Source organism: Shewanella sp., from assembly GCF_013214165.1.
In the GTDB taxonomy this organism is placed as follows: domain Bacteria; phylum Pseudomonadota; class Gammaproteobacteria; order Enterobacterales; family Shewanellaceae; genus Shewanella.
Genome location: NZ_JABSSM010000020.1, coordinates 1 through 115,343 on the forward strand (window position 1 = coordinate 1; position 115,343 = coordinate 115,343).

General features: G+C 46.2%; 91 protein-coding genes and 2 pseudogenes (1 of these 93 running past the window's edge). 59 read left to right on the top strand and 34 right to left on the bottom strand.

Annotation, left to right across the window (positions count from 1 at the left end; translation table 11 throughout):
- Together HRU42_RS06935 and HRU42_RS06940 are read right to left on the bottom strand one after the other, a co-directional pair.
- Positions 1-1,978 (bottom strand): glycoside hydrolase family 15 protein (locus HRU42_RS06935; protein WP_295029788.1); only part of this gene is annotated, 1,978 nt, incomplete at its 3' end.
- Positions 1,979-2,034: 56 nt separating this feature from the next.
- Complete coding sequence (locus HRU42_RS06940; protein WP_295029790.1) at positions 2,035-3,615, bottom strand: MFS transporter; 1,581 nt, start codon at positions 3,613-3,615, stop codon at positions 2,035-2,037.
- A gap of 626 nt (positions 3,616-4,241) precedes the next feature.
- On the opposite strand from HRU42_RS06940, the gene HRU42_RS06945 reads away from it, so the two are divergent.
- The 4 genes from HRU42_RS06945 (at position 4,242) to HRU42_RS21155 (ending at position 8,415) form a co-directional block, all read left to right on the top strand.
- On the top strand, positions 4,242-4,544 hold the full coding sequence (locus HRU42_RS06945) for a hypothetical protein (RefSeq protein WP_295029792.1): 303 nt from the start codon (positions 4,242-4,244) through the stop codon (positions 4,542-4,544).
- Between the two features lie 71 nt (positions 4,545-4,615).
- Positions 4,616-4,843, top strand: coding sequence for a hypothetical protein (locus HRU42_RS06950; protein WP_295029793.1), 228 nt, complete (start codon positions 4,616-4,618; stop codon positions 4,841-4,843).
- 241 nt (positions 4,844-5,084) lie between these two features.
- Positions 5,085-7,808: a TonB-dependent receptor gene (locus tag HRU42_RS06955; protein ID WP_295029795.1), complete on the top strand. Its 2,724-nt coding sequence runs from the start codon at positions 5,085-5,087 to the stop codon at positions 7,806-7,808.
- 313 nt (positions 7,809-8,121) lie between these two features.
- On the top strand, positions 8,122-8,415 hold the full coding sequence (locus HRU42_RS21155) for an AGE family epimerase/isomerase (protein WP_367227154.1): 294 nt from the start codon (positions 8,122-8,124) through the stop codon (positions 8,413-8,415).
- A gap of 86 nt (positions 8,416-8,501) precedes the next feature.
- On the opposite strand, the gene HRU42_RS06960 is transcribed toward HRU42_RS21155, so the two are convergent.
- On the bottom strand, positions 8,502-9,044 hold the full coding sequence (locus HRU42_RS06960; protein WP_295029797.1) for an ISAs1 family transposase: 543 nt from the start codon (positions 9,042-9,044) through the stop codon (positions 8,502-8,504).
- A gap of 189 nt (positions 9,045-9,233) precedes the next feature.
- Between HRU42_RS06960 and HRU42_RS06965 the strand changes: the two genes are divergently transcribed.
- The 3 genes from HRU42_RS06965 to HRU42_RS06975 all read left to right on the top strand — a co-directional run bounded on the left by HRU42_RS06965 (position 9,234) and on the right by HRU42_RS06975 (position 11,728).
- Positions 9,234-10,214 (top strand): transposase, encoded by a 981-nt coding sequence (locus HRU42_RS06965; RefSeq protein ID WP_295029798.1) that lies wholly within the window; start codon positions 9,234-9,236, stop codon positions 10,212-10,214.
- A 305-nt stretch (positions 10,215-10,519) separates the two neighbouring features.
- Positions 10,520-10,819, top strand: a complete 300-nt coding sequence (locus HRU42_RS06970) for an FMN-binding negative transcriptional regulator (RefSeq protein WP_295029800.1) — start codon at positions 10,520-10,522, stop codon at positions 10,817-10,819.
- 123 nt (positions 10,820-10,942) lie between these two features.
- Positions 10,943-11,728: a DUF2071 domain-containing protein gene (locus HRU42_RS06975; RefSeq protein ID WP_295029801.1), complete on the top strand. Its 786-nt coding sequence runs from the start codon at positions 10,943-10,945 to the stop codon at positions 11,726-11,728.
- 250 nt (positions 11,729-11,978) lie between these two features.
- Here HRU42_RS06975 and HRU42_RS06980 read toward each other — a convergent pair whose 3' ends face one another.
- From HRU42_RS06980 to HRU42_RS06995, 4 genes are all read right to left on the bottom strand, one after another.
- Positions 11,979-13,232, bottom strand: a complete 1,254-nt coding sequence (locus HRU42_RS06980; protein WP_295029803.1) for a D-amino acid dehydrogenase — start codon at positions 13,230-13,232, stop codon at positions 11,979-11,981.
- Between the two features lie 90 nt (positions 13,233-13,322).
- Entirely contained in the window at positions 13,323-14,450 is a 1,128-nt protein-coding gene (gcvT, locus tag HRU42_RS06985) for a glycine cleavage system aminomethyltransferase GcvT (RefSeq protein WP_295029805.1), read from the bottom strand.
- 72 nt (positions 14,451-14,522) lie between these two features.
- On the bottom strand, positions 14,523-15,911 hold the full coding sequence (locus HRU42_RS06990; RefSeq protein WP_295029806.1) for a sodium:alanine symporter family protein: 1,389 nt from the start codon (positions 15,909-15,911) through the stop codon (positions 14,523-14,525).
- 561 nt (positions 15,912-16,472) lie between these two features.
- Positions 16,473-17,102, bottom strand: a complete 630-nt coding sequence (locus tag HRU42_RS06995; protein WP_295029807.1) for a helix-turn-helix domain-containing protein — start codon at positions 17,100-17,102, stop codon at positions 16,473-16,475.
- Positions 17,103-17,399: 297 nt separating this feature from the next.
- Here HRU42_RS06995 and HRU42_RS07000 point away from each other — a divergent pair, with 297 nt between their 5' ends.
- The 5 genes from HRU42_RS07000 (at position 17,400) to HRU42_RS07020 (ending at position 23,984) form a co-directional block, all read left to right on the top strand.
- On the top strand, positions 17,400-18,020 hold the full coding sequence (locus tag HRU42_RS07000; RefSeq protein WP_295029809.1) for a serine dehydratase beta chain: 621 nt from the start codon (positions 17,400-17,402) through the stop codon (positions 18,018-18,020).
- A gap of 64 nt (positions 18,021-18,084) precedes the next feature.
- Positions 18,085-19,380 (top strand): serine hydroxymethyltransferase, encoded by a 1,296-nt coding sequence (glyA, locus tag HRU42_RS07005; RefSeq protein WP_295029811.1) that lies wholly within the window; start codon positions 18,085-18,087, stop codon positions 19,378-19,380.
- A 104-nt stretch (positions 19,381-19,484) separates the two neighbouring features.
- On the top strand, positions 19,485-19,871 hold the full coding sequence (gene gcvH, locus HRU42_RS07010; RefSeq protein ID WP_227490427.1) for a glycine cleavage system protein GcvH: 387 nt from the start codon (positions 19,485-19,487) through the stop codon (positions 19,869-19,871).
- A 31-nt stretch (positions 19,872-19,902) separates the two neighbouring features.
- A complete protein-coding gene (gene gcvP, locus HRU42_RS07015) occupies positions 19,903-22,782 on the top strand; it encodes an aminomethyl-transferring glycine dehydrogenase (RefSeq protein WP_295029937.1) in 2,880 nt (959 codons plus the stop codon).
- 119 nt (positions 22,783-22,901) lie between these two features.
- Positions 22,902-23,984, top strand: a complete 1,083-nt coding sequence (locus HRU42_RS07020; RefSeq protein ID WP_295029813.1) for a porin — start codon at positions 22,902-22,904, stop codon at positions 23,982-23,984.
- 125 nt (positions 23,985-24,109) lie between these two features.
- Here HRU42_RS07020 and HRU42_RS07025 read toward each other — a convergent pair whose 3' ends face one another.
- Complete coding sequence (locus tag HRU42_RS07025) at positions 24,110-24,892, bottom strand: helix-turn-helix domain-containing protein (RefSeq protein ID WP_295029814.1); 783 nt, start codon at positions 24,890-24,892, stop codon at positions 24,110-24,112.
- Between the two features lie 98 nt (positions 24,893-24,990).
- On the opposite strand from HRU42_RS07025, the gene HRU42_RS07030 reads away from it, so the two are divergent.
- Positions 24,991-26,241: an MFS transporter gene (locus HRU42_RS07030; RefSeq protein WP_295029815.1), complete on the top strand. Its 1,251-nt coding sequence runs from the start codon at positions 24,991-24,993 to the stop codon at positions 26,239-26,241.
- A gap of 233 nt (positions 26,242-26,474) precedes the next feature.
- Positions 26,475-27,821: a DEAD/DEAH box helicase gene (locus HRU42_RS07035; protein ID WP_295029816.1), complete on the top strand. Its 1,347-nt coding sequence runs from the start codon at positions 26,475-26,477 to the stop codon at positions 27,819-27,821.
- Between the two features lie 198 nt (positions 27,822-28,019).
- Here the strand turns inward: HRU42_RS07035 and HRU42_RS07040 are convergent, their stop codons facing one another.
- The 4 genes from HRU42_RS07040 to HRU42_RS07060 all read right to left on the bottom strand — a co-directional run bounded on the left by HRU42_RS07040 (position 28,020) and on the right by HRU42_RS07060 (position 35,869).
- A complete protein-coding gene (locus HRU42_RS07040) occupies positions 28,020-30,050 on the bottom strand; it encodes an alpha-amylase family protein (protein WP_295029817.1) in 2,031 nt (676 codons plus the stop codon).
- 98 nt (positions 30,051-30,148) lie between these two features.
- Entirely contained in the window at positions 30,149-31,549 is a 1,401-nt protein-coding gene (locus HRU42_RS07050; RefSeq protein ID WP_367227153.1) for an alpha-amylase family glycosyl hydrolase, read from the bottom strand.
- Entirely contained in the window at positions 31,546-33,057 is a 1,512-nt protein-coding gene (locus tag HRU42_RS07055) for a tryptophan halogenase family protein (RefSeq protein WP_295029818.1), read from the bottom strand. Before HRU42_RS07055 ends, HRU42_RS07050 begins: the two co-directional genes overlap by 4 nt.
- A gap of 82 nt (positions 33,058-33,139) precedes the next feature.
- Positions 33,140-35,869 (bottom strand): TonB-dependent receptor, encoded by a 2,730-nt coding sequence (locus tag HRU42_RS07060; protein WP_295029819.1) that lies wholly within the window; start codon positions 35,867-35,869, stop codon positions 33,140-33,142.
- 491 nt (positions 35,870-36,360) lie between these two features.
- Here HRU42_RS07060 and HRU42_RS07065 point away from each other — a divergent pair, with 491 nt between their 5' ends.
- From HRU42_RS07065 to HRU42_RS07075, 3 genes are all read left to right on the top strand, one after another.
- A complete protein-coding gene (locus HRU42_RS07065) occupies positions 36,361-37,998 on the top strand; it encodes an alpha-glucosidase (RefSeq protein WP_295029820.1) in 1,638 nt (545 codons plus the stop codon).
- A gap of 60 nt (positions 37,999-38,058) precedes the next feature.
- Positions 38,059-39,336, top strand: coding sequence for a sugar MFS transporter (locus HRU42_RS07070; RefSeq protein ID WP_295029822.1), 1,278 nt, complete (start codon positions 38,059-38,061; stop codon positions 39,334-39,336).
- Positions 39,337-39,565: 229 nt separating this feature from the next.
- A complete protein-coding gene (locus tag HRU42_RS07075; protein ID WP_295029823.1) occupies positions 39,566-40,780 on the top strand; it encodes an RsmB/NOP family class I SAM-dependent RNA methyltransferase in 1,215 nt (404 codons plus the stop codon).
- 216 nt (positions 40,781-40,996) lie between these two features.
- Here the strand turns inward: HRU42_RS07075 and HRU42_RS07080 are convergent, their stop codons facing one another.
- The 4 genes from HRU42_RS07080 to ltrA all read right to left on the bottom strand — a co-directional run bounded on the left by HRU42_RS07080 (position 40,997) and on the right by ltrA (position 45,233).
- A complete protein-coding gene (locus tag HRU42_RS07080; protein WP_295029825.1) occupies positions 40,997-41,320 on the bottom strand; it encodes an NADAR family protein in 324 nt (107 codons plus the stop codon).
- 252 nt (positions 41,321-41,572) lie between these two features.
- Positions 41,573-41,788 (bottom strand): DUF6500 family protein, encoded by a 216-nt coding sequence (locus HRU42_RS07085; protein ID WP_295029826.1) that lies wholly within the window; start codon positions 41,786-41,788, stop codon positions 41,573-41,575.
- 1,646 nt (positions 41,789-43,434) lie between these two features.
- Complete coding sequence (locus HRU42_RS07090; RefSeq protein WP_295029828.1) at positions 43,435-43,974, bottom strand: hypothetical protein; 540 nt, start codon at positions 43,972-43,974, stop codon at positions 43,435-43,437.
- Between the two features lie 125 nt (positions 43,975-44,099).
- Complete coding sequence (gene ltrA / locus HRU42_RS07095) at positions 44,100-45,233, bottom strand: group II intron reverse transcriptase/maturase (protein ID WP_295029830.1); 1,134 nt, start codon at positions 45,231-45,233, stop codon at positions 44,100-44,102.
- Between the two features lie 64 nt (positions 45,234-45,297).
- Here ltrA and HRU42_RS07100 point away from each other — a divergent pair.
- Positions 45,298-46,085, top strand: a pseudogene (locus tag HRU42_RS07100) (hypothetical protein).
- Between the two features lie 569 nt (positions 46,086-46,654).
- Here the strand turns inward: HRU42_RS07100 and HRU42_RS07105 are convergent.
- The gene (locus tag HRU42_RS07105) at positions 46,655-47,146 is read right to left on the bottom strand and encodes a rod shape-determining protein (protein ID WP_295029832.1); all 492 of its coding nucleotides are present in this window, start codon (positions 47,144-47,146) and stop codon (positions 46,655-46,657) included.
- A 2,576-nt stretch (positions 47,147-49,722) separates the two neighbouring features.
- On the opposite strand from HRU42_RS07105, the gene HRU42_RS07110 reads away from it, so the two are divergent.
- The 11 genes from HRU42_RS07110 (at position 49,723) to HRU42_RS07160 (ending at position 62,588) form a co-directional block, all read left to right on the top strand.
- Positions 49,723-52,992 carry a DEAD/DEAH box helicase gene (locus tag HRU42_RS07110; protein ID WP_295029940.1) on the top strand — a complete coding sequence of 1,090 codons (3,270 nt, stop codon included), beginning with the start codon at positions 49,723-49,725 and terminating at the stop codon, positions 52,990-52,992.
- Positions 52,993-53,076: 84 nt separating this feature from the next.
- On the top strand, positions 53,077-53,601 hold the full coding sequence (locus tag HRU42_RS07115; protein ID WP_295029833.1) for a TlpA disulfide reductase family protein: 525 nt from the start codon (positions 53,077-53,079) through the stop codon (positions 53,599-53,601).
- 46 nt (positions 53,602-53,647) lie between these two features.
- Positions 53,648-53,881: a DUF4266 domain-containing protein gene (locus HRU42_RS07120; RefSeq protein WP_295029834.1), complete on the top strand. Its 234-nt coding sequence runs from the start codon at positions 53,648-53,650 to the stop codon at positions 53,879-53,881.
- Complete coding sequence (locus HRU42_RS07125) at positions 53,868-55,322, top strand: DUF3570 domain-containing protein (protein ID WP_295029836.1); 1,455 nt, start codon at positions 53,868-53,870, stop codon at positions 55,320-55,322. The genes HRU42_RS07120 and HRU42_RS07125 overlap by 14 nt, the downstream gene beginning before the upstream one ends.
- A gap of 116 nt (positions 55,323-55,438) precedes the next feature.
- Positions 55,439-56,326: an FAD:protein FMN transferase gene (locus tag HRU42_RS07130; protein ID WP_295029838.1), complete on the top strand. Its 888-nt coding sequence runs from the start codon at positions 55,439-55,441 to the stop codon at positions 56,324-56,326.
- Between the two features lie 137 nt (positions 56,327-56,463).
- On the top strand, positions 56,464-56,763 hold the full coding sequence (locus tag HRU42_RS07135; RefSeq protein WP_295029841.1) for a hypothetical protein: 300 nt from the start codon (positions 56,464-56,466) through the stop codon (positions 56,761-56,763).
- A 775-nt stretch (positions 56,764-57,538) separates the two neighbouring features.
- Complete coding sequence (locus HRU42_RS07140) at positions 57,539-58,714, top strand: glycosyltransferase family 4 protein (protein WP_295029843.1); 1,176 nt, start codon at positions 57,539-57,541, stop codon at positions 58,712-58,714.
- Positions 58,715-58,723: 9 nt separating this feature from the next.
- A complete protein-coding gene (locus HRU42_RS07145) occupies positions 58,724-59,671 on the top strand; it encodes a glycosyltransferase family 2 protein (protein ID WP_295029844.1) in 948 nt (315 codons plus the stop codon).
- Positions 59,664-60,041 carry a GtrA family protein gene (locus HRU42_RS07150; protein WP_295029845.1) on the top strand — a complete coding sequence of 126 codons (378 nt, stop codon included), beginning with the start codon at positions 59,664-59,666 and terminating at the stop codon, positions 60,039-60,041. The genes HRU42_RS07145 and HRU42_RS07150 overlap by 8 nt, the downstream gene beginning before the upstream one ends.
- Positions 60,042-60,244: 203 nt before the next feature.
- On the top strand, positions 60,245-60,841 hold the full coding sequence (locus HRU42_RS07155; protein WP_295029941.1) for a class I SAM-dependent methyltransferase: 597 nt from the start codon (positions 60,245-60,247) through the stop codon (positions 60,839-60,841).
- A gap of 55 nt (positions 60,842-60,896) precedes the next feature.
- A complete protein-coding gene (locus tag HRU42_RS07160) occupies positions 60,897-62,588 on the top strand; it encodes a glycosyltransferase family 39 protein (RefSeq protein ID WP_295029847.1) in 1,692 nt (563 codons plus the stop codon).
- 168 nt (positions 62,589-62,756) lie between these two features.
- Here the strand turns inward: HRU42_RS07160 and HRU42_RS07165 are convergent, their stop codons facing one another.
- Both HRU42_RS07165 and HRU42_RS07170 read right to left on the bottom strand, forming a co-directional pair.
- Complete coding sequence (locus HRU42_RS07165) at positions 62,757-64,808, bottom strand: sulfatase-like hydrolase/transferase (protein ID WP_295029848.1); 2,052 nt, start codon at positions 64,806-64,808, stop codon at positions 62,757-62,759.
- A gap of 45 nt (positions 64,809-64,853) precedes the next feature.
- Positions 64,854-65,144, bottom strand: coding sequence for a hypothetical protein (locus tag HRU42_RS07170; protein WP_295029849.1), 291 nt, complete (start codon positions 65,142-65,144; stop codon positions 64,854-64,856).
- A 318-nt stretch (positions 65,145-65,462) separates the two neighbouring features.
- Between HRU42_RS07170 and HRU42_RS07175 the strand changes: the two genes are divergently transcribed.
- From HRU42_RS07175 to HRU42_RS07250, 16 genes are all read left to right on the top strand, one after another.
- Positions 65,463-66,911, top strand: a complete 1,449-nt coding sequence (locus tag HRU42_RS07175; RefSeq protein ID WP_295029852.1) for a L,D-transpeptidase family protein — start codon at positions 65,463-65,465, stop codon at positions 66,909-66,911.
- A gap of 4 nt (positions 66,912-66,915) precedes the next feature.
- Positions 66,916-67,326 (top strand): helix-turn-helix domain-containing protein, encoded by a 411-nt coding sequence (locus HRU42_RS07180; protein WP_295029854.1) that lies wholly within the window; start codon positions 66,916-66,918, stop codon positions 67,324-67,326.
- A 630-nt stretch (positions 67,327-67,956) separates the two neighbouring features.
- Entirely contained in the window at positions 67,957-68,151 is a 195-nt protein-coding gene (locus tag HRU42_RS07185; protein ID WP_295029856.1) for a Flp family type IVb pilin, read from the top strand.
- Positions 68,152-68,213: 62 nt separating this feature from the next.
- Positions 68,214-68,789 carry a prepilin peptidase gene (locus HRU42_RS07190; RefSeq protein WP_295029858.1) on the top strand — a complete coding sequence of 192 codons (576 nt, stop codon included), beginning with the start codon at positions 68,214-68,216 and terminating at the stop codon, positions 68,787-68,789.
- 45 nt (positions 68,790-68,834) lie between these two features.
- Complete coding sequence (locus tag HRU42_RS07195) at positions 68,835-70,160, top strand: AAA family ATPase (protein ID WP_295029860.1); 1,326 nt, start codon at positions 68,835-68,837, stop codon at positions 70,158-70,160.
- A 38-nt stretch (positions 70,161-70,198) separates the two neighbouring features.
- Positions 70,199-71,011, top strand: coding sequence for a Flp pilus assembly protein CpaB (gene cpaB, locus HRU42_RS07200; protein ID WP_295029862.1), 813 nt, complete (start codon positions 70,199-70,201; stop codon positions 71,009-71,011).
- A gap of 39 nt (positions 71,012-71,050) precedes the next feature.
- Entirely contained in the window at positions 71,051-72,505 is a 1,455-nt protein-coding gene (locus tag HRU42_RS07205; protein ID WP_295029864.1) for a type II and III secretion system protein family protein, read from the top strand.
- Between the two features lie 18 nt (positions 72,506-72,523).
- On the top strand, positions 72,524-72,802 hold the full coding sequence (locus tag HRU42_RS07210; protein WP_295029865.1) for a hypothetical protein: 279 nt from the start codon (positions 72,524-72,526) through the stop codon (positions 72,800-72,802).
- Positions 72,803-73,016: 214 nt separating this feature from the next.
- Complete coding sequence (locus tag HRU42_RS07215; protein WP_295029867.1) at positions 73,017-74,345, top strand: pilus assembly protein TadG-related protein; 1,329 nt, start codon at positions 73,017-73,019, stop codon at positions 74,343-74,345.
- Positions 74,346-74,354: 9 nt separating this feature from the next.
- A complete protein-coding gene (locus tag HRU42_RS07220; RefSeq protein ID WP_295029868.1) occupies positions 74,355-74,825 on the top strand; it encodes a TadE/TadG family type IV pilus assembly protein in 471 nt (156 codons plus the stop codon).
- On the top strand, positions 74,822-75,280 hold the full coding sequence (locus HRU42_RS07225; RefSeq protein ID WP_295029869.1) for a TadE/TadG family type IV pilus assembly protein: 459 nt from the start codon (positions 74,822-74,824) through the stop codon (positions 75,278-75,280). Before HRU42_RS07220 ends, HRU42_RS07225 begins: the two co-directional genes overlap by 4 nt.
- A 92-nt stretch (positions 75,281-75,372) precedes the next feature.
- Complete coding sequence (locus HRU42_RS07230) at positions 75,373-76,635, top strand: pilus assembly protein CpaE (RefSeq protein WP_295029870.1); 1,263 nt, start codon at positions 75,373-75,375, stop codon at positions 76,633-76,635.
- Positions 76,632-77,957 carry a CpaF family protein gene (locus HRU42_RS07235; protein ID WP_295029872.1) on the top strand — a complete coding sequence of 442 codons (1,326 nt, stop codon included), beginning with the start codon at positions 76,632-76,634 and terminating at the stop codon, positions 77,955-77,957. Before HRU42_RS07230 ends, HRU42_RS07235 begins: the two co-directional genes overlap by 4 nt.
- A 9-nt stretch (positions 77,958-77,966) precedes the next feature.
- A complete protein-coding gene (locus HRU42_RS07240) occupies positions 77,967-78,944 on the top strand; it encodes a type II secretion system F family protein (protein ID WP_295029874.1) in 978 nt (325 codons plus the stop codon).
- A 2-nt stretch (positions 78,945-78,946) separates the two neighbouring features.
- A complete protein-coding gene (locus HRU42_RS07245; RefSeq protein WP_295029875.1) occupies positions 78,947-79,915 on the top strand; it encodes a type II secretion system F family protein in 969 nt (322 codons plus the stop codon).
- Between the two features lie 42 nt (positions 79,916-79,957).
- Complete coding sequence (locus HRU42_RS07250; protein ID WP_295029877.1) at positions 79,958-80,989, top strand: tetratricopeptide repeat protein; 1,032 nt, start codon at positions 79,958-79,960, stop codon at positions 80,987-80,989.
- A 64-nt stretch (positions 80,990-81,053) separates the two neighbouring features.
- Here HRU42_RS07250 and asnS read toward each other — a convergent pair whose 3' ends face one another.
- The 3 genes from asnS to pabB form a co-directional block, all read right to left on the bottom strand.
- Positions 81,054-82,454 carry an asparagine--tRNA ligase gene (asnS, locus tag HRU42_RS07255; protein WP_295029879.1) on the bottom strand — a complete coding sequence of 467 codons (1,401 nt, stop codon included), beginning with the start codon at positions 82,452-82,454 and terminating at the stop codon, positions 81,054-81,056.
- Positions 82,455-82,718: 264 nt separating this feature from the next.
- Positions 82,719-83,309: a CoA pyrophosphatase gene (locus tag HRU42_RS07260; RefSeq protein ID WP_295029881.1), complete on the bottom strand. Its 591-nt coding sequence runs from the start codon at positions 83,307-83,309 to the stop codon at positions 82,719-82,721.
- A gap of 35 nt (positions 83,310-83,344) precedes the next feature.
- Complete coding sequence (pabB, locus tag HRU42_RS07265) at positions 83,345-84,739, bottom strand: aminodeoxychorismate synthase component I (RefSeq protein WP_295029883.1); 1,395 nt, start codon at positions 84,737-84,739, stop codon at positions 83,345-83,347.
- 123 nt (positions 84,740-84,862) lie between these two features.
- Here pabB and HRU42_RS07270 point away from each other — a divergent pair, with 123 nt between their 5' ends.
- From HRU42_RS07270 to HRU42_RS07280, 3 genes are all read left to right on the top strand, one after another.
- On the top strand, positions 84,863-86,404 hold the full coding sequence (locus HRU42_RS07270; RefSeq protein WP_295029885.1) for a fumarate hydratase: 1,542 nt from the start codon (positions 84,863-84,865) through the stop codon (positions 86,402-86,404).
- Between the two features lie 228 nt (positions 86,405-86,632).
- Complete coding sequence (locus HRU42_RS07275) at positions 86,633-88,684, top strand: S9 family peptidase (protein ID WP_295029887.1); 2,052 nt, start codon at positions 86,633-86,635, stop codon at positions 88,682-88,684.
- A gap of 154 nt (positions 88,685-88,838) precedes the next feature.
- Positions 88,839-88,973 (top strand): hypothetical protein, encoded by a 135-nt coding sequence (locus HRU42_RS07280; protein WP_295029888.1) that lies wholly within the window; start codon positions 88,839-88,841, stop codon positions 88,971-88,973.
- Positions 88,974-89,082: 109 nt separating this feature from the next.
- Here HRU42_RS07280 and HRU42_RS07285 read toward each other — a convergent pair whose 3' ends face one another.
- Positions 89,083-90,666: an isocitrate lyase gene (locus HRU42_RS07285; RefSeq protein WP_295029889.1), complete on the bottom strand. Its 1,584-nt coding sequence runs from the start codon at positions 90,664-90,666 to the stop codon at positions 89,083-89,085.
- A gap of 112 nt (positions 90,667-90,778) precedes the next feature.
- Here HRU42_RS07285 and HRU42_RS07290 point away from each other — a divergent pair, with 112 nt between their 5' ends.
- Both HRU42_RS07290 and HRU42_RS07295 read left to right on the top strand, forming a co-directional pair.
- Positions 90,779-91,723: a LysR family transcriptional regulator gene (locus HRU42_RS07290; RefSeq protein WP_295029890.1), complete on the top strand. Its 945-nt coding sequence runs from the start codon at positions 90,779-90,781 to the stop codon at positions 91,721-91,723.
- Positions 91,724-91,981: 258 nt separating this feature from the next.
- On the top strand, positions 91,982-94,150 hold the full coding sequence (locus tag HRU42_RS07295; protein ID WP_295029891.1) for a malate synthase G: 2,169 nt from the start codon (positions 91,982-91,984) through the stop codon (positions 94,148-94,150).
- A 131-nt stretch (positions 94,151-94,281) separates the two neighbouring features.
- Here the strand turns inward: HRU42_RS07295 and HRU42_RS07300 are convergent.
- Positions 94,282-94,571 (bottom strand): annotated as a pseudogene (locus HRU42_RS07300) (bifunctional acetaldehyde-CoA/alcohol dehydrogenase); the annotation flags it as partial.
- 437 nt (positions 94,572-95,008) lie between these two features.
- On the opposite strand from HRU42_RS07300, the gene HRU42_RS07305 reads away from it, so the two are divergent.
- The 5 genes from HRU42_RS07305 to HRU42_RS07325 are packed head-to-tail and all read left to right on the top strand — an operon-like array spanning position 95,009 to position 101,604.
- The gene (locus tag HRU42_RS07305; RefSeq protein WP_295029893.1) at positions 95,009-96,760 is read left to right on the top strand and encodes a thiamine pyrophosphate-binding protein; all 1,752 of its coding nucleotides are present in this window, start codon (positions 95,009-95,011) and stop codon (positions 96,758-96,760) included.
- A gap of 4 nt (positions 96,761-96,764) precedes the next feature.
- On the top strand, positions 96,765-98,495 hold the full coding sequence (hutH, locus tag HRU42_RS07310; RefSeq protein WP_295029894.1) for a histidine ammonia-lyase: 1,731 nt from the start codon (positions 96,765-96,767) through the stop codon (positions 98,493-98,495).
- Positions 98,496-98,524: 29 nt separating this feature from the next.
- Positions 98,525-100,255 (top strand): AMP-binding protein, encoded by a 1,731-nt coding sequence (locus HRU42_RS07315; RefSeq protein ID WP_295029895.1) that lies wholly within the window; start codon positions 98,525-98,527, stop codon positions 100,253-100,255.
- Positions 100,256-100,267: 12 nt separating this feature from the next.
- Positions 100,268-101,344, top strand: a complete 1,077-nt coding sequence (locus tag HRU42_RS07320) for a hypothetical protein (RefSeq protein ID WP_295029896.1) — start codon at positions 100,268-100,270, stop codon at positions 101,342-101,344.
- Between the two features lie 17 nt (positions 101,345-101,361).
- Entirely contained in the window at positions 101,362-101,604 is a 243-nt protein-coding gene (locus HRU42_RS07325; RefSeq protein WP_295029897.1) for an acyl carrier protein, read from the top strand.
- A gap of 310 nt (positions 101,605-101,914) precedes the next feature.
- On the opposite strand, the gene HRU42_RS07330 is transcribed toward HRU42_RS07325, so the two are convergent.
- The 9 genes from HRU42_RS07330 to HRU42_RS07370 all read right to left on the bottom strand — a co-directional run bounded on the left by HRU42_RS07330 (position 101,915) and on the right by HRU42_RS07370 (position 109,800).
- A complete protein-coding gene (locus HRU42_RS07330) occupies positions 101,915-103,249 on the bottom strand; it encodes an anti-phage deoxyguanosine triphosphatase (RefSeq protein WP_295029899.1) in 1,335 nt (444 codons plus the stop codon).
- A 47-nt stretch (positions 103,250-103,296) separates the two neighbouring features.
- Positions 103,297-103,884: a 5'-deoxynucleotidase gene (gene yfbR / locus HRU42_RS07335; RefSeq protein ID WP_295029901.1), complete on the bottom strand. Its 588-nt coding sequence runs from the start codon at positions 103,882-103,884 to the stop codon at positions 103,297-103,299.
- A 116-nt stretch (positions 103,885-104,000) separates the two neighbouring features.
- Complete coding sequence (locus tag HRU42_RS07340) at positions 104,001-105,215, bottom strand: pyridoxal phosphate-dependent aminotransferase (RefSeq protein ID WP_295029903.1); 1,215 nt, start codon at positions 105,213-105,215, stop codon at positions 104,001-104,003.
- A gap of 407 nt (positions 105,216-105,622) precedes the next feature.
- The gene (gene efp / locus HRU42_RS07345) at positions 105,623-106,186 is read right to left on the bottom strand and encodes an elongation factor P (RefSeq protein WP_295029904.1); all 564 of its coding nucleotides are present in this window, start codon (positions 106,184-106,186) and stop codon (positions 105,623-105,625) included.
- A 47-nt stretch (positions 106,187-106,233) separates the two neighbouring features.
- Positions 106,234-107,406 (bottom strand): elongation factor P maturation arginine rhamnosyltransferase EarP, encoded by a 1,173-nt coding sequence (gene earP, locus HRU42_RS07350; protein WP_295029906.1) that lies wholly within the window; start codon positions 107,404-107,406, stop codon positions 106,234-106,236.
- Positions 107,407-107,856: 450 nt separating this feature from the next.
- Positions 107,857-108,387, bottom strand: a complete 531-nt coding sequence (gene fldA, locus HRU42_RS07355) for a flavodoxin FldA (protein WP_295029907.1) — start codon at positions 108,385-108,387, stop codon at positions 107,857-107,859.
- A gap of 49 nt (positions 108,388-108,436) precedes the next feature.
- Positions 108,437-108,709 carry a LexA regulated protein gene (ybfE, locus tag HRU42_RS07360; RefSeq protein WP_295029908.1) on the bottom strand — a complete coding sequence of 91 codons (273 nt, stop codon included), beginning with the start codon at positions 108,707-108,709 and terminating at the stop codon, positions 108,437-108,439.
- 10 nt (positions 108,710-108,719) lie between these two features.
- Positions 108,720-108,935 (bottom strand): DUF2788 domain-containing protein, encoded by a 216-nt coding sequence (locus HRU42_RS07365; RefSeq protein ID WP_295029909.1) that lies wholly within the window; start codon positions 108,933-108,935, stop codon positions 108,720-108,722.
- A gap of 82 nt (positions 108,936-109,017) precedes the next feature.
- A complete protein-coding gene (locus HRU42_RS07370; protein WP_295029910.1) occupies positions 109,018-109,800 on the bottom strand; it encodes an alpha/beta fold hydrolase in 783 nt (260 codons plus the stop codon).
- Between the two features lie 290 nt (positions 109,801-110,090).
- Between HRU42_RS07370 and seqA the strand changes: the two genes are divergently transcribed.
- Entirely contained in the window at positions 110,091-110,645 is a 555-nt protein-coding gene (seqA, locus tag HRU42_RS07375) for a replication initiation negative regulator SeqA (RefSeq protein ID WP_295029912.1), read from the top strand.
- A gap of 271 nt (positions 110,646-110,916) precedes the next feature.
- Positions 110,917-112,581: a phosphoglucomutase (alpha-D-glucose-1,6-bisphosphate-dependent) gene (gene pgm / locus HRU42_RS07380; RefSeq protein WP_295029913.1), complete on the top strand. Its 1,665-nt coding sequence runs from the start codon at positions 110,917-110,919 to the stop codon at positions 112,579-112,581.
- Between the two features lie 49 nt (positions 112,582-112,630).
- Here pgm and msrA read toward each other — a convergent pair whose 3' ends face one another.
- Positions 112,631-113,110, bottom strand: a complete 480-nt coding sequence (msrA, locus tag HRU42_RS07385) for a peptide-methionine (S)-S-oxide reductase MsrA (RefSeq protein WP_295029915.1) — start codon at positions 113,108-113,110, stop codon at positions 112,631-112,633.
- A 334-nt stretch (positions 113,111-113,444) separates the two neighbouring features.
- Here msrA and astE point away from each other — a divergent pair, with 334 nt between their 5' ends.
- Both astE and HRU42_RS07395 read left to right on the top strand, forming a co-directional pair.
- Positions 113,445-114,479: a succinylglutamate desuccinylase gene (gene astE / locus HRU42_RS07390; RefSeq protein WP_295029917.1), complete on the top strand. Its 1,035-nt coding sequence runs from the start codon at positions 113,445-113,447 to the stop codon at positions 114,477-114,479.
- A 197-nt stretch (positions 114,480-114,676) separates the two neighbouring features.
- Positions 114,677-115,343: the 5' portion of a thiamine pyrophosphate-dependent dehydrogenase E1 component subunit alpha gene (locus HRU42_RS07395; RefSeq protein WP_295029918.1), read on the top strand. 512 nt of this gene lie beyond the right edge of the window; the window shows 667 of its 1,179 coding nt (coding positions 1-667); its start codon is at positions 114,677-114,679; its stop codon lies off the right edge, out of view.

Genomic DNA, 115,343 nt, shown 5'->3' on the forward strand with positions numbered 1-115,343 from the left:
CCCTATCATCTGCCGGGATGACACCGAAACGGACCAACTCGAGGAAGCCTGCGTCTAAGATGAGTCGTTGATCTAACCCAGCTCTGCCATTGTTATCACCGAGTGTCGTCGCTTCATTAGGCTTACCCTGAGGCGAGAGACGCAGGTAATAGGCAGGCGTAGGCTGCTCGTCAGCGACAGTCATGGCTACGCCCTCGGCGCTCAGCAAACCGTCGGTGGTGATGACTCGTTCTGCGAGCCCTTGCTTCATGGATGTTGCCGTATCGAGATAACGTTGGGCGCCGGTGAGATCGCCTGCCTGGCGCGCGATATCGCTGGCGGCCATCAGGCCCGAGATAACTGCTGCAGCGGTTGATGGAGAATAGCCTGCTTGTTCTTCCCAGCGTTCCTGCTGGGTTTTTAGCGGCGTGATGTGAGTGTGATTCCAGTCGAGGTTGACCTCGCCTCCGGTGACCAGAAATTCAGCTGCGGGTTTGAGCATCCGCTGGTACCAATGGGCTATTTCAGCGTCGGTAAATATTCCGGCTTGCCAGAGTTTCCAGCCGAGCATGATGGGCATGGCAGTTTGATCCAGCTGCACGCCAACCCATTCTATGGCGCCATCCACATGGGTCTTTTGCAAGAACCAGCCGGCAGTGCCTGTGTAGCCTGGGGTATGCTCGGTGACTTGTACCTTCTCTAAGTATTCGAATGCCACCCTAGGCGTTTGAGTGTCCCCCATGGCGAGAAAGGCCATGGCGCACTGATAAAAATCCCGCGGCCACACGGCCTTGTAGCCTGTGCTGGCCACTTTTGCCGATACCGTGTCACCCCAAGGATTAGACAAGGAGGCGATAAGAGCGCCGCTATGTGTCTTATCCTCCTGAGCCTTGAGTACTAGGGCGCTGGCATACAAGAGTTTGCCCTCATCTGTGGTATTGGCGGACATAGCAGGTAGGGCGGTTAACGAGGCGAGGTAGTCTTGCCAACCTATGGCTGCGCCTTCGCCATTATAGTCGGCTAATACCTGGTTATAGCCTCGCGCTAATGTCGCATCGGCATTGGCCATGCTCTGGGCCGGATCATCACCGAATCCCAGCACTAGGTTGAAGCTAAGGCTCTTTGTCTCTTTATCTGTGCTCTTCTCGAGTCCAGGCAATTGCGCCGTGAGGGCAACATTGCCTATGGTTTGCGCTTGTGGATCCGATGTCGACCCGTACTGCCAGTTCATCTGGCCATCTTGTTTAATGTCGGTGAGGCCATCGGACACCCCGACGAAGCCTGTGCTGGCCTTGATGAAGGGCAGATCGGATTTCACCGTCATCACACTGGATTTTGCTTCATTGGTGTAGGCAATCAGTGTCAGGTTGCCGTCTTGGCTTACCACCTCGCCTATGTCGTTGGCGCCGCTATTATCCATATGGGGATTGACGTAAAGATAAGGGGTGATCCCGGCCTCGAAGGCGGTAAAGGTGACTCGTATCATCAGGCTGGCGTGAAGTGGATCGGTGAAGATATGCTTCTCTATCTTATATTTGCCATCCTTATCTGTGTTGATGACCTTATATGCCAGTGACAATGGGCGACCCGACTCATCCTGGTGAAGGTATTCGATTGTGCTGAGGGTATCTTGCTTCTCGGTATCGACGAAGCCATCTCCGCTAACGATAAACTGCAGCTCTTTAAGCTGGGCGTTATGGATTAAACCATACATGGTCTCGGTCAGCACGCCTTGGGCGATAGAGAACCAGACCTTGCTCTGTGCCTCTGACTCATTGTTAGGAGTTGAGTAGGGCGCATAAGAGGTGCCTATGCCTGTCTTACCGGCAAATGCCCATGTGGGGTCAAATCCCGGTGCACCGGGGGCAAGTGTGTTCGAGCCAGATGGCGCGTTTATCTCTGGCTTGTCGGTTGTCGGTGAGCAAGCACCGAGGGCGGCAACGATGGCCAGAGTCACTAGCGACTTAGTCACGGCTGAAGGCAAGTTTTTATGGAACATATGAGTCAATCCCCAAGCTGAATATTATTGGTGTTATTGTGTCGAGATGATGGATCTCATCGGGTTTGAGTCGGCATGTTGACAAACAGCACGCTGACGCCGGCAATCATCATGAGTATGCCGCCTATGATGAGGGCAAAGATGGGCTTGCCATCGAATACCTGTTTGATAATTAACCCCAGCACGCTGGCGGCCAGCAGTTGAGGGATAACGATAAAGAAGTTAAATATGCCCATATAGACACCCATTTTTCGTGCGGGTAAGGCGTTCGCCAGCAGGGCGTAGGGGATCGACAAGATAGACGCCCAGGCTATGCCTACGCCTATCATGGGCAGCCAGAGCAGGCTGGGATCTGTGATGAAAAAGAAACTTATCAGGCCTATGCCACCGCAGAACAAGTTGATCATATGGGTCAGTTTAAGACCCACAGCCTTGGCAAGCAGAGGGATCACCAAGGCGGCCAGGGCGGCGAAACCATTGTAGGAGGCGAATAGCATGCCCACCCAGTCCGCGCCGTCGTTATAGGCCTTAGATAATACGTCTTGGGTGCCATAGTGATGATCTGTGACCGCCGCAGTGGTGTAAATCCACATCGAAAATAGTGCAAACCAGGAAAAAAACTGCACCACTGCCAACTGGCGCATGGCCTTGGGCATGTGAAACATGTCGTCGATGACACAAAATACCAGGCCTTGCTTATCTCGCGTCTGTTCCGGCTGACGCTTGCTGATGTGCCTGAGCCTATGGGCACAGTAAAATTGCAGCGGTCCGAAGGACAGGATACCTAAGCTCAATATATAGAGCTGCTTATCCAGATCTTGACCCCAGATGATCAGAGTGAACAAGGCACCTAGGGCGGTCCAGATGAAGGAAGATGAGCGGTAGGCCTGCTCGCTCCTCTTGCTTGCTCGAAGATGTGCTGATCCTTGGCTGGTTGTGGATTGTTCCAGACGCTCAAATGCCGCCAGCTCTTGCGGTGAATACTCCTTGGTAGAGATGACAGTCCAGCCCACGGCTAACATGAGTACGGCGCCACCAAAATAGAAGGCATAACGCACCGAGTCGGCTATCTCACCCGCAGGTGCCGTATTGGCCACGTCAAAATACTTGGTCAGTATATAGGGCAGGGCCGAAGCAACGACGGCACCAATACCGATGAAGAAGCTTTGCATGGCATAGCCGAGGGGACGCTGACGTTGGGGTAAGTTGTCACCGACAAACGCCCTGAAGGGTTCCATGGCGATATTGATCGATGCGTCCATGATCCACAGCATGCCAGCGGCAATCCATAGAGTCGGCGAGTTAGGCATGATGAAGATAGCTAAGGTTGTCAGGATAGCGCCGATAAGAAAGTAAGGTCGACGTCGTCCCAGTTTTCCCCAGGTGTTATCACTCATATAGCCGATAATAGGTTGCACCAAGAGGCCGGTGAGCGGCGCGGCTATCCAGAGAATGGGGATCTCATCGATCGAGGCGCCCAGCGTCTGAAAAATGCGGCTGACATTGGCATTTTGCAGTGCGAAGCCAAATTGGATCCCCAGAAAACCGAAACACATGTTGAAAATCTGCCAGAAGCTGAGCTCAGGTTTAGGGCGGCCATGAGGGGCCTGATTGCTATGGAGTAGGGGCTCAGACATACTATCAATTACCTTAATATTATTATTATTATTTTCTATGTCGATTGTTCAATGTCACAAATATGATCTTAAATTGAACACAGTGGCATAGTACCCTCGGGCACGAATTTGATACAATGAAATGCATACGTATTCATCATATTTCTTAACACTAAGTCAAGTTTAGGTTAACCTTGCTGGCGTTTTATCTAGGGTTTTATTTAGGGTTTAATCATTGAAATTAGTTAACTTTATGATACTGACTACTCTGGTGCTCTTGAGCGGATGTAACTCAATCCAAGATTGAAGTAACAGCACTATTGGCAGATATCTCTATTGAGGATAAATTATGGGTGAGTTTGGTTATTCGGTGCAATGTATCTCAGTGAGAGCTACGGCCTATGGCGTTAAGACAGGTTCACAATAACCTGTCTTAACGGTTACAGAAGCTAACTTAGAGTGTGTCTTGGCTGTGCTGAGCATGGCTGGAGTAATACAATAAGTGCAACAGATTAAGGTTGAAAAGTGAGAGAGCTGAAGGCAGAATTTTAGTTCTCACACACAAATTCAGAGTCTGTCATGAACAAACAGTACCATCAGCTCACTCAGGAACTAGGATACCAAATATCTACCCCCGTAAAACAGGTATGACACTTCGTCAGATCGCCGAGGAAGTCGGGGTACATTTTAGTACCGTATGTCGTGAGTTAAAGCGAAATGTCACCAGCCCCAACTATGACCGCATGCCAATAGAATTCGCCCCAAGTGAATGCTTGAGTCATACAAGCATTTATCGGCGTATTGAAGAGAATAAGCAACAAGGTGGCACTTTATATCAGCAGCTCCCTCGCTATGGTAAAACGCGTTGGAAAGGTGGCAAAAGGAAGCGTAATGCGGGTGTCAGCTTGATCCCATACCGAGTAGATATCAGTGAACGCCCGAAATTGTAGCAGCAAGAGAACAAATAGGTGACTGGGAAGGCGATACCGTTCATGGGTAAAACGCTCATTTAGTGACATTAGTGGATCGCTGCAGTCGCTTTACCTTAGCACGACGAGTATTCAGAAAAACGAAACAGGAAGTGAGTGATGCGATGATCGCTTTGCTTGGGCAGATCCATACGGCATTGACGATAACCTTGGATAATGGCGGTGAGTTTGCAGGCCATATGAAGGTGCATGCAGCGACGAGAGCGAAGGTTTATTTTAAAACCACACTTTATGAAATAAACATAAGACATAAGACATAAAACATAAAACATAATAAAAACAATGATCTAAACCTGAACTGTTAATTTTTGGATATAATGTTACACATATGATGCTGTTTGTTTGAATAAAAGTTGCAAATAGCTTGCAGTTTAACCGAGTTTAACGTTAAACTTTGTGTTCCTCGTATGGTTAAGGGACTAAGTTTTATGTTACTGGGGAATTGAACAATATATCTTTGAACAATATATCTATTGATTAATTTTAAGAGGTTAGCTTGAGATGAATAATAATTTTAAAAGAAATAAAATAGCTCTAGCAGTAATATCGACATTAGCATTAAACTCAAGTTTGTTAATAGCCGAGGAATTAAATCCTGAGGATTCAACGTTAGAAGATATAGAGATCATCCGGGTAACTGGTTATATCAGTAGTCAGAAAAGAGCACTACAAGATAAGCGTAACGCATCATCTATTATTGACTCTATTGCATCCGAAGACCTAGGTAAGTTTCCTGATCAAAATATTTCAGAATCTTTGCAACGTATACCAGGTATAACCATTTCGCGTAAAGGCGGTGAAGGTCAATTTATTACTGTTCGAGGCATGGGACCTGAGCATAGTACTGTGTTGTTAAATGGTCGTGTCCTTGCGACAGAAAATGAAGGACGTGAATTTAGTTTTGACATCATTCCATCAGAACTCATTAGTTCTGTCGATGTTTACAAGACACCGACAGCAAGCTTGCAAGATGGTGGCATAGCATCAACGGTTAATCTAAAAACAGCTCGCCCTCTCGATTATGATGGCTTCAAAGGCGCTGTCAGTGTAAAAGCTTTATATGACGATTCATCTGAAAAAACGACACCACAGTTTAGTGGACTTTTGAGTGATACGTTCTACGATGGCACTGTGGGCTTACTTGGTTCATTAAATTATTATAAACGAGAGTTTCGCACCGAACGAAGTTTTACTGATGGCTATGAAGCACACAGAGATCTTGATTTTGATAATGACGGTATAGCTGAATTAACCGATGTATCCTTTCCTTCTTATTATACCCAAGATGTAGATCAGTCCGTAAGAGAGCGAGTCAGTGGCACCATAGCGCTACAATGGCAAGCCACAGATAATTTATTATTAACCCTAGATAGCTTATATTCAAAACTCGATGTAAATTCTGATAGTCATGGTATTGCATGGTGGGTAGGCGACTCTATGGTTACCGATGCCACTGTCGATGAAAATAATACGGTAAACTATTTTAAGAGTGCAGCTGGCGCCCGGCCAACCGAATTTGTATCTTTTAGTAGACCGAGATTTGCCGAAACAAAACAAATAGGATTTAATGCTGACTGGGTGGTCAATGAGCAGTTGTCGTTAGTTTTTGATACCTCTTACTCAAAATCAACTGATAAAGTAGCGGGAAACCAAAGTTATTTTGTCGGTTACTTTGAAAATCCAGATCGTGAAATTACCATGAATAAATACGATGGTGATACGTTGCCTACTTATAGTAATATCGGTGATTTAACCGATCTTTCGACAGTAAAACCGGGTTGGTTTACCTACGAAGGAAGGGACATTACCGATGAGGCTTCTCAGGCAACATTCGATGCAAATTATGAGTTAAATAGCGATATATTGACCTCTGTGCAAGCCGGTGTCAGCTATTCTCGACGTGAAAAATCTAAAGATGTGGCTAAAACGCCGGATAATATTTCGTGTATTTATTGTTCTTGGACTGGGCACGAGTATGATGGATTTATGCCAGAGAGCCTAGTGTCTGGCTTTGATGGCAACGGATTCCTGTCGGGTGAGAGCGGCGGCAGTATCGGGGCTTGGCCTACATGGGATAATGACGAGTTGGTTGATTTCATGTTGTCAGATGCGGGTCTTGCCGGCATTCGAGATCCTGAACAAAGAGCACAAGCTATTGCTGATATTCAAGCCAATGGTGGATTCGGAGTGCAACCTAAATTAGGCCAGTCTGGCTCTGTGCTGGAACAAACCTTGAGCGCCTATTTTCTGGCGAACTTTGAAGGTGAATTAGGTGAGCTTCCCTGGTCAGGTAATTTAGGACTTCGTTATTCTAAGACGGATATCACTTCTTCAGGCACTTCTCAAGTCATAGAATCTTTTGAAGAAATCGATGGTGTTAATGAGGTATTAGTTAACTTCTCAGATCCAGTCGCCATTAGTGAATCGGGTGATTATGATATTTGGCTACCCACATCGAACTTTAAATTGAATATTCAAGATGATTTGGTTATGCGTTTGGCGGCCGGAAAAACAATTACTCGCCCGACGTTAAGTAATCTTTTACTCGATAGGAATTATAACACTCGACCGACTGAACGTAATGTCAGCAGTGGTAATCCTGGTTTAAAACCAATGACAGCTTGGAATTACGATATATCGTTTAGTTGGTATATGGATGATGTAAGTTATGTGAGTGCGGCTATTTTCCATAAAGACTTAACCGATAAATGGGAAAGAAAAACACAAACAATACAAATTGAAGGTTATGATTTTTTATCAACCCGACCTGAAAATGTTTCAAAAGGTGAGATTGATGGTTTTGAACTTGCTTTCCAGTATACTTTTAATCATTTACCCGCTCCATTCGATGGATTAGGCTTGCAGACAAATTATACGGATGTCACAGAAACAACTGATGAAGAAGATTTTGAAAGTAAATCACAATCTGCCAACCTAGTTGCATTTTACGAGAAGGGACCTTTACAAGCTCGTATCTCTTATAATTACAGGGATGGCTACACTGAATCATTAAATGCTAATCGTGGCCAACCTAAAATGATCAGTGATTACGGTCAATGGGATGCCAGTGCAAGCTATGACTTAACTGATAATTTCAGTTTATTCGTTGAAGCCATCAATATCACCAATGAACGCACTAAATCTTTCTCAATCTATGAAGAACGTTTGATAGAGTTGAAGGATACCGGTAGCCGTTTCACTCTAGGTGCTAGATACAATTTCTAATTAATTCATCCTAATGTGCCGAGGATAGTTTTATCATCCTTGGCCTTTTCTAATTAAAACATCTTTGCTATTATTACTTATATGTTCTGGTGATATGTTACTTATTTATTAATGTATGGTCTCGAGATAGATGTGATGCCTCATATCTATTCTGTTATTCATGTCACATGAAATAATGTGCTAAACATGCTACGAGATCAACTATGACTTTACATTAGATTAATGTTCCTATAGGAAATAACCAGGCTTTTCGATCTGTTGATTTTCTTCGTGAACATGTACGTTCAATATTAGGGTTTTATCTTCCCCGTATATAGATACCGGACATGGTGGTTATTATCAACAATTCGATAATCACGGACAAGTCAGTACGGGTGACAGTCCCGGTCATTTGGTTAGCAGTAGTCGATTAACCATAAACTTTGCAGTAGCGGCACAAATATTCGATGATGATACTCGTGATGATTATTTAATGGCTGCCTTGCATGGTGTTAATTATTTAAGAAGCCATCATTTTAATGAACAAACAGGAGGCTATGCTTGGCTTGTTGAGCAGGGTGACCGTGAGTGTTCACTTTTTACTCACCTGAGCCAACCCTGCTCGTAACACCTTCTCTAAAAAGGATGTTTTCATCCACGCTCTTTTTTGTTTCGTTGGTATACTCACTTTTGTAGGCTCTGCTCTCAACATGTTTAGTGATATTTGCCTAAGTATGGCCCAATTTGTGCATTATTATCTTTATAAATCTGACAGTTATCCTCTTTTAAAGAAGTATCTAGTACCCAATGCAAGTTATTCTCAACCGCCCAGTGACTCCTAACCGCTTCACCAAAAGACTCCTCGTCTAACTTGACTGAGATGATGTAATAGCGATATTCCAGGATCGGTTCTTTGCCTTTAACCTGCCAATAACTCATTGCCATTCCTAAGGTTTTAAGTTTTGGCCACTCAGGGGGATCGGCTGCAATCTCTTTAGCATTCAAGACATGGTAGCTACGGGCCTCTAGTCGACCATGTTGCTTATTAAGCAATAGGTTTTTTGATACGGACTGTCTACATTTCGAAAAACTTGATTTTATGGCCTCATGCAATGAACCTTGATTCCCTTTTACCGCTAGCACATAGTCTGCTTTTTGCTCAATGATACTCTTCGCAATGCTCTTCTTGCAGCCCATTGCATCAATTGAAACCAGCGCACCTTTTAAATCTAGTATTTTGATTAACTCTGGGATCACTGTTATTTCATTCGATTTGGCGGAATAACCAAGACACCCAGGATTGTCAGATGGAAGAATAACCAAGACACCCAGGATTGTCAGATGGAAAGGAATAACCAAGACACCCAGGAATAACCAAGACACCCAGGATTGTCAGATGAAGATCCCTTGACTAAGCTTAAGTGAGAGTTGTTAGGAGTGTTTGTCATGCCAACACCAAGAAAAGCGTTAGTCAGTTTAGAAGATACGCTCTATTATCACTGCGTATCTCGTTGTGTTAGAAAGGCTTTTTTGTGCGGAGTCGATCATTATACTGGTCAATCCTATGAGCATAGACGGGATTGGGTGGAAAGTCGACTATTGGAGCTTGCTTCCGTGTTTGCCATTGATATTTGTGCTTACGCAGTGATGAGTAATCATTTCCATCTCGTGTTACGTATTGATGTGGAGTTAGCTAAACATTGGTCAGATGTAGAAGTGGTCACTCAATGGCAAAAGCTGTTTAAAGGCGACAGCCTTAATCATGACTTTGTTAAAGGTGAACCACTTGAATCCTATCAACAAAGCATTATCAATAAACGAGTAAAAGAATACCGCTTACGACTGATGGATATTTCCTGGTTTATGCGGGCACTGAATGAACCTATCGCTCGTAGAGCCAATGCTGAGGACAAGTGTACTGGGCGTTTCTGGGAGGGACGATTCAAGTCCCAAGCTCTGCTTGATGAAGCTGCGGTACTTGCCTGTATGGCCTATGTAGATTTGAACCCTATTCGAGCTAAGGTGGCTAAGACACCGGAAACTTCAGATTTTACTAGCATTAAACTGCGTATTAAGGCTGCGATTAAAGGTGAGCAGCCCAATACGCTATTGCCCTTTGTTGGTAACGAATATAAAGGAATGCCTAAGGGACTCATGTTCAATGCTAGAGATTATCTGCAACTTGTTGATGATACAGGTAAAATGGTCATAGCCGACAAGCGAGGCTCTATGAGTCAGGAATCGGCTAATATTTTAAATAGACTTAATATCCCGCAAGAAAACTGGATAAAACTGACCTCAGAGTTCACCAAAATATTCAAAGGGCCGGTGGGCAACACCCAAGACTTAACAGCGTATTGTGAACATCTTGAACGCAAGCGCCGGCAAGGAGCTGCGAACTGTCATCGATGGCTAGATGGCACTTAATTAAGACCCAAAGAAAGTTATTTCAAAAGTATTTTGTTGAAGCATCATCAAACGGCAGTTTGGTTATTTTGATGTCTGATTTTAAATAAAATAGCGAAATTTCACTCATGACAGAATGTTTGAGTATTGTTTGGTGTATAAAATGGGAGGATTGATACAGTAATGCTGGTATCAAGTAATAAGTGCAACCTGGCTCTAGTAGCAACAGGTTATATCTCTTAGAATAAAATGGATGTCTTGGTTATTTTTGTTATTTTTCATAAAATGGATGTCTTGGTTATTTTCCCTATGCAAATTACCCAGCAGTGCCAAGCTGGAACTGCAGCGCTGTGCATGTAAAGGGCATAGTTAAGATTTCAAGCAAGGAAGATACTGCTCAATTAGTGAGAAATATGAGCGCAAAGTATGCAGCTGACTTACTCGAAAAACACGATATCATGAGCCCTGAAATTATCGACAAACTCAGTGGCGCCATCATAGGTCTATCGATTGAAATATCAGAGATACAGGCTAAGTTTAAGCGAGGTCAACACAGTAAAATCGATGATCAACAGGCGTGTCCAACGTACTATCGAACAGTAAGCACAACGATGCCCTGCAACTAGCTCAATATATGCTAGCATTGGGGATGGGTACCGGAGAGGATTAAAGATAGGGCCTATTGTTTAAAATGAAAAAATTCTGGGATCCCCTAGAATTGGGCATGATATTGACAGTAAGGGGCTGGGTTGGAATTACGTAAATTTAAACACCATCTCCATGATAAACCAAAGCCTAGCGCAATCGATGTTTCATGTCAGTTGCAGCACTTTGCAATAATCACATATGCAGTGCCTCCTTCTCGGTTTGACGGACTTTTCCCTGCACGATTTACGTTAGATACTGTGGTCATTCACGGTGAAGAAAAAGCCTTGATTTCGGTTGTGCCTTTTATCGATGTTGATTTTACGTCTGCCGTTTACCCATTGCCTAAATTTACTATGGGGCAAACCAACTACCGAATCTATATCATAGATAAAACAACGAATGAACGCTGCGTTTGGTTCTTAGGCACGACACTCGACTCTTGGACGTTAGCGCTCCCTAGACTGCTATGGAATTTACCTTGGTATCCTGGTGATATTAAATTTGATTGTGATTATGATGCCTCGAAGCAGATTTATCGACATTACCACATGATCACGGAGGCGAGCTGGGCGCCAGCACAAGTTGAACTGACTCAAGCTGAGCATTCAGATATAGCACTGCTGGGATTCCCAGATACTGAAACCGGCCTGGTTTACTTAACCCACCCATTAGCGGGTTTTTATCATAGACGTGATGGCAAGTTAGGCACTTATCGAGTCTGGCATAAACAGCTAAAAGTTAAATCTGCAAAACTTAAATTTGCGCGATTTGGCTTGTTGACTCGCCTGGGATTTGTCACTGAAAAAGAGCAAGCTTTACCTCACAGTGTACTGATTGAACCCATTAATGAATTTACCATTTACTTGCCACCTAAGGTGGTAAAATAGACATTGATCAAGCTTGCGTTGAGGGGGTAAACCCTGTGCTTTTCTTAGGCCAAGGTGACGAGTCTTATATCATTGCCGAATCTTATTGTGCACAAAGGCTTGAGTGCATTTTCTCTGGGCCATGTTGTTCTTGAGGCATAAAAAAACGGACTCAGCTCAGTGATGTCCGTCTTATCAGTTAACCGATCCGCTCATGTTATAAACTAATCTAGCCTGTCACAAAATGTGGCAAAGGCGCCATTTAAGTGGGTCATGAATAGCGGAAGATATCTAAGCCTTGGGGGTCGATATCTGGCGTTCTGCCGCTGATCTGATCCGCGAGTAGTTTCCCCGAGCCACAGGCCATGGTCCAGCCTAGTGTGCCGTGTCCGGTATTGGTAAACAGGTTTGGGATCTGAGTCTTGCCTATGATAGGCGTGCCATCTGGTGTCATGGGCCTAAGTCCGGTCCAGAATTCGGCCTTGCTTATATCACCGCCTCCGGGGAAGAGATCATTAACCACCATGGCGATGGTCTCTTTGCGTTGCTCACTCAAATCGAGATTATAGCCCGAAAGTTCGGCGGTTCCTGCCACGCGAATTCGTTGCTTAAAACGTGTGATGGCGACCTTATAAGTCTCATCCATGACAGTGGATACTGGCGCGAGCGATTCGTCGATGATGGGCAGTGTCAGGGAGTAGCCTTTTACCGGGTAGACAGGGACTGACAAGCCTAATGGGGCGAGTAGGGCGGCGGAGTAGCTGCCTAAGGCGACCACATAGGCATCGGCTTTTAGCTCGCCAACACTGGTCGATACCGAGCTTATCTTGCCGTCAGTGCGTTCGAGCCCGGAAATTTCGACGCCGAATTTGAAGCAGACGCCGGCCTGTTTCGCTAAGATCACCAGTTGTTGGCAAAATAGGTAGCAGTCTCCGGTTTCATCGTCGGGTAGGCGTAAACCGCCGACTAGCTTCTCTTTAACGTGGGCTAATGCGGGCTCAGCCTGGATACAGGCTTGAACATCCAGCTCCTGATAGCGGGTGCCGCTCTCCTGCAAAAGCTTGATGTCTTTCGCGACGGCGTCTATCTGGGCATGACTGCGAAACACCTGTAAGGTACCTTGCTGGCGACCCTCGTAGTCGATGGCATGGTTTTGTCGTAGCTCAATTAAGCACTCCCGGCTGTAGTTGGCCACACGTAACATGCGAGACTTGTTGATCTGATAACTGGCTTGGTTGCAATTGGATAGCATCTTACTTGCCCACAGATAGAGGTCTGGTGACATGCCGGGCTTTATTTTTAAGGGAGCGTGTTTCTGAATAAGCCACTTCAGTGCTTTAATGGGCACGCCAGGTGCAGCCCAGGGGGAGGAGTAACCGTAGGATATCTGGCCAGCATTAGCAAAGCTAGTTTCTTCAGCGCTATTGAGCTGACGGTCGATAACGGTGACTTCATGTCCGGCTTGAGCCAGATACCAGGCCGATGTTAAGCCTATGACGCCGCCACCGAGTACAATAACCTGCATAAGATTCCTTAATGAAGCGAGCTCAATTCAGAGGGCTCGACTCAAATGACTGAGCCGAGTGTACAGGATTTATTCAAGCTTGCGGCTCATTTATCCTCGATAGTATCTCTGCTCAACGAATGGCATCTTGGCTATCTTCATCGGCATTTTCTTACCGCGAACCTCGGCAAAGATTAAGGTGTCTAAGCTGGCAAACTCCTTGGTAACATAGCCCATGGCGATGGGAAAACCGAAACTGGGTCCGGCGGTGCCACTGGTGATAATGCCTATTTCTTGATCTTGCTCATTGTAGAGCACTGCGCCTTCGCGCACGGGGGCCTTACCGAGTCCAATCATGCCGACGCGCTTGCGCTTCACATCTTTGGTGGCTATCTGCGCCAATATTATCTCGGCGCCAGGGAAACCGCCCGGGCGGATACCGTCTGTACGGCGGGACTTGCTGATGGCCCAGAGCAGACTGGCTTCAACGGGTGTGGTGCTGGTATCGATATCGTGTCCATACAGACACAGGCCAGACTCGAGCCTCAAAGAGTCACGTGCGCCGAGTCCAATCCACTCAACTTCAACCTCATTGAGGAGTAGGCGCGCTAGCCTGTCGGCATGTTCGGCGGGGATAGATATCTCGAAGCCATCTTCTCCGGTATAGCCAGCTCGGCCTATGATGCAATCGACGCCATCGAACTTGAGTACTCTAGAATCCATGAAGACCATGTCGGCGGTGCCGGGAATGTGCCGCGCTAGCACTTGAGCGGCGAGTGGCCCCTGTAGGGCTAACAATGCCCTGTCTTCGAGGATTTCTATCTCAACATCTGCGGGTAGGTGCTGGCGTAAATGTGCGATGTCTTGGTTTTTGCACGCGGCATTGACCACAATGAACAGATGGTCGCCAAAATTACTCACCATGAGATCGTCCCTAAGGCCACCTTCATCATTGGTGAACAGGGCGTATCTTTGCTTACCTTGGGGAAGATCCAATATGTCTACAGGTACCAGAGTCTCAAGCGCCTTAGCGGCGTTGGGACCATGAAGACGTAACTGACCCATATGGGACACATCGAATAGGCCAGCAGAGGCGCGGGTGTGCAGATGCTCCTTCTTGACTCCTAATGGGTATTGAACCGGCATCTCATAGCCTGCAAAGGGCACCATTCTGGCTCCCGCTTCCACATGGAGAGCGAAACATGGGGTTTTTAATAAGTCTTGTACTTCTTGTGTCATTTTGGACTCCAAAGAAGCCCCGCGAACGGGGCTTATATTTTTGATGAAATAAATTTTGCGGCGTGACTAGCCTTAACCTGGCTCTTTCGCACCGTTATCATCTTCATCGATGCGGCTCTTAGATTTGAAATACTCTTTACTCAGCTTGAACACGACTGGGCTAAGCAGCACTAAGGCGATCAGGTTTGGAATGGCCATCATGGCGTTGAGCGTGTCGGCCAATAACCAGATGAACTCTAATGATCCTACGGCGCCAATTGGCACGACTAAGATCCACAGCACACGAAAGGGCTTGACAGCTTTAGGGCCGAGCAGGTATTGCACACATTTTTCGCTGTATACACTCCAGCCTAAGATGGTCGTAAAGGCGAAGACGGACAAGGCGATGGCGACAATAAAGTTGCCATAAGGAATGGCACTGGCGAAGGCGGCAGATGTGAGCGCGGCGCCAGTTTGACCACTGGTCCACTCGCCAGAGACGACGATAGCCAAACCTGTGATGGTACATACGATTAAGGTATCGATGAAGGTACCTAGCATGGCTACTAGACCCTGAGCGACAGGGTCGTTAGTCTTCGCGGCAGCGTGAGCTATTGGCGCACTACCTAGGCCCGCTTCGTTGGAGAATACGCCACGGGCCACACCGAATCGGATAGCAGCCCATACCGCAGCACCGGCGAATCCACCTTCGGCAGCCGTCCCCGTAAATGCAGTAGTAAAGATAAGCGTCAAGGCTGCAGGAATTTCTGCAGAATGAACGGCGAGGACCACGACACCAGCGGCGATGTAGAAGGTCGCCATCAGGGGAACTAGCTTGCCTGCGACATCGGCGATGCGTCTGATACCCCCCATGAGCACTAGGCCGACGAGCACCATCATGACGAGGCCAGTGATCCAAGGATCGATACCGAAGTTGACATCCAGTGCGTTAGCCACCGAGTTGGCTTGCACCGTATTGCCTATGCCAAAACCTGCGATGGAGCCGAATAATGCGAATGCGGTGGCTAGCCAGGTCCATTTGCTCGAGAGGCCGTTCTTGATGTAGTACATGGGCCCGCCGCTCATGTTGCCATTTTCGTCAACTTCACGGTATTTGACTGCCAGTACGGCTTCGGCAAACTTAGTCGCCATACCAACCAGTGCGGTACACCACATCCAGAATAGCGCGCCTGGGCCACCGAGGAAGATGGCCGTGGCAACACCGGCAATATTACCTGTACCTATGGTGGCTGACAGTGAGGTCATCAGGGCGTTGAACGGAGTGATTTCTCCTTTAATTTGTTTGTCTTTGTTAGGGGCTCGTCCACTCCAGAGCAGTTTAAACCCGGTGCTGAGCTTTAGGATCGGCATCATCTTGAGGCCGATAGTTAGGAATAAGCCCACGCCGAGAATAACGGCCAGCATGGGTACTCCCCAGACAATTCCATTGATATAAGATAGTGCACTTGTAATAGTTTCCACGAGAACCTCTTAATTTTTTATAATTTTTTAGGATGCATCCAAACTGCTTCTATTTGGTTTTTTATTACTGCTTCTATTTATTTTTTACTACTGTTTCTATTTATTTTTTAATTCTGCGTCAATCATCGAAAACCCGAACAATCCGCTTGTTAAAGTTTCCGATAGGAAAAAATTAGTCAATTTAGAGAAAAAGCACAAGGTTTAATTTTTGTTAATTTAGTTGGTAAACATGTATTTCGACCTTAACTAACTGAATAGTAAGGGTTAAGTCAATCTGGTTTTTTATTTTTCTAAGTTTGGATTGTGAGTGGGTTTTAGATTATTTTCCAATATTAGCGATTATTTATTCCTAAAGGGAGAGAGGGAACTAGGGGATATTGGATACAGTTTCTTAGATTTATTAAGTATTTATGGCTGATTTCCAGCTCTTATGGAGGCGTGAGAGGCGAATTGAACAGACGTGAGAAGGGCACATCGTTTGTCGGTGAAGTCTGTTTTGATGGCTTGGTCTTTGTGGAACTAGGGCCAAGCCGTTACGTCATAGATTCAGAACCCGCGAGTTCAAGATGAGGTGATCCACAAAATATGGGCGTCATCCTTGCTGAGTGATATCACGGCGTGTCCCATGGTGGCATCGTAATAGGCTGAATCGCCAACATTTAAGGTGACTGGCTCATAAAATTCAGTGAGGAGTTGTATTTGTCCAGCGAGAACATAGAGAAATTCCTCACCTTCGTGGCGTACCCAATCACCATATTCATCGAATGAGCGTGAGTGGACGCAGGTCTTGTAGGGCAACATCTTCTTGTTAGTCAGTTGAGTCGAGAGTAATTCATGCTCATAAGTCGGAGTGAGTTGTTGTTTTCCTTCTCCTGCCTTGGTGATGTCTCTGCGTCCGGTTGCCTGCATCGTTTTAGGTTTAGTGAATAGCTGAGGCAGGTCAATTTCCAGCCCAGCCGCCAACTTCTGCATCACCATAAAAGTCGGTGATATCTGTTCATTTTCAATCTTAGACAGGGTGGACTTGGCTAATCCTGTGAGTTTGCTAGCTTCTTCCAGAGTCAGTTTATTCTTGGTTCTGATGGCCTTGAGCTGCTCGCCTATGTTTACGGATGCTACTTTACTCTCGCCACCTTCATTTCTTGTTAGGGCGATAGAGGGATACGCATCGGTGACTTCGTTCTCAATCATGGGATAAATCGACCTATATTTTATTCAATTGATTCATTGTTACATATTCCTGACACTTCATGAACCGAGATGAGGGGAATTCACGTGTGATCAGCTCTAGTTTATCGACTTAGAAGCTTCATTATCCATGTAAGTCCTTCTTAGTGGACATTTATCCTGCCTATTTGACCTTGCATAAATATTCAGTTTTCATCAAAAGTTTCCAATAGGAAACTTTTTTGTTGTTAATAAAAAATAAGCCTGATATGTTGTAAACGTGATCGGGATCAAGACATTCATCCTCAGGAGACCCTAGTTATGGCTCACAGTATTTTTGATTTATTTAAGCTTGGCATAGGACCATCGAGTTCTCACACGGTAGGCCCTATGCTTGCGGCGAATCGTTTCGCAAAAGAACTGGTGAATCAGGACCTGTTGCAAGAAGTCGATAAGGTGCGAGTAGAGTTATTTGGCTCTCTGGCACTCACAGGAAGAGGCCATGCTACAGATAATGCCTGTGTATTGGGTCTGATGGCGGAATCGCCCGGGTGTCTCGATGCCGATAAGATTCCCGGCCTGTTGGCCCTGGTTAAAGATACCGGTGAGCTGCCTTTGTCGGGTAAACGTTGGATCGACTTCTCATCGGAAGAAGACCTCATCTTTCATTATGACACTTCGTTGCCAGAGCATCCCAATGCCATGACAATAAAAGCCTTGAATGCAGAGGGGGGACTCGTGCTGAGTCGAACCTACTTCTCAGTCGGGGAGGATGACCCACAACAGCGCTTAAGCTCGACATTAGCGACCCCCAATTTGAGTGACCGTGAATTGTTATCACATTGTGAGCAAACCGGGCTCACTCATGCCGAGTTAGCCTTTGCCAATGAGGCTGCTCTAGGCGACAAACAGTCAGAAAATAAATTACTCTCACAGAATTGAGCGCAACACAAAGGCGCGGTAAGAGCGATCAATGTCATTGCTTACTAATTAAAGGAACTTAATAATGAAAAGCCAGTATAACTCACACGAACTAGAGCATTTTTTCGGTGCAGGCCTTGCCGCCACCGACGGAGAAATTCAAGGCGCAATTGAGCTGGAGTCCCAGCGTCAGGAGCAGCAGATTGAATTGATCGCCTCGGAAAACATAGTGTCTAAGGCAGTCATGGAAGCGCAGGGCACCTCGCTGACCAATAAGTACGCCGAAGGCTATCCGGGACGCCGCTATTATGGGGGCTGTGAGTTTGTCGACATCGTCGAGCAACTGGCCATAGACAGAGCCAAGGCGTTATTTGGCGCCGAATTTGTCAATGTGCAACCTCATTCAGGTGCTCAGGCAAACGGCGCGGTTTTTCAGGCGTTGCTGCAGCCAGGAGATACGATATTAGGCATGTCTCTGGATGCCGGTGGTCACTTGACCCATGGCGCTCGCCCAGCGCAATCTGGCAAGTGGTTCAATGCCATTCAATATGGAGTGAAGCAGGAAGATTGTCTGGTGGATTTCGAGCAAGTCGAAGCCCTGGCCAGAGAGCATAAGCCGGCGATGATCATCGCTGGTGGCTCAGCGATCCCCCGTGAACTTGATTTTGCACGCTTCAGGGCCATTGCCGATGAAGTGGGGGCTTATCTTATGGTCGATATGGCTCATATCGCCGGTTTAGTGGCCACGGGTAATCATCAAAACCCGCTTACCCATGCACACATTGTCACCACCACGACCCATAAGACATTACGAGGCCCTCGCGGTGGTATGATTTTGACCAACCACCAAGATATCGCCAAGAAGATCAACTCGGCTGTGTTCCCCGGCCTGCAGGGTGGCCCCTTGATGCATGTCATCGCGGCCAAGGCTGTGGCGCTGGGCGAGGCGTTAGAGCCTGAATTTAAGACGTATATCGCTCGAGTATTGGAAAATGCTAAGGCCATGGCACAAACCCTGCAATCCAGAGGCTGCGATATCGTCACCGAAGGCACAGATACTCACCTGATGTTAGTGGATCTCAGACCTAAAGGGCTCAAGGGTAACCGTGCGGAGGAAAGTCTTGAACGTGCGGGCATCACCTGTAATAAGAATGGCATTCCTTTCGATACCGAGAAGCCCATGGTCACATCGGGAATACGCTTGGGCACGCCGGCGGGCACCACTCGTGGCTTTTCCCGTGAGGACTTTATTCAGATAGGTCACTGGATAGGCGATGTGCTAGACGGTTTAGCCAATAACCCGGATGACAATAGTGAGGTGGAGTCAAAAGTTCTGCAACAGGTACAAGCACTTTGTGAGCAATACCCCTTGTATCGATAGTTCAGGAAAATGGTTAACTCGGGCGAATCAAGTCCGAGTTACCAAGACTCAAAATATATTGTTACTCGTTGAATAAAAATGAATTTAAGTCAGGAATAAGAATAATGAACGCAATTGAAAATAACTATAAGTTTGCCGGTACCCATGAGTGGGTCAAAGACAATGGCGATGGCACTGTGTTAGTTGGCATCTCAAAGCGTGCGCAGGAGCTGTTAGGCGACGTGGTTTTCGTGGAACTACCCGAAGAGGGTGATGTCACTACTGCCGGGGAAAATTTCTCTTTGATAGAATCGGTTAAGGCCGCATCGGATGTGTATGCGCCAGTATCGGGTGAGGTGATCGCCGTCAATGAAGTCCTGGATGACAGTCCTGAGACGGTGAACGATTCACCATTTGATGAGGGATGGATAGCTAAGATAAAGCTGTCTGATCCATCAGAGTTGGATAACCTCATGAGCTACGAGACTTATCTCGCTGGCCTCGAAGATTAAATAGGAGGCGTACAAGATGGCTAGAGATGACATGAAAACCCTAAGTTTACTCACGCAACTGGCAACTGATGACGAGTTTATAGCTCGCCATAATGGCCCGGGTGAACAAGATCAAGCTGTGATGCTAGACGCTATCGGTGTCGAGTCGATAGCAGCGCTCATCGATCAGACCGTTCCCGCTAACATTCGTCTTCCGGGAGAAATGGCCCTGGCAGGCCCGTTGAGTGAAGCCGATATGTTGGCGTCACTCAAGAGCATTGCCGGTAAGAACATCATCAATCGCAGCTACATAGGTCAAGGGTATTACGATACTCATGTGCCTAATGTCATCTTGCGCAATGTACTGGAAAATCCCGGTTGGTATACGGCGTACACGCCATATCAGCCAGAAATTGCTCAGGGTCGACTCGAGGCCCTACTTAATTATCAGCAGATGATCATGGATCTGACCGGCATGGAGCTGGCGAATGCTTCATTGCTCGATGAGGCGACGGCAGCAGCCGAAGCCATGTCCCTGTGCAAGCGCGCCGGCAAGAGCAAGAGCAACCTGTTTTTCGTCGCCGACGATGTGCATCCACAAACCTTGGATGTGATTAAGACCCGCGCCGAGTATTTTGGCTTCGATATTTTGGTGGCTCCGGCGGCTGAGGTTGCCGATCTCGATGTTTTCGGCGCCTTGCTGCAATATCCGGGCTCTACTGGCCAGGTACAAGATCTGCAGCAGCTGATATCTCAGGTGCAAAGTAAGAAAGCCCTAGTGGCGGTGGCGAGTGATCTGCTGGCCCTCACCGTACTCAAGTCTCCGGGCGAGATGGGCGCGGATCTGGTGATCGGCAGCGCTCAGCGCTTCGGTGTGCCAATGGGATTCGGTGGCCCACATGCCGCCTTCATGGCGACGAAAGAAAAATACAAGCGCACCATACCCGGCAGGGTGATAGGTGTGTCCATCGACAGCAAGGGCAAGCCCGCGCTGCGCATGGCGATGCAGACCCGTGAGCAACATATTCGTCGTGAGAAAGCCACCTCAAATATCTGTACCGCACAGGCGTTACTCGCCAATATGGCGTCATTTTATGCCGTGTATCACGGCCCAGCTGGACTGAAGAAGATAGGTCGCCGGGTGCATCATATGACGGCCATCTTAGCCGCCGGACTCGAGGCTGCGGGTATTGAGCTGAGCCATCAGCACTTCTTCGATACTTTGACACTGAAGACGGGTGAACAGACTCAAGCCATCTATGAGCGCGCCCTAGAGGCCGGCTTGAATCTACGTTTGCTGCCCGATGCTTTGGGGATCAGTCTCGATGAGACGACCAAGGCGGAAGATGTCGAGGCCTTGTGGCTAGCGATAACCGGTGAGACTCAGGATTTAGCGGATATAGATGCCAAGGTTTCTGCCAACGAATTTGCCGCCATTCCGGAAAATTGCATTCGAGAGTCTGAGTATCTGACCCATGAGGTGTTTAATCGCTATCACAGCGAGACCAAGATGCTTAGGTATCTTAAATCACTAGAAAATAAGGATTTCTCTCTGACACACGGCATGATCCCCTTAGGATCATGCACCATGAAACTCAATGCCACGGCGCAGATGATCCCTGTCACTTGGCCTGAGCTAGGTAAGCTGCATCCTTTCGCGCCGCTAGATCAAAGTCTGGGGTATCAGGAGATAGCCGAGTCATTTAGTGAGATGCTGAAAGCCGTCACCGGCTACGATGCCTTCTCTTTGCAACCAAATTCTGGGGCCCAGGGAGAATACGCGGGCCTTATCGCGATTCAGAGATATCATGCCAGTCGTGGTGACAGTCACAGAAACATCTGTCTCATTCCCAGTTCGGCTCATGGCACCAATCCGGCGAGCGCGGCGATGGTGTCCATGAAGGTGGTGATCGTCAATTGTGATGCTAAGGGCAACGTGGATATTGAGGATCTGGCGGCTAAGATCGCCATGCATGAGGATCGACTCTCTTGCATCATGATCACTTATCCGTCGACTCACGGTGTCTACGAGGCTGGCATTCGCGAGATCTGTGAGCGAGTTCATCAGGCGGGCGGTCAGGTGTATCTCGATGGCGCCAACATGAATGCTCAGGTGGGACTAACTTCGCCGGGCTTCATTGGTTCAGATGTGTCTCATCTGAACCTACACAAGACTTTTTGTATCCCACATGGCGGCGGCGGTCCTGGGATGGGACCGATTGGGGTTAAATCTCATCTGGCACCTTTCCTGCCTGGCCACGGTATACATAATACCCAGGGAGCCGTGTCGGCTACGCCTCTGGGCAGTGCCTCGATTCTGCCTATCTCTTGGGCCTATATCGCCTTGATGGGCGCATCGGGTCTGACTCGGGCGACTGAGCTTGCGATCCTCAATGCCAACTACCTGATGGAGAAACTGCGACCACATTATCCTGTCCTGTATTTGGGAGATGAGGGGCGTGTGGCCCATGAATGCATCATAGATCTACGTCCTCTTAAGGAGAGTTCGGGGATCAGTGAGGAAGATGTGGCTAAGCGCCTGATGGATTTTGGTTTCCATGCGCCTACCATGTCGTTCCCAGTGGCCGGTACCCTGATGATAGAGCCGACCGAGAGTGAATCACTGGATGAACTGGATAAATTTGTCCATGCCATGGTGAGCATTCGAGCGGAGATCGCCAAGGTGGAAAGCGGAGAATGGGACCTGAGTGATAATCCTCTGGTTAATGCCCCGCATACCATGGGAGATCTCAGTGAGACTCAGTGGGATCATCCATATTCGCGGCAGCAGGCGTGCTTTCCAGGGCTCAATGGCCACAAGGACAAGTTCTGGCCCAGTACCAATCGTATCGATAACGTCTATGGCGATCGCAACTTGATCTGCAGTTGCCCTAGCATAGACAGTTACCGGGATAGCACTCCCAACAGTTAACACATTTCTACACACTCTCAGTGGGGCTGTTTCATACAGCCTTAAGGAGAGCGCTTTGCCTTCGTAATGTCAAGTTGAGCTGTCTGTCATTGCATTTATCTCGTACTAAGGAAAGACAAATGTTAAATATAAAATCAAAAACAGTATTACTTCCTTTGCTCATTGCTTTACCCACCTTTGGACTTCAGGCTAATAATGAAGATGTGAGTAAAGAAGCGTTACAGACAGAGCTTAATCAGATCCGCCTGCGCTTGGCGACACTGGAGGAGCAGGAGAAGACTGATGACAAGGCTGGTGAGCAGAGTCAAAGCTTATCTAATAGCATCAACTTTTATGGTTCTTTACGACCCACCTTCGGGGTGACAATGTCGGGCTCCGATGATGTGTGGGATGTGGGTGATGCCTTGTCCCGTATAGGTATCGCGGCGGATCAGGAACTGGGGTATGGTTTGACAGGTTTTGCCAAGGGTGAATTTAAAGTCAACATACAGGCAAATGGTGATTTTGGTGAAGCACGTAAAGCTTATGTCGGCATAAAGGGCGATTTTGGCCGCGTGGCAATCGGTAAGCAGTCATCGACGCAATATCGCTTTATTGCCGATCCCGTGGATATTTTCAACCGCGCCGCGACGCCACTGGCCTATGACAGCGCCAGTCCGTTCCGGGTCAATAACTTAGTGACCTACCGTAAAGACTTCGGTGACGTGAGTTTCTCGGTTGATTCACAGTTCGATGGTGATAACGACAGTGATTTCTTTAATACGGGTCTGGTCTATAACGGTGACCTGCTGCGTGCCGCCGTCGCCTATTATAGTAAAGAGTCATATGACATTGACGCCTTCAATGGCGTTAAAGAACAGACGGGCATAGGTGTCTCGGTAGCGAAGAGCTTCGGCGATTTGTATCTGGCGGCTTCCTATCAGGGTACTGAAGTCAACAGTGTCGACGGGTCGACCTTGGATCTGGTCGGTGCTTATGCTATCACAGAGATCTATAAGCTTAAGCTAGGTGCATCTAGCTTCGATGACGGTATCGATGATATGAGCTCGGGTAATTATAATGCCTATAACACCACTTTAGAGTGGCAGGGAACTGCGGATTTCCGCCTGTTCCTAGAATATCAGAAGACAGATTTCGAGCACAGAGACGCCGATGATTCAATCATGGTGGGTATGCGTTACGATTTTGACTATAAATTTTAATCACACTGAGTGTCAATAAAGCATAGGTGAGAAACCTTTGCTAGCTTATCAAACAAACACGTCAATTCGGTACTTGGGGTCATCTGGCCTCGAGTACCGTTTTTTATCCTCAGCGCCAATACAGATTATGCATACCCCTTGATATATTGCTTCGGCGGCTGACCTAAGGTCTGCTTGAAAAACGTAATAAATGCGCTGACCGACTCATAGCCTAAATCTTCAGATACCCTCTGTACCGTATATCCCGATGACAGCTCGCGCAGTGCGATGACGATATGCAGTTGACCCCGCCAGCGACCGAATGTGACGCCGATTTCTTGTTTTACCAGGCGCGATAAGGTTCTCTCACTCATGGCAAATTTCGCCGCCCACTGGCCAATCGTTTCCCTATTATCGGGCTGGGCAATCAAGTCCTTAGCGATTTGATTGAGTCTTGGCTCCTTAGGTATGGGGAAATCAAATTGCTCGGTAGGCATCTTGACGAGCTCATGCATAAGCACATCGACCAGTTTAGCCGTCGCACTGTCGGGCCCGTAGTCTTGAGCCAAGCTGGTCAAGTGTAAGATCAGCTCTCTTACCAGGGGAGAGATGGACAAGGTACAGCTCTTTGGTGGTAAGTTCGGCAATTGAGGGTCGATAAACAGCATGCAGACCTGTGCATCCGGCGATATTCTGTTGCTGTGGGGCACCAAACTCGGGATCCACACGGCGCAATGAGTCGGCACCATCCAGATCCCGTCGTCTATGTTACAGGTCACATGGCCATGAGTCGCCAGCACCAGTTGCCCCTTCCTGTGCCGATGGAAGGGGGTCTCATATTCACTGTCTCCACCTCTTGACCTCAAAGAGACCACTTTCTGTGGATATTGGTCCGAATCAAATTCGAAGAATGATGCATCTGACGCCATAGGTTTGACTGTATTTAGTAATAAAATGTCAATATAGCTTAATTCAGCTAATAAATTAACGGCTAGAGTGGCGTTATTATTATTTATTGGAGCGTTACATGACCAAAGAACATCAATCCTTGGCCACTAAATCAATTTTTCTTATCTTGGGGATCTTGTTTATAGCGGCTAACTTGCGTGGTCCCATCACCAGCGTGGCCCCCTTGCTGGATGCTATCCGAGATTCACTGAGTTTAACCGCGACTCAAGCTGGATTATTGACGACCTTGCCCTTGCTCGCCTTCGCGTTTATGTCGCCCTTGTCATCTAAAATAGGCCTCAGGTTAGGATTGGAACGCGCGCTAATGGCAGCACTCGTGCTCATCCTTGTCGGTATCATGGTGCGGGCGCTGGGTTCGACCGGCGCACTCCTGTTTGGCACTCTTGTCATCGGAGCCGGGATTGCCATCGCCAATGTGCTCTTACCTAGTCTGCTCAAACGTGATTTCCCCACTAAGGTGGCGACGCTCACGGCTGTGTATGTGCTTAGCATGGGAATTGGCTCGGCGATAAGTTCGGCTCTGGCGGTGCCCATGTCGAATCTTGCCGAGCAGTTAAGCATCCCATTCATGCCTGATTGGGCCTTCGCCCTAGCCAGCATCATCCTGTTTCCTCTGGGGGCAATACTGTTTTGGTTACCTCAGGTGCGCAATAGTACGCTTACCGCAAAAAATAGCCCCAAGCTCGATTCCCATAGCTATGTGTGGCGTTCGCCCTTGGCCTGGCAACTGACTTTTTTTCTGGGTCTCAACTCATTTGTGACCTATATCCTTATAGGATGGTTACCCAGCATGCTGATAGATGCCGGTTATTCAGAGGTTGAAGCCGGGTTTAACGCGGGCCTCATGCTACTGGCATCGGCGCTTCCCGCCATCGTGCTCATTCCTATCATGGGTAAGTTAAAAGATCAGAGCCTGCTCGCCTTCGGCACAGCACTTATCGCCTTAATCGGCATATTGGGTTTGTTGTTACTGCCGCAGTTTGCCACCGTGTGGGTATGGGTGTTTGGTTTTGGTGGGGGAGCAGGCTTCATCGTCGGCTTGTCTTGTATCAGCCATAGGACCGAGCATTCACATCAAGCGGCCGCATTATCGGGCATGGCCCAGTGCGTAGGTTATCTGTTGGGGGCGACGGGTCCGATCCTTATCGGCTCAATGAATGATGCGACGGGCAGTTGGCGCTTACCCTTAATCTTGTGTGCGATATCTTGTGTCCTGTGCAGCGTGTGCGGATTTTTGGCCGGACGGGATCGCATTATTAAACATAAGCCGAGTGTCACCATGTCGCTTGCCGATGCTGGGCAGGGCTGATAGATGCTGCATTTTTAAGGGGAGATTAGCGGTTTTACGCCGATGGCGCTTCTCGTTATCGGCTCGGCCCTGTTATAATGGCGGCACTTTCTCTGTTTTGCCGCATTTTCCAATTAAACAATTACTTTATGTTAAGTGCTTTATGTTGAGTGTTGCATACTAAGCGCCTGGCGTTAGCTGATGTGATCTAAGGCTTAAACAGTTATTTATTCGTTATTATGTTGAGACCCAAAATGTCATTCTCTAATCTTGGATTAAGCGATCCGATTTTAACATCCCTAGCCGAGCTAGGTTATTCATCGCCAACGCCAATTCAAGCCGAAGCTATCCCGCTGGCCCTAAAAGGCAAGAACTTGATCGCGGCAGCCCAGACGGGCAGCGGTAAGACAGCCACGTTTGTATTGCCTATGCTAGAGATGTTGGCAAGAGGGGAAACCCAACGTAAGAAACGTATTCGTGCACTTATTCTCACTCCCACAAGGGAGCTCGCGGTTCAGGTCTGCAACAGCATAGCGGCTTATGGCAAGTACCTTAACCTTAAGGCGCTGGCGGTATATGGCGGCGTCGATTACGAGCCGCAGAAACAGGCCTTGATAGAAGGCATAGACATAGTCGTCGCCACTCCGGGTCGCTTGAGGGATTTGTATACCCAAAGATCGATTCATTTCGATGAAATCGAAATGCTAGTGCTCGATGAAGCCGACAGAATGCTGGATATGGGCTTTATCGAAGACATCACTAAGATCCTAGATACCTTGCCGCTAGACAGGCAAAACCTGTTGTTTTCGGCGACCCTATCGCGTCAGGTCAGGGAGCTTGCCAAAGAGACCATTCCTAATGCCATTCAGCTCTCCGTCACTAAGAAAAGTGAAGGTAAACCCAATATTGACCAGTGGTTAGTGACGGTGGATAAAGATAAGAAGTCGGCGTTATTGAGCCATCTGATCAAAGAAAACAGCTGGCAGCAGGCGCTTATTTTTATCGAGACTAAACACGGCGCGGCTAAGCTAGTGACGCAGCTGGAGAAACGAGGCATTGAAGCCGAGTGCATCCACAGTGGTCGTGCTCAGGCCATTCGAGAGCAGATCTTGGCGGATTTCAAGTCGGGTAAAATACAGTTTCTTATCTCTACCGGGATCTCCGCTCGAGGCATAGATATCGATGAGCTGCCCTTAGTGATCAACTATGACTTGCCATATCCTGCCGATGAGTACGTGCATCGTATCGGTCGTACCGGACGCGCGGGCGCCGCCGGTGAGGCGATATCTCTGGTATCTAAAGATGACTTCAAGAATCTGTGCATGATTGAAAAACGTCTCGATCACTTGATCGACAGAAAAGTAGTTGCAGGCTTCGAGCCACGTAAAGAAGTCCCTGTCTCGGTGTTGAATTTCGTGCCTAAGAATATGCCGGCTAGAGATGATTCGAAAGATAGCAGGGCTAAGCCAAAAGATAAGCGCGGGGCATCGACATCCAGCGCGTCGACTCACGGCTCAAGCAGGTCATCGACACCTAAACAAACTGACAAAAAAGACAGCTCAGCCGATAATAAGTTGCCGCTTAATCCCTGGGCTCGATAGCTCATACCCAGAGTTAAGAGTTAAGAGTTAAGTATCCAGTAAACAAAGGCTAAACGCCATCGCGTATTTTAGAATAAGCGCTCGAATAAGCACTCTAATGAAACAGTAAGGCGGGTGAATTCACCTGCCTTTTTTGTGTTTTTGTTTCTTTGCGCTTATGGTTATTTGTGTGTGTTGTGCTGACATTACCCGCGTAGATTATAGCGACAGTATCTTAGATCCTAACGGCTTAAGTTGAATCTCTAGCCATCCTGTGCCTGCGCCATCAATAACAAGCTTATGGGGTTTGAGTTGGTTTAGCGGCTGATTTAACGGCTCTGCAAGCAAATCATCCAAAGGGTAATGACCGGGTTTGACTCGCCACTGAGCGATCAAGTCCGCGGGCAGCTTGAGTGTAAACGCTTTGCCGTGTGTACGACTGAAGTTACTGACGATCACTAACTGCTGGTCTTGGCTGAAACGGGCGAAGGCGAACGTCATGTCATCATATTGATAGTCATAGTCATAGTCAGAGCCAGATCGGCCTATTTGAGTCTGATCATGGGCTTGACTGAGTTTTTCGCTGCCATGAACACGATTGATCGTATCTAGATCATAGTATTCACCGAGCAAGGCGGGGGCCGTGTGGCTAAGGTTTAACAGGCGGGCGTAATAATCCCTGAGTGCTAACTCATCCTTGGTCGATTGGCCGCCATCGAACTTACCGCCGTTCATAAAGCGCTGATGTGCTGGCACGCCGATATAATCGAAGATGCTGGTGCGCGACGGTGTGCCAAAGCCCGCGTTCTCGCTGCCATCTTCGCCGACTTCCTGGCCAAAATAGATGAGCGTCGGGGACTCACTCAGGGTGAGTGATACCACCATGGCGGGCAGGGCGGCGAAAGGGTCTCCGGCAAATTCGGCGCTGGCGATACGCTGCTCGTCGTGATTTTCCAAGAAGTGCAGCATGTGGGGAGCGATGTCTGCGACTCTTAGCCTATCTGTCTCAATGGCTGATGTCGATTGCTTCCCTTGAATGATGGCTTTAAGGGTGTCATACAGGTCGACCTTATCATAGAGGTAGTCCATCTTGCCTAGGTGAATATAGTCACGAAACAGTGCTGGGTTATACACTTCAGCCAGTAAGAAGGCATCGGGGTTTATCTGCTTGATATGGCTGTTGAGGTAACTCCAAAATTCCACCGGGACCATTTCCGCCATGTCGTAACGAAAGCCATCGACGCCTATACTTAACCAAAAATCTGTTATTTGTTTGAACTTGACCCAAGAGTTGGGTAGCTGAGCTTCATCGATGCCTTGCCAGAACTGATAGTGAGCAGAGACATCTAGCTTGGCATACTCTCTGGGCAGAGTAGGGAAGTCGTGGCGTCCATCAGGCTTGACGCCGTAATTGATCTTCACCGTTTCATACCAATCATTGGCATCGGGTTTGGCGAGGCGTGAACCATTGCCGGTCCATTTTGCAGGGAATTCATCAAACTGACCGTCACTCAGTGGATGTGCTTCACCGTTCAGTGGTTTGCTCTTACCTAGGTCGGGCACTTGAAACGAGGCGCCAGTGACGTAATAAAAGTTATTGTTTTTGGCGTACTCGACGCGTGTGTTGTCATTTTCGCCTAAGTTATTAACGCCTACCGGCATTGAGGTGGACGCATAACGGCGCGCCACATGGTTGGGCACGATATCTATGATCACCTTGATGTTATGTTGATGAGTGCGCTGGATAAGGGCCTTGAATTCATTTAATCGATTGGCGGGGTCATCGGCCAGATCTGGATTGACGTTATAGTAGTCTTTCACCGCATAGGGCGACCCCGCCCGGCCCTTGACCACGTCGGGATCGTCATTACCTATGCCGTGTTGGCTGTAGTCACGGATCAAGGCATGATGGGGCACGCCCGTATACCAGATGTGGGTGACGCCTAAAGACTGAATACTCTTGAGGGCGATATCATCGAAGTCACTGAATTTGCCTATGCCATTTTCTGCCATGGTGCCCCAGGGCTTATTGTTGCTATTCTTGTTGCCAAATAATCGGCTGAAAACTTGGTAGATCACCGGCTTAGCTGACTGCTCGACATGCTTGCTATTTGTTTTTTCGCCGTTCATGGCTTGTGCCGGCACTCCGGCTGTGGCCGTTGAGTACCCTGTCAGCAAGGTGGCTAGGATCACCATTTTTCGCGATGTGGCCCATGATTGAGCGCATATCGAGGTGGTCACTGTATTCATTATTCTCATAGACTGGTTCAACTTATTCTGCATGTTGATGGTGTTATTTATGCGTCTTGTTTGTTTTATTTGTAGGGCAGCCCACATACGTGTTCAGGCTAGCGCTGCAAGGATAAGACCTGCACCCCACGTGCGGGTAGGTGGAGTCTTACCTGAGCGTTCGCTGATGTGTTTAACAGCACACGCTCATGGGTGATCACATCGACCCCTGAATTAAAGCCATCAAGCTGAGTGTGAAAGCGCGCGGTAGCCAGAGACACAGGCGTATCATTCTTATTGATGATCACCATCACAGTGTCATCATCATTAAACCTAAAATAGACATAGACGCCATCTTGGTTGCGTTTACCTGCCTGCCAATAGGAAACTGTGATGGGGTTACTGGTCCACTCTTCTCCGACGATATTGAAATTTGGGTATTCGCTCATGATGGCGTTAGACCAGGTGCTGAGGAAGGCCTTATCGGCATAGGAGTAGGTATCTTCACGTATGCCGCTTAACCCGGCGTATTCGATCCACCAGATGCTATTTTGAATGAGGTAAGTGGCGAGCAGGGGATCTTGTTGGTTGAGATCTGGCATCGAGTCGACAAACCAACCATCGACGAAATGACTGTGATCTGACTGAGCCGCGTAGGGGTCTTGAACTGTGGTGCGTCTGTGTGTGGTGTATGTGATCTGGGCGTTATCTTGTGCTGCTGGGTAGCCGTTTATCCAGCTCGAGCTGGGCAGGTTTTTCATCCATCTATGATTGGAGCCTATGTGGTTAACCACTATGTCTTTAATGATGCCAATGCCTTTCTCTTTGGCGCGGGTGATCAGTTGACGATAATCTTCATTGCTACCAAATCTTGGGTCGATGCGATAGTGATCTGTGGTCGAGTAGCCGTGGTAAGAGTATTTGTCTTGATTGTTCTCCAGCAGTGGGTTTATCCAAAGCTGAGTGACGCCTAGTTTAGCGAGGTAATCTAGACTATTTTCGATGCCTTGTATGTCTCCGCCGTGACGCCCGTTGACATCTTTACGCTTAAGCCGTTCCAGCATCTGGGGGTGATTGTCATTGTCAGGATCGCCATTGACAAACCTGTCAGGGGTGATCAGGTAGATAACGTCCTTATTGCTGAAACCTTGGCGTTCTCTGGAGCCCTCTGCACGGGGATTAATCGTGTAGGCAAAGGTTTTGATAAGCACGCTCTGGTCATATAAGCCAACTTCAATGGTTTGTGGTTTGGCATTAGCGAGATCAAGTTTGATAAATAAGTGATCGTGACTCGATGTTTTATCGACACCTAATAGCTTAATATCACTGGCTTTAATTAATTTTACCTGCAGGTGATGGATGTCTTCGCCGTAGACAAGCAGTTGCAGCTGGCTGTTATGCATTCCCGCCCACCAGGACTCAGGTTCGACGTTAAACCCGTTTATCTCTGCCGATGAAAACGAACTGAACAGGATGCTGAGTACAAATAAATGCGAGATTGGACTAGATGGTAAGTTCATTTTTCCGCCTTGGGTCTTGAGTGTAAGCCCTGAATAAATTGCGCGTGTTCAGGCATCTTGTCGACAGTGCGATTTATGATTTTGCTGACATTGGATAAAAACTGCTGGAGATCGGTATCACTGATCGTATTGGCAAGGGGATGATGATCGCCAGGATAAATACCTTGTCCTAACATCACTTGTATCCAGGCAGCCTCGGTAAATAATTCATCTTGATGCCTAAAAACAGTGCCTGTGGCTTTAAACAAGTCTATCTTGTGTTGCAGGCTGTCAGGGATCGACATGTCACGACATTGCTGCCATAAATCATCTTGGCCATTTTTTTGATTGAGGTGATAGTGCAAAATGATGAAGTCGCGCACTTGTTCAAACTCTAATTGCGATTGTCGATTAAATTCATCAACACTTTGCTGATGTATCCCTCGATGGGGAAATAATTTGCTCAACCTGATAATCGCTGATTGAACGAGGTGCAGGCTGGTGGATTCCAGCGGTTCTAGAAATCCGCTGGATAGGCCAATTGCAACACAGTTTTTGTACCACTGTTTTTTTCTTCTACCTGTTTTAAAAGAAATTTTCTTCGGTTCTGCTAGGGGGGAACCGTCGAGATTGTCGAGTAATAATTGTTTTGCATCCTCATCGCTCATGTATTTACTGCAATATACCAGGCCATTACCGGTGCGGTTTTGTAATGGGATCCGCCATTGCCAACCCGCATCATGGGCGGTAGAACGGGTATATGGTGTGATCGGTGCCACGGGTTCGCAAGGCACTGCGTAGGCTGCATCACAAGGCAACCAGTGCTGCCAGTTTTCATAACCCACCTTGAGTTGTTTGTCGATGAGTAGGGCGGAAAATCCAGAGCAATCAATAAAAAAGTCAGCGTTAATACAGAGATTATTCTTCAGGGTAATGGACTCTATACCGCCATCATCAGCAAGTTGACTCGATGTGATCAAGCCTTCGATACGTCGCACACCTCGCGTTTCGCTGTAACGCCGCAGCATTTTTGCGTATAAATGCGCATCGAAATGGTACGCATGGGTGATGCCAGCGAGAGGAGAGCCTATAACGTTATCCATGACACAGAATTTATTGTTTTTTGCGGCTTGAAAATTGAGTGAAAAGTCCCACAATTGGCTTGGGCTGGAAGGTTTCGATTTCATCCAATAGTGGTGAAACTGGGTAAAACCAATATCTTTACCCATATTGCCAAAGGCGTGCATGTAGCTTTCATGCTGTGCGCCCCAGTGTGTAAATTCTATGCCTAGCTTATAGGTCGCTTGGGTGTGTTTAATGAAGTCGGCTTCGTTAATTCCCAACACATCATTGAAGATTTGTAGGGGAGGTATGGTCGCTTCGCCTACGCCTATGGTCCCTATCTCTGCTGATTCAACCAGGGTGATGTTAATTTGTGATTTAAATAGTCTCGATAGCATGGCGGCGGTCATCCAGCCCGACGTGCCACCACCTACAATTACAATGTCTTTTATATGCTTGGTATTCATCGTAATCGCCTCCTTGATGACAGGTTTCGCTAACCTAAAAAGCCTCCGTAAAAACTTACAGAGGCTCAAGGGTCATGCCTTATTAGAACTTGTAGTTCATACCGAGCATGTAATTACGTCCATAATTTTGATAATCACGCACCAAGCGTTGATCATCACCGGTGTACGAAGTAAAGGGCTCGTTGGTTAGGTTACTCACCTGCATAACGACCGATAATCCGTACAGAGCATCAATACCACTGGCAGAGAAGTTGTAACCGATTTGAGCATCCACAACCGTTTCAGCTTTGATATTGACATTGACGCGTTGCAAGCTGATCTGGGTGACTTCACCGAGGAAGTCGGAGCGATAGCGAGAACTGATGCGTGCTTCGAAGCCCGCATTCTCATAGTAAACCGTCGCATTGAAGGTTTTCTCCGACAAACCGGGTAGGGCAGTCGGGTCACTGTCGGGTGTTTCTTTCACTTCACTGTCGTTATAAGCACCACTCAATACCGTACCAAACCCGTCGAGTACGTCGGCGAACATGCCGAAATCCAGTGACAAGGATACTTCGATACCCTGAATATAGCCCCCGTCACCATTTTGTGGTTGAGAGACGACACCGATAGGGTTGTCACCCGGGGCTTGGGGTAAAATGCTACTAAAATCGAAGTTAGACTGCTGGTCATAGACGTAGTTTTCTAAATCCTTATAGAAAAAGGCTAAAGCGAAGTAACCTTGGTCGCTGAAATAGTTTTCGTAGCTTATGTCATATTGACGGGCTAACCAGGGACGCAGCTCAGGGTTACCCGCGCCACCTGACCAGTTCACACCATCGTTTGGATTTTCATTGTAACTAAAATGAACGTTAGCATTCATTTGATCCATACGCGCGCGAGTCATGGTGCGAGAAGCCGCCAAACGCAGCACTTGATCGTCAGCGATTTCAAAGCTTAAGTTGACACTGGGGAGCCATTCAAGATAGGAGTCTCCTGCGGTGCGATCCGTTAAGATCACTGCGCCATTGGCAACCGTCGCGACGGTACCGTCGGAGCTTTGGTCTGTATGTACGGCCTGCAAACCTAGGTTACCGGTGAAGGGGAAACCGAATAATTCTGACTCTAGGTTCGCCATGATGTAAGCCGTAGAGACTTCTTCATAGACTGCCCATGAGTTGGTCGCTCGGGATAAATCTACATCTGCTACGTCAGTTTCAATGTAGTTGCCATCATTATAAAAGGCTAAAGAGTCGTAGCTTAATACGTCTCCCATGCCGAAGAAGTCGAGTGAGGTAGGGTCCAATAAATATTGCTCAGGTACCGTCATGACATAGTTAGGATCGGTACCGTCATATCCTTTTAGGGTTAAGTAATAACCCTTATCTAGCTTAGTCTTTTCACGGTTAGTACGATTAACACCGAACTCAACACTGCGCACTGCGCCTTGATCAAATATATATTCAGCACTTAAACGGAACGAGGTTAATTCATCTTCAATTTCAGGTTTGTTAATGAAGCCATCTTGGGTGTTGGCGCCCAAAGGGCTACCCCAACCGAGTGGGTCGCCCAGTTTAATCACATTGGGATCGGCATAATCAAGGCTGTGAGAAAAATGGTAGCTACCATTACCGTTATAAGCGAAACCCAGATCGTCAACGGCACCGACTCCCGTTCCACGTCCAGTGCCACTGTAGCTCTCCATACCCAGATCAGTACGTTCAGCTTTTGACATTGAGATATCAGCCTCAATACTCCAGTTATCATTGATTGAGAAGGCGTTATTCCAACCGATAGCTAATGACTCAGCATCGCGCTGGTTGACATCATTACGGACGACAACTTCGGCTCCTCTAATGATCCCTTCGGTCACTAGCCCATTTTCAATTTTAGAGGCTTCAACTCCACCATTGGCTCCCCAAGCCGCCGGAATTTCAATACCGCGTAAGCGTTGGTCATCGGTAAATTTCGAATAATAAATATCGACCACGGAATGGAATACATCATTGGGTGCATATTCAAACACAGCTAACACACCATCACGTTTTAGCTCGCTGGAACGTACGAAGGGTTTAGCGCCACCTAAGACGCTGATACCTTCGTCATTTTCCGGATAACCCCATGCTTGCCAGCGCTCTTCCTGGTTAGGCGACTGCATGCGTGCATAACCTAAGGCAATACCAATAGTGTCATCGGCAAACTGGTCAATGTACGAGACACTCGCACGGTAGCCTTTATCTTCTGAGCCACTGTTGAGGGCGCCTAAGTCATTCATCTCACCCCGTAAGCCGATGGCAAACGTCTGCTCACCATGACTTAATGGACTGATGGTTTGCATATCAACCGTACCACCGATGGCTTGTGCCATGACTGATGCATCGGGTGTCTTATAGACTACAACGCGATTTAATAATTCGGACGGGTATTGGTCAAATTCTACGCTGCGGTTGTCATTGACCGACGCTTGCTCGCGACCATTTAATGTGGCCGTGGTGAAGTCAGGTCCCATGCCTCGAATAGAGATGACATTGGCACGACCATCGAGACGCTGGGCCGTTACACCGGGTAGGCGAGCAAGAGACTCTGCAATACTCACATCGGGTAGCTTACCTATGTCTTCTGCTGAGATGGCTTCAACGATGGAAGAAGACGTCATTTTTAGCGATTGTGATTCTTTCAAGCTACGGCGTATGCCGGTCACTTGGATGACTTCGATGGACTCTTCTTCAATGGTCGACGCTATTTGTTTGGTGTCATCGGCAGCGTAGGTGTGCATGCTAGCGCCGGCAGCAATGAGCGCTATGGTTAGCAAGCTAGGTTTACATTTAAACATACATCTTCCCCTTATTTACTCTGTTCACTTTTAATTTTTATTCTTAGCAGTCACGGCAAAACACAGATAATGCATATGAGATTGTGAATTAGAGCTGCCTGATATTGTGCTTGTATTGCATTTGTTAAGGTACGGTGAAGATGTTACTCCCGCTTATCCTAGCAAAACAATCTTGTGCATACGTATTCAAAAGATTCAGCTGCTGTAAAAGCAGGCGATTCATGGGGTGGATGGCTGATATTTACCAAGGAGGAAGTAGGGTTAAGTTTTTGTTAAATATTGGGTTAACCTGATTGGCGGTACATGTCTGGCAGTAAGGGACGTTATGCATACGTATGCAGAGATATTGAAGCCTATTTCCCTCTTCACGTATGCTGGTCTTATTCAAATAGGATATGCAGCCGGTAACCTCAAACCAACGTTAAAGCAATAAGGTGTTGCTGGGGCCGCTGAGTTTGTTACATATCTTTAGGTTTTTATTAGGGGCGACAATGACTCAAGTTTCTTGGTGGCGGGGCGCCGTCATCTACCAGATCTATCCGCGTAGCTTGATGGACTCCAATGGTGACGGTGTAGGCGACCTGCAGGGGATCATAGCTAAACTCGACTATATCGCGAGTCTGAATGTCGATGCTATCTGGATCTCTCCCTTCTTTAAGTCGCCGATGAAAGATTTTGGCTATGACATCAGCGATTACCTGGCGGTGGACCCTCTGTTTGGCACCATGGATGATTTCGATGCGCTTATCGCTAAGGCTCACGGTCTTGGGCTCAAGGTGATTATCGATCAGGTACTGAGTCACACCTCCGATCAGCATGACTGGTTTATAGACAGCAGGGAGAGTCGCACCAACCATAAGCAGGACTGGTACGTATGGGCCGATCCTAAGGATGACGGCACGGCGCCCAATAACTGGTTAGCCATTTTTGGTGGTGGAGCCTGGGAATGGGAGCCTAGGAGACAGCAATATTACTTGCATAATTTCCTCACCAGTCAGCCTGATCTGAATTTCCACAATGCCGATGTCAGACAAGCCGTGCTCGATAACGTCGAATTTTGGCTCAAGAAGGGGGTCGATGGTTTTAGACTCGACGCTATAACTTTCTGTTATCACGATCAAGACCTGAGAGATAACCCGGCTAAGCCTAAAGATAAGCGTCAGGGAAGGGGCTTTAGTGAAGATAATCCCTATGCCTATCAATATCATTATTACAATAATACCCGGCCTGAGACAGTAGCCTTTATCGAAGATTTGCGCGGCCTCATTGACCGTTACCCAGGTGCGGTGACGTTAGGTGAAGTCTCATCTGAAGATTCTTTGGCTACCATGGCCGAATATACCCGGGGTGAGCATAGGTTACATATGGCTTACAGCTTCGAATTATTGACCGATGATTTTAGTGCTGGCTATATTAAGCAGACTGTAGAGGCGCTCGAGGCGAGTATTGGTGATGGTTGGCCTTGCTGGGCGATAGGTAATCACGATGTACAGCGCGTCGTTAGCCGCTGGGGAAAAGGCAATACTCAATCGGCGATGATAAAGATGCTCACGGCCATGCTATGTTCATTGCGAGGCAGTGTTTGTAGCTATCAAGGGGAGGAGTTGGGCCTAGGTGAAGCCTCTATTGAGTTTCATCAGCTGCAAGATCCTTTCGGTATCGCGTTTTGGCCCATGTTTAAGGGCCGGGATGGATGTCGTACGCCCATGCCCTGGTTACATGACAAGCCCAATGCGGGTTTCAGTGACACCATACCTTGGTTACCCGTGTCTGAGCGTCATCTGGCCTTGTCGGTCGATCTACAAGAATCGGATGAAGCCTCTGTGCTCAATGCGTATCGTCAGTTTCTCCGTTGGCGTCAACAACAGCAGGCATTAATGACAGGAAGTATCAATTTTATTGATGCCCCAGAGCCTATTCTTGTCTTCATCAGAGAAACGGCCGAGCAAAGGAGCCTGGTGTGCTTTAATCTTTCGGCCAAGTCAGTTGGCTATCAGAGTTTACCCGCCAGTCTTGGAGAGCTTAGTCGAGAGCAAATCATCACAGGACACGGCTTGCTTGAGGGAGATATTATCGATAATGAGATCTATTTGCCTGGGTTTGGTTGTTTATATGTTAAATTGAAGTGAAATGGATTCACATTTAATATCAACACCAATATTGTCAAAATAACATAAGAGAATCACAAGATGGCTTCATCGTATAGTCCGGCTACAACGAGCAATTCAGGGGCCGCTGCGGGCAGTGACTCCCAAGGGAGTTACCGCTTCGCCTTAGTTTCACTGACCTCGCTATTTTTTATGTGGGGATTTATCACTTGTCTCAATGACATCTTGATCCCACACCTTAAGGCAGTCTTCTCCCTTAGCTACACCGAGGCCATGCTGATCCAGTTCTGTTTCTTCGGTGCCTATTTTCTGGTGTCGATCCCTGCCGGTAAGCTGGTTAAGCGCTTAGGCTATCAAAAAGGCATAGTGACTGGGCTGGTGATCGCGAGTCTGGGCTGCGCCTTGTTTTATCCTGCCGCAGAATTTGCCACCTACGGGCTCTTCTTAGGCGCATTATTTGTGCTGGCTTCGGGGATCACTCTATTACAGGTCGCAGCAAATCCCTATGTTAATGCCATGGGTAGCAGTGAGACTGCATCGAGTCGTTTGAATTTGACGCAAGCGTTCAACGCCTTAGGCACCACAGTCGCGCCTTTCTTTGGCGCAGTATTAATATTGTCTGTGGCCTCTTCGGCAGCATCCGAACTGGTTCACGCTCAGGCAGAAGCCGAGGTGGTTAAACTGCCTTACCTCTTGCTTTCGGGCCTGTTGGCAACCTTGGCCCTGGTCTTCGCCAAACTGAAACTGCCAAAGATAGAGACCCACATCGCAGATGATACTGGCCAGATAAGCTATAAGGGCAAGACCAGCGCGCTGCAATCGACCCATCTGGTATTGGGGGCTGTGGGCATTTTTGTCTATGTGGGCGCCGAGGTTTCTATCGGTAGCTTCCTGGTGAATTTTCTCGGTGAGAGTCATATTGCCGGATTGAAAGAAGCCGATGCGGCGCACTATATTGCCTATTACTGGGGTGGCGCCATGATTGGACGCTTCATCGGCTCGGTGGTAATGCAAAAAGTCGAAGCGGGTAAGGTGCTGGCCTTTAATGCGCTAATGGCCGCTCTGTTGATTGCCGTGGCCATGACAAGCACTGGCAGTGTGGCCATGTGGGCGATACTGGCGGTTGGCTTGTTTAACTCCATTATGTTCCCGACCATCTTTAGCCTAGCATTACGGGATCTGGGGCCTCATACATCACAAGGCTCTGGCATCTTGTGCCTGGCTATTGTTGGCGGCGCAATCCTGCCACTGCTTCAAGGCGTGACGGCCGATGCCATTGGGATCCAACAGGCTTTCTTCTTACCTATCATCTGTTATGGCTTTATCTTGTTCTATGGCATCAAAGGTTCGAAGACTTAAGACTAGACCCGCTAAGGTTAAAACAGCGAGTGGATGCTATTAAACTTAAGCAATAATTAATGGCGACCTTAGGGTTGCCATTTTGCTGATGGTTAATCAAATAGGGACTATCGCTTAAAAATACTCAGGGCTGGCTCAGTCTTTACTTGCGTATTGAAGGCTTAGCTCCTATGATCCACACGTTTTTATTTCTGTCTTATATTTTCAGCCATCCACCGCAGGCGATTTCATGCTTAACTCACCACTTTCTCCCAGCTCGACCGAACTAGTCATCAATGTTTTAGATATGGTTTTATCTGAAGGTAAACCCTTAGACAGAGCCTACTCTCATCATTTCTCGGGCTTACAATTAGCGCCGTCTGAACAGGCCCGTATCACAGTGGTTGCCGGAGATATTCTGCGTAAATTAAATCTCTATTGCTATCTGTCCGATGTGAAACATGAGGAGATGTCACGCCTAGGCACACGTCTGCTCAATGTGTGGCACATGTTCCATGAACTCGAGCTGCCTAAGATGCAATATGCATTACCGGTGGATGAGAGAGAATATTTTGACCGTTTGGAAAAAGCCAAAACGCAAGCCGCCTTGTGGGATGGTTGTCCTGAGTGGCTAGATACCATGGGTCAGGCCCAGCTTGGTGATGCGTGGGCGAAAGAGAGAGCGGCGCTAAGTACGCAACCTAAGCGATATTTACGCGTGAACCTTCTCAAGTGTACTCGTGAAGACTTAGGCAAGAAGCTGAGAAATGAGCAAGTGCAAACCAAAGAGGTCGAGGGCGTCGATACTGCACTGGAAGTCACCTCTGATTCGGCACTGTTTCGTACCGAGAGTTTCAAGAAGGGGTGGTTCGAGCAGCAAGATGCCGGTTCACAACTTGTGGCAGCGGCAGTCGATGCTAAGCCGGGTATGCGAGTTATCGATGCCTGTGCCGGCGCTGGTGGCAAGACTCTGTCCATCGCGGCTCAGATGCAGGGCAAGGGACGTTTACTGGCCATGGATGTGGAGCAGTGGAAACTCGACAGTCTGAAACAGCGCGCTCGCCGCGCCAACGCGCATAACGTAGAGACCCGCATCATCGCCAGCTCTAAGACCATCAAGCGTCTTAAGCTCAGCGCCGATCGTGTGCTGCTCGATGTGCCGTGTTCAGGCCTTGGGGTACTTAAACGTAACCCGGATGCTAAGTGGCGTGACACTCCAGAGCGATTACCCGTGTTGGTTGCGCTACAGAAACACATCCTGCAAAGTTATAGCCGCATGGTAAAAGTGGGTGGCATGTTAATCTACGCCACTTGCTCTATCATGCCTGAGGAGAACCGAGAGCAGATTGATGCCTTCCTGGCTGAAAATGAGCATTTCAAGCTTATTGAAGACGAGAATATCAGCGTGGCTGATTCTGGGTTCGATGGCTTCTATCTGGCAAAGCTGGAACGTATCTCTGAGTAAAACCTGGCTAAATAGTGCTGTCAGTGTGGATTCGATATTGTTTAGCGAGTTCTTGCGCCAGCTGGGGCTTTAGGCCGAACAGAAAAGCCAAGTGGTTAAGGTCGGTCAAAGCAAGTTCCTCGGGTTTACATTTAACCGAGGGATCCAGTGCTACTTCATGAAAATGGCATGCTGGCTAGTGTGGGGGCTAGAGGCTAGATACCTCCGGCTACCCGATTAGGCTTTTTCACGTTTAAGCTCCGCTCTCAATTCCATAAGAAGTACACCTAATTTGTTTTTGCCTTTACCATTCGGGCCAATCCCCCAATATTTGTCATATGGAGAATTTTCAACCAACTCTTTCTTTCCGGTACTTAGCAATATGTCTTTTAATTCAGTAGATTTAAATTTCTCTCTCAACCCTCGGAGCATAATCTCTTCTTTAACTATGTCCCAGTCTTGACGAATCGGAGTAGCTCGAGATTGACCTAAATCCTTAGCCTGTTTAGGTGAGCCACAATTTAAAATCTTATCAAACTGTTCCGTACCCTCAAACTTCATGGCCTGAAACTAGTGCTCCATAGTACGCCTTTTCCTTCTATCCAGCGTGAAGCCAAAACCAGCGAAATTTGATAACTGATAATACTTATCTTCTCTGTTAAAGAAATAGATTATTTTAGCCATACCTTCCTAGAGCCTAACGTCCCTCTAATAAGTGAACCATGTGCTGGCGGGAAATTTGCTCAGAAAATGGCGTGACAGCCTTGGCGGATCTTAATTCAGAGGCTTGTTAGTGTGATTAAATCATAGTGCTTACAGTGACTGAATTATTTCCTTAATTTTTAATGCTTTTTCGAAATGATCTAGCTTTTGAGTCTTTATCCACCATTCCGCAGCTTCCATGAGTAGCTCAGGATCATCATTTTTATTTGCGAAAAATGCATAAAATGACAAACCAACATTGGTTCCTTTTTTCTCTACTTTATCATCACATACTTTGATGATTTTTAATCTCAGGCTCTCTCTCATACTGCTCTTCTATATTTCGAAAATACCAACGCTTTAGATAATGAGCCGATGTTTTATCCTAAAAAAGCCCCCGTAAAGGCCAAAACATCGTCTCATTAAGCGTCTCATTGATAGTCTTGTTGAACATCTGCGATATCTGTGGTGATTGCTTACTTGCCAGCATCATTTCAGTCAATTTATTAATCAGCAGACTACCCGAAGTAAAACCAATTATCATCCTCTTTTGCATAGATATTATACTTATCCACACAGTAATCCCACCTGCTAGTCACAGGCAATAATCTATGACAGATTAAGGCATGCTCTATGCCAAATTAGGCATAATCGGATCCAGCGTGAATCGTCAGTCAATATTTACCCGTCACAAATAATTGTGGGTGTCTTGGTTGTTGTGCGATTACTGTTATTGTTTTTGTTTGTTAGCCAATATTTCAACCAGGTGAGTTTGAGTGTTTGCGATTGATTTTTGGGACTCTGAAATCTCTGTTATACGGTTTAGTAATTTGACTGCGAAGACGATTATCCCTACGACGACTGCCAACTGTAAAATAATGCCGATAAAAACCATACCTGAAAACATATATTATCCTTAATAGTTAATGAAAAAAATAACGCCGTTTTAAGCGGAAAATTGCAGTTGGCTAAAATAAGTGGGACACGAACAAAAAGCCAACTGTAATTTGTTCGACTTGAAAACCCTTGTGTACGCCCAGCATGGGCATGAACTAATGAGGTGACTATCTACTAGTTCTCAGCTCTGTAGGAAGGTCACAGTTTGATAACATACTGTTTAGTTTGTAAAATAGTAACGTTAACTACTAGCGAATGGCAAGGGTTTATCTGTGAGGGTTGGTCTGAAGGGCAGATGTTTTGCTCCTGCAATATCTGCATTTCCACCATCCCTGGTGGTCAAGCCGCTAGCCTTTCTATTCATCGAGAGTGCGAGCTGATGCACAACGCCTCCATGGATGGAGAAGGTAGGGAGACGCAGGATGCTAAAAACAAAAATATCATATGAGGCGTAGGCTAGAGGTGAGTTGGCAGAGTCTGCCCCGCGTAGCAAGGTGTGTCACATATTGCTTAGAGTGTCTATTGGATCCGCCGTCAAGTACGTATGTGACTTAGGGGTTATAAAAAGTGGCGTCAGGATCCAATCAGCCGTTGCTTGTGGGAGGGCCTACCCCACAAAGTGCTTTGGGGATCACAAGCAAAGGGCCGTGGCGAAGCTCGACTCTTGTTAACATCTTTGACCAGGGATACAGCAAGCACTGAGTAATGCCAAGCTCGAAGTAAGAGTTAACAAAGCGGGATTATGTTCACTAAGAGATGGATGGATCGCAGTTCACTCTCGAAACAAAGAAGCTAACCAGAAAGTTTAGGTTAGGACATTCCTTTACTAAGAGTAAATGAACCGCCCTCGGCAACAAGCTCCTGCGTTGCTCTCGATAATTGCTCCTGCATTATTCTCCCTTCGTCCATCCATGGGCTCGTACCTCCTGAATCTGACCTCTAGGGAAGAAGAAAATGTCATATTTTGTATGGAACAAAATAGACCATTCAGTGTGTGCCTAGCTGCTTCATGAAAAGGGCATGCAGGGTGGTGTGGGGGCTGGAGGCTAGATACCTCCGGCTACCCGATTATAAGCCTATTCACCGTACCATTCTGGCTTTTGTTCTTTAGAATTCCAAGCCCAATCTCGCAACGTTTCAATGATATGTTCACGATCATATTTGTCGTAGTACGCGGGGTTTAGTCCCGTACCTTGAAAGCCATTCAATTTACTAGCTTCAATACAAGCATCTTCATCATCTTTACGGGATGTAATCAAAGTTCCATTTTGTCCACCAAACTCAGGTAAACAACCTGTAATTTGGTATTCCTCACCATCAGAGCCAAGAAATACATAAGGAGATATGAATTTTATTCCTAAATCTTTTGATGCATTTAACCAAGCTTGTTGAGGGCGATTGAATAATGATTCTAATAATTTGGCATTTTCATTGTCTGGTGCATCAATATCTTTATAAATGACAAAATCAACGAAACCATCTTCATCAAAGGAGACAACCCAACGCTCTGAAAATGCGTCCACTTCTACATCAACGCAACCAACGTGATCACGATAATCGATACGAATTGGAAATTTTTCTTCACTCATTTGAGCTAAAAACTCGAAAATTTTCATCATATTCCTAGAGGCATAATCGTGGTAGAGCGGCCTGTTGCCAGACCGACCCCACACAGATCCGGACGTGCGGAACTACCGCATCCGGCTCTTCAGTTATATATTCGCTCGTGTAAAACACGACCCTAGTACCAGTCAATCAGCACCAACCTCTTGCTGACCTTTGGTCTCTCAATTTCAAAATACTCTAACATCTTCTTGAAATTACTCCAGTTATAACTTCGACGACCACTACGACTATTCAACCATTTATATAAGCTATGCAGAACATGGTCATATATACCTGCCAGACTTCGGCTGTTGTCGGGGAGCCCGAAGTAATTTCTAAACCTTGTCAGTTTTCGTTTTAATTGCGGCAGCCAGTCCCTCAGTTTTAATGAGCGCTTGGCTTTGAACCATTGGTAATATTCGCTCAGTGTCGCCTTCTGTTTCTTCACAGCGGTTCGCCGTCTGAGCCTTGATTTACCATTTGAATCTGTCCCCCAGTAAAACTCAAAACCAAGAAATACAAAATGACGTTTTCGGCCAACGTGGAAACGGCTAAATCGCATCAATGAAGTTTTATCTTCTGCGACGTCTAAGTTGAATTTCTTCAATCGTTTCGGTAACACTTTATAAAAGAGCTCGGCATCATGAGCAAATTGAAACGCGCAGACAAAATCATCCGCGTAGCGGACCATCATTGCCCGGCCTTTCATCCTTGGCTTCACTTTCTTTTCAAACCCAAGGTCTAGCGCATAATGCAGATAAATATTAGCTAATACTGGGCTAATTATTCCTCCCTGTGGACTTCCACTCGATGGTTTTGTAAAGACACCATCAGGGGGTTTTATCCGCGCTTTTAACCATTGGTTGATCAGGTTAAGTATTGCCTTGTCATCGATGCGTTGCTTGAGCATATCCATCAGCCATTCATGGTCGAGGTTGTCAAAGAAGCCTTTAATATCAGCCTCTACAATGTACCCATAACCTTTAAATTGCAGATTGAGTGTTAAGCTATGCACCGCTTGATGCGCACTTTTGTTCGGTCGATAGCCATAGCTATTACGCAAAAAGTCTTGCTCCCAGATGCTTTGCAGGATCTGGCTGACACTTTGTTGCACTAACTTGTCATCAACCGTTGGTAGCCCTAAAGGGCGTAATTTACCGTTCGATTTAGGAATGAAGATCCGTTTGATGTCATTGACTCGATAACATTTCTGTTTGAGTTGCAGACCTAAACGATCCAACAACAACCAAGACAACAACAACCAAGACACCCAGGATTGTCAGATGAAGCTCCTTTGACTACGCTTAAGTCAGAGTTGTTGAGGAGGGTTTGTTATGCCGACACCAAGAAAATCATTAGTCAGTTTGGAACTTTTTATTTAACAAGATGATTATTTTACCACTGCGTATCTCGTTGTGTTAGAAAGGCTTTTTTGTGCGGAGTCGATCATTACACAGGTCAATCCTATGAGCATAGACGGGATTGGGTTGAAAGTCGACTATTAGAACTTGCAGCTGTGTTTGCCATTGATATTTGTGCTTACGTCCTCTTGATTCACAAAAATGGGAGTAACCATTTACATCTCGTATTACGTATTGATGTGGAGTTAGCCCAGCTCGATGAAGCGGCAGTACTTGCCTGTATGGCCTATCTAGATCCCTCTTTATTTATAGATCGGGCAATCCGCGCCAAGATGGCGAACACTCCTGAAAGCTCAGACTTCACCAGTATTCAAAAACGAATCAAAGCTGCAATGAATGGTGAACAGCCCAAAGCACTGTTGCCATTTGTGGGGGATGAACGACAGGATATGCCAAAAGGGTTGATGTTCAGTGCCAAAGATTACCTGCAACTTGTTGATGATACAGGGCGTATAGTCAGAGATGGCAAGCGAGGCTCTATGAGTCAAGAGTCGGCCAAGATATTAAATAGACTTAATATTCCACCAGAAAACTGGATAAAACTGACCTCATAGTTAACCAAGAGTTCACCAAGATTTTCAAAGGGCCTGTGGGCAATACCCAAGAGTTAACAGTGTATTGTGAACACTATCTTGAAAAACACTGACCGTAAGCGCCGACAAGGAGCCGCCAACTGTCATCGATGGCTAGATGGCACTTAGTTAAGACCCAGAGATATCCATTTCAAATTATTATATTCAAGCATAACCAAACGGCTGCTTGGTTATTTTTATGTCTTATTTTCAATGTGATAGTCTAAATTTTACTCATGACAGCATTATTGAGTATTGTATGGCGTGGCAGGAGGGTGGATTGAAACAGCAATGAATTTCTCTGGCAATCTGGCTCTAGTAGGTACAGGCCATCTAACAGAGAATAATATTGGGTGTCTTGGTTATTGTTTTTGTTAACATCTTTGACCAGGGATACAGCAAGCACTGAGTAATGCCAAGCTCGAAATAAGAGTTAACAAAGCGGGATTATGTTCACTAAGAGATGGATGGATCGCAGTTCACTCTCGAAACAAAGAAGCTAACCAGAAAGTCTAGGTTAGGCGCTCTAAATGAACCGCCCTCGGCAACAAGCTCCTGCGTTGCTCTCGATAATTGCTCCTGCATTATTCTCCCTTCGTCCATCCATGGGCTCGTACCTCCTGAATCCATTCAGTCGTGTGCGGAGCCGCATGCAGGGTGGTGTGGGGGCTGGAGGCTAGATACCTCCGGCTACCCGATTAAGTGGCTGATACTCTAGCCTTTACTGAGTTAAAACTATCAACGCTAGTATTAATTTTACTACCTAAATAAATAACTACTTCTCTTGCTCCAGCACCAACAGCCAGTTCGCGTAAAACTCGATCTTCTATGTTAGTTAAACCACCTTCAGTTTTTTCTAGTTGATGCATAATAATTCGTGGTGAAGGCCTAATTATAGATTTATGAATTTCAAATACACCATGTTGAATAATTTTTTCAGCTAAAAAGAAATCTGCGATAAAAGATCTTGGATGTTGAAAAGGATTTGTTACGGTAACATTGCTTGCTGTATCCCGTTTAGCTTCGCTTCCAATAGCTTTTACAACTTCGCCTTTTTTAGTTTTTTCTATTGCAATAAAAGGCTCTGCTTCATAATTAGTATCAGATGAAAAAACCTTAATTAATATTTTCTTCTCACTCAATTCAATTAGTAAATCGTTTGAGAAAAGACTTCTAAAAAATGTGAACAATACTCTCGGCCTCCGAGCCACTTAACAGCTTATTGATTAGCAGCAGGATAACGTTCCTGTCTGCTTATTAACTTTCCGCCAGCCTATCACCGCTAAGTGGTTGTTGTAAATGTGTTATTTTCATAACTCACAGATAGAATAGCGTAAATAATCAGATAAAAAAGATGCGCGGGTGTTTACGAGGTCTGCATAACGCTTTTTACCACATTATAACCTATTGATAAGATTTGATTAATATTTTCACATTCGTGTTATCGATGCATTAACCCAGCGATTTATGCATCTTTTTTATAGCAATTATCTCAACCCCAGTTATACCTGTATATAAACAAGGGGATACCCCTTCTATAAACACAGTAGACTAATGAGGTGACGACTATGGAGAAGTTAACATTCTGGAGGCTATACGGACAGAGGATAAAGGGGTCGGAGCGAATTAGGATATTCGAGTAAAATAAGGGTACATTTTCTAATCAATGCAAGGTCACTAGACCCTTTGTACAAACTCATTTATGACCAAAATCTTGTTTTACATGTCGAGAAAAGCCAAATCGAAGAGAGTAATAACAGGGGGTGAACGCGGCTGCGAGCTTCCGAAACAAGGACGTTTTGGCAGAGCCCACAGGGATGTGCTTGAATGATATCCTATCTAAAGGCCAGTTCGGCATCCATGCCTCTCGTTCATAAGCACATGGCTACGCCATATTCACCGCCTCGTAGAAGTGTTTACATATTAGGCGAGCCGCAGGCTATAAATTACCATGAAGCAAAAATTATAAACACACTCCCCAATATAAACTCAGCCAGAAGCTAACCCAAAAATGTAACCAGCCTTCATTCCAAGGCTAGCCAAACCGCTGGATTCCCGCCCACAAGCATTGCGGGAATGACGAGGATTAAATTGCGGGAATGACGAATGTTGAATTGTTATCCCATATAGAGGTTCAACAAACAAATAACCTGCTTTGATAAACTCAGGTGTAGATGCGGCTTCGAGCTTCCAAAAAAGGGCCGGAAATGTTCCCTACATTTTTCGGCATTTCCTACTATCCATGTAGGTCAGATGTTTTGGCAGAGCTTCCATGGACGGACTGGCAGCGTCTCGTAGAAGTATCTGCATCAAGGCCTGCTGCAGGCTATAAATTACCATGAAGGAACGACCTTAAACACTCTGCCAAATATCAAAATAGCCTCATGAAGTAAACCATGTGATCAGCCTTCACTCCAAGGCTAGTCAAAGAAACTGGATTCCCGCCCACAAGCATTGCGGGAAAGACGAGGATTAAATTGCGGGAAAGACGAGTGTTGAATTGCTATCCCATATTACGAGAATGACGAACTCTAGACCCACTCTCGATAATTAGCAAAGTTAAATCCAAGAGACCCACTGCTTACTCTTTGCTTGTAAGAACAGGTGTAGATGCGGCTGCGAGCTTCGGTTTCAGGGATGAAACCGCAGAGCTTCCATGGATGGACTTGCAGCGTCTCGCAGAAGTATCTACACATAAGGTCGTTCTTAGGCATCCTGCCTGCACGACATTGGTGCATCCCTGCACGGCACCCGCTGCAGGCTATAGATAACCATGAAGCAAAAATCATAAATACACTAGCCAATACCCACTCAGCCAGAAGCTAACCAGAAAATGTCATTAGCCTTCATTCGAAGGCGAGCCAAACCGCTGGATTCCCGCCCACACGCATTGCGGGAAAGACGCGCCCTAGAGTCATTATCGACAATTAGCAAAGTTAAATCCAAGAGACCCACTAGCTTACTCTTTGCTTGTAAGAACAGGTGTGGATGCGGCTGCGAGCTTCGGTTTCAGGGATGAAACCGCAGAGCTTCCATGGATGGACTTGCAGCGTCTCGCAGAAGTATCTACACATAAGCTCGCTGCAGGCTATAGATAACCATGAAGCAAAAATTATAAACACACTCCCCAATATAAACTCAGCCAGAAGCTAACCAGAAAATGTCATTAGCCTTCATTTGAAGGCTAGCCAAAAGGGCTGGATTCCCGCCCACAAGCATTGCGGGAAAGACGAGGATTAAATTGCGGCAATGACGAGTGTTGAATGGTGGGGTGACGAGTATTAAATTGCGGCAATGACGAGTGTTGAATGGTGGGTTGACAAGTATTAAATTGCGGCTATGACGAGTGTTGAATGGTGGGAATGACAAGAATTACATTGCGGCAAGCGATAGCTTGCCAGAAAGCTAAAATGGGTTATAGAACCGGCTCAATATGAACCGTTAATCTACAGACGTTAATTAACCAGAACGGTGTGATCGCTTTATTCAACAGGCTATGGCTCTGGGGATGCAGATAAGGATAAGGATAAGGATGAAAAATGGCATTTATTGCGCAATAAAATAATATACAGGCCGTCACCTCATCGATGATATAATTCTCCCTTTCATTTTAATTTAAATGGTTTACCCGCTTGGACACAGGTGCTGTCGCCTGAGTCGCCTTTGGGTTTGAACCGACAATTATGCTTGGAAGGCGAGATTGATCCCACTAGAAAATTATTTTAGCCAGTCAGTAATATTTGACGGGCTGCAGGTTTTACTGGAAATGACGGTGGTCGATATTGACTACAGTGGACCTGTGTTGTCTGCGAAGTTTAGCTCGACTAAAGATCAGCGCATAATCTCTGAGGGGCTTGATGGCGGTGATGCTATGCAATCACTGGTCACTGCCAGATTAGACTGGTCTGCGGGTCCAGTCCTTGCCTCCGCTAATACTGTGTGCAGCCAGTGTAGCGAGTCACAGTTACCTTGCATTCATCTTGCCGCCATTGCCATTGATTATCTAGCCAGACAAGACCCCATCATTCCCTATCCGAGTGAAACGAAACGTGCCGATACCGCACTCAGGTTATTGAGGACCGAGCTGAGTCAACGTTACGATCCTTATCCTAATATGGCCCGACATAGAGTGGTGTACTTGCTATCAACAAGGGAGGGGTCGCTACACCTGAGCGTCCATAAAGGCTATGTCAGTAAACTAGGTCAATACTCAATCAAGACAGATTTAGGCTTTGAGGTATTGGATCGAGCCAGCTTGCCAAAATTTGTGACTCAAACCGACGTTTACTTACTGCATAGGTTAAGAGAAGTAGCCCAAGTGTTGGATGATGAGACGAGAGCCGCTCAGCAAGAGACGCTTTCCTTAGGGTTAGGAGCAAGGTGTGACAGTGAATTCCTTTACCAATTAATGGCGACTCAGCGCTGTTTTTGGCTGCATTGCGAGCAAGGTTTTCTCAAAATTGAGCCTCATTACCTCGATGATTTTGTCGAGCCAAGCGCCTTATATCAAGTGGCTTCAGGGCAATACCTGGACCTTGCCAGTATGAGTCTGGTGTTGACCGACTTGCCCCCATCTCTGGGTGAACTCAGCGATGAACAGCACGCTGAATATGTGCAGCGAGTCGCAGATGATGATAGGGAATGGACGCCTAAACTTACCGTGTATCGCAGGGGGATTGAGTTTCCCTGGGATGAGCAGAGTCATCTGGATTTACAGATCGCTAGCTTCTCCCTCATCAGCGATAATATGCAGTGTGGTTTAGCCGACATTTTTGCTGTCGCCAGCGAGTCACCGCATCTGCTCAAGCTCGCCTCTGAAATGAGTATTCAGCTGTCCGATTTTCCTCTGCTTTCATCTGGATTTGAACCCATAGTCTGGCATCAGTTCCAGCTAGGAGATCGCCAGTTACCTGAGATGTTGAGTCAACAGATGCTTGCCATAAGGCGTCTGATGTTGGCTGGCTGGTCGATTGATTTTCAATTAATCAATCGGTTTAGCTTGGTCCAAGTCCAGACCTGGTATGGAGAGGTGAGTCATCAAGCTGCAGATAAGCAATGGTTCGACCTTGAACTGGGTGTCGAAGTAGATGGCAAGAAGATCAATTTATTGCCCTATCTGGTCAAAGCGATAAGACAGGGCTTGCTGCAAAACTTAAGCGACACAGACACGGTATTCATGGAGCTCGACTCAGGTCAGCGTCTGTCTCTGCCTGCCGACAGAGTGAAGCATATTTTATCTGTACTGGTGGAGCTGTACGAGAGAAAACCGCTGTCAGTCGATGAGACATTAACCATGTCCATGAATCAGCTGACTCGCATTGCAGAATTGGCTGATCGAGATAAAATTAACCAGCAAGACTGGCATTGGCAGGGCAGTCACTGGTTACAGAAAAAGGCTCAGCAACTTTACTCTTATTTAGCAGTGAGTTCAGCTGACCAAGGCCCAGCAGGTCGCGGCGCTAAGGCTAAACAAATAGATGTTGCTGTTTCACCGCCTGTGGGGCTCAATGCCCAGCTCAGAGAGTATCAGCAGCTGGGATTAAACTGGTTACAGTTTTTAAAGGCGCACGAATTTTGTGGAATACTCGCCGATGATATGGGTCTGGGTAAAACAATCCAAACCTTGAGTAGTATCTTGCTCGATAAAGAGGCCGGTAACTTGTCTCATCCCTGTTTAGTGGTCGCGCCAACGAGCCTATTAGCGAACTGGCTCCATGAAGCTGGGACATTTACCCCCGAACTTAGGGTGCTGCTTTGGTCTGGGCCTAAACGTCACAATTTGCAAGCTAAGATCGATAGCTGCGATCTCTTGATCACCAGCTATGGCACACTGCAACAAGATGTTGAGTTTTGGGCCAAGCAACACTTTCATCTGGTGATCTTAGATGAAGCTCAGACCATCAAGAATGTGCGTAGTCGCATTAGTCGAGTGGTTGCCAGCTTATCTTCGACCCATAGACTCTGCTTAACCGGTACGCCTTTAGAAAATCATCTGGGGGAGTTATGGTCACTGTTTAACTTCCTGATGCCGGGTTTTCTCGGTAGCTATGCTCAGTTTCAGCGGCATTATCAAGTGCCGATTGAGAAAGAGCAAGATGATGAGCGTCGCCGGGCGCTCGTGCAGAGAATTGCGCCGTTCATGTTACGTCGGCTTAAATCTGAGGTCGCCACAGAATTGCCCGATAAGACGGTGATCAATGAGTATATCAATCTGACCGAGACTCAGGGGGACCTGTATGAAACGATCCGCTTGACCATGTCGGCAGAGATGAGAAAAGCGGTGTCTGTCTCGGGAGTGAAACGTAACCGCTTAGCCATCAGCAATGCCTTGCTCAAACTCAGGCAGGTCTGTTGTCATCCGGACTTACTTAAACTCGATAATATGGAGCCATCAGATCTCACCAATGCCGGTGTTGATATCGGCTCAGTAACATCAGATATTGATGAGTTTGGTGGTCGCATATCTGTCCATGGAGTGCAGCCTCTCGATGACGTAGGCAGGCTCGATACTCGCTCGGGAAAGTTAAACTGGCTCGCGGCTAAGCTGCCCGGCATGCTCGAAGAGGGCAGGCGAGTATTAATTTTCTCCTCGTTTACCAGCATGCTGAGTCTGATAGGGGAACTCTTGGAGAAGCTAGGCATTAGTTTCGTTGAGCTGACGGGGAAGAGTCGGGATCGCGGGTCACTGGTTGAGCGTTTTCAAGAGCGTGAGGTGCCGATATTCTTGATTAGCTTGAAGGCGGGGGGCGCGGGTTTGAATCTAACCGCTGCCGATGTGGTTATCCATACCGATCCCTGGTGGAATCCAGCAGCCGAGCAGCAGGCCAGTGACAGGGCGCACCGGATAGGCCAGAGCAAGTCGGTGTTTGTCTATAAACTCATCTGTAAGGATACCGTTGAGGAGAGGATACAGCTGCTGCAGGAATCTAAACATAACCTAGCACAGAGCATCTACCAGCAAGAGAGTCTGACTGTTTCTGAGATGACAGGCGATGACTGGCTCGAGCTGCTTAAGCCGATAGAGCTGGATGACTGATCTCTTATAAATGGCGCTAATCCATTACTCGGTGTATAACTAATTTAATACACTGAGTTTTTGGGCTCTAATATGCAGCTATTAATGTTAAAGCGATTAAGCCAATGGGTTAAAATTGGCCTGGTACTGAGCATACTATTTCAAGTGAATTCACTCTGGGCGGCCCCAAACCTGGATCTCAGTGTCCAGGACGCAGACGGGCGCAGCTATGCCCTATCTCAATTCTCCGGAGAGTTGATTTATATCGACTTTTGGGCATCTTGGTGTGGCCCATGTCGAAAGTCATTCCCCTGGATGAATGAGATGCATCATAAGTATGCTGAGCAGGGGCTTAAGATCATTGCCATCAACTTAGACAATGACATATCACTCGCCCGTCAGTTTCTCGGGCAGATTTCTGCAGACTTCACTATCGCCTATGATCCCAAGACTCAGGTGGCAGAACAATTCGATATCTTGGGGATGCCGAGCAGCTACCTATTCAATCGACAAGGGCAATTAGTCGCTACACACGTGGGTTTCTATGGGGAGCATAAGGCGGACTATGAAGCCGAGATTTTACACTACCTTAAACAAGCAAAGCCGGAACAGAGCACAGACCAGCAGTGAATAGCATGACCATGCGCGGGAGAGTCGATCAAATTAGAGGCGAGAGATGATGATATTCGAAGCTGAACTGAGTAGAAGCCTGGCAATCTTGGTATGTTTATCTTTGACGGCCTGTGCGGGTTTAGGCGTCGAGCCTTGGCAGCGGGATCAGTTTGCCCGGGATGACATGGCGCTGGACAGTGAAAAACTGGATCTGACCTTGGACGATCATATTTATTTCAGTAAAGAGGGCACCAGTGGTGGCCGAGCGCTCGCTGGGGGCGGTTGTGGCTGCAACTGAATCGGTCAATGAGTTAAAATCATCCACTGGAACTGGGCCAAAAATCGGTACAAGTCTCTGTGCTAGTGCCCCTTCGATTGCCGAGGCGTTGTCGATTGCCAGCATAGCGCTGCTGAGCATGACGAGCTCGGTGGCCCTTGCCGCTCAAAGAGACTCAGTAGATGATGATCCCATCGGCAGAGACACTCGAGTCGCCGCTGCCATCACTCCCCATGAAGCCGTCACCTTAGATACAGATGAGACAGAACCAGCTGAAATAGACGCCGCCTTACTCTATTATCTTGAGCAGGACAGGGTGACGGTAGCCGAGGGGATCTTCAATCTTAAGCTAGCCGTGGGCGATAAGCGGGTTTACGAAGGCAAGTTGGTGCTAGATACCTTGACTGGCTCCTCGGCCAATGGCGCCGTGCCCCAAGATGAACGCCAGACTTTTACCCGTCCGTCAGGTAATGGCGAATACAATATCGACTCGGGTAATACTCCGTTAGATGACACCTTCAAAGACACTCGAATACAACTCAGTGGCAACTGGGCCGAGATATGGTCACCTGACTGGAGCAGTAATCATGGGCTGTATCTGTCGAGAGAATATGACTACACCTCCATGGGCATTAATGCGGCATTGGAACGTACGTTTAACAAGAATAACACTCAGCTGTCGTTAGGGATGGCCTATTACTATGATCTGGTCGATCCTGTGGGAGGACGGCCTGTGGCATTGAGCAAGATGGTGTTTAGGGATGATTTTGACTCCCAAGCCGAATTCAGAACAGAATTTGATAAGACCCGCCAGATAGCGAGTACCGATAAACAGACTGTGGATCTCAGCGTCGGTTTAACCCAGATCATCAATCGATATATGTTGGTACAAGTCAGCTATAACCTGTCTTCTTTGCAAGGATATATGACAGATCCCTACAAGGTGCTCAGTCTGCTTGATGTGTCGGGAACCAGTGAGGCATATCTTTATGAGAGTCGACCCCATGAGCGTATCAAGCAGAGCTTTTATCTGTTCAGTAAACATGCATTATCCACCGGGGTGACAGATCTGGCCTATCGTTTTAGCCATGATGACTGGGGCGTGTCCTCACATACCTTCGAGACTCGTTATAGGTACAATTTCAGCGCAACTTTTTTTGGCCAGCTGCACCTGAGGTTTTATAGACAAGAAGCGGCCAGATTTTATCGGGCTTTCTTAAATTCAGGTGAGGGACTCCCTGAGTTTGCATCGGCAGATTATCGTATCGGTAATATGAATACCTATACCTTTGGCATAAAAATGGGTCATAGTTTAGTTGACGGCACTCAGGCCAGCTACCGCCTCGAGTATTATCAACAAGATCCCTATTCTAATGGAGAACAAGCCACTGGCCAGCTGGCTCACCATGAGTTATATCCAAGTATTAAGGCGATCATTTTTCAGCTGGGATTGTCATTTTAATGGTCGCTATGCCGCGGCATGGCAATAGCAATGTCAGTCATTGTTATGATCTGGTCACTCCTGTGATGGTGAGTACTGATGAGTGACGAGACCCCCCGTCAAGAGGGAAACTGTCCATGAGCGAAGACCTGTCATTGGCTGCCACTTCCTGGGGGCATCTGGCGAGTTTTAATGCCATGGCCAGTCGCTGTGAGGTGCTTATACGCACAGTCGATAAGGCCCAGGCCTTTGCCATGGCCTATCAGGTTTTGCACGAAACACGGCGCATAGAGCAAAAGTACAGCCGCTTCAATACTCGCAGCTTGCTTAGCAGGCTCAATGCTAATGCTGGCGACTGGCAGAATATCGACGTAGAAACCTCGGCGCTCTTGGTGTTTTCTAAGCAGTGCTTCGACTTAAGTGATGGCATGTTCGATATCACGGCGGGACCCATCTTGAAGCTCTGGAACTTTGGCCCAGATGCAAATGTGCCTAGTTCAGCATCTATCGAGAGGGCACTCAAATATGTCGGCTTTGACCAGCTAAGCATAGAGGCGTCGCGGCTTTATCTTCCTCGAGGCATGAGCCTGGATTTGGGCGGTATCGCCAAGGAGTATGCCTGTGACAGGGCGGCAAGCCTGTTGATGCTTGATTATCCACACGTACCCGCCTTAGTGAATCTAGGCGGTGATATAGCCTGCGCTTCGATCGTCGATAAGCCCTGGCAGGTGGGAATAGAAGATCCCAGCGCATTGAACCATGCCCGTCAGACAATCAGCTTAACGTGTGGCGGGCTGGCTACTAGCGGTCACACTCGGCGTTATCTACTCGATGAAGGCAAGCGATATGGGCACATACTGAACCCTAACACAGGTTATCCGCTGGAACGGGCCCCTCTGTCTGTGACCGTTATGGCCGCCAATTGTTTAGTGGCAGGCATGTTATCCACCATAGCCATGTTACAAGGCGCCAATGCCCAGACTTTTATGGCCTCTCAGAATGTCGATTTTCATATCTGCAACTAGCATATCTGCTGACTACTTGTAATATCATAATGTATTTGTTAGATTAATTGAGACATAATATGTCTTATTGCCTAGTGCTATCTAATCCATGACGGTGATGAGACTTAATGATAATAGTGATAATGAGGGAGCAAGGAATGCCAGAAAAAATATTTCTCAACGTGATAGCGGGATCCGTGATTGTGTTTAAATGGCTAGCCATAGTGCTGGCCCCCACCTTGGCGCTGGGAATTGTGGGCCTGATCATCTGTGATATTCGTGAGCAGATGGATCTGAATCTTATCTATATCTTGATGGGCTTAGGTGCGGTGTCAGGCGTTATCTTGGCGGAAAATATCAGACGGAAATATGGCTTAATCGAGTTTGATGGCAAGCTTATCGGTCACCCGGATATCGACGGTCATAATGTATTAGCAAGCAAATCGACACACTCATAGATGCCGAGACTGTTTGAGCTGACAGGCCCCAAATAAGGCTATGAGGCAAACCTTAAGTTTGTCACTCTGTTTCTGCCGCCATTCTTGGCCCGGTACAGCGCTTTATCTGCGGCCTTGAATACATCATAGTTGCTATTTTACTTGTTAGCTTATTGAGATAGGGCAAGCATTGATTCGAGTTCTTGCCCTTAAACAAGATAATTAACCCCTCGCCACCGTATCTGAATACCGAAGCATTCCCTCCGGTTTGCCGCAGTATTTGCGACACTAGCCTCAAGATTTCATCTCTACATAGTGCAAATGAAAATAATGGCATTCATGTGTGCCTAAGCTGTCCCTCGATGACGGATCTTTTTTTAATAGTGCATGTGTTACTCATGAACAGGACTGATTATTATTTTTTATATTCGAGTTTGTTTGTGCCCAGTATAGTTGTCAGTCCGATTGGTCGTATGAAAAATGATTATTTTATTCGCAAGCTCAAACGCAGCAGCTGAGTTGAATTGCAATACATACTCCCAGAGCTCCCCGTACCACAGTGCAGCTGATGTTTAAAGCAAAGGGCAAAGCCCTTTATGCTACGTTGAATGTTCTCGATATATGACTGCATGGTCAATCTTGTTCCATACAAAATAAGACATTCCCTCCTTCGACATCAGATACTTACTCGGAATGGTATAAAAAGATTCGGTACACTATATTTGGTGTTTTTATTGCCTAATTTAAGTTGCATAGACTATAAATTCATGATGAACATTGGTTTATAGGACGCTAGATGGATAAAATATGCTTAGCTTTGCATCGATTTAGAGCAGATAAGAACGAGGCCATCAGTAAGAATTTTGTCAATCTGGTAGAAGGCCTCTCCCGGAAAGGAGAGAGGCTGGTGACCTATACTCCGACGGATTTTATAACCTCGCAGAACATTGAAAAAGTCTTCTATCGGCCCATCAGTCGTTATTCATCTTTAGCCGAGTCGGTCATTAATTTGTGGTTAATATGCAGAGATATCAATCGAAGTCATGTCGATTATAAGGTCATTAACTTTCATATAGCGACGCCGATAGAATCATTTCTATTAAGCTTGTTTCTGTGTCAATCGGCGTCAGAGAAAACCCTTGTCTCCATTTGGCAGTCCTACCTTACACTCGGTGAACTTAAACAAAATTTTAAATATTTTCTGATAAACTCGATGAAATACTTACATATTTTCATTGGAAATTCTTTTTTCAGTTCCTTCCTGTATACCCTGTCTCTTAAGCGGTTTAAAAAAATCATAGTGCATAGTGAATATCAGCGTAAGCAGCTGATAGTTCATGGCGTTAATGACATTATTTTGATTAGAAACGGAGTGTTTTCCCTTGAGGAGTTGCCCCTGGTTGTTTTACCGCCATCGAGAGTGCAAAGCGATGATTTTGTACTATTATATCTAGGTCATGCCAAAGAATCTAAAGGAGTGGATTCCCTGATCGAGTTAGCGAAATACCTGGAGGCTAGCCAAGCGTTAGAGTTTACACTGATATTGGCCTTAAGCGGCTTTGGCGATAATAAGCCGCTTTATCGATTAGTAAAACAGTCAAATCTGGAGCATAGGGTACACTTTAAAGATGAGGTGAACGTGTTAGAAGAAATGTCCCATGCCGATTTGTTGTTATTGCCGCTGCGTACTTGTGTGGGAACCAGTTTGATGCCCAATGTTATTATAGAAGCCATGTCGTTAGGCTTACCGGTAGCGGTTCCTGACTATCCTGAGTTAGCGGAACTCGTTAACTTAGGGGAAAATGCCTTCGAACTGGATCTCTTTGATTTATCGTCCACCAGCAGGATGATTTTGACCTTAGCCAGCAACAGAAGCTTACTTGAAAAGGTCTCACACTCACAGAAAGTGCGGATCAGAGATGGCATGACATTAGACAGTTTTGTGGAAGGTTACTTTAATTCTTTAACTTAGGCCAATACGATGCGGATAATCAGCCTTATAGCGCCTTGTTACAACGAAGACTCAGTGATAGAGCAATATTATTTGCGGATATGTTCGGTCGCAGACCGGCATAAAGAGTATGAGTTTGAGTTTATCGTTGTCGACGATGCCAGTGTCGATCAGAGCCTGGCCATATTAGACCGGCTAGCTCAGAAGGATCCACGTTTGAAGGTGATTCATCTGGCCGCGAATGTCGGCCATCAAACGGCCCTGTTTGCTGGCATAGAAAATGCCACTGGGGATATCAATGTGACCTTAGATATCGATCTTCAGGACCCTCCGGAACTGTTATCTGAATTTTTGGCTAAGATTGATCTAGGCTTTGATGTTGTTCATGCCCAACGTAAATCCAGGAGTGGTGAGAGTCCCTTTAAACTTATTTCGGCCAAACTGTTTTATCAGGTCATCAAACACACATCAAGAGTGAAGATAATCAAAGATTGTGGTGATTTCAGGGCATTTACTAAGCCAGTGAGACAAACAATCATCAGGTTCAGAGAGAAGCATAAGTTTTTACGTGGATTGTTCGTCTTGGTTGGGTTTAAACAGACCATCATTCAGTATGAACGTTGTGCACGTTACGGGGGGGAAACTAAATATACCTTGATAAAAATGACCAATCTGGCGGTCGATGCCATGCTCAATTTTTCTCAGTTTCCCATAAGGTTGATGTTTATCGTGTCGAGTTTAATGTGGTCTCTTGGCTTTATTTATCTGGTGAAGGCGATGTTTAGTCGTTTTGTTTTCGGCACTGCGATAGAAGGTTGGACGTCGATCATCTTCTTCCAGGTGTTATTCACCGGCGTGTTGCTGTTTTTTATCGCCTTGCTCGGTGCCTATATAGGTCGTATCTACGAACAGGGCCAATCAAGACCTCTGTATTGGATCAGGTATACCAAAAATATAGATCAAGATCATGATGGCTAAGTTTGCTTTGGTAGGGGTGGTGAACAGCTTAATCAGCTATGTTTTTTTCTCTGTGTTGATCTATGCGGGCTGCCATTACCTCTTAGCCTCTGTGATGGCATATGTTCTTGGAGCCTCTGTTAGCTATAGGCTGAATGCGGCCTATACATTTGCGGTGATGACGACCAGGTGGAGTTACTTCCGCTTTATCTTGCTCAGTGCGGTTGCGATCTTGTTTGGCATGACCTTGCTCTATGTCTTGATTGAGTTTGTGTTCCTGAGTGCCTATCTGGCGCAGATTTGTGTGGTGCTTGTACGGTTTCCTCTGGTCTATATCTTGTCTCTCACTCTGGTTTTTAATCTTAGGATACAGGGAAAAAAAACAGACTAGACCAGTTTTTTGATGCGATTACTGTGAAACATTCGGCCTAATCTATTCGGGCAGGTTCTGCAACAAGAGGGGATGGCAAAATTAAAACGATAAAAGAGCAAAAACAAACGTTTTATAGCGATGAAGAGACCGTTCAGGGATATGATGACTTAAGGTTTAATAAGCTGGGTGGTCAGTACGTACATCTGAGTGAATCTCTAGCCATCACTGACTTTCTTGAACGCGTTAATAATAGACATTCGCTATTAGATATCCCTACGGGTACGGGAAGAATGTTGGTGCATCTTCTCGGATTTAAATTTGATCGTCTGTCTGCTGCAGATTTTTCGGATGCCATGTTATCACTGTGTCAGACGAAATATCGAGATGAAAATATTCATTTCACGAAACAAGATATTTACCATACCTCCTTCGATGACAAGGCTTTTTCGTGCCTGTTATCCAGTCGTTTTTTATTCCATAGCGACGAACAAAATCGAGTGTTTAAAGAGTACTCAAGGATCATTTCTCCTGGAGGATTTCTTATTGCCGACACTCTCAGCTGGTCGCCGAGAACCTGGACTCGCGTGTTTTCAACTAGGTTGGGAGGCCAACTCTATACCAATAGTGAGCAAAGTGTAGTGCAACTCGCTCGCAACCATGATTTTTCTATCTTGGGTGTCAAGAGTCTGCTGATTTTACCCAGTTTTTTTTATAATTTCATGCCGCAACCTATGCTAAATTTCTTCATCTGGTTGGAACATTATTGGCCGGATCGATGGATGACGAAGCGGATGTGGTTATTTCAGAAAAATAATTGAATAACACAGGATTATTATTTGATCGAGCATATACGCTGTGAGCACCTTTAGAAAAATGAATAAGACTGGATTGACACAGGGTCTAGAGCTGAGTGCGCTTGGCGTGATCATCATTCTCTATCTGAGTATTTTGTTTAATTCAGCCATGGTGAACGATGATTATATGGCGCTATACACCATCTGGCGCATGAGCATTGGCCATGTCGCTGGAATCGATTTTAATGTCGATAGTTATACCTTGTTGTTTGATCTCTTGGCCCCCATTGCCAGTTTGATCGGACCCAGATTCGAATTGATATTCCTGTTCAGGGCGATCATCTTACTGATGCTATCACTCATAAGTTGGCAGCTTTTTTACCTTTTGCAGATTATTGTCAGCAAGAATATCTCTCTCCTTGCCGTGGTCTTCTTGTTGATCTGTACGCCTATGTATCTTAGGGGGTTAGATCTGAGGCCCGATCTCTTTATTCTGGCTCTCTGGCTGCAAATTATTATTATCTTCAACACTAAAGACGCCATCTTGTCACCGACTAAAATTTTATGTGTTGGTGCACTCATAGGCATAGGTTTTCTATTCAAATTTAAGTCCATTATTATCGTCTTGCCTCTGGCCTTGTTCTTTATGCAAGCGATGATTATCGAACGCAGGGCGTTAACCCTTGTCATGGCGGCATTAGCCTATCTTTTTCTGGGGATGGCTCTGGTGTTTATCCCTTATGCCTGGATGTTAGGTTTTGACTCTGTGTTACTAGGGTATGTTGCGGTTACCGCTAAACTGATGGCCAGCTCAATGGATGGCGAGATATCTGTAGCGGGCCTCAAGTTTGCTGTTTTTAAGCAAGCATTTAACCAAGATGCCCTTTTTTGGATCTTTGCCTTAACCGGAGCCGGGTTGTTTTTGGTGAGAACAAGTAAACTCAGCATGAAAAAGAGGTTCAGCGTATATTATTTATTGATACTGGGCTTGGCTTCTGTGCTATTTAATCCTCATTACTATGCCTATAACCTGACCAGCTTGTACCCCTTGGTCTTAGTCTTGGTCGCATTGACTCTACAAGAACTGTTTGAGATTTCACCTCATGCAACTAGGTCATTTGTTGTCCTGTCTATCGTTTTTTCGGCCGTGTTTTTATCTGCTACCTTAGGTAAATTTTATGGCTATGCTGTATCCGAACGCCTCAGTCACCAGGCAGCTCTCAATGAGTTTATTATGGAAAACACAGAAGCGGAACAGGCTGTTTTTGCCTATGAAGGCATAGGCCTGTTCAGGCCTTCTACCTTTCATTGGCGTACCTCTAAGATAAAGTTAGCTCAGTATCTTCAAGGAGATTATGACCTCTGGCAAGAAATAAAAGACGTTAAACCTGTACTGATTATTGTTAATTATAGATTGCCACATTGGTTACTTGCCCGAGATAAACAAGCATTGTTCGACCATTATCTTGCTATTTCGCCTCAAGTGATGGCTCCGGGAGTTTCTACTCTGCATAAGCGGGGCACACACTTGATCTTGAGTGGTGTTTACCGGATCAGTAATACCTGGGGTAAACCTTGTAAGCTTGATGGTCTCTGGATAGAAGACGGCACAATGTTAACCCAGCAGGCGGGAAAGGTTAAATTAGAGGCCACAGAAGGGGGAGTATGTACCCTTTCATGGGCTTTTTCTAAGCGCAGTGTACACAGATTAACCATGAGTAATCCAAGTGAATATCCTTATTTGTTGAAGCCTTCCCTGAGTGTCGACTAGGTATCGTAATTCCATTAAACGACAAGTAATCCAAGTGAATATTTTTGTTTGTTGAAGCCTTCCCTGAGTGTCGACTAGGTATCGTAATTCCATTAGGTATACTAATTCCATTAAATATCAGGCGATTAATTTTTTATTCCCCGATACGAACAAACTGCTCAGTTCGCTTTAATCTGTGTTAGCGGCCAATCGTTTGCTACTCAGTTGTGCTTGTTGGCATTTGCTGTTGGGATCGAATCCCTTATCATCACGGTAATGGGTACATAAGTCGCTTAACATTTTCCGCCAGGGAGCATCGCCCTGATATTTTTCCAGACTGTACCATCTGTTTTGGTGAGTATCGACCAAGATGAGGTCTTCATAGTCAGGTAACATGGCTAACTGCCAGTGCTGAAAATATACTGAACGCTGCTTCTTAGCAATCATCTCCTTATAGGTGGAGGGAACCAATACCGCCCGTCCATTTTCTCTGATCTCATATTTAGATAGGGATTCGGACAGTACCTTTGCCTCATCAATAAAACTGGCATTGATCGATTTTATCGGGATTGAAGATTCGACAAACACGCTTTTCGACACCTCCTGGCTCAAAGTTTTGGGTAAGACATGGCCATCGAATGCTTTATCCGTAGGCGCTAGTGACAAGCCCAGCTCCTTGAACAAGCTAGGGGTGATATCGGTTAAAGAGTATATTCCCTGAATATGTTTGGCTGTTTCTACCTGTGGATTAAAACGACGATAGGCCATCAAGACATTGGCTTGTTCCTGACTCAGTACATTGGTGCCATGGCCCCAGGCATTGACATTGAGTTTTGCTTCATCCTCTGGTTGGTTTCCCTGCAAGGTGTCTTTCTCGAGCATGAAACCTTCACCGTGATCAGAGATCAGGTATATCAGGGCGTTATCCAAGAAGCCCCGGTCTTGCAATGTATCCATAAATTGTTGAAATTGACTGTCGACTTGAGACAGCATGGTTTGATACATAAAATGATTATAGTTTCCCTTCCAGGTAGCAGTGTTCACATCGATAAAGTTTTTAGAGGTGAAGGGCCAGTGTAATAGACAAAAGTGAACGGCTAAAAAATTAGGTCGGCTGGTGGAGAGGGCATCAGTGAGCTTACGGTTAAATAGCGTGGGGTCATAGGCTTTCCCATAGGCGCGGTTCATATATAGGTAGGGAAACAATGATTCGGAAACAGCCAGTTTGAGTAGTATGTTAATCAAAGGAATGTCACCAACACTGGTTATGATAGCATCGGCGGCGCCGATTTTAGGGCCTATAACCTGTTCGAATCCATATTCAGTGTCTATTTGGTTGAATCGTCTTTCGTCTATCCCATAGGTGGTTTGATAGCCTCTGGCTTTAAGCTCTCTTATCAAGGGCAGTGGCTTATCGATCAGCTCTGGCGGGGTAAGATTAAACCTTGCGCCATGAGTAACTGGGTACTGGCCAGTCAGTATGCTCATCCAGGCAACATAGGTTCTTCCCAGAGGGGTATAGGTCTTATCATAGAGGAGAGACTGTTGGATAAATTGGTTTATACTTGGGGTGAAATTGTTGTCGGGATCTCGAAAACTAAGATGATCCGGTCGCAGGGCATCTATGCCGATAATGAATACATTGGGGCTAGTATTGTCTGTGGGCGCATAATGCTCGCTGCTGCTCCTAGTAGATATGCTAGCCATGATTAAGCATATAGCGAGAAGAGAGAACGTCAGGCGATTTCCTACTAGGGTGACGAGTCCCCATAGGAATAAACAGCACAGGGCTGTTAACAACAGAGTCAAAACCCATGGCATTGTTAAGGGGGTATCTCTTAAAAAACCCAGCAGTGATGTGGGATACCAATAAGCATTGGCACCTAATACTAAGGTGATATGGCTCAACATGATGACTAACCATATCTGGGTCCTGATCCCTGCATTTCTAAATATCATGAACCAAGGTTTACATGAAAGGGTAATAATAAAAGCCCAGAGCACATGTAAGACAATGACCAGGAAAACAAATTTCAATAAGTCCAAAGTAAGCCATAAACTGAATAGATTGTCGTTACCAAGATGGGTCATGGCTTGTGCTATAGAGATTGATGAGTAGTATTGCAGTAGCTGTTTAAAATTAAATAGGGCAACTAAAGACAACAACATCATGGCGTTGGTGCGCCAAAATGTTCTCATCATAGATAGATTATTGGTCATCTGCTCGAGCTTTTTAGCCATATGTTTCCCTATCAATTTGCACTAAATCCTTAAACAGATACAAGATTATGGGGTATCTAAGGTCTCATCTTCCTTCATTGGTGACACTTGTGTTCGTTTTGACTGAGTGACGGTATATTTATCATTGTCTTCGATGACACTGCTTAAATCTGTAGCGGCTGGCCAGTCTCCTAGTATCAGATAACGCTCAGCAAGACTCGAGCCAGAAGGGCTATCTGTTTTTATCGACATTCTGGATTGATAGACCTGCCAGGCTGGCACAACATTGACGGCCAGCAACAGGGTAATGATGCCAGTAAGGATTATGTTAATTGTCACCGTTGAGAAATTATTCACCGCTTTAATTATCCCTTGTTCGCGTTCATCTTGGCCCTAGTCAGAATAACGAATGCATCTTGTTTAAGAGTATAGTTGCCTTTTTTCTTGCGAGCCTATTTTTACTAGCCTGCTAGGGTGGTGAGTTGACCGGATAATGAACCCGTATAATTTGTTTATGCCTGGGTTTTGTACTAAAAGTTAAGCTAGCGAGCCTAAGAGTTGTCATGATGGTCCATTGGCTGGGTGGGTTTGTGTCTGGTGCGCGTTTGGCTACATCATTGTCCTACCACCATTATTTTTAGTGCCTTTAGAATCATTTTTTGCAGGGGACAATATATGAAGTCATGGCTTCTTTTCATTTTTTCTATTGTTTTTTCTCTAGGATCCGTTGCCGATATTGAAGTGAGTAACAGCCAGCCTGAACTGCAGAAGTTAGCTTGGCTCTATGGAGGCGTCGAGGATGATTTAATCTGGTTTGACGATAGAGGACTCACCTTAAGCGGCATGGCATTAATCGGTCTCTTAGATGATCTTGGCATAGATTTAGGCGTAAATAGTGAACAAGAACTTGATGAAATTAAGGTCATGGATAGGCTATATTCAAAGGCTTTATTGGATCTTTTACAACGGATTCAATTTGAAAAAGACAGAGGCATAGGTGATGAGGGGATTAAATTGCTCGAAGCCATTAATAATGCCGAGTTATCGGCTTATATCGCGAGTATTTTACCCTCTTATGATGAGGTATTAAAAATTCGTCGCATGATCCGGGTATATAAAACCCAATTGGATGTGGATTGGCCGTCCGTTACTCGGGTTAACTTCAAATTGGGTCAGAGCTCTAATCAAGTGCAACGCCTTCGATGGATGCTAACCGTCTTAGGGGATCTCGAAAATAGCGATCTGACTCGTTATAGGGAAGCAATCTATGACCCTATGGTTATTCAAGGGATTAAATCTTTTCAACGTCGGCACGGTTTGACGGCTAGCGGCGTGTTAGATGAGCCTACGGTATTGGCATTAAATATCTCACCCAAACGAAGAGTCATTCAGATGCAACAGAATTTGTGGCGTTGGTTGATGTTACCTTCGAGTCCTCCCCCAAAATATATTAAGATCAATATTCCCAATTATTCTCTGGAACTGTTTGTATTAGGCGAACTAGACTTGTCCATGAAGGTGATAGTCGGTAAACCTAGCTCACCCACTCCAGTGCTCTTGACTCGAGTAACGAGAATGACTATAAATCCTTACTGGACCCCACCCACAAGTATAATCCGCTCGGAGTTACTCCCCCTCAATAGTAGGGAGCCTGGTTACTTAAACCATAAAGGGTTTGAATTACATCCAGTGAGCAAGCAAGATAACCCTGTAGTCAAACTCATTAATATTGCTCCGATGCAATTAGCCGAATTGCTCAAAAAATATCGTTTGGTTCAGGCTCCAGGGAAAGATAATGCATTAGGTAAACTGAGGTTTACCATACCAAACTCTCAGTCAATTTACCTGCATGATACTCCACAAAAAAGATTATTTGAGGGTGGTAATCTGGCTCTGAGCCATGGTTGTATTCGACTGGAAAAAGCTGTCGTACTGTTCGAACATATCCTGTCGACTCAAGATAATGCTAAGGAGATACGCAGGGCTCTGGGCCAGCCAAATACCCGATATGTATCCCTGTCTCATTCCATACCCATATTTATTACCTACCTGACAGCCTGGGTAGATAGCCGCGGTAAGTTACAATTGAGACCCGATATTTATCATTTAGATAGGGAGATTTGAAGCCATGGCTGAGCATATACCTGAAACGCCAGACTTTATGAAGCTTATCCGGCAAGAGAAAAACGCTCGGATGAAATTAAAGTTGTTGGCTCTACTTCATTTTCAAGAAGGGAAGTCTAGGTATCAGATAGCAGACTATCTGAAGGTGAGCCGCACTAGCGTCAATAAATGGGTGACGAGTTATTTGACACATGGACTAGATGGTCTGATAGAGAAGAAGCACAGTGGCAGACCTGCATCCCTAACTGCGACACAGATGCAACAACTGTCACAATACATCAAGTTGAAAACGGCCTCAAAGACTGACGAACTGCTCCATGGCAGTGAGATCCAAGCCTATATTACGCAACGTTTTGGCGTGACTTATGAAATTTCTAATATTTATCGCATCTTAGAGAAGTTAGGCTATGCTTGAGTGACAGTTTCTTCCCCATCATCTCTTTTTCAATGGCATCTATTATGGCTTAGTGTTTTAGTCATTAAAATATTCAGCAATGTCTCCCGAATATCTGCTACACAACACTCAAATCCTAATTAACTAAAGCCTTTGAGGGGCTTTATATTTTATTAACAGTGAATATCACGACTCGTGTTGATTAATAAAGTGATCTAATTTCTAAGTCTGCGTTAATAGTTTCACTCGATTTTACTCAGTTTAACTGAATCTCATTTAGTTTCAGATTAACTGGAAATGATTATATCTCCATGAAAACTGGTCGTTTATCGTTCCATATGAGCTGGGGATTTACAAATTCTAATTTTGAACTATGTAGCAGACGCTAAAATATCTGTAGAGGAGATTCATGAAGAAAAATGCGGACATATCACTGGAACAGTTATTTATTCAGCGTGGAGTAACTCAGTGTCCTTTGCTACTTTTAAGATAGCTCTAGTGTTTATGTGTTATTGGCACTATTAGCGAGTATACAAGCTGCTAGATTAGAAGACCTAGTGTCCCTTAGATAGCGTGCTTATATATGGATACAGCTTATCAGCACGCCCATCTATATGTGCCGATACTTACGATTACTAGGAGAAACAGATCATGAACATGAAACAGATATTTACAGATTTTATTGAAGATGAGAGTGGACTAACAGCAGTTGAATACGCCATAGCGGGTGGGTTAGTCGTCGGTGGCATGATTGCGGCATTTAATCAGTTAGGCACCAATGCAACATCGAAAATTAATTGTCTTGCGTCGGCAGTGAATGGTGCAAGTACCGACTGTGGATCTTAATAGACAGAACCCATAGGGACGTGGGTTTTATCTTTCGGGAGTGAGGTCCTATGGTGTCGATTATGACTGACGCTCAGCTTTCACTGCAACTCTTGCTTGCTGGAGCATTTTTCATCGCTGCGATTGTGATGGATCTCTACAAAGAGAAGATCCCCAACAAGCTCTGCCTGCTGGCGATCTTTTGTGGCTTTGCCATTAATGCCTATTATGCCCAGTTACAGGGGGCTTTAATGGCCTTGTTCGGATTTTTATTGGCATTTATCATCCTGTTCCCTACTTTTATATTCCGCATACTAGGTGCAGGAGACATAAAACTGATGATGGGGATTGGCGCCTTGATGGGCCCGTCGCTGCTTGTTTCGAGTCTGGCTTACGGCATCGTTGCTGGTGCAGGAACCAGTTTATTGCTGATTATATGGAAGACAGGTTTTACAGGCTTGGCAATGACTTTAAAACGATATTGGGATTGTTTCTATCTGCGCCGTTATTTTAAACCTGAGGCCGGAGAGGCGGCTGGCTTACGTGTACCATATGCACCAGCCCTTGCCCTCGGGTGGTTATGGGCTTGCTCATTAGACAGCGAAATATCTCAATTGTACTTCAACTGGCACCGCTATTTAGGTTTAGGCACCACCTAGTATGTGACTTTCATACGCCTTCATTAGGCCCCAGAGGCAGAGAATATGCTACGTTTAAGCACTGATAGCTCAGATAGGTCCTCCCCAAATAGTAATAGGCCCAATAATCAGGACGCCAGTGAACTGGCTCCTCGTCCTACTTCTATTCAAGACACTGGAATACAAGAATCCGTATTACTCGAATTGATGCTTAAACATCTTTTGAGTGGCGGGGTATTGACCAAGTCGCAACTCGTCAAGAAAATGGGGATCACTGGAGGGATTATTCAGGAGCTGTTCGACAAGGCGAAAGGCTTGGCCTGGGTTGAAAATCGACAATCAACAGCCGATGGCCAGATGCGCTATGCACTCAGTGAATCAGGTGACAGGTATGCCAAGCAAGCTTCGATGAAGAGTGGTTATCGTGGTCTGGTTCCTGTGCCATTAGATCAATATTCAACAATTTGTCGTATGCAGTCCAGTAGAAGAAACCCAATCACCTTCGAGATGCTACAAGATGGCCTCAAGGCACTGGTTCTGCCCAATTCCCTGCTGCATAAAATAGGTCCGGCGCTAAACTCTAGTAGGCCGGTACTCATCTATGGGCCGCCCGGGACGGGTAAGAGTTATCTTTGTAGAAACCTTAACGCCACCTTGGGTGACTCAGTGTTAATTCCATACGCGATTGCGGTAGGTACCGAAGTTATTCAGGTGTATGACCCACAACTTCATCATGCTGTAGACACTATTATTGAGTCGAATCAATTGGATCTGGTACAGGGGCATGATCCGCGTTGGATCGAGTGTAAGAGGCCCTTAAGGATCACCGGAGGTGAGCTTACAGCCGAGATGTTAGAGGTGCAATTTGATTGTCATAGTCGAACTTATATGGCCCCAATTCAACTAAAAGCCAACAATGGCATCCTGTTATTAGATGATTTAGGTCGCCAGCGCATCAGTGCCAAGCAACTATTCAATCGTTGGATCATCCCCATGGAGGAGCGGCGTGACTTTCTGTCCATGCAGTCGGGTGAACATTTCGAGATCCCCTTCGAGTTAATTCTACTATTCTCTACTAACCTTAATCCTAAAGAACTCGTCGATGATGCTTTCTTGAGACGTCTCGGATATAAGATCCATTTCGATGCTCTCGATGAGCCCCTGTATCGGAAAATCTGGTTTCAAGTATGTGAAGAACAGAGGCTCAGCTGCAGTGAGGAGATGTATCAACACCTAGTAAATGATTATCATTATCTTTTGGAAAAGCCTTTGATCCCTTGTTATCCCCGTGATCTGTTAGGGATCATGGCAGATCAAATCAGTTTTATGGTACTGAAACCTGTGGTGACTAAGGCCTTGATTGCTGAAGCTTGGTCTATCTATTTTGTCTAGGGTCAACGCTCAGCTAAATAAGCGCAAAGGAGCTTTCGATGAACAATAAAACCATGTTATTCGTTTTGCTGTCGCTGGCATTCGGTGTGGTAGCAGTTTTTTTAGCCCAAAGTTGGCTAGAGTCTAATAGTGAAGCCGATGGATCAGAGGCGACATCGACAGTGATCACTATGGCTACCTTAGTTCCCCTTGGAGCAATTCTGGAGCGAAAGCATCTGAAGCTGACTCCTATGCCTGACTCGGTGATCCCAGAAAACGCTATCAAAACCTTCGAGGAGGCCGAGGGTATGGTGGTTAAGAACAACCTTTATACCGGAGAGATATTGCGCAGTGAGCGCATCATCAAGAAGGGAGAGGGCAGCACATTAGCGAGTTTGATCACCCCCAATATGCGGGCTGTGACCATCAGGGTGAATGATGTCGTTGGGGTCGCAGGCTTTCTGTTACCGGGGAACCGCGTCGATGTGCTGAATTTATTCAAGAAAGGCGGAAGCTTACACACTGACGTCGTGTTGGCCAATGTCAAAATACTCGCCATAGATCAAAGATCATCCAATGATGAGAACAAACCAAAATTGGTGCGAGCAGTGACTCTCGAGCTGAGTCTTGAGCAGGCGGAAACCTTACTTATCGCCAAGGGTCGTGGAAAACTGCAATTGGCATTAAGAAATCCCAATGACTCTGCCGAAGTTGAGCTAGCCTTAATCAATGAGAAACGACAGAGAAAGGAGATATCTGTTGTTAACACAGTGACACCTCCTAAGACAATCGTTCGTGTTTCATCGGAGAGTAAGACCAAGGTCTATGTACTCAAGGGGATGAAGGAGCAGGTTGTTAAGGTGAGTAATTAAGTGTAGATGATTATCCATGCATTGAGAAAGGAGTGCAATATGCCACATTCAATTTCAAAATTGACTAAGGTATTAGCATGTTGTTTAGCTTTGTGTTTCGTTGTTATAAACTTTTCAGCTAAAGCCGGAGGTCCCACGGGAGCGAGCCGAGACATCATGCCGATCCCTATTTTCAAATCCAGGATCATAAATCTTAAGCATACCGTTCATCGGGTATCAGTGGGTAATCCCAACATAGGTGATATCAAATTATTGCCGAACAATGAACTTTATGTATTAGGTAAAAAATTGGGCAGCACTAATATCATGATCTGGGATGAAAACGAGCGATTGGTTGATGTCATCGATATCGAGATCACCCATGATCTTAACGGACTAAAATTACGCCTACACGAATTCTTACCCGGTGAAAAACTGGGCGTACAAACTTCTCAGGGTCATCTGCTGATAAGCGGGCAGGCATCGAACCTACAAAAGATGAACACTGCAGTCGAGCTCGCTAAGGCATACGCCGCCGCGGCATCTGTGTCTAAGGTCAAGAGCACAGTATTGAACATGATGACAGTGGGCGGGGATCATCAGGTAATGCTGGAAGTGGTGATTGCCGAAGTTCAGCGAGAAGTCGCCCGTCAATTCGATACCAAATTTTTTATCTTCAATAAAGGTTCTAAATTGTCAGGAGGAGCAGCGGGGGGGGGAGGATCGTTCGACTTAGACCCAGCCGCGGCAATCAACAACAGGGGCTTCTTTGCTCGATACCTCAACGACAACCTAATGATGAGTTTTGCCTTAGATGTCGCCAAACAAAATGGTTTAGCTAAGGTATTGGCCGAGCCTAATGTGACGGCGTTGAGTGGCCAATCTGCAGAGTTTCTTTCAGGCGGTGAATTCCCCATTCCTGTACCTGGTACCAATGGTTCCACCACAATTCAATATCGTGATTTTGGGGTTGGAGTCAGGTTTGTACCTACGGTATTAGACTCGGGACAGATAAACTTAAACCTCAATGTCATTGTGAGTGAAGTCAGTAATGCCAATTCCGTGACACTGTCTGGTGGAGGCTCAAATGCCTCTCTGATCGTCCCGTCAATCGTCAAGAGAACCACATCGACAACGGTAGAACTTGCCGATGGTCAGACTATCGCTATCAGCGGCCTTATCAGTGACACTTTGCGGGAAAATATAGACAAGTTACCTGGTCTGGGGGATATCCCAATCTTAGGTCAACTTTTTACCAGTAAAAGTTTTAAGAGTGGTCAGAGTGAACTCGTTATTTTAGTGACGCCTAGGTTGGTACGGCCCTTCAACAGGAAACATATTTCGCTGCCCACCGATGACTTTGTGTTGCCATCCGATATGGAGTTTTACCTCTTAGGCAAGATGTCACACAAAAAACAGGATTCAGAGCGGAGCGATACTCCCTATGAGGCGATTATAAATGATGCAAAGGTCGATGATACGGGAACTCAACAGAAATACGGACACTCACTTTAGCTAAGGGAGAATGGGTGTATGAAAAATTTAAATGTTAACTTAAGCGTTAAACACGTTTGCCTATTGGCCGCGGTCACATTAGTGGGCTGCGCCGAACTCAACGATTTTCCTATGGATGCCAGTTATCAAAAGGTGAAACAGATCCAGATTTTAGATCCCGGTGCGCCGGAACGCAATGCAGGTATAGTTGGTGTGTTGGAGGGGAATTATGGTGAAAGAGTCATGAAGGCCTACCGTGAGAGTAATGTTTTACCTAAAGAGGCTAGAAACAATATATCGGTGAAAATAGCCAATTAATCATCTTTGATAAAGTGTTCTCATGCTTGTTCTATTTTGTTGAGTGTGACTGGAGTCTCGCATCTTAAATTGCTCTACCTAAGGTGGGTTGCCGTGATTGTGTCTATACTTGGTTAAGTGGCGTGAGCAAAGGATCTACTAATCTAGGCCTGAATGGCCACCCTGCTGGACCCAAATATGTATCACTCAGCTAACCCTGGTGATTGGAGGCAAGATGTTTCCCTCTGATGTGAACTCGAATCAATTATCTTTATCTAGATTAGGTAAACAAGGCGGGGCCATACTCGTGATGTTTACCTTAGGATTATTCTCGTTGCTGGCCGTCGCCGCCCTTGCTCTGGACGGTGGGCATCTTCTGCTGAATAAAGGTCGGTTACAAAGCTCGGTAGATTCTTCGGCTTTATATGCGGCTAAAATATTGCAAAATGGCGGCAGTCTCTTTGATGCAAGAGAGGCGGCTACCCTCATTTTGATACAAAACCTGGGGTTTGAGGAGAACAGTGAACTCGATACCAGCGTCGATCTGTCATCACCGGATTATAACGCCACTCAAGTCACTGCAAATATCTTTATCGAGTTTTCTCTGTGGCCCGATCCTTTCATTCCCGTGTTCGATGAGACCAGCAAGTATGTTCGGATCCGCATCGAAAATGTCGGTTTAAATAATTTTTTTGCTCAAATATTCAATTTTGATAAGAAAGTGCGAGCATCTGCCGTTGCCGGGAAGAGTACGGATATCGAATGCCTGAACAGGGTTGTACCTATGATGGTTTGCGGACTGAATGCCGATCCTGATTTTACCATCACAGATCCAATCTCAGGTGAGATAACTGAGGCTCCCTTTGGCTTACCCTTGAAAACCCTGTATGTGATGAAGACAGGTTCGAATCAAGGGACTGCTATAGGCCCAGGTAATTTTCAGTTACTCAGGTTAGACGGTTCCTCCGGAGGTGCAGATATTCGCCGCGCCTTGGCCGGGGAGTTCACGCCTGGTGCTTGCGTCGGTCCCGGTGACGACGTAGACACCGAACCGGGAAATACCGTTGGCCCTGTGGTTCAGGGTCTAAACACACGGTTCGGTCTGTGGCAAGGAGGCGGAGTTAATTCCGTCGAACACCCTAGGGACTTTAATATTTGTCAGGGGGACAGGGTTGAAGTCGATAACGATGGTGTCATCATTCCTTTAAGTGGAGGGGAGGCGGAATACAGTCATCAGGACTACCTCGATGGCGATGATTTCAATCACTGTGATACTGGCGATATCACCTCTGACTCCAGTATTGCAGCGGGTGGACGCCGAGAGCTTCCTGTGGTGGTAGGCATTTGTGATGGGATGACAAATGGCGCCAATACTATTACGTCATTGGGGACTGGCTGTTTCTTCCTGACTCAGGAGATCAGCAAGAAGGGGAATGAGGCCCATGTGGTTGGAGAATTTGTTCGTGTGTGTTCCAGTGCCGGAAGTGCGTCACTGGATCCCAGCTTTGTGAGTAATAACTCCACCATAGTGCTCTATCGGGACCCGGACAGCCCAGATTCATAAGGAGGGATTATGGAATTAAGACAACAAACTGGTGTGGCGGCCGTCGAGTTTACTATTTTGTTACCCGTCTTGTTATTGTTGATGTTTGCCACCGCCGAGTTGGGTAGAGCCCTGTATCAATATAGCCATCTGACACGCATGGTGAGAGATGCGGGACGATACCTATCCACCAAAGCTATTGCCAACACCACAGAAAATCTTCCGAACCCGCTTAACGATGCCAGTTGTGGCAATTGTATTTCTAACACCATAGATCTGCTGGTGTACGGCAAAGTTGGCGGCACGATTCCTCTTTTATATGGGCTGGATGCAAGCGATGTGACTATCATAGGCGACTCGGTTACCGACAGGGTCATCATCACAGTGGATTATGATTGGCTGCCTCTGTTTGGCGAGCAGATATCGGGTCTCGGCGTGGGTGATAGCAGCGATCTTAGTTTCAATTTTCATGTTAGCTATGCGATGAGAGCAGGACTATGAAATCTCAGCGTGGAGTTTATGCGGTCGAATTTGCCATAGTCGCTGGCATATTTTTTATACTGCTGTTTGCCATTATCGAAGTGGGGAGGTTGATGTACACCTACAATGTGCTGCATGAGGCCTCGAGGAGAGCGGCCAGAATTGCTGTGGTGTGTCAGATAGACGATGCCGATATTAAAACCATGGCCCTGTTTAATGGCGCAAACCTTATTCCTAACTTAACGACAGCTAACTTAAGTATCAGTTATCTCGATGAATTCGGCAATGTTGCAACGGGCATCGATATCGACTTGGTGAGGGCGGACATAGCCAACTACCAGCATCAGTTTCTTGTACCTGGCTTATCCAGAGTCTTAAACTCGCCCACTTTCTCAACCTATCTGCCTAGGGAGAGCTTAGGTGTTTACCATGTTGATGAGGAAGATCCCGGGAGTGGTTTTATTGATTGTAATTAAATCGTCTTCGAAACTAAATCCTTACTATAGTAAATACTAAGTACTTTTTATCGGGAGATGACAACTTAATGGATAAGCCGCTGGAGTTACTAGTGTCGAATGAAACAGAAAGATACACTAGCAAAAATATCAATGTCGACTCCCATTCGGCGGAAAAAACACTCGCCAATCGAATCTTGCCTTACCCGGTACACGCGCTCTTGATAAACAGTTGTTATGAAAGCATCTCAGATATCGAACTAAGTCTGGATTCTTACCTGAATCTTTCCTGGGAGGGGGTACAAACTCTCAATTCATTCGCCACTAGTTCGACTAACGCTAGACCTTATAATCTTGTTCTCCTGGTCTTGCCCAATGATGAAGCCAGTGCGATTCAGGCACTAAAATCTGCTGCCGACTATGGTGTCGATATTATCATTCTTGGTCAGGATACCCCCCAAGGCGTCTTAAGATTAGCCTTTCAGCAAGGCGTGAGTGATTTTGTCTCTTTGCGGGACCCCGCGGCTGAACTGCTGCAGTCACTGGAAAAAATAGCGTATAAATTGGCAGATAAGGCCGACTTGGCTCCGGTGCTGGCAGTGGTTAATGCCAAGGGGGGCTCGGGGGCCAGTTTTATCGCGGCCAGTATCGCCATGATAACCTCGATTAGAGATGAAGGAGAGGTCTCGCTACTCGATACCGATCTTTTACAGGGGACCTTGGCACATATGCTGGGCCTGGAGCCTCATTATTTTATTACCGAAGCGATACAGGAGCTGGACTCTCTGGATGAAATGGCACTAAAAGGCGCCATGACCAATCTGGGTCACCTGCATCTGCTGGCCGCTGAGCCATTTGCTGTCCTCAATGCCAGCGAGCCCATCGAGCTGCGAAATACCAATGAACTTTTACTCAAATGTCGCCAGTATTATCAACAGGTGATCATCGATCTCTCCCGTGGTCCTGAAATTTGGAATGCCGATATGCTAACCAATGCCAATATTTTATTGGTGATGCAGCAAAATGTGATGAGCATCCGCGAAGCTAAGGCTGTGGTCAATCAACTGGTGAGCTTTATGGGGATCGACATGGGTCGTATCCATTTGCTGATTAATCGATATCAAAAGACCAGTTCTGGGATAAGCTTGAAAGATATTAGGCAGACCACCGGCATAGAATCACAGTTCGTGGTGGCCAATGATTTTAAGCTTGTCAGTCAATGTATCGATCTGGGCTCACCAATCACAGAGGTCGCACATCGCGAGCAAATTATCAAAGACCTTTCTCAAGTGACAGAACATTTTTTCCCCAGAACCAAACAGGCCGAGGGGCGTTCTCAAGGATTTTGGAATCGAATATTGAGGAAGGGGCTATGACAAATGTGCCGGAACAACAAAAGGTAGAATTTAAGCAGCTGACGGCGGAGGAGCTGCATTTAAAGGAGCAGGTCTATAATAAATTGTTGAGCGTCATGGATCTTTCCCTGATTGAAACCATATCGAAAGAGCAGGCCCAACAACAGATCAATGATATCTGTGACAAGTTGATCACAGACTTGCATCTACCCATCAACCTGTCCGCAAGACAACGTCTGATAAAGCTGATCATAGATGAAGTATTAGGCCTGGGTCCGCTGGAGATATTGTTATCGGATCCAAGTATCTCAGATATTTTGGTTAACTCCTATAACCGTGTGTATATAGAGCGCAAAGGTAAGTTAGAGCGAGTCCCGATAGAGTTCCACAGTAACGCCCATTTACTCAATATTATCGACCGGATTGTCTCCAGCGTGGGTCGAAGAATCGATGAATCATCCCCTATGGTCGATGCTCGCTTGGCGGATGGCTCTCGGGTTAATGCGATAATTCCGCCACTCGCCTTAGATGGACCAGCGTTATCCATCCGGCGGTTTGCCGTGGATAAAATGTGCGCAGAGGATCTGATCAAAGTAGGCTCCATGACCAGTCAAATGAACGAGCTACTCAGCGCTGCAGTTGCCGGCAAACTTAACATCTTGGTTTCCGGAGGTACGGGTAGCGGTAAGACGACATTACTCAACATGCTTTCCGGCTACATACCTGCCGATGAACGGATTGTGACCATAGAAGATTCTGCGGAGCTACAGCTACGTCAACCCCATACGGTCCGTCTGGAGACTAGGCCAGCTAATATCGAAGGAAAAGGCGAGGTAAGTCAAAGGGATCTGGTTAAAAATTGCTTGAGGATGCGCCCGGATAGAATCGTCATAGGTGAAGTCAGGGGGGGAGAGGCACTGGACATGTTAACTGCGATGAATACCGGTCATGAAGGTTCACTCACCACGCTGCATGCTAATAGTGCCAGAGATGCCTTGGGGCGTCTCGAGTATATGGTGTGTATGGCAGGTTTTGATATGCCAGTGGCAAATATCAGGACTCAGATAGCGTCTGCAATCGATCTGGTGGTACAGCTTGAGCGATTAGAAGACGGAGGACGCAGAGTGACTAGCATCCAGGAGATCAATGGCATGGAGGGGGAGATCATCACCATGTCTGAATTGTTTCATTTCAGGCGTGAAGGCAGAGCTGAAAATGGCGATATCATAGGAAACTTCGCTGCCACAGGGGTGATCCCTGGTTTTCATAACAAGTTAAAACAGCACGGTATCGATCTGTCATTAGATCTTTTCGACTGCGGCGATCCTTTTGCCGATTTTTAAGGGGCTAGTATGTTCTCAAATGAAGTGATCTTTCTTGGCTTAATTTTTTTGGCGGTGATCTTACTGTCTCAGGCACTATTTTTACCTGTATATAGCCCACAGAGAGCGAATACCGCATTGATCCGTAAACGGCTGAAGCAACTGTCGGCTAATGATGGCGATACTAGCTTCGAAGTGTCGTTATTACGTAAGAGTAAGTTGGAGAAGTTAAGCAATTTTGGCAGGATGCTAGAACGCATAGAATTTTTTGAGAATTTTAGTTATCGATTGGAATTGGCCGATTATAAGATGCTGGGCCACCAATTTTTCATCTTAGGGCTACTTACATCCATGATCCTGGCGATGATAACTTGGTACTACATAAACGAGCCTTTCATGACCGTTTTTATTTTTGTCATCACGGCCTTCTTGTTTAACATGAAACTCAATCATGACACCAATAAGCGGATGGATACCATAGAGGCCAGCTTTCCCGATGGTTTAGATGTGATCCGCAGGGCTCTGCAGGCGGGGTATTCCTTTACCGACGCAATAAAATTGGCAACCGAAGAGTTGGAGGGACCATTGGCGAAAGAGTTCAAGCTGATGTTTGTTAATATCAACTACACCAAGGACATCAAGCGGGCCTTGCTGGGGTTTATTCAACGTGTTCCTAGCGTTTCTGCGCTAGCCTTTGCCAGTGCCGTCATGGTGCAGAGAGAAACTGGAGGTAATTTAGCGGAAAATATCGAGAATTTAACCAGGGTAATAAGGCAGAGATTTAAATTCAGGCGTCGAGTTAAGACCTTATCGGCAGAAGGACGCCTGTCTGCCTGGATCTTAATCTTATTACCCTTCGTTCTGTTTGCTGTTATCTATATTCAAACACCATCATATGTCGGTGAATTAACTGGGACGAAAGAGGGACAGAAATTACTCATGTGGGGGGCCATAGGAATGACAATAGGTGGCTGGTGGATAAGTAGAATCATTAAGATAGACGTCTAATTATGGATTATATCATTGGCTTGTTGGGTACCCTGTTTGACGACCCTGAGTATGTTAAGTGGGCCGTATATGTTATGGCGGCGATCGCAGGCATAACCTTAGCGATTTCGCTCTCTTTTCTCATCATTGGTATATATTCCCCACTTAGGAAGCGATTGAAAAGCATAAATAAAGCCGATAAAAGGACTAAAATGACACACACTGACGTCAATGCCACCATAGAGCATGGCATAGGACGTGTGGCAAGAAAAACACCATTAAACCTGTCAAATGATGACACTCGCCGGCTATTGATACATGCGGGTTTGCATTCTGAGAATGCACTGGCTGTTTTTAGCTCTGTCAAGTTGATCTTACTGCTTATCTCGGCAGGCTTATCTGTGCTCACCTTGAGTATGTTTCCTGAAATATCCGGCATGATGAGTGTGTATGTGGTGGCACTGCTGGTGGGGGGGGCCTATTTGTTACCTTCCATGGTGTTACAGCATTTGGCATCCAGACGCATGAAGATTCTCAGAGCGGGTTTTCCCGACGCCTTAGATCTATTAGTCGTCTGCTGTGAAGCCGGGCTCGGCTTGCTTGCGGCCCTACAGCGCGTAGCCAATGAGCTGGCCATCAGTCATCCCAGTCTCGCCAGTGAATTGGATCTGGTCTGCAGTAAGGTTAGGGCGGGATTGACCATTAAGGTGGCGCTGCAGGAGTTCACCGACAGGACAGGTTTAGAAGACATAAAGGGTCTCAATTCGGCAATCTCACAGAGTATTCGCTTAGGCACCGGCATAGCTGCAACCTTGAGAATATTTTCCGATGAATATCGTGATAAGCGCCTGCAAGAGGCCGAAGAGCAAGCTGCAAAGCTTGCGGTAAAGATGATTTTTCCCATGATGCTGTGTATCTGGCCCTCATTTTTCATCGTCGCGGTGGGGCCTGCGGTGCTCAAGGTGATGAAAGTATGGGGACAAGCTTTCTAGTCGAATGATATTAGTCGAATGATATAAAAATAAGGAGCGGCCATGGCAGGTTCATTTCAGTTCAATTTACTCAGAGACTTAAGCCCATTTTCTCTGGCTGTACCCGTTATCATGCTATTGCTATCGGCATGTACGACGACTAAATCACTCGAGGAAATACAGGCATTAGAGGCCAGTCCGCCTCAGCGGCAAGATCTCTATGACGCCGATGCTATGGTAACGGTAGCAACCGTCAATCCTCCTAAGGATGAAGCCGATGCTGTGGCACGGGCGAAGCGTGAAGAAACATTGGGGAATTTAGACTCAGCGCTGTATCTCTATGTTCAGGCGCTGGATTTCGAACCTGATAACGCCGATACCTTGTACCAAATTGCCAGAATACATAGCATTAAAGGCAACATACAACTGGCTTACTTGACTTACAATGAAGCCTTAGTCATAGAGCCAGAGATGATGATGTCTCATGCGGGACTGGGTCTTATCAATATGGATAAGCGTCAGCACCGACAAGCCAGAATACATCTGGAAAAAACGGTGAGTCTGGATCAGGCGAGGTTAAAACTGCTTGTTAAAAGCACGGATGTCGTCGGCTACTATGCCTTGGATAGGATTTCTCCGGTTAGGATCTATAATGCCATGGCCATTTTGGATGATCTTGATAATGAACATGAGCGAGCCCGACTCTTGTATAAACTGGCGTTACAACAGGAGCCACACTCGGCGCTGATCATCACTAACTTAGGTTATTCCTATTACCTGACTGGTAATTATCACTCGGCAGAAAAACATCTAAAACAGGCAATAAGAGAAGATCCCAGTTTCGATCGTGGTTGGACAAATCTAGGTTTGGTCTATGTCAGGAAAGGTCTATATACTAGGGCCCTGTCGACATTTGAACATACCATGGAGCCGGCCGACGCATTAAATGATCTGGGATATTTCTTGATGTTAGAGGGGCAATATAAACAAGCCATAGCACTGTTCAAAAGGGCGATCGATAATTCACCCAGCTATTTTGAGCAAGCACAGAAAAACCTGCGACGAGCCTCGATGGAGCTAAACAGTAGACATTAATTTTGCACATAGCCTAGATATAAAAAACGCCCAGCTGGGCGTTTTTTTATTTCATAGGCAAAATCTAGAAGCTTGCCGACTTTGGTGCGCGAGGGAATGGGATCACATCGCGTATATTGGCCACACCAGTGACGTATGAGACTAAACGCTCGAAGCCAAGACCGAACCCTGCATGGGGGACGGTACCGTAGCGGCGCATGTCACGATACCACCAGTAATCTTCCTTGCTTAGGTTCATCTCTTCGAGACGAGCATCGAGTACGTCCAAACGTTCTTCACGTTGAGCGCCACCGATAATCTCTCCGATCCCAGGTGCAAGTACGTCCATTGCGGCAACGGTCTTACCGTCATCGTTAAGGCGCATGTAGAAGGCCTTGATGTCTTTCGGGTAGTTTTTCACGACCACAGGGGCCTTGAAATGCTCTTCCGCCAGGTATCGCTCATGCTCGGATTGAAGATCTATGCCCCACTCGACGGCATATTCAAATTTCTTGCCACAGTTTTTCAGGATCTCGACCGCCTCGGTGTAATCCACCTGAGCAAAGTCACTCGTCACGAAAGACTCGAGACGCTCAATTACTGTTTTATCGACACGTTGGGCGAAAAACTCAAGATCATCACGACGTTCTTCGAGTACGGCCTTGAAGCAGAATTTCAGCATCTGCTCGGCGAGGGCGGCAACATCATCGAGATCGGCGAAGGCCACTTCAGGCTCAACCATCCAGAATTCTGCCAGATGGCGACTGGTGTTTGAGTTTTCTGCACGGAACGTAGGACCGAAGGTATAGACTTTCGATAATGCGCAGGCATAAGTTTCGGCATTAAGTTGACCAGAAACGGTGAGGAAGGCCTGTTTTCCGAAGAAGTCTTCGCTGTAGTCGACCTTACCTTCGTCGGTACGGGGCAAGTTTTCCATGTCTAAGGTAGAGACTTGGAACATCTCACCGGCACCTTCACAATCAGATGCCGTGATGAGGGGAGTCGATACCCAGATGAAACCTTCTTCATGGTAGAATCTGTGTATTGCCTGTGACAAACAGTTACGTACACGCGCAACCGCTCCGATAAGATTGGTGCGAGGGCGAAGGTGTGCCAGCTCTCTCAAGTGTTCGATAGAGTGACGCTTAGCAGCCATAGGATAAGTGTCTGGATCTTCTACCCAACCGGCAACTTCAACACGGGTGACTTGCAGCTCATATGCCTGACCTTTACCTGGAGACTCAACCACTTCGCCTGTCATGATGACAGAACAACCGGTAGTCAACTTCAAGATTTCGTTATTGTAATTTTCTAAGCTATTAGGAACTACACCTTGGATAGGATCAAAACAGGAGCCATCATAAACGGCAAGAAAAGAGATGCCCGCCTTGGAATCTCGGCGCGATCTTACCCAACCGCGAACGGTAATTTGCGAACCAATCGCAAATTCACCTTTAAATACAGAAGCGACAGATGTAATGCTCATTGTTGCTTAGTTCTCCAACGAAACGTTTATATATAAAATTTGGACGTTTATATTACCTTGCTGGCTGGTTTTCTCAAGTAGCAAAATCAGATAAAATGCCTAATAGCAGGTAATTTTGATGATTAATTCTGCTTTTGGACTTTACCCCAAACCCAGATAGCGGTCTTTGTTTACTCGCGGCTGAAATTGGTGACCATAAATCATACTTGTTATGCTCAAATACATCACCTTTGTCATTTAACGAGTTGCCTAGAACCTTAGTGTCTAGATGATCAGGTGTTTGCAGAGTGTATTTATCATTGCCGCTGTTGCGCCCCAGATCAGGTGTTGCCTATAACGGATAAAATAAACCGGGTGATGGAGCCCTTGGCGTTGGTAAGTCTGCTTTTGACGATTTTCGCTCTGCAATAAATAGGATAAGGGTACGGTAAACAGTTCGTCGACTTCGCCCGGATCCAGTTTTGGAGTAAAGGCTTGCTTTACCAGACCGATAACCGGGGTTATTTCGAAACCGGTAAAAGTTTTCATCGCAGCATACTGGCCAATCACTTCTACATTACTCGGGTAAAGCGCAATTTCCTCCGCGGCTTCTCGCAATGCGGTTTCGATGAGAGAGGCATCCCCTCGTTCAACTTTTCCCCCAGGAAAACTGATTTGTCCCGGATGAGATCTAAGATGAGTAGGGCGACGGGTGAGCAAGACATGCAATTCCCCCTCCTCTTGTATTAGGGCAATAAGAACCGCAGCTTGGCGCAGGGGATCTTTAATATCTGGATTAGGCTCAATAGGGGCTTGCAAGAGGTTATATCTGAGTTTAAATTCAGTTAATGGTATAGGCTTAATCTTTTTTTGCATATAACCTCTACTGATTTACACTTAGATATCAATTATCACCCCTCTAATACTGGCAGAATTTTACTGACCTTATCATAGGTTTCTTTATATTCACTCTCAGCCGTAGAGTCGACAACGATGCCACCGCCAGCCCAGCAATAAATAGTGCCATCTATCGCCACTAAGCTTCGAATGGTGATGCTGGTGTCCATTTGACCGTCTTGACTGATATAACCGATAGACCCACAGTAAAGGCTTCTCCTCGAGGGTTCAAGCTCTTCTATGATCTCCATCGCCCTGATTTTTGGCGCGCCGGTGATCGAGCCGCCCGGGAAACTGGCTTTTAATAGGTCGGTGGCATCATATTTAGCGTCGAGTTTTGCTGTGACTGTGCTGACCAGATGATGCACGGCTGGAAAGCTTTCAATCTCAAACAGGTGAGGCACTGATACCGAGCCAGGTTTAGCCACCTTGCCCAGATCGTTACGAAGTAGATCGACAATCATCAAGTTCTCCGCCCTGTCTTTCGCTGAATGGCGTAGCTGTATGGCTGATTGCCGATCTTCTGCCGCGGTGGAATACCTAGGACTCGTGCCCTTAATGGGCTTAGTCTGGATATCTTCGCCTCTGAGTTGAATAAACCGCTCGGGAGAAATAGACAGTAACGCACCTTGTGATAGGCGAATGAAGGCGGAGAAGGGCGCCTTATTGGATTCCCTGAGTTTGAGGTAGGCTTGCCATTCATTGCCCTGATATTTAGCCGAGAACCTCTGGGTTAGGTTTATTTGATAGCAATCGCCGTTTTGAATATATTCTTGAATGGCGTCAAATTTTTCTTCGTAGTCAGTCTTAGTCAGCTGTGGCTGCCAGTCACCGACAAGGCAGAATTCAGGTCGATTTGGCTTGATTTCCAGCTTAGCTTGCAGCCAAGTCAGACTGGTTTGTGCCGCTTCGTCGCTGCCATAATGCACCAAGCTCCAGACTTGCTCTTGATGATCGAATACCAATGCCCATAAATATAAGCCTATGTTCATCACTGGGAGGGGGATATCGTCGGCGGCAATCGCGGGGATCTTCTCTATCTTACGTCCCAGATCATAGCTGAAGCTGCCCATCGCCCCCCCGGAAAAAGGCAGCTGGCTCGACTTCTGTACCGGGAAGTAGTGTGCTAACTCCAGTTTAACCAGATCGAATGGGTTTAACTGACTCACCGAAGAATCGGTAAGCCCATGATCTTGATATCGACTTATCTCGGTGCCATGGTCTTGAGTGACAAGTGTCGCAACCGGGTCAAGGCAAATAATATCGAAGCGGCTATCACAGTGATCGCCACTGGCCGAATCGAGTAACATAGCCCAGGGGATATCTGCCAAAAATGAAAATAAATCTGTCGTGGTATATTTCCAATCGAGACGCAGTATTGATGCACACTGCAGCGCCGAAAAACTCATCGATTCACCTTATCTAAAATGTGATATTCCCCTAAAAGTCGCGAAAGAGTATCATATCTCTCAGCTAGCATTAATAAAAACAGATATAGATGCCAAAAATGGCTGAAAAGTGTCCCTAATGTCATGTATAAGGAAGTGATTGTGAGTAAAGAAGTTGTCATCAAACAAGCGGATCTCATCGAGAGCGTAGCCGATTCCCTACAATATATCTCTTACTATCATCCTAAGGATTTCGTCGATGCAATGACGCAGGCCTATGAACGTGAAGAGAGCCCTGCGGCAAAAGATGCTATCGCTCAAATCTTGATTAATTCACGCATGTCAGCCGAAGGTAAGAGACCTCTGTGCCAAGACACGGGCATTGTGACCTGTTTCGTCAAGGTCGGTATGGCGGTGAAGTGGGATAAAACTGACATGACCATTCAGCAGATGGTCGATCAGGGCGTGAGACAAGCCTATCTCAATCCAGACAATCCACTGCGTGCATCTATCGTCGCAGACCCTGCTGGGGCACGAACAAATACCAAAGATAACACGCCATCTGTGGTCCACATAGATATGATACCAGGCAATCACATCGAGGTTGCTATCGCAGCTAAAGGTGGCGGGTCTGAAAATAAATCTAAGATGGCCATGTTAAATCCATCCGATGATATTGCCGCCTGGGTTGAGAGAACCTTGCCAACCATGGGAGCGGGCTGGTGTCCACCGGGTATGCTGGGCATAGGTATCGGCGGCACCGCCGAAAAAGCGGCGGTTTTAGCCAAAGAATCCTTGATGGATCCGGTCGATATTCACGAGCTACAGCAAAGAGGCGCCGAGACGGCCGAAGAAAAACTACGTCTCGATATCTTTGAGCGTGCCAACAACTTAGGTATCGGTGCTCAAGGACTCGGTGGCTTGACTACCGTCTTAGACGTGAAGATTAAATCAATGCCCACTCACGCGGCATCTAAGCCAGTGGTGATGATCCCAAATTGCGCCGCGACTCGCCATGTACATTTCCATCTTGATGGCACAGGACCTGCAGAATTGACGCCACCGTCACTGGAAGACTGGCCTGTGATCACCCGTGAAGTGGGGGAGAACACCCATAGAGTTAATCTCGATACCGTCACCCAAGCCGAGATCCAAAAATGGAAGAGTGGCGATACCTTGCTTCTCAACGGCAAGATGCTAACGGGTCGCGATGCGGCCCATAAACGCATTCAGACCCTTATTGAATCCGGTGAAGGGCTTCCCGAAGGCGTCGACTTTACCGGTAAGTTCATCTACTACGTCGGTCCGGTCGATCCTGTGGGCAGTGAAGTTGTCGGCCCAGCAGGTCCTACAACGGCGACCCGCATGGATAAGTTTACCGATCTAATGCTAGAGAAAACTGGCCTGATGGGCATGATTGGTAAGGCCGAACGTGGCCCTGCTACCGTAGCTTCAATCAAGAAGCACAAGGCGGTGTATCTTATGGCCGTCGGCGGCGCGGCTTATCTGGTGTCTAAAGCCATTAAAAAGTCACGCGTGGTTGCCTTTGCCGACTTAGGCATGGAAGCCATCTATGAGTTCGATGTTAAAGATATGCCTGTCACAGTGGCGGTAGACTCTGAGGGCGTGAATGTGCACGAAACCGGTCCTGCACAATGGAAAGTGAGCCTGCAACCCGCGAAATAACACACTTTTTTAAAGTAAAGTTTGGCTTAGGTGTCTTGCCTAAGCCAAATATTTTGGATATTGTGCGCATATTTAGATCGATACGTTAACCATTTTATGTCTGCAGGGATGCTTACTCATCACACCGGCTAACTTAAGTCTTGGGTGAATGGTGGACTGCTTAACTCGCTAACCTTCTGGCCTATAGGGCAAGTGGTTAGACTTAAATCACAAAAGATGATAATAACAATGAAAAAAACTGCAATCATTCTCGCACTGGCTGGCTGCGGAGTCGCAATGTCGGCTCATGCCTCATCACCACAGCCTTTCAAGGTTCAAGACCTGGTTAAAATCAACAAGCTTCATTCAACAACATTAGCTAACGATGGCAATAGCGTAGTATTTGCCATCAAAAAATTTGACACCAAGGGTAATGCCAGCTCAGATCTCTATATCCAAGATCTGACCCAAATGGGCTCGAAGCCGAAGCAACTCACGTTTGCTGCCGGTACCGAACACAGTGCGGCTTTTTCGGCCGACGACCAGTCAGTCTACTTTCTGGCTTCACGTGATGGTTCGAGTCAACTCTATAAGCTACCTCTGACAGGCGGTGAAGCCCGACAAGTGTCAGACCTGCCACTGGATGTAGAAGGCTTTAAACTGTCCCAAGACGGTAAGCAAGTGGTCTTGAATCTGCGTGTCTTCCCGGACTGTCCTGATCTGCAATGCTCTGAGGATAAATTCACTGCCGAAGCCGAGCGTAAATCCAGCGGCCGTGAATATAAACAATTGATGGTGCGTCATTGGGATACCTGGAGCGATCACTCTCGTAGTCATCTGTTTGTGGCGCAATTAAATGGCGACAAGATCACCACAGCCGTGGATGTCACCGCCGGGCTGGACACAGAAACGCCAGCTAAACCTTTCTCCGGCATGGAAGAGGTGACCTTTAGCCCAGATGGCAAGTATGTGGTTTATAGCGCCAAGGCGCCGAGTAAGGATCAGGCCTGGATCACTAACTATGATCTTTGGCAGGTACCGGTAACGGGCGGCGACGCGGTAAATTTAACCGAGTCTAACCAGGCGTGGGATGCACAGCCGACCTATTCTGCCGATGGCCGCTACCTGGCTTATCTGGCCATGAAAAAGCCAGGCTTCGAAGCCGACAGATATCGCATCATGTTGCGTGATACCGTGACGGGCCAGGAAAAAGAAGTGGCGCCGCTATGGGACAGAAGCCCAGGGTCATTGACTTTTGGCAAGGATAACCGAACCTTATACGTCACGGCTCAAGATGTGGGTCAAGTGACCGTTTTTGAAGTGAACACTCAATTTGGTGATGTAAAAACCATCTTCAACGAGGGCAGTAATAGCATAGTCGGCGTGACGGCGGATAAGATCATCTTCAAGCATAAGAGTCTGGTACAGCCAGGCGATCTTCATTCTATCAATCTAGATGGTCAGGGCTTACAGAAACTGACGGATATCAATAGCGAAAAACTTGCCAAGATTAAATTTGGTGAATTCGAGCAGTTCAGTTTCAAGGGCTGGAATAATGAAGAGGTTCATGGTTACTGGATCAAGCCGTCGAACTTCAAGGCTGGCACCCAGTATCCAATCGCGTTTCTGGTTCATGGCGGGCCTCAGGGCTCATTCGGCAATTCATTCAGCAGTCGCTGGAATGCTCAACTCTGGGCCGGTGCGGGTTACGGCGTGGTGATGATCGATTTCCACGGCTCTACCGGCTATGGACAGGCATTCACCGATTCTATCTCTAAAGATTGGGGTGGTAAGCCATTAGAAGATTTGCAAAAAGGCCTAGCCGCCGTGACTAAGCAACAGAAATGGTTGGATTCTAGCCGTACCTGTGCACTCGGTGGTTCATACGGTGGCTACATGATGAACTGGATCCAGGGTAACTGGAGCGATGGCTTTAATTGTCTGGTGAACCATGCTGGTCTGTTCGATATGCGCTCCATGTATTATGTGACCGAAGAGCTCTGGTTCCCCGAATATGAGTTCGGTGGCACATATGATGAGAACAAGGACTTGTATGAGAAATTCAATCCAGTCAACTACGTAGAGAATTGGAAGACGCCTATGCTCGTCATTCATGGTGAGCAAGATTTCCGTGTTCCTTATGGACAAGGATTAGCAGCATTCACCTTTATGCAACGTAAGGGGATCCCATCTGAACTGCTCATCTACCCGGAAGAGAATCATTGGATCCTTAACCCTGATAACCTGGAACAATGGTACGCCAATGTCCTGGGCTGGATGGATCGCTGGACTAAAAAGTAACCTGTATTATACCTTTAGGTATTATTAGTCGGTGAGATGGTGAAAAGGTCAGATATTTATCTGGCCTTTTTTGTCGATGATTGTTGTCTAAACTGAATAATTGGAACGGGTATAACGTGTATATCGTTTTCAGCAATGCCCAAAGGAGTGAAGCATGCGACTTATGCAGTTATTGAAGAAAGAGTTAGCGAAAGAAACCCTGAGGGAAGGAGCATTGATGCGTATCTTCGTGTCGGGAAGCGGTAAAGCCCGCGCGCAGGCATTTGTCTGCCAAGGTGATGCTTGTTGAAATGACTCCATATCGCTGCAAAAGAAAAAACCGGAGTAGCATGACTCCGGTTGCTTGTTTTAGTTATCCCTAACCCGTATACGGGATTATGTAGGGGACGAGTAGGGCATTAGCCGAACTGGTTCATGGTGTTGTCTTTACCCGACGCTTTGAGCGCCTGATCACCGGAGAAGTATTCTTTGTGAGCATCTCCCATATCGGAGCCAGCCATGTTCTGGTGCTTAACACAGGCGATACCCTGACGGATTTCTTTGCGCTGCACATTCGCCACATAACCTAACATGCCTTGATCTCCGAAGTACTCTTTCGCCAAGTTATCGGTAGACAAGGCGGCCGTGTGGTAAGTCGGTAGCGTGATCAAGTGATGGAAGATACCGGCTTCACGGGCTGAATCGGCCTGGAAGGTACGTATTTTTTCGTCTGCCTCGATGGCAAGCTCAGTCTCATCATAATCTATGCTCATCAAATCGGCACGGTCATAAGCCGAAACATCTTTGCCTTCTTCTTGCATCATATCGAAGATTTGCTGACGGAAATTAAGCGTCCAGTTAAATGATGGCGAGTTATTGTAAACTAGCTTAGCATTTGGCACGACTTCACGAATGGCATTAACCATGGCGCCGATCTGAGCCACATGAGGCTTCTCGGTCTCAATCCACAATAAGTCGGCACCGTTCTGCAGGCTAGTGATACAGTCGAGTACACAACGCTCTTCACCCGTACCGGCGCGGAACTTAAACAGGCCATTGGGTAGACGTGAAGGCTTAACCAGCTTATCGCCGCGCTTAAACACCACATCACCATTTTCCAAGTTGTCGCTAGTCACTTCTTCGACTTCGATGAAAGAGTTGTACTTGTCGCCCAAGTCACCCGGCTCTGAAGTCACCGCAATCTTCTGCGTCAGACCCGCACCGAGAGAATCCGTACGTGCCACGATAACGCCATCATCGATGCCGAGCTCTAAGAAGGCATAACGTACGGCATTGATCTTAGCTAAAAACTCCACATGAGGCACAGTGACCTTGCCGTCTTGGTGACCACATTGCTTCACATCGGAAACCTGGTTTTCAAGCTGTATACAACAAGCACCGGCTTCAATCATCTGCTTAGCCATCAGGTAAGTGGCTTCTTCGTTGCCAAAACCTGCATCAATATCGGCAATGATAGGCACAACATGGGTCTCGAAATTATCTATCTTATCCTGAATCGCGGCTTTATCGGCGGCTTCAGCGTTATCGAGTTCACGGAACAGGCCGCCCAATTCACGAGCATCGGCTTGACGAAGAAAGGTATAAAGCTCGGCAATCAGGCTAGCGACTGAGGTCTTCTCATGCATAGATTGGTCTGGTAGAGGGCCGAACTCACTGCGCAGGGCGGCAACCATCCAACCCGAGAGATAGAGGTAACAACGCTTAGTGGTCAAAAGATGCTTCTTAATGGCGATCATCTTCTGTTGGCCGATGAAGCCGTGCCAGCATCCTAATGATTGAGTGTACTGTGAGCTATCACAATCATAGTTAGCCATGTCTTCACGCATTATCTTGGCAGTGTACTTAGCTATGTCTAAACCCGTCTTAAATTGGTTCTGAGTGCGCATACGAGCGACTGACTCAGGATTGATTGCATTCCAGGCACTACCTTCATTCTCAATCAAGTTTGCTGCAGTATCAATATCGGTTCGGTAATTTGACATGGTAAGTCCCTTCCTACAAATAATAATTATCAACGATTGCTTCCGTTCAAAATAATAGTAATATTGAGTTAAATTAGTCTAATTTATAGTAATTATCTTCGGTATTTGTTTTATGAATATGTCTCGTATTGATCTGAATTTATTGGTTTATTTTGATGTTTTACTCAGGGAATTGAATGTAACCCGCGCCGCAGATCAGCTGGGTATCAGCCAACCTGCCATGAGTAATGGGCTAAAAAGGTTAAGGGTCTTGTTCGATGATCCTCTGCTTATCCGAACCAGCAAGGGGATGACACCGACGCAGAGGGCAAGTGAGCTCAAACCTGTGATCCGTGAGCTGTTAATTGGTTTGGAGAAAGCCGTACAGCCTAAGGCCGAGTTTAATGCATTAGAGAGTGAGCAAGTGTTTCGTATGATGGCGTCGGATTATGCCGAATCGACCCTTATTCCCTTATTGATCGCTCGCTTGCGTAATGAAGCGCCGAAAGTCATTTTGGATATCATGACGCCGAGCGACGTTAATTTTGCCGATGTGGAACAGGGCAGAGTGGATATGGCGATTAATCGCTTCGATGAAATCCCTCAATCTTTTCACCAAAAAGTGCTCTGGAAAGACACCTTCAGTTGCCTCATTAATCGCACTAATCCCGTACTGAGGGACTTTAACTTAGACAATTATCTTAAGTCTCATCACGTCTGGGTGAGTAAAACTGGCATGGGAGTGGGGGTAGGCATGGATCCCGATGATGTCCAACGTCTAGGTTGGGTAGATGAAGCGCTGGCAAAAATTGGTGAAAAACGCCGTATCACAGTGTTCACCCGAAACTATCAAGCGGCCAGTTCATTGGCAGAGAGGCAAGATTTGATTGCCACTGTGCCCAGCAAGATGGCCAGATTAAAGCAAGATAACACCCGGGTCAGTATCGTGGCACCGCCATTTGACATCCCCCCCATAGAGTTGACCATGGCCTGGAGTCCGTTATTGCAACATAATCCGGCTCACAGATGGATGAGAGAGCTCATCACTGAAACTGCCAGGATCATAGACAGATTTTAACCGCCGGCTAGCCAGGTTTTCTTGGTGATATAACTTTGGTGAATGCCAGCTATAACTACGATAAATTAGTGATATACATTCAGTCTGGATAGACTGAATAACACGTCTATTAGCCAATATCATTTGCGCTTATACATCGGCGAGCAGTGTGAGTTAGCCCGCACCATTTCTTAGTCACACAGAAGCGAACAATAAGGCTGGCACTTTGTAGTAAGGCTAGTCGATGCTAGTCAATGACCCCTATCGGAAAGGATAAATATGACATCACGTATTCAAGTTGGCAATTTACAGGTCGCTACCTCACTGCTTAAGTTAGTGAATGAACAGATGATTCCCGGAACAGATATCTCATCGGCAAGGTTTTGGAGCTCACTCGAATCCATAATTGATGATTTAACACCAAAGAACAGAGCCTTATTAGCCCGCCGCGATGAGTTACAAGTTCAGATAGACAAGTGGCATACAGAGAATAAGGTCCATGATCCTCTGGCCTATAAAGCCTTCTTACAAGAGATTGGCTACCTGGTTGCCGAAGGCGACGATTTCAGCATCACCACACAAAATGTAGACATTGAAATTGCCCAGCAGGCCGGTCCTCAGCTGGTCGTTCCGGTAAAAAATGCCCGTTTTGCCCTCAATGCGGCGAACGCGCGATGGGGCAGTTTATATGATGCCCTCTATGGTACCGATGCCATCAGTGACGCTGGCGGCGCCGAGCGTGGCGAGGGTTTCAATCCGGTACGTGGCAGCAAGGTGATAGCATTTGCCAAGCAGCACTTAGATCAACTGGCTCCTTTAGCGATAGGCAGCCATAGCGAGGCAAGCCATTATCAAATTGATCGCAATCGGCTCGTCATCACCCTCAGAGATGGCACAGATACTGGGCTTAAGCAGCCAGAAAAATTTCTGGGCTATCTTGGTAACCAGGTAGCCCCCCATGCTGTGTTACTCAAAAATAATGGTTTGCATGTGGAGATCCAGATAGACAGGAATCACGCCATAGGTAAGACAGATCTGGCGGGAATGAAAGATCTGCTGGTAGAAGCCGCCGTGACCACCATCATGGATTGTGAAGACTCGGTGGCAGCCGTCGATGCCGATGACAAGTGTGAGGTATACCGGAACTGGTTAGGCTTGATGAAAGGCGATCTCACTGCCCGGTTAACCAAAGGCGGTAAGACCATCATACGTGAGCTTAATCTCGATCGTCATTATCAGTGTCCACTGGGAAGGGAGTTTACTCTGCCTGGTCGAAGCCTGTTATTTATCCGTAATGTCGGTCACCTGATGACCAATGAGGCCATTTTAGACAAGGCAGGTGATGAGGTTCCCGAGGGGATCTTAGATGGAATGCTATCCGTTCTGGCAGCAATACATGATCTTAAGGGCAATAATAAGCAGCGCACCAATAGCCGCGCGGGTTCGATCAATATTGTTAAACCTAAGATGCACGGACCCGATGAGGTGGCGTTTACCTGTGAGCTGTTTACCCGCATCGAAGATGCGCTGAGCCTGTCCAGAAATACCATCAAACTTGGGATCATGGATGAAGAGCGTAGGACGACAGTCAACTTGAAAGAATGTATTCGCGTGGCTAAGGAGAGAGTGGTGTTTATTAATACTGGATTTCTCGATAGAACCGGCGATGAGATCCATACCTCTATGCTCGCCGGTCCCTTTGTGCCCAAAACGCAGATGAAACAGCAAGCCTGGATAAATGCCTATGAAGATTGGAATGTCGATGTCGGCCTGGCATGTGGTTTACCTGGTCGTGCTCAGATAGGCAAGGGGATGTGGGCCATGCCAGATGAGATGGCGTCTATGCTGGCACAAAAATCAGCCCATCCCAATGCGGGCGCTAACACCGCCTGGGTGCCATCCCCCAATGGCGCCATACTGCATTCGACTCATTATCATCAGATCAATGTCGGCGAAAAACAGCTGGAATTGGCTAACCGAACCCATGCAAGATTAGATGACATTCTGACCATCCCCTTGTTAACGGCAACCTTGAACGATGAGCAGATCCAACGTGAACTCGACAACAATGCTCAGGGGATCTTGGGTTACGTGGTACGTTGGATAGATCATGGTGTTGGTTGCTCGAAAGTGCCCGATATCAATAACGTGGGGCTAATGGAAGACAGGGCAACCTTGAGAATATCATCACAATATATTGCCAATTGGCTGGAGCATAAGATCTGCACCAAGGAGCAAGTTATCATGTCCATGAAGAGGATGGCCGCGGTTGTCGATAAGCAAAATGCCGATGATGCTCTTTATCACGACATGGCGCCAGATTTTAGTGGCATCGCCTTCAACGCCGCGCTCGATCTAGTGTTCAAGGGGAAGCAACAGCCTTCGGGCTACACTGAGCCCTTGCTGCATGCTTACCGTATAAAGAAGAAGGCTGAGCAAGCTCAATAACATAGATATACCATCAATAATCATTTCATGTTTTAAGTAAAAGCCAGTGAACACAATGTGTTAACTGGCTTTTTATACCGCAGATATTATACCGCTCCTAGCTAATGTTCAGACCCTGTGCTCATGGGGTTTCAGTTGTCCCTATAGGCTCTACAATAGAAACTGTCGAGCAGTATCTGTTTTATCTCTGCAATCAGGGGGAATCTTGGATTCGCGCCTGTGCATTGGTCATCGAATGCATGTTCGGCTAACTCGTCCAGTTTAGCGAGGAAGTCGGCCTCGTTAACGCCGGCTTCTTGGATTGAAGCCGGAATGCCGCCTGTTTAGTCGGCATGTCAGTGGCATTGAAACGGATCACATTGCTGATGAGCAAGGCATTTTTCAGCCCAAGTGCAAGATGAAATTCGGCGCCCAAAATTTTGTCTTTTCTTGAAAAAATTTAGTGAAGATGAGTCTTGGCTAAATTATCTCGATGAAGAAAAATAACTCAAAATCCTGCAGATAACCGTGATCTCTATATCATTTCCCGATGTTGAGTCATTATCTGTTTAAATTAATCCATTAATTAATCGATTATATATAACCTGCTATTTTTTATGTTGGTAAAGATAATAAATTTAGACTCACCCTGCTATTTGTTGGTGATCAATAGATGCTAATTGAATCTATATGTAATAAGAATAATCTTGATATGTTTGGGTGGTTAAATTACCACTTCAGCAAAGGGTATGATGAATACTTACTAGTATATTAGTCGTATTTATTGATGTTTATCGTAAAGATAACCCTAGATTCTTGCCTAATAATTAAATTAATGTATTTATAAGCCAAATAAATATCAAGGATGTATAAAATAAGATGTCGTATAATGTATCGACCTGCTTAATGCAAGGTCTTAGCCAATTGGGAATTAGTCATGCTTTTGGTGTCAGTGGTGGAGGAATAGCGTCTCTCTATGACGGTATATTACAAAGTCAGTTGCATATGTCTCATTTTAAGCATGAATCGGGTGCTGTTTTTGCCGCCACTGAAGCTTATTTTTCCAATGAGAAACCAGTGCTGGTATTTGTGACAACAGGCCCGGGGATCTTGAATTCAATCAATGCACTCATGGCGGCAAAAACGGAAGGGGCTAAACTCATTTTCGTGTCCGGCTGTACCGGTGCTTCCCAACGTGGTCGAGGTGCAACACAAGAGACCAGTCACCTCACTACCCCCCAGAGTGCTATTTTTTCTTCCTCAGAATTGTTTGATCTCGCGCTTAGATTGGAATCAGCGAGTGAATTGCCAACGGTACTTCAACAAATATCTGTGGGGTTATCGCGGCCCCAAGGTTTTATCGCCCATATGTCATTACCTATGGACTTGCAAGGCAGCTTCTGTGAGCCGATGGATTTTAAATTATCAAGCTGCCACGGCGCTGTAGGTGCTGCCGATGAGGCGATTGAACAATGCGCAAGCATATTTAAACAAGACCGAGTCGCCCTCTGGCTAGGGTTTGGTGCACGCCATGCATCCAAGGACATCAAGACATTGGTCGAACGCACCCAGACTAATGTGTTCAGTACCCCACGTGGTAAAGGGATTTTTCCTGAGACACATGAACAATACGTCGGTGTGACAGGTATGGGAGGGCACGATGAAGTGTATTCCTTTAATCGTGATAATCGACCCGATTGGATCTTGGTATTAGGCACCAGGTTGGGTGAAGGCTCTTGTTACTGGCAAAAAGACATGGAACCCAAAAAAGGCTTTATTCACGTCGATCTTGATACTCGGGTTTTTGGGGTCGGATTTAATCAGTGTTACACACTCGGGGTGCAAGCGGATGTGAAAACGTTTGTACAGCAATTGTTGCACAAACTCCCGCCAGAGTCACTGGCGTGTAAACCTAATCTAGTGCCCGATAGCCCACGCGCATTTACCACCCCTGTTAAGTGGCAGCCACTAGCTTTCGACGCTAAGGCTATCCCTGAAGTGTCTTTATTGATGGCGGCATTGCAAAATTTTGTCGTCGATAAAACCGATGCCATCATCATGGGGGAATGCGGTAACGCATTTGTGTGGACGACCCATTATTTACGCTTCGACTCCCCTAATCGTTACCGTGCGAGTACGTATTATGGCTCTATGGGCCACTTTGGTGCCGGCGTTGTCGGCGCCGCAAGAGTCCATAGGGATAAAGTCTTTGCTGTCGTGGGAGACGGTGCCATGCTGATGCAAAATGAAATTCATACCGCAGTGACTTATCAGCTCCCAGCCGTGTGGATCGTGCTCAATGATGCGGGATATCGCATCTGTGAAATGGGACTAGAAGCACTCAACCTTAGATCCGATGAAACGGCTTTCACCGAAGTCGATTTTGTTCGCTATGCCGAATCCTTAGGTGCAAAAGCGTGTGTCATAGCGTCAAATGAAGATATTGAACCGGCAATATTAGCGGCCCTAGCAGCAAAGGGTCCCTTCATTATCGATATGAAAATTAACGGCTCCAAGGAGAAGTCTCCCTTTATGAGACGGGTCGAAAGCCTCAAGCAACAAGCTGCAAACGGTAAGCAGACTAACATTCCTGCGTGGGGATTAAACCAAGATAAGACGGATGAAGGATAAGGACATGTCAGTTAATTGCATAGACAACACCCAAGACAAGCCTGCTCAATTACACTCGATGAAGCCAAACGAACAGCATCAACAAGGTATCTACCTTGATGGTGAGTCATTGACCATAGAGCATCTAGTGGGGGTCGCCGTCGACAACCTCCCCGTGTACTTATCGAACTGTAGCTCAGTGACAGAGAAAATTGATAAGGCACATCAATGTTTACAACACTTTGTTAAGAGTGGTGTGCCTATTTATGGGGTTACCACCAATTTTGGTGGGCTAGCGAATCAGAGTATCGATCCTAAGGACTGCCAGCAATTACAAAAAAACTTAATCAAGGCGTTGAAAACCGGTGCCGGCCAGCGAATGAGAGTCGCCGATGTCAGGGCCGCAATGGTGGTTCGTGCTAATGCATTGATGAAAGGGGCGTCGGGGATCCGATTAGAAGTCATTAATCGATTGATGATTTTTTTAAATGCTGGCATGACACCCCTAGTGTATGAATTAGGCTCTATCGGTGCCAGTGGTGACTTGGTGCCATTGAGCTACATTGCCGGCGCGATTATCGGTTTAGATGATTCTTATGAGGTTGAATATAAAGGGAAAACAATAGATGCGTTGACAGCACTGAACATCTTGAATTTAGCGCCACTCATCTTAGAGCCTAAAGAAGCCCTCTCCTTAATCAATGGCACTTCGGTGATGGCAGGCATTGCGAGTAATTGTATTTATGAAGGGGAATTACTCACTCGTTTAGCACTGTACAGTCACGCTTTTTATATTCAGGCGTTGTCAGCTTCTATGGACCCCTTTAATGAGTTCACCAACACATTAAAACCCCATAGAGGCCAGAGATTGGCGGCTCAGCATATGAGGGAGCTATTGGCGGGTTCTGCATTGATAAAAAAGGGCAATATCAATGTAAATAAAATAGCGGGTCAGCAAGTATTTGATGATCTAGTCCAAGATCGTTATTCGATCCGTTGTCTGCCACAATATTTAAGTCCTTGCATTGAAACCGTGCAGAATATTGTATCAAGCCTAACCATAGAAATTAACTCGGCGACCGATAATCCTTTGATTGATGTCGATAATAATACCTTCCACTATACAGGGAATTTTCTGGGTTTAGATATCGCGGTAAATATGGATAGATTGCGTCACACCATAGGCCTAATAGCAAAACATCTAGATGTACAAATTGCGCTGCTGGTGAGTCCCGAGTTTAATCGCGGCTTACCGGCTTCATTAGTGGGCAATCAAGATAATTTAAACTTGGGTTTGAAAGGATTACAACTGTGTGCAAATTCTATTATGCCCATGTTGACCTATTATGGTAACTCTATCAGCGATAGATTTCCCACCCATGCTGAGCAATACAATCAAAATATAAATAGTCAAGGTATGGCTGCCGCAATATTCACCACCAAGTCGTTAGAATTATTTAAACAATATTCTGCGATTTGCTTGTTGTTCGGTATACAGGCAGTGGAACAGAGATGCAAGCTGGAGTATGGCAGTTATGACGCCAGAATAAGACTGTCGAAACCAACATGTGATCTATATGAATTACTTTACCAAGAACTAGGCTTGACCATTAGCGCCGAGCGTCCCTTGATCGAAAATGATATGGATCAGGCACTAGATAGCTATATTGCTAAACTTGTCTCTGCACTAGAAAGTGGGGGTAACTTGATGTTGTATCTTAAGAATCATGGCCCAAGTTTAATTCCTACATTTTAGATGACGGATTAACCATGAAGGCAAAGAGCATGAATTCAAATATTTCAATTGAGCAAAAAGTAAAGTATTTTGCCAAGACTCAGCCCGATACAGTAGCGATAAGGCACATCAATGAATCGGGTAGTGAGTATGACTCAATCACTTATAAAAAACTGTATCAGCGTGCTCTTGCTGTTGCCTATCATTTATTTGATTGTCATCCAGAGCAGGCCAATAGCTCCCTAGTGGTTATGCTGCAACCGGGAATTGATTTTAGTGTCACTTATCTTGCTTGTTTATTGAGTGGATTACATGCGGTCCCTGTTAAGGCCCCTGACTTTATGAATGTCAGTAAAAGTTGTGACTTTATTCGTTATGTCATCGAGCACAGCCAGACAGAGATGATAATGCTCGATGATGAAACCTTGTCTTTGATTAAAAGTGATGCACTATTATCGGCACGACTCGAGACCTGTGTGGTGATTAATGTGGATCGCATCCAAGCGTTCGATGAAGATAAATTAAATTCAATCGTGTTACCCGAATTTGATCATCATCGGATTAATCACCTGCAATATACATCAGGCTCCACCTCGAAGGCCAAAGCTGTCATCGTCCGCCATAAGCAACTGGACGCGAGTCTGCAATATAGTGCCAAGGCTTGGTGCTATTCCCCTCTGAGTATCACAGTCACTTGGGCGCCGCATTCCCATGTTTATGGTTTGGTCTGTGGGGTATTACTGCCGCTTTATTCGGGGGGGAGTCTTATCCTACTCGCCACCAATGATGTGGTGATGAACCCAGAGCTTTGGATACAGACACTGGCTCACTATCGGGCGACACACAGTGGCTGTCCGAATTTTGGCTATGAGTTGTGCAACAAGCGACTCAAGCAGACAAACTTGAGCCGATATGATCTGTCACAGTGGCTATATGCAGTCAATGGTGGTGAAACGGTGCAGTCAAGGACGATGAATAATTTTGCGCAATTATTGGGCGAAACCGGCTTCGAACGAGAGACTTGTTGTCCAGCATATGGCATGTCTGAGATGGCGGGTTTAATCAGCACCAAAACATCAGCACGAGAATCACTGTGTTTTTATGCTGATCAGCGTGGATTGATTGACAATCATGTGATTGCGATTTCGGCTGACGATCCAAACGCCAGGGAGATCGTCAGTTGTGGAACGCCAATCGGTGATCTAAGGGTGGTGATTGTCGATCCGAGTACACAAGATAATTGTGCTGAAGGACAAATCGGTGAGATTTGGCTTCATTCAATCAGTTATTGTTATGAGTATCTTCATGTCGATGCCAATCAAAACCAAGGCCGAAAGATAATGGATAACCGTTTGTATTTTGCTACCGGCGATCTGGGATTTATTCATCAAGAACAGTTATTCCTGACCGGACGCCTAAAAGAACTGATTATTATCAATGGCAAAAATTATCACCCCCATGACATTGAGGCGGGGGTTCAACATTGTCATAAAGAAACAGAGCAAGGTGTCTGCGTTACATTTTTGATTGACATGGCTGAGCACCAAGGTCTCTGTATTATACAGGAAACTCATGATCCACTAGCCAATAGTTTACCCGAACGTGAAAAACGTATTCGGTCATCAATATATGAGTTATTTAATTTAAATGTGTTAGACATAGTGTTTGTTGGGATTGGACACATACCCACGACCAGCAGTGGCAAAGTTCAACGTAGTCTGGCAGCTGAAATGTATATGCAGAATAAGTTTATTAACAGTAAGCAGTATAACATTCAATAATAGGGAAGATATATGAGTGGAATAAATGTAGATATATTAAGTATTGGTACGTATTTTCCTGATGAAATTCGCAGCAATGATTGGTGGTCGGATGATATCGTCGAGGTGTGGAAGAAAAATCAAGCGGTCACGATTGATCACGTAGATACTGCCCTGCACAGTGGTGGCTTAAGTGAGATTGAACATTTAATATTTTCATCGATTAAGCGCTATGGTGATGACCCATTCAATGGTGCGAGAAAACGTTATATCGCGTCCGAGTCACAAAAATCTTCAGATATGGAGACCTTAGCAGTCCAAGAGGCATTGAAAAATGCGGGAATAAAAGCGGGGCAACTTGATTTTATCTTGGTGCAAACCACCACACCGGACGCGTTATTTTCCACTAATGCAGCATTAGTGCAACACAGGTTAGGGGCATCAAACACCTGTTTTGTGCAATCGACAGAAGGCATGTGCAATGCATTTTTGACACAATTGCAGCTGGCACAGGGCATGATCGAAAGCGGCCAAGCACAATATGGCGTCATCGTACAATCGTCGATGATGTCTCGCTACCTCGTCGCCCAAGATTATATGTCGTCACAGTTTAGTGATGGTGCAGTTGCAGTCGTCATAGGCAAGAGTGAGATAAAAAATCTATTGTCCATGTGCCATTTTTCCGATGGTTCCATCGGCAACTATGCCAATCTGGGGATCCGAGATAAGCATTGGTATGACGAGGGAAAAGTTGAGCTGTATATGAATGAAACCAATACATCGCAAATTGTACAAGGGGTGCAATTGGCGAAAGATATGGTAGAAAAATCACTTAAAATGGCGAAGAGAGACAAAGATGAGATTAACTTTTTTGCCGGCCATCAAGGTATAGCTTGGTTTAGAGAAGTGACCCAAGAATATGCTGGTTTAGCCAAGGCGAAAAGTTTCGATACCTATCCTCTGTGCACTAGCATCATAGGCGGTAACATACCCTTATCGATCCATGAAGCAATGACAGCCGGCGTACTGAAAAAAGACGATCTTATCTGTTGCTTTACCCCCGCGGTTGGGACGATCGCCTCGGCGGCGGTATTGAGATGGAAACTGTAAATTTAAGCGGGTGAATAATGCTAAATACAAATCTTGAAAATGAAGTGGTACATACTATCGTGGCGGAGGTGTTAAATAAGTCGGTCGATGATATTGACCTAAACACCAAGATAATAAATTATGGAATTGATTCTATTCAAGTCTTAGATATTATTGGTCGCATTAGACGTTACTATGAACTCAATGATTTTCGCGTCGACCTGGCCAATATGACTATTGCCGAACTCGATGAAAAAATTATCAACATCCTAAGCCTATAACAAAAATAGCCTCTCCATGAGAGGCTATTTGACAGATTAAACACGTACATTAAACGCAATAGCTATCATGCCATTGGTGGGGGGGATGTGATCTCATCGGATGTGCTCCCGATCGACAAGACCCTGCAAGGCATCGCAGCAGGTGATAAATAACCATGAAGGGTCGACCTTCAAACACACTAGCCAATACCGAAACAGCCAGATGAACCCACGCAGAAAATGTGTCCAGGCTTCATTTAGGTTTGCTAAACGCTCACATGGCGCCGAGCATGAAACTAAACAGTTGTTGCTGCTATTAGTAGTATCGCCGTTAAAGCTGTTTGTTAAATTCTAACATGGAGCCGGACATGGGGCTAAACAAGTGTTGGTGTAGTCTGGCTGCAAACTCATCGGTCATGCCAGAGATATAATCTGCGATGACTCTGTGACTGTTCAGTCCCTTATCGCGGCTATCACGCCATCTTTCTTGAGTATTTGTCGGTAATAACCGCTGTGGATCAGACTCGAATGCCTCGAATAACTCCATGACAATCTGTTGCCCCTTGTATTCGAGCATCTGTATTTCGGGTTTTCTGATCACAAATTTAAACACAAATTGCTTCAATATCTCTAATGCTGCAGAAAAATTCTTGTCCAAGCCTGCATTATAGCGCAATAAGTTTTCTTCAAAATCGGTATTGAGTTTAATATCTATGGCGGTAACGAAACCATTGACTAAGGTGCCGATGGCATCTTTTCTCAGGTGATGCTTACTTGAAAATAGCTTATCACCTATTGAGCCAAATTCAGTACAGATCCAGCTGTCTTCGCTGCACGCGAGCCGGCTGCCGACATCGAGTCGCCATTGCTCCGGGGTGACGATTCCCATGACAATCGCATCTTCTAGATCGTGCACCGCATAGGCGATATCATCGGCTAATTCCATGATAGAGCAGTCTAATGATTTATAGCGCGTCCGTCTGTGTTGTTGGCCATCGAGTGTCTGATGGAAAAGAAACTTGTTTCTGTCATTCTCAGATAGGGGAGACAAGACCCAATCTAGTATCTCAATATCGTCGTCGAATATGCCTTTAACCGGCGGCCACTCAGAGGGTTTGAGTTGGCGAATATTGGTGACGGCTTGGCTGGATGAAGCTCGATGCAGACTCGAGTATGAGGCCGGATACTTTAAGATCCCCAATAAGGTTCTGCGACACAGGTTCATGCCATAAAATTCTGTGTATGGCTCCAGTCCAGTGAGGATCCTGAACGTTTGGCCATTACCCTCGAACCCGCCATGATCGCGCATCATATAATTGAGTGCGACTTCTCCGCCATGCCCATAAGGCGGGTGACCTATGTCATGGGCTAGGCACAAGGATTCGATTAAACTCATAGAATCAAACAAGTGGTCCAATTGAGGCTGCTTCTGTTTGAGTTGGGCTCGTATGCCGGTGCCTATCTGTGACACTTCCAGAGAATGGGTCAGGCGGGTGCGATAGAAATCATTCATACCGACCCCCAGAACCTGGGTCTTAGCTTGCAGCCGTCTAAACGCCGCCGAATGTAAGATCCTGGCTCTATCTCTTTGATAGGGACTGCGGTGATCATTTCTACGTTTCTTATCTTCTATTAGACGTCTGGCGTGCCATACTGACTCTGTCATCGGGATCCTTAATCTGAGTTAATCTTTGGTGCGATCAACTTGAGTAATTAGAGTAACTGGTTGATATCATCCAAATTTAATTTAAAGCTTGGAACAAAACAATCGATAAAATATTGCACTGCAGGATCTGGGTTATTACTCAGAGATTGCTCGAGCCGTTTTCTGGCGGTATTAAATTCACTATTACCGGCTCTATCTTCTTCTAAACACTTAAGATAAGCACAGATAGTATCGGCTGATTTTACTAGCAGCTTATATTCGACATCGGCGCACTCACTGGTGAGCAAGCTGGCATATTCAGATTTAAACTCTTCCGGCACCATTTCCAGTAATCTATTTTCGGCGATGGCTTCAATTTTTTTGTACTCAGCTTCTATCTCTTTATTGAAGTACTTGACCGGGGTCGGGAGGTCGCCGGTGATGATTTCGCTGGCATCATGAAAAATAGCCACAGTCGCCGCTCTGTCTGGGGATAGCGACTTGCCAAATTTGTGATTAGCTATGATGGCGAGACTGTGCGCAACCATGGCGACTTGAAGCGAGTGTTCCTGTACATTTTCACTTCTAACGTTATACATCAAGGGCCAGCGTTGAATTAATTTCATGCGAGCGAGGTGAGCAAATAGGTGACTCATAAGGTAATTGATAACTTATTTCAATGACTACATGAGCTTACATTAGCATAAGCAGGAATTTAGACCAGAAAAAGCCAGGCTATACTGGCTTTTTCATACTGAGGTGATGGCATAGCTTACTGACGATATCCGTCCATAAACTCACCAAAGTCCATCAGCGCCTTGGTTAAATCTTCTTTATGGGGTAGGAACACTATTCTGAGATGATCTGGCTCCGGCCAGTTGAACGCGGTGCCATGTACCAATAAAATTTTCTTCTCTTTCAACAGATCCAGCACTAGACGCTCATCATCGCGGATATTGAACTTCTTGGCGTCTAGTTTAGGAAACGCATACATGGCGCCTTTGGGGCATTTGACACTGATGCCGGGGATCTGATTGAGTAGGTCGACGCAGAGATCACGCTGCACCTTCAATCGGCCGTTATCGGTCACCAATTCATTGATGCTCTGATAGCCTCCCAGTGCGGTCTGGATGGCATGCTGATTGGGCACATTGGCACAAAGGCGCATGGATGCCAACATTTCCAGGCCTTCGATATAACTTTTAGCCGCCTTGAGGTTCCCCGATAGCATCATCCAGCCGACGCGAAAGCCGGCCGCTCGGTATGATTTAGACAGACCATTGAAGGTGACGGTCAAGATATCATCGGATAGACTCGCGGCAGGAATATGCACTGCCTCGTCGTAGAGTATCTTGTCGTAGATCTCATCGGCAAACAGGATAAGAGAGTGTCGTCTACACAGCTCGACAGCCTCTAATAGTAAGGCTCTGGAATACACTGCACCGGTAGGGTTATTGGGGTTAATCAATACCAGGGCACGGGTCCTCGGGGTGATCTTCGACTCGATATCTTGCAGATCGGGAAACCAGTCAGACTCTTCATCGCAGCGATAGTGGCGGGCATGGCCGCCAGAGAGGTGAACGGCCGCAGTCCAAAGGGGGTAATCAGGGGAGGGGATCAGTACCTCATCTCCTGAATTTAACAGGCCCTGCATCGCCATTACAATCAATTCAGATACGCCGTTACCAATATAGATATCTTCGATATCGACACCGAAAATCCCTTGCGACTGATAATGCTGCACTATTGCCTTTCTGGCAGAGAAAAGTCCTTTAGACTCACAATAGCCTTGGGCACTGGGCAGATTTAAGATGACATCGCGAACAATCTCTTCCGGGGCTTCAAAACCGAAAGGAGCGGGATTACCAATATTGAGTTTTAAAATTCTGTGGCCTTCATCTTCGAGTCGCCTGGCTTCCTTGTGTACCGGGCCTCTGATGTCATAACAGACGGTATCTAGCTTGTTCGATTTGATTATTGGTCGCACGCTCTAACCTCTAAAATTCTCAAGAACACTGCTTGGTGTTCCATGAAAGCAAATAATGCATAAAGTCTTTGGACAATAACCAATTATTAGCGAGTTGAGAAGCAATTTCAGGTGGAGATGTGCAAGTAGCCAGTAAAACGTCTGAGTCGTAATAACCAAACCTTAACAACTAACGGAATTAAATTGGTTTAATACTCTGACTGAGGTGTTTGCTGTAGTGAATGTGACTATTTTGTTGAGCTGAAATCCTGACTGATAACAATCGGCATAATTAAGGCCATGTAGAAGGTAAATTTTGGCAATAAAAAAGCCAGTGAGTGTGTCACTGGCCTTAATTAGAGTGGCGCTTATTGCTACTGGAGCCTGTATCCTGGGTATATTAGGACACAGAGCGCCATCAATAACGTTTATACGCGCTTCTTGAACTCATGAGTACGAGTATCAATTTCGATCATATCGCCAGTTTTGACGAAATCAGCAACGGTCAAGGTGAAATCAGTGCCAAGCAGGGTTGCAGGCTTCATCACCTTGCCTGAAGTGTCACCACGAGCCGAAGGCTCTGTGTAACCGACTTCACGTGCGACTGTGTTTGGCAGCTCAATGGAGATGGCCTTACCTTCATAAAAAGTAACTTGAACGATATCTTCCATACCATCGACAATATAGTTAACTGCATCGCCGACATTTTCGGTTTCTACGTCGTACGGATTAAACTCTTCATCCATAAATACATACATAGGGTCGGCGTAATAAGAATAGGTACAATTTAAACGCTCAAGTATGATGTCTTCTAATTTGTCTTCGGCTTTAAATGCGGTTTCAGTCGCTTGACCTGTGAGTAGATTTCTAAGCTTCATTTTCACAACAGCAGCTGAACGGCCAGAGTTGTGAGTTTCAGACTTGAGAATGACCATAGGGTCTTTGCCTATCATGATCACATTACCGACTCGCATTTCATGAGCTGTTTTCATTTATTTAATTCCTAATATTCACAGACAATTTGTTTCAGCGCAGAATATTAGCCTTTTTTGACAAATTGCACTAGTCGAGTTGCCAAATCTGCGTGATTTAATGCCAACATAGGCCATTTAAGGGCGTGTTTTTCTATAAAAGTGCGGCGCTCATGTAACTCCTGCCACATTTTTACTGCGCTTGCTCCGTCTTCCTGATTGAAGGCCTGGTTGAGCCTTGACCAGATTTGTCCTGTGTCTATATCCAGAGAATCAATATAGCGATCGCTAAATGCAGATAATTTATCTAAATGTGCATCGTCTTCCTGACCATATATGTGCCAAATGAAAGGCTTCGCGGCCCATTGGGCACGAATAAAAGAGTCTTCACCACGGACAATATTGAAGTCACAGCTCCAGAGCAAACGATCGTAAGCGCCTTGATCTGTCATGGGCAGTATATGTAAGGTCAGGGAATCTAATGTCAGTGAATCTCCGGGCATTAGGCTCAGCCCATTTGGGATCAGTGTCTGTAGGCTACTTAGGCTACGGCCAATGGGGATGAGCGCATGCACGGGTTTGTTAGCTTGCCGCCACGATTGACACAGGCTCAGCAGTGCAGCACTCTCGTAGCTAAAGACACTAATTAAGGTGTCTTCACTGCTTACACCTTGTATGTTTAAGTCTTTCAGTAGGCGAGCTCGATTAGCAGGCGAGCCTTGCCACTGGTCTCTTTTTTCAAATAGACCGTGTTCGCAAAGCAAACCGCCACTGCTGGGAGTGAAGCCCGGGAAGTAAAAATGTTTACTTATCCCGTTGGACTGCAAGGAGGGCAAGCCATGGCAGCTATCAATCCAGCCCTCGGCGCTCAGGTATTCAAGGTTGAGCCATCTTGGCGGCTTGTTAAGCTCAACTAACCGTTCGAGTACCGATGGGGGTAAGTTGCAGGCAAAGGCTTCGATAAGTACGTCGCCCGCTTGCCACTGTTGCGGTAAAGGTTGGCGCCAATGATATATTGTGACTCCCAGAATTTCTTGCCGTGAGAGAGTGACATCGAGTCCCGGCAGAATATGGGCGAAACTCTTGAGATCGTCGACCCAGAGTCTGACTTTGATACCGAAATCATGCACCAGTTGTGTCGCTAAACGCCAGGTTACCCCAATATCGCCATAGTTATCTATGACGGTACAGAAGATGTCCCAGTGCCCAGAGGGGCCGGAAGAGCAGAGCTGTGTAGTCATCATGTACTCATTTATGTGGCTGATATAGGGTGGCTATGCGCTTTTTTAGCACAAAGCAGGGTCATAGTTGCTGCGGATAGTCAGTGTGAATATAGTTCTATCACTAGACTCAAGGGCAGTTCTCATGACCTCCACGGATGGAGGAAATGTCGTATTAATGTCGGCAACATTAACGACCATCCCTCTACTCTTGGTAAAAAGCGGGACATAAATGTTCCTGACACAAGGTCAGTTTTTTCCCATCCATGGCTTCTTATAAACAAAGAGTACATAAATGTTCCAGACACAAGGTCAGTTTTTTCCCATCCATGGCTTCTTATAAACAAAGAGTACATAAATGTTCCAGACACAACGTAAAATTTTTCCCATCCATGGGAATTTTACATAAATGTTCCAGACATTAAAAAGCAGCGCTATTTCTAGTCGCTGCTTTTTTAGATTTACGGATAATTAATCTGCTAATTCAGCCAGACACATTTCTTCGTAGATCTGCTTGACCCAAGCATCGACACGTTCTTCGGTCAGTTCAGGTTGTCTGTCTTCATCGATCCCCAGACCGACGAAATGTTTCTCGTCTTCTGTTAACCCTTTAGACGCTTCGAAATCATAGCCTTTGACAGGCCAGTGACCTATGACGATACCGCCACGGCCTTCTACTATCTCATTGACCATGCCCATGGCATCGAGGAAGTACTCGGCGTAATCTTCCTGATCGCCACAACCGAAGATGGCAATGAGTTTATCTTCGAAGTTGATCTGTTCTAATTCTGGGAAAAAATCATCCCAGTCACACTGAGCTTCACCGTAATACCAGGTAGGAATACCGAACATAAGCAGATCATATTCTGCTATCTGCTCCTTGGTACTCTTGGCGATGTCTTTGACTTCGACCATTTTTTTACCCAGTTTTTTCTGGATCATCTTGGCGATGGCTTCAGTGTTACCCGTATCGCTACCGAAAAAAAGACCTACAGTTGCCATTGTCTTTCCTTTATCTATTTCGTTGTATGTTGATCGTTAACAAGAGCAATCAGGCGTTGACTTGCTTCTGCAATATTAATTCGATTAATTGACTGCGGCTGATATTACTGGCCAAAGCCTTTTCATTCAAGGCGTCGTATAAATCTTGTGACACCTTTAACTCTATTCGTTTTAAACCGTTCGCTCTGTCGCGTTGGATCTGATTGCGCTTATTAATTTTAAGCTGCTGATCTCTAGGCAGTGGATTACTACGTGGACGACCAGGACGTTTTTCAGTGGCGAATAGATCGATTGTGGTTCTATCTGATGTTTCTTTTGCCATCGGTTAAATCTTACCCTACACCTTCCCAAAAGAGCTGAATCATTCCTTTCGCAATAAATCCGGCGCAGCCGAAAAATAGCACCGTCCAAACAACAATACGGCCAAATTTTGGGACCTTGCCTTGTTTCAGTACGTCATGAATCGCCATGCCGATAAAGAAAAAAATTGCTGCAAAGAATAGGTCTAAGCCTATTGCTTCAATCTGTACCATGTATTGAGACAACATAAATCAATTCTTCAGGCCAAAAAGAGGCGCGAATATATCATAGTTGAGCAGTGCCTGCCATATGGATAGTGCCCTAAGGGCATTATTTACCCTCGTGTTTTGTTATAAACTCACTCACTATTCGATTAAAAATGGCGGGTTTTTGCGCATGTAGCCAATGACCCGTCCCTTCAATCGTTTTCGCCTGGACATGGGGGAATTGCTTCATGATGGCTTGCCTATGTTCGCTGGTAATATAATCTGAGTCGCCGCCACGAATAAATAGGGTGGGTTTTCTATATTGTAAAAAATCGTCGGCCTCGATGTCATTGTACCAAGCGATCAAGTCCCGATAGCAAGACTTGAGACCTGTAAGATTCATTTTCCAATTGAATCCTTGGTCGGTGCGTGACAGATTTTTTAACAGAAACTGAACGGTACCTTCATCTAGCCCAGCAGCTAATAGTTGTTTGAGAGCCTCAGACCGGCTGTTTAAGCCGGTAAGATCGATACCCTCTAGTCCGGCAAAAACCTTATCATGTCGTTGTTGATAACTCACCGGAGCGATATCGGCGGCAATCAGACTGATCACTCGTTCCGGATAACTTAGCGCCGTTGCCATGGCTATCTTGCCGCCCATAGAGTGGCCAACAATATGTGCGCGCGATAATTGCAGACTGTCCATGAGTTCGATCACGGCTTTCGCCAGCAGTGGATAATCCATTTTTTGCCAATGGGGGCTGAGGCCATGGTTGGGCACATCGACTCGCACGACGCTATGCCTCTTTTCCAAGCTCTTGGAGAGGCCCTTTAAATTATCAAGATTGCCGAAGAGGCCATGGATTAAAATCACAGCGGAACCCTGGCCAGAAGAGATATAATGCATGGTAAATCCTGTGGACGTTTTTGAAGAGTGCAGATTGTGCCTGCAAATGAGGTAATTTAACATTCATACTCGGAGATAGCGGCTATGTTTGCCGTCTTTTTGAGCAAACTCGTCATATTTTGAGGATCTAATTAGGATCTAGGTCATTTTTACTGGTTTGGCACTTTATTATGAGCCACGAGTTGGCATACACTTGCAGCAGACTATTGAACGTTGATTTAAACAAGCGAAGCCAAAATGTTCAGTGCGGGCGGAAAATTAATTAATTTCACTTAAGGAAGATTAAGGTCATGAAATATATCGAGGTCGATGAAGAACTTTATCGCCATATTGCCGGTAAGACAGAGCGTATTGGTGAGAGTGCTTCAGATATCCTGCGCCGCTTGCTTGGGTTAGATGTAGAGTCTATCAATCATGACATGCCCGAAACCATAAGCCATCCCGGAATGGAATCGGCTGCAGCTAAGCCTAAAATCAAGGCTCAAACTGGCCACAAGCCAAAATCGAATAAAGACTTCTCTGAGTGTATAGACAAAGTGGAACTGGCGGCTCAAAAAGGGGCCGTGGGGCGTTTTTTGTTTATCTTAGAGGCCATTTACCGCGCCGCGCCAGAGCAGTTCTCTCAAGTGTTACAGATCCAGGGCCGCGATAGACTCTACTTTGCGACCTCAAGGGAATCCCTGCTTAAGGCCAGTAAGTCAGCCAATCCTAAAGAGATAGGTCAGAGCGGTTTTTGGGTGACCACCAACAATAATACCGCCAAGAAGCGTAATATTCTGACCGAAGTCCTACAGCAATACGGCACGGTTGAAGCGCAAATTGAGGCGATCACAAATACTTTATAGCCTATCGTATAAATGTCATATTCTGACCGAAGTCCTGCAGCAGTATGGCACGGTTGAAGTATAAATCGAGGCGATCACAAATACTTTATAGCCTATCGTATAAATGAAGTCCTGCAGCAGTATGGCACGGTTGAAGTATAAATTGAGGCGATTACAAATAATCTATAGCCTATCGTATAAATGTAATAGGCTCGTAATAAGCTGAATCATCCGAGTATGAATTCAGCTTTTTTTTTACTCAGTATTAAATCAGCGTAATAAGGACATAAGATTGAGCATTCATGAGCGAGCAGGGCAAGTTGCACAGCAAGAGGACTTAGTGAATATTCCTAAGTTAATGAGTCACTATTTTTGCATCAAGCCAGATATTAAATTGGATGAGCAGAAAGTCTGCTTCGGCACATCAGGCCATCGTGGCAGCTCGCTGAAGGCCAGTTTCAATCAAGCGCATATATTGGCCATCACCCAAGCCGTTGTCGACTACCGTCATGGAGCCGGAATCACAGGCCCCTTGTATCTGGGTATCGACACCCATGCCTTGTCACAAGCCGCATTTATCAGTGCGATTGAGGTCTTAGTGGCGAATGGAGTCAGCGTCATCATTCATCAAGATGATGGCTTCACGCCGACACCTGTGGTTTCCCACTCGATCATTCAAGCGAATAAACAGCTTGATGCACGTAAGTCTGGATTAGCCGACGGTCTTATTGTTACACCTTCCCATAATCCTCCACAAGATGGTGGCATCAAGTATAACCCACCACATGGCGGTCCGGCACAAGGCGAGATCACTCAATGGATCGAGCAAAAAGCCAATCAGTATCTTGGAGAGGAACTCGAGGGGGTCAAACGTCTCGAGTATGCGGTGGCCATAGCGTCACCGTTAGTGATATCTGAAGACCTAATCGCGCCATATGTAGATGATTTAGGCGCTGTTATCGATATGAAGGCTATTTCAGATGCGGGCATACGCATCGGCGTCGATCCACTGGGGGGCTCAGGCATTCACTATTGGGCAAAAATTGCTGAGCGCTACAAGTTAGACATAAGCCTAGTAAATCCTCGTATCGATCCCAGCTTCAGTTTCATGCCCTTGGATAAAGATGGCAAAATACGCATGGATTGCTCTTCACCCTATGCGATGGCGGGCTTGTTAAAGCAGCAAGATAATTTCGATCTCTGTGTTGGCAATGACCCAGACTACGACCGACACGGCATCGTGTGTCCAGGCTCGGGTTTGATGAATCCCAATCACTTCCTGGCGGTAGCCATCGATTATCTGGTGACTCATAGACCGCAATGGTCTGATGCATTGATCATAGGTAAAACCTTAGTCTCAAGCGCCATGATAGATAAAGTCTGCGCCCAGCACGACAAGCCACTGTGTGAGGTGCCCGTAGGCTTTAAATGGTTCGTCGATGGTCTCGCCGATGCAAGTTTTGCCTTCGGCGGAGAGGAGAGTGCCGGCGCGGCATTCTTGAGACGTGATGGCAGCACCTGGTGTACCGATAAAGACGGCTTTATTCTCGCATTGCTGGCGGCTGAAATTCTCGCGGTAACGGGTCAGACCCCCGCACAAAGATATCAGCAATTAGTGGCGCTACACGGAGAGAGTTTTTATAAGAGAGTCGACAGTCCGGTACAAGCCGAAAAGAAGGCCAAGTTTGCCCAGGTTCTGAAAAATGACGTTAATACCCAGACTTTAGGCACCCAGACATTGGCCGGAGAGTCGATATTAACTGTGTTGACCAAGGCACCTGGCAATCATGCCGACATAGGCGGCATCAAGGTCATCACCGAGAATGCCTGGTTCGCGGCTCGTCCATCGGGCACCGAAGCCCTGTTTAAGATCTATGGCGAAAGCTTTATTAGCCAAGCCCATCTGGAGCAAGTCATCATAGAGGCACAAGCCATGATCGATGCACTCTTAGATTAAGGCTAATAGAAGCTTCTAGTTCCTAGGCTGTACGCTTGAGTGCTAGGAACTAGAATGAGATATGACAGCTGGGGAGATTATTCTTCTCCAGATAGTCCTGGTGGTATTCTTCGGCGCGATTAAATTCCAGTGCTGGCGCTATCTCTGTGACTATCTGTCTTTCACCCCATTTACCACTGCTGATCAGGGCCCGTTTCGATTGCTCTGCCATCGTTTTTTGTCCATTGTCGTGGAAAAAAATAGCGCTGCGATATTGAGAGCCGACATCAGCCCCTTGTTGGTTGATCGTGGTCGGGTTGTGATTTTGCCAAAACACCTCGAGCAAGTCCTGATAAGAGACTAAGCTTGCATCGTATTCCACTTGAACGACTTCGGCGTGACCCGTTTGACCAGTCTTAACTTGGTTATAGCTGTTGGCCGCGTTATCGCCACCCATATAACCACTAGTTGTTAGCTCAACGCCTGCAATCTGGTTGAAAAAAAACTCCACCCCCCAAAAACAACCTGCACCAAATGTCGCTACTGCCATACATGCCTCTTGAACGTAAATTAGATTAACCATCTTTTGCGTGTGTAACGCTAATGTAGAGCCGTTGACTAGCAGAGATTCACACAACACATTTATTTAACCAGAACAAAACAGCGAACGTCTGGATGGCTAGATGTCTTCATTCTGTACTTTATGGATATCTTTTGCAACAAGAGAAATAGAATATTATTTGATGTCCGATAAATAGCTGGCGTGAAGGTTAAGTGTTATTATTCTAAGCAATAGATTTTTCGAAATAAAATTAAAGGATCTTGCATAAAATTGCGTCATATTGAGGCGCAATTTACTGCTGAGAACAATCAAGGAGAATTTTGTGCTAGAGGCGCTGATTGAGTCACAAGACTTTTTAAAATTTACATTAGATAACCCACATCACCTGGATGAAGGCGGTACTTTTTCCATCGGCGAACACACTCGAGTAGAAGTGTGGGATACCGGGGTTATCGTATTTGAGCCTAAGCAGGCTCAGGGAAAGGATATCGTTCTCTCTTGTGCGGTACACGGTAACGAAACGGCCCCGATTGAGCTCTGTAATGATTTGATCAAGGACCTTTTGCAACAAAAAATACGCACCAATCACAGAGTCCTATTTCTGTTTGGTAATCCGCCGGCAATCATCAATGGCACCCGCTTCATCGAAGAAAACCTCAACCGTTTATTCAATGGTGCCCACTCTGCGGGTGAAGGTTTGACCAATTCTGAGCGTATTAGGGCGAAAAAACTCGAATTTTATGTCGATAAGTTCTTCTTGGCATCTAGTGCAACAGAGCAAAGAATTCACTACGATCTGCACACGGCTATTCGTGGCTCAAAACATGAAAAATTCGCCATTTATCCCTATCGTCCCGGTCGCAAATATAGCGCCGAGCAGATCATGTATCTCGAAGCTTGTGGCATAGATACTGTCTTGTTCCATCATGAGCCGACCACGACGTTTAGCTATTTTTCATCTACACATTATGAGGCCGATGCATTCACCATAGAGTTGGGTAAAGTCTTGCCCTTCGGCCAGAATGACATGACGCGTTTTATCGCCCTAAGAGAGATGTTGAATCGCTTGATCACCAATCAGGACCTAGCACTCGAAGAATTCGATGTGAATAAAGTTAATCTTTATCAGGTCTGCCGCGCGATCAATAAAGGTTGTGATGATTTTGAATTTACCTTTGCCAACGATGTCGAAAACTTTACTTCATTCCCTAAGGGTTACATCTTAGCCAAAGAAGGGGGCATGGATATCAAGGTTGAGCACGAAGTCGAAGCCATCGTGTTTCCTAATGCCAAGGTCCCCGTCGGTCAGAGAACCGTTTTATGCTTAAAGCCTGCCAGCACAGATGACATTGCCTAGTGCAGCAGTGATCTCCATTGCATGTAAAGCTAAACATACGCCACGAGTGACCGTTAGTTGTTAGTCAGGCCGGTAGAATGGTTGATTGCACGTTTACGTTAACGTAATGTCTTTCCCGCGCAATACAAGAATTGCTGATCCGCTCGATAAGAGCGGGTCAACTCATAACAAATCACTCAGCTGATAAGAGATATAGTATGAGCAACGCAACAAGCGATAACGAGACTGTCCATAGAGTCAGTTTTCTCGACAGGGACTCAGTTAACATCCCTATTCTTAAAGTATTGCAAGCCGACGGTACCGTTTATGACAACGCCGTATTGCCTGCAATTGATGAAGCATTGGCTCATCGAATCTACGATACCTGTGTCTTCACTCGCGTGTTAGATGAACGTATGTTGGGTGCACAGAGGCAAGGCCGCATCAGCTTCTATATGACATGTACCGGTGAAGAGGCCTCTATCATAGGCAGCACGGCTTCTTTAGATGATGGTGATGTGATCTTGGCTCAATATCGTGAGCATGCGGCTATTCGTTATCGTGGTTTCACCACAGAACAATTTATGAATCAATTGTTCAGTAATGAAAAAGATCTCGGTAAGGGCAGGCAGATGCCAATTCATTACGGCAGTGCCGAGCTCAATTATCAAACCATCTCTTCTCCGTTAGCCACCCAGATCCCTCAGGCAACCGGTGTGGGGTATAGCTTCAAGATGCAAGGTAAGCGTAATATCGCCATCTGTTATTTTGGTGAAGGCGCAGCGTCGGAAGGCGATTTCCATGCCGGCCTAAACATGGCTGCGGTACTCAAATCGCCCACCATCTTCTTCTGTCGAAATAATGGTTACGCCATCTCGACGCCGA

Excerpts from the sequence above, each read along its gene's own strand:
- HRU42_RS07025 (WP_295029814.1), bottom strand. The coding sequence starts at position 24,892 with ATGGCGTCAGATGCATCATTCTTCGAATTTGATTCGGACCAATATCCA.
- HRU42_RS07130 (WP_295029838.1), top strand. The coding sequence starts at position 55,439 with ATGAGCGAAGACCTGTCATTGGCTGCCACTTCCTGGGGGCATCTGGCG.
- HRU42_RS06995 (WP_295029807.1), bottom strand. The coding sequence starts at position 17,102 with ATGATTGAGAACGAAGTCACCGATGCGTATCCCTCTATCGCCCTAACA.
- glyA (WP_295029811.1), top strand. The coding sequence starts at position 18,085 with ATGAAAAGCCAGTATAACTCACACGAACTAGAGCATTTTTTCGGTGCA.
- yfbR (WP_295029901.1), bottom strand. The coding sequence starts at position 103,884 with ATGAGTCACCTATTTGCTCACCTCGCTCGCATGAAATTAATTCAACGC.
- HRU42_RS07295 (WP_295029891.1), top strand. The coding sequence starts at position 91,982 with ATGACATCACGTATTCAAGTTGGCAATTTACAGGTCGCTACCTCACTG.
- HRU42_RS07050 (WP_367227153.1), bottom strand. The coding sequence starts at position 31,549 with ATGAACTTACCATCTAGTCCAATCTCGCATTTATTTGTACTCAGCATC.
- HRU42_RS07070 (WP_295029822.1), top strand. The coding sequence starts at position 38,059 with ATGGCTTCATCGTATAGTCCGGCTACAACGAGCAATTCAGGGGCCGCT.
- HRU42_RS07305 (WP_295029893.1), top strand. The coding sequence starts at position 95,009 with ATGTCGTATAATGTATCGACCTGCTTAATGCAAGGTCTTAGCCAATTG.
- HRU42_RS06955 (WP_295029795.1), top strand. The coding sequence starts at position 5,085 with ATGAATAATAATTTTAAAAGAAATAAAATAGCTCTAGCAGTAATATCG.
- cpaB (WP_295029862.1), top strand. The coding sequence starts at position 70,199 with ATGAACAATAAAACCATGTTATTCGTTTTGCTGTCGCTGGCATTCGGT.
- gcvT (WP_295029805.1), bottom strand. The coding sequence starts at position 14,450 with ATGACACAAGAAGTACAAGACTTATTAAAAACCCCATGTTTCGCTCTC.
- HRU42_RS07085 (WP_295029826.1), bottom strand. The coding sequence starts at position 41,788 with ATGAGAGAGAGCCTGAGATTAAAAATCATCAAAGTATGTGATGATAAA.
- HRU42_RS07270 (WP_295029885.1), top strand. The coding sequence starts at position 84,863 with ATGTATAAGGAAGTGATTGTGAGTAAAGAAGTTGTCATCAAACAAGCG.
- HRU42_RS07195 (WP_295029860.1), top strand. The coding sequence starts at position 68,835 with ATGCTACGTTTAAGCACTGATAGCTCAGATAGGTCCTCCCCAAATAGT.
- HRU42_RS07090 (WP_295029828.1), bottom strand. The coding sequence starts at position 43,974 with ATGAAAATTTTCGAGTTTTTAGCTCAAATGAGTGAAGAAAAATTTCCA.
- HRU42_RS07180 (WP_295029854.1), top strand. The coding sequence starts at position 66,916 with ATGGCTGAGCATATACCTGAAACGCCAGACTTTATGAAGCTTATCCGG.
- HRU42_RS06945 (WP_295029792.1), top strand. The coding sequence starts at position 4,242 with ATGACACTTCGTCAGATCGCCGAGGAAGTCGGGGTACATTTTAGTACC.
- seqA (WP_295029912.1), top strand. The coding sequence starts at position 110,091 with ATGAAATATATCGAGGTCGATGAAGAACTTTATCGCCATATTGCCGGT.
- asnS (WP_295029879.1), bottom strand. The coding sequence starts at position 82,454 with ATGAGCATTACATCTGTCGCTTCTGTATTTAAAGGTGAATTTGCGATT.
- HRU42_RS07110 (WP_295029940.1), top strand. The coding sequence starts at position 49,723 with ATGACGGTGGTCGATATTGACTACAGTGGACCTGTGTTGTCTGCGAAG.
- HRU42_RS07215 (WP_295029867.1), top strand. The coding sequence starts at position 73,017 with ATGTTTCCCTCTGATGTGAACTCGAATCAATTATCTTTATCTAGATTA.
- HRU42_RS06965 (WP_295029798.1), top strand. The coding sequence starts at position 9,234 with ATGCCAACACCAAGAAAAGCGTTAGTCAGTTTAGAAGATACGCTCTAT.
- HRU42_RS07330 (WP_295029899.1), bottom strand. The coding sequence starts at position 103,249 with ATGACAGAGTCAGTATGGCACGCCAGACGTCTAATAGAAGATAAGAAA.
- HRU42_RS07250 (WP_295029877.1), top strand. The coding sequence starts at position 79,958 with ATGGCAGGTTCATTTCAGTTCAATTTACTCAGAGACTTAAGCCCATTT.
- HRU42_RS07285 (WP_295029889.1), bottom strand. The coding sequence starts at position 90,666 with ATGTCAAATTACCGAACCGATATTGATACTGCAGCAAACTTGATTGAG.
- HRU42_RS07235 (WP_295029872.1), top strand. The coding sequence starts at position 76,632 with ATGACAAATGTGCCGGAACAACAAAAGGTAGAATTTAAGCAGCTGACG.
- HRU42_RS07060 (WP_295029819.1), bottom strand. The coding sequence starts at position 35,869 with ATGTTTAAATGTAAACCTAGCTTGCTAACCATAGCGCTCATTGCTGCC.
- HRU42_RS07120 (WP_295029834.1), top strand. The coding sequence starts at position 53,648 with ATGATGATATTCGAAGCTGAACTGAGTAGAAGCCTGGCAATCTTGGTA.
- HRU42_RS07000 (WP_295029809.1), top strand. The coding sequence starts at position 17,400 with ATGGCTCACAGTATTTTTGATTTATTTAAGCTTGGCATAGGACCATCG.
- HRU42_RS07220 (WP_295029868.1), top strand. The coding sequence starts at position 74,355 with ATGGAATTAAGACAACAAACTGGTGTGGCGGCCGTCGAGTTTACTATT.
- HRU42_RS06940 (WP_295029790.1), bottom strand. The coding sequence starts at position 3,615 with ATGTCTGAGCCCCTACTCCATAGCAATCAGGCCCCTCATGGCCGCCCT.
- HRU42_RS07140 (WP_295029843.1), top strand. The coding sequence starts at position 57,539 with ATGGATAAAATATGCTTAGCTTTGCATCGATTTAGAGCAGATAAGAAC.
- HRU42_RS07165 (WP_295029848.1), bottom strand. The coding sequence starts at position 64,808 with ATGGCTAAAAAGCTCGAGCAGATGACCAATAATCTATCTATGATGAGA.
- HRU42_RS07190 (WP_295029858.1), top strand. The coding sequence starts at position 68,214 with ATGACTGACGCTCAGCTTTCACTGCAACTCTTGCTTGCTGGAGCATTT.
- HRU42_RS07185 (WP_295029856.1), top strand. The coding sequence starts at position 67,957 with ATGAACATGAAACAGATATTTACAGATTTTATTGAAGATGAGAGTGGA.
- HRU42_RS07035 (WP_295029816.1), top strand. The coding sequence starts at position 26,475 with ATGTCATTCTCTAATCTTGGATTAAGCGATCCGATTTTAACATCCCTA.
- HRU42_RS07245 (WP_295029875.1), top strand. The coding sequence starts at position 78,947 with ATGGATTATATCATTGGCTTGTTGGGTACCCTGTTTGACGACCCTGAG.
- gcvP (WP_295029937.1), top strand. The coding sequence starts at position 19,903 with ATGAAAACCCTAAGTTTACTCACGCAACTGGCAACTGATGACGAGTTT.
- HRU42_RS07275 (WP_295029887.1), top strand. The coding sequence starts at position 86,633 with ATGAAAAAAACTGCAATCATTCTCGCACTGGCTGGCTGCGGAGTCGCA.
- HRU42_RS07325 (WP_295029897.1), top strand. The coding sequence starts at position 101,362 with ATGCTAAATACAAATCTTGAAAATGAAGTGGTACATACTATCGTGGCG.
- msrA (WP_295029915.1), bottom strand. The coding sequence starts at position 113,110 with ATGGCAGTAGCGACATTTGGTGCAGGTTGTTTTTGGGGGGTGGAGTTT.
- HRU42_RS07020 (WP_295029813.1), top strand. The coding sequence starts at position 22,902 with ATGTTAAATATAAAATCAAAAACAGTATTACTTCCTTTGCTCATTGCT.
- HRU42_RS07370 (WP_295029910.1), bottom strand. The coding sequence starts at position 109,800 with ATGCATTATATCTCTTCTGGCCAGGGTTCCGCTGTGATTTTAATCCAT.
- HRU42_RS07290 (WP_295029890.1), top strand. The coding sequence starts at position 90,779 with ATGAATATGTCTCGTATTGATCTGAATTTATTGGTTTATTTTGATGTT.
- HRU42_RS07365 (WP_295029909.1), bottom strand. The coding sequence starts at position 108,935 with ATGTTGTCTCAATACATGGTACAGATTGAAGCAATAGGCTTAGACCTA.
- HRU42_RS07115 (WP_295029833.1), top strand. The coding sequence starts at position 53,077 with ATGTTAAAGCGATTAAGCCAATGGGTTAAAATTGGCCTGGTACTGAGC.
- ybfE (WP_295029908.1), bottom strand. The coding sequence starts at position 108,709 with ATGGCAAAAGAAACATCAGATAGAACCACAATCGATCTATTCGCCACT.
- efp (WP_295029904.1), bottom strand. The coding sequence starts at position 106,186 with ATGAAAACAGCTCATGAAATGCGAGTCGGTAATGTGATCATGATAGGC.
- HRU42_RS07225 (WP_295029869.1), top strand. The coding sequence starts at position 74,822 with ATGAAATCTCAGCGTGGAGTTTATGCGGTCGAATTTGCCATAGTCGCT.
- HRU42_RS07175 (WP_295029852.1), top strand. The coding sequence starts at position 65,463 with ATGAAGTCATGGCTTCTTTTCATTTTTTCTATTGTTTTTTCTCTAGGA.
- HRU42_RS07315 (WP_295029895.1), top strand. The coding sequence starts at position 98,525 with ATGAATTCAAATATTTCAATTGAGCAAAAAGTAAAGTATTTTGCCAAG.
- HRU42_RS07240 (WP_295029874.1), top strand. The coding sequence starts at position 77,967 with ATGTTCTCAAATGAAGTGATCTTTCTTGGCTTAATTTTTTTGGCGGTG.
- HRU42_RS06980 (WP_295029803.1), bottom strand. The coding sequence starts at position 13,232 with ATGCAGGTTATTGTACTCGGTGGCGGCGTCATAGGCTTAACATCGGCC.
- HRU42_RS07075 (WP_295029823.1), top strand. The coding sequence starts at position 39,566 with ATGCTTAACTCACCACTTTCTCCCAGCTCGACCGAACTAGTCATCAAT.
- earP (WP_295029906.1), bottom strand. The coding sequence starts at position 107,406 with ATGACTACACAGCTCTGCTCTTCCGGCCCCTCTGGGCACTGGGACATC.
- pabB (WP_295029883.1), bottom strand. The coding sequence starts at position 84,739 with ATGAGTTTTTCGGCGCTGCAGTGTGCATCAATACTGCGTCTCGATTGG.
- HRU42_RS07030 (WP_295029815.1), top strand. The coding sequence starts at position 24,991 with ATGACCAAAGAACATCAATCCTTGGCCACTAAATCAATTTTTCTTATC.
- HRU42_RS07150 (WP_295029845.1), top strand. The coding sequence starts at position 59,664 with ATGGCTAAGTTTGCTTTGGTAGGGGTGGTGAACAGCTTAATCAGCTAT.
- HRU42_RS07210 (WP_295029865.1), top strand. The coding sequence starts at position 72,524 with ATGAAAAATTTAAATGTTAACTTAAGCGTTAAACACGTTTGCCTATTG.
- HRU42_RS07145 (WP_295029844.1), top strand. The coding sequence starts at position 58,724 with ATGCGGATAATCAGCCTTATAGCGCCTTGTTACAACGAAGACTCAGTG.
- gcvH (WP_227490427.1), top strand. The coding sequence starts at position 19,485 with ATGAACGCAATTGAAAATAACTATAAGTTTGCCGGTACCCATGAGTGG.
- HRU42_RS07135 (WP_295029841.1), top strand. The coding sequence starts at position 56,464 with ATGCCAGAAAAAATATTTCTCAACGTGATAGCGGGATCCGTGATTGTG.
- HRU42_RS07260 (WP_295029881.1), bottom strand. The coding sequence starts at position 83,309 with ATGCAAAAAAAGATTAAGCCTATACCATTAACTGAATTTAAACTCAGA.
- hutH (WP_295029894.1), top strand. The coding sequence starts at position 96,765 with ATGTCAGTTAATTGCATAGACAACACCCAAGACAAGCCTGCTCAATTA.
- HRU42_RS07055 (WP_295029818.1), bottom strand. The coding sequence starts at position 33,057 with ATGAATACCAAGCATATAAAAGACATTGTAATTGTAGGTGGTGGCACG.
- HRU42_RS07040 (WP_295029817.1), bottom strand. The coding sequence starts at position 30,050 with ATGAATACAGTGACCACCTCGATATGCGCTCAATCATGGGCCACATCG.
- HRU42_RS07160 (WP_295029847.1), top strand. The coding sequence starts at position 60,897 with ATGAATAAGACTGGATTGACACAGGGTCTAGAGCTGAGTGCGCTTGGC.
- HRU42_RS07065 (WP_295029820.1), top strand. The coding sequence starts at position 36,361 with ATGACTCAAGTTTCTTGGTGGCGGGGCGCCGTCATCTACCAGATCTAT.
- HRU42_RS07280 (WP_295029888.1), top strand. The coding sequence starts at position 88,839 with ATGCGACTTATGCAGTTATTGAAGAAAGAGTTAGCGAAAGAAACCCTG.
- HRU42_RS07320 (WP_295029896.1), top strand. The coding sequence starts at position 100,268 with ATGAGTGGAATAAATGTAGATATATTAAGTATTGGTACGTATTTTCCT.
- fldA (WP_295029907.1), bottom strand. The coding sequence starts at position 108,387 with ATGGCAACTGTAGGTCTTTTTTTCGGTAGCGATACGGGTAACACTGAA.
- HRU42_RS07080 (WP_295029825.1), bottom strand. The coding sequence starts at position 41,320 with ATGAAGTTTGAGGGTACGGAACAGTTTGATAAGATTTTAAATTGTGGC.
- HRU42_RS07205 (WP_295029864.1), top strand. The coding sequence starts at position 71,051 with ATGCCACATTCAATTTCAAAATTGACTAAGGTATTAGCATGTTGTTTA.